Annotated in this window: 72 protein-coding genes and 2 tRNA genes (2 of these 74 cut by a window edge); 39 read left to right on the forward strand and 35 right to left on the reverse strand. The window is 73.4% G+C overall.

What is annotated here, in order from left to right; all coding sequences use genetic code 11:
* Positions 1-324, reverse strand: partial view of an SDR family oxidoreductase gene (locus tag L6E12_RS08520; protein ID WP_240012538.1) — the 5' portion only. The gene continues 735 nt to the left of window position 1, outside the view; the window shows 324 of its 1,059 coding nt (coding positions 1-324); the start codon lies at positions 322-324; its stop codon lies beyond the left edge, outside the window.
* 163 nt (positions 325-487) lie between these two features.
* On the opposite strand from L6E12_RS08520, the gene L6E12_RS08525 reads away from it, so the two are divergent.
* Positions 488-733, forward strand: coding sequence for a helix-turn-helix domain-containing protein (locus L6E12_RS08525; protein WP_236227434.1), 246 nt, complete (start codon positions 488-490; stop codon positions 731-733).
* 33 nt (positions 734-766) lie between these two features.
* On the opposite strand, the gene L6E12_RS08530 is transcribed toward L6E12_RS08525, so the two are convergent.
* From L6E12_RS08530 to L6E12_RS08570, 9 genes are all read right to left on the reverse strand, one after another.
* Positions 767-1,162, reverse strand: coding sequence for a PASTA domain-containing protein (locus tag L6E12_RS08530; protein WP_236227339.1), 396 nt, complete (start codon positions 1,160-1,162; stop codon positions 767-769).
* A 127-nt stretch (positions 1,163-1,289) separates the two neighbouring features.
* On the reverse strand, positions 1,290-1,445 hold the full coding sequence (locus L6E12_RS08535; RefSeq protein ID WP_236227340.1) for a DUF397 domain-containing protein: 156 nt from the start codon (positions 1,443-1,445) through the stop codon (positions 1,290-1,292).
* Positions 1,446-1,485: 40 nt separating this feature from the next.
* Positions 1,486-1,641, reverse strand: a complete 156-nt coding sequence (locus L6E12_RS08540) for a DUF397 domain-containing protein (protein ID WP_236227435.1) — start codon at positions 1,639-1,641, stop codon at positions 1,486-1,488.
* A 38-nt stretch (positions 1,642-1,679) separates the two neighbouring features.
* The gene (locus L6E12_RS08545; RefSeq protein ID WP_236227341.1) at positions 1,680-1,835 is read right to left on the reverse strand and encodes a DUF397 domain-containing protein; all 156 of its coding nucleotides are present in this window, start codon (positions 1,833-1,835) and stop codon (positions 1,680-1,682) included.
* Positions 1,836-1,870: 35 nt separating this feature from the next.
* Positions 1,871-2,026, reverse strand: a complete 156-nt coding sequence (locus L6E12_RS08550; protein WP_236227342.1) for a DUF397 domain-containing protein — start codon at positions 2,024-2,026, stop codon at positions 1,871-1,873.
* 2 nt (positions 2,027-2,028) lie between these two features.
* Positions 2,029-2,859, reverse strand: a complete 831-nt coding sequence (locus L6E12_RS08555; RefSeq protein WP_236227343.1) for a helix-turn-helix transcriptional regulator — start codon at positions 2,857-2,859, stop codon at positions 2,029-2,031.
* A gap of 258 nt (positions 2,860-3,117) precedes the next feature.
* Positions 3,118-3,585 carry a MarR family transcriptional regulator gene (locus tag L6E12_RS08560; protein WP_308074453.1) on the reverse strand — a complete coding sequence of 156 codons (468 nt, stop codon included), beginning with the start codon at positions 3,583-3,585 and terminating at the stop codon, positions 3,118-3,120.
* Positions 3,586-3,587: 2 nt separating this feature from the next.
* On the reverse strand, positions 3,588-4,190 hold the full coding sequence (locus tag L6E12_RS08565; protein WP_236227344.1) for an FMN reductase: 603 nt from the start codon (positions 4,188-4,190) through the stop codon (positions 3,588-3,590).
* The gene (locus L6E12_RS08570) at positions 4,187-5,335 is read right to left on the reverse strand and encodes an LLM class flavin-dependent oxidoreductase (RefSeq protein WP_236227345.1); all 1,149 of its coding nucleotides are present in this window, start codon (positions 5,333-5,335) and stop codon (positions 4,187-4,189) included. The genes L6E12_RS08565 and L6E12_RS08570 overlap by 4 nt, the downstream gene beginning before the upstream one ends.
* Positions 5,336-5,638: 303 nt before the next feature.
* On the opposite strand from L6E12_RS08570, the gene L6E12_RS08575 reads away from it, so the two are divergent.
* Together L6E12_RS08575 and L6E12_RS08580 are read left to right on the forward strand one after the other, a co-directional pair.
* Positions 5,639-6,121, forward strand: coding sequence for a hypothetical protein (locus L6E12_RS08575; RefSeq protein WP_236227346.1), 483 nt, complete (start codon positions 5,639-5,641; stop codon positions 6,119-6,121).
* 16 nt (positions 6,122-6,137) lie between these two features.
* Positions 6,138-6,347 (forward strand): DUF2945 domain-containing protein, encoded by a 210-nt coding sequence (locus tag L6E12_RS08580; protein ID WP_035281533.1) that lies wholly within the window; start codon positions 6,138-6,140, stop codon positions 6,345-6,347.
* Positions 6,348-6,355: 8 nt separating this feature from the next.
* Here L6E12_RS08580 and L6E12_RS08585 read toward each other — a convergent pair whose 3' ends face one another.
* From L6E12_RS08585 to L6E12_RS08610, 6 genes are all read right to left on the reverse strand, one after another.
* Positions 6,356-8,689: a hypothetical protein gene (locus tag L6E12_RS08585; protein WP_236227347.1), complete on the reverse strand. Its 2,334-nt coding sequence runs from the start codon at positions 8,687-8,689 to the stop codon at positions 6,356-6,358.
* 24 nt (positions 8,690-8,713) lie between these two features.
* Positions 8,714-8,785 (reverse strand) — tRNA-Leu (locus L6E12_RS08590).
* Position 8,786: 1 nt separating this feature from the next.
* Positions 8,787-8,861, reverse strand: a tRNA-Asn gene (locus L6E12_RS08595).
* Positions 8,862-8,912: 51 nt separating this feature from the next.
* On the reverse strand, positions 8,913-9,641 hold the full coding sequence (locus L6E12_RS08600) for a DUF899 family protein (protein WP_236227348.1): 729 nt from the start codon (positions 9,639-9,641) through the stop codon (positions 8,913-8,915).
* Positions 9,638-9,991 (reverse strand): helix-turn-helix transcriptional regulator, encoded by a 354-nt coding sequence (locus L6E12_RS08605; RefSeq protein WP_236227349.1) that lies wholly within the window; start codon positions 9,989-9,991, stop codon positions 9,638-9,640. Before L6E12_RS08605 ends, L6E12_RS08600 begins: the two co-directional genes overlap by 4 nt.
* Positions 9,981-10,412, reverse strand: a complete 432-nt coding sequence (locus L6E12_RS08610) for an SRPBCC domain-containing protein (protein WP_236227350.1) — start codon at positions 10,410-10,412, stop codon at positions 9,981-9,983. The genes L6E12_RS08605 and L6E12_RS08610 overlap by 11 nt, the downstream gene beginning before the upstream one ends.
* A 207-nt stretch (positions 10,413-10,619) precedes the next feature.
* Here L6E12_RS08610 and L6E12_RS08615 point away from each other — a divergent pair, with 207 nt between their 5' ends.
* From L6E12_RS08615 to L6E12_RS08625, 3 genes are all read left to right on the forward strand, one after another.
* Positions 10,620-12,107 (forward strand): FAD-dependent oxidoreductase, encoded by a 1,488-nt coding sequence (locus L6E12_RS08615; protein WP_236227351.1) that lies wholly within the window; start codon positions 10,620-10,622, stop codon positions 12,105-12,107.
* An 86-nt stretch (positions 12,108-12,193) separates the two neighbouring features.
* Positions 12,194-12,847 (forward strand): hypothetical protein, encoded by a 654-nt coding sequence (locus L6E12_RS08620; protein ID WP_236227352.1) that lies wholly within the window; start codon positions 12,194-12,196, stop codon positions 12,845-12,847.
* A gap of 27 nt (positions 12,848-12,874) precedes the next feature.
* Entirely contained in the window at positions 12,875-13,852 is a 978-nt protein-coding gene (locus L6E12_RS08625) for a phosphotransferase (RefSeq protein WP_236227353.1), read from the forward strand.
* 65 nt (positions 13,853-13,917) lie between these two features.
* Here the strand turns inward: L6E12_RS08625 and L6E12_RS35050 are convergent, their stop codons facing one another.
* From L6E12_RS35050 to L6E12_RS08640, 3 genes are read right to left on the reverse strand one after another with little or no spacing between them, the layout of a single operon-like run.
* Positions 13,918-15,213: a glycosyltransferase gene (locus L6E12_RS35050; RefSeq protein ID WP_308074456.1), complete on the reverse strand. Its 1,296-nt coding sequence runs from the start codon at positions 15,211-15,213 to the stop codon at positions 13,918-13,920.
* On the reverse strand, positions 15,207-16,154 hold the full coding sequence (locus L6E12_RS08635) for a glycosyltransferase (protein ID WP_236227354.1): 948 nt from the start codon (positions 16,152-16,154) through the stop codon (positions 15,207-15,209). Before L6E12_RS08635 ends, L6E12_RS35050 begins: the two co-directional genes overlap by 7 nt.
* Positions 16,151-17,203 carry a glycosyltransferase gene (locus L6E12_RS08640; RefSeq protein WP_236227355.1) on the reverse strand — a complete coding sequence of 351 codons (1,053 nt, stop codon included), beginning with the start codon at positions 17,201-17,203 and terminating at the stop codon, positions 16,151-16,153. Before L6E12_RS08640 ends, L6E12_RS08635 begins: the two co-directional genes overlap by 4 nt.
* Before the next feature lie 71 nt (positions 17,204-17,274).
* On the opposite strand from L6E12_RS08640, the gene L6E12_RS08645 reads away from it, so the two are divergent.
* The 6 genes from L6E12_RS08645 to L6E12_RS08670 all read left to right on the forward strand — a co-directional run bounded on the left by L6E12_RS08645 (position 17,275) and on the right by L6E12_RS08670 (position 22,681).
* Positions 17,275-18,177 carry a WcbI family polysaccharide biosynthesis putative acetyltransferase gene (locus L6E12_RS08645; protein ID WP_236227356.1) on the forward strand — a complete coding sequence of 301 codons (903 nt, stop codon included), beginning with the start codon at positions 17,275-17,277 and terminating at the stop codon, positions 18,175-18,177.
* 139 nt (positions 18,178-18,316) lie between these two features.
* Positions 18,317-19,417: a glycosyltransferase gene (locus L6E12_RS08650; protein ID WP_236227357.1), complete on the forward strand. Its 1,101-nt coding sequence runs from the start codon at positions 18,317-18,319 to the stop codon at positions 19,415-19,417.
* Positions 19,418-19,421: 4 nt separating this feature from the next.
* The gene (locus tag L6E12_RS08655) at positions 19,422-20,441 is read left to right on the forward strand and encodes a glycosyltransferase (RefSeq protein ID WP_236227358.1); all 1,020 of its coding nucleotides are present in this window, start codon (positions 19,422-19,424) and stop codon (positions 20,439-20,441) included.
* Between the two features lie 316 nt (positions 20,442-20,757).
* Positions 20,758-21,576 (forward strand): glycosyltransferase family 2 protein, encoded by an 819-nt coding sequence (locus tag L6E12_RS08660; protein ID WP_236227359.1) that lies wholly within the window; start codon positions 20,758-20,760, stop codon positions 21,574-21,576.
* Positions 21,577-21,826: 250 nt separating this feature from the next.
* Positions 21,827-22,192, forward strand: a complete 366-nt coding sequence (locus L6E12_RS08665) for a hypothetical protein (RefSeq protein ID WP_236227360.1) — start codon at positions 21,827-21,829, stop codon at positions 22,190-22,192.
* A gap of 78 nt (positions 22,193-22,270) precedes the next feature.
* Entirely contained in the window at positions 22,271-22,681 is a 411-nt protein-coding gene (locus tag L6E12_RS08670; RefSeq protein ID WP_236227361.1) for a hypothetical protein, read from the forward strand.
* Positions 22,682-22,739: 58 nt separating this feature from the next.
* Here L6E12_RS08670 and L6E12_RS08675 read toward each other — a convergent pair whose 3' ends face one another.
* The gene (locus L6E12_RS08675) at positions 22,740-23,924 is read right to left on the reverse strand and encodes a zinc-dependent alcohol dehydrogenase (RefSeq protein ID WP_236227362.1); all 1,185 of its coding nucleotides are present in this window, start codon (positions 23,922-23,924) and stop codon (positions 22,740-22,742) included.
* Positions 23,925-24,103: 179 nt separating this feature from the next.
* Here L6E12_RS08675 and L6E12_RS08680 point away from each other — a divergent pair, with 179 nt between their 5' ends.
* The 3 genes from L6E12_RS08680 (at position 24,104) to L6E12_RS08690 (ending at position 30,232) form a co-directional block, all read left to right on the forward strand.
* Positions 24,104-28,237 carry a SpoIIE family protein phosphatase gene (locus L6E12_RS08680; RefSeq protein ID WP_236227363.1) on the forward strand — a complete coding sequence of 1,378 codons (4,134 nt, stop codon included), beginning with the start codon at positions 24,104-24,106 and terminating at the stop codon, positions 28,235-28,237.
* Positions 28,238-28,323: 86 nt separating this feature from the next.
* Positions 28,324-29,376, forward strand: coding sequence for a YihY/virulence factor BrkB family protein (locus L6E12_RS08685; protein WP_236227364.1), 1,053 nt, complete (start codon positions 28,324-28,326; stop codon positions 29,374-29,376).
* A gap of 103 nt (positions 29,377-29,479) precedes the next feature.
* On the forward strand, positions 29,480-30,232 hold the full coding sequence (locus L6E12_RS08690) for a ZIP family metal transporter (protein ID WP_236227365.1): 753 nt from the start codon (positions 29,480-29,482) through the stop codon (positions 30,230-30,232).
* Positions 30,233-30,404: 172 nt separating this feature from the next.
* On the opposite strand, the gene L6E12_RS08695 is transcribed toward L6E12_RS08690, so the two are convergent.
* The 4 genes from L6E12_RS08695 to L6E12_RS08710 form a co-directional block, all read right to left on the reverse strand.
* Positions 30,405-30,971 carry a hypothetical protein gene (locus tag L6E12_RS08695; RefSeq protein ID WP_236227366.1) on the reverse strand — a complete coding sequence of 189 codons (567 nt, stop codon included), beginning with the start codon at positions 30,969-30,971 and terminating at the stop codon, positions 30,405-30,407.
* A 414-nt stretch (positions 30,972-31,385) separates the two neighbouring features.
* The gene (locus tag L6E12_RS08700; protein ID WP_236227367.1) at positions 31,386-32,375 is read right to left on the reverse strand and encodes a hypothetical protein; all 990 of its coding nucleotides are present in this window, start codon (positions 32,373-32,375) and stop codon (positions 31,386-31,388) included.
* Positions 32,354-33,307, reverse strand: coding sequence for a transporter substrate-binding domain-containing protein (locus L6E12_RS08705; protein WP_236227368.1), 954 nt, complete (start codon positions 33,305-33,307; stop codon positions 32,354-32,356). Before L6E12_RS08705 ends, L6E12_RS08700 begins: the two co-directional genes overlap by 22 nt.
* A gap of 115 nt (positions 33,308-33,422) precedes the next feature.
* Positions 33,423-34,322: an SDR family oxidoreductase gene (locus L6E12_RS08710; RefSeq protein ID WP_236227369.1), complete on the reverse strand. Its 900-nt coding sequence runs from the start codon at positions 34,320-34,322 to the stop codon at positions 33,423-33,425.
* An 82-nt stretch (positions 34,323-34,404) separates the two neighbouring features.
* On the opposite strand from L6E12_RS08710, the gene L6E12_RS08715 reads away from it, so the two are divergent.
* Entirely contained in the window at positions 34,405-34,962 is a 558-nt protein-coding gene (locus tag L6E12_RS08715) for a TetR family transcriptional regulator (protein ID WP_236227370.1), read from the forward strand.
* 237 nt (positions 34,963-35,199) lie between these two features.
* Complete coding sequence (locus L6E12_RS08720; protein ID WP_236227371.1) at positions 35,200-36,285, forward strand: glycoside hydrolase family 43 protein; 1,086 nt, start codon at positions 35,200-35,202, stop codon at positions 36,283-36,285.
* Between the two features lie 45 nt (positions 36,286-36,330).
* Here the strand turns inward: L6E12_RS08720 and L6E12_RS08725 are convergent, their stop codons facing one another.
* Genes L6E12_RS08725 through L6E12_RS08735 form a run of 3 tightly spaced genes read right to left on the reverse strand, consistent with a single transcriptional unit; the run spans position 36,331 to position 38,935 of the window.
* Positions 36,331-36,996: a methionine ABC transporter permease gene (locus L6E12_RS08725; protein ID WP_110078570.1), complete on the reverse strand. Its 666-nt coding sequence runs from the start codon at positions 36,994-36,996 to the stop codon at positions 36,331-36,333.
* A complete protein-coding gene (locus L6E12_RS08730) occupies positions 36,996-38,003 on the reverse strand; it encodes a methionine ABC transporter ATP-binding protein (protein ID WP_236227372.1) in 1,008 nt (335 codons plus the stop codon). Before L6E12_RS08730 ends, L6E12_RS08725 begins: the two co-directional genes overlap by 1 nt.
* Complete coding sequence (locus L6E12_RS08735; RefSeq protein ID WP_236227373.1) at positions 38,000-38,935, reverse strand: MetQ/NlpA family ABC transporter substrate-binding protein; 936 nt, start codon at positions 38,933-38,935, stop codon at positions 38,000-38,002. Before L6E12_RS08735 ends, L6E12_RS08730 begins: the two co-directional genes overlap by 4 nt.
* A 250-nt stretch (positions 38,936-39,185) precedes the next feature.
* On the opposite strand from L6E12_RS08735, the gene L6E12_RS08740 reads away from it, so the two are divergent.
* Positions 39,186-39,608 carry a hypothetical protein gene (locus L6E12_RS08740; protein WP_236227374.1) on the forward strand — a complete coding sequence of 141 codons (423 nt, stop codon included), beginning with the start codon at positions 39,186-39,188 and terminating at the stop codon, positions 39,606-39,608.
* 33 nt (positions 39,609-39,641) lie between these two features.
* Here the strand turns inward: L6E12_RS08740 and L6E12_RS08745 are convergent, their stop codons facing one another.
* Positions 39,642-40,130, reverse strand: a complete 489-nt coding sequence (locus tag L6E12_RS08745; RefSeq protein ID WP_236227375.1) for an FBP domain-containing protein — start codon at positions 40,128-40,130, stop codon at positions 39,642-39,644.
* A 71-nt stretch (positions 40,131-40,201) separates the two neighbouring features.
* Between L6E12_RS08745 and L6E12_RS08750 the strand changes: the two genes are divergently transcribed.
* On the forward strand, positions 40,202-40,783 hold the full coding sequence (locus L6E12_RS08750) for a TetR/AcrR family transcriptional regulator (RefSeq protein WP_236227376.1): 582 nt from the start codon (positions 40,202-40,204) through the stop codon (positions 40,781-40,783).
* Between the two features lie 39 nt (positions 40,784-40,822).
* Entirely contained in the window at positions 40,823-41,257 is a 435-nt protein-coding gene (locus L6E12_RS08755; RefSeq protein WP_236227377.1) for a nitroreductase family deazaflavin-dependent oxidoreductase, read from the forward strand.
* 71 nt (positions 41,258-41,328) lie between these two features.
* Here L6E12_RS08755 and L6E12_RS08760 read toward each other — a convergent pair whose 3' ends face one another.
* Complete coding sequence (locus tag L6E12_RS08760; protein WP_236227378.1) at positions 41,329-44,571, reverse strand: penicillin acylase family protein; 3,243 nt, start codon at positions 44,569-44,571, stop codon at positions 41,329-41,331.
* Positions 44,572-44,803: 232 nt separating this feature from the next.
* On the opposite strand from L6E12_RS08760, the gene L6E12_RS08765 reads away from it, so the two are divergent.
* Complete coding sequence (locus tag L6E12_RS08765; protein WP_236227379.1) at positions 44,804-45,193, forward strand: hypothetical protein; 390 nt, start codon at positions 44,804-44,806, stop codon at positions 45,191-45,193.
* A gap of 731 nt (positions 45,194-45,924) precedes the next feature.
* Positions 45,925-46,749 carry a hypothetical protein gene (locus tag L6E12_RS08770; protein ID WP_236227380.1) on the forward strand — a complete coding sequence of 275 codons (825 nt, stop codon included), beginning with the start codon at positions 45,925-45,927 and terminating at the stop codon, positions 46,747-46,749.
* Positions 46,750-46,758: 9 nt separating this feature from the next.
* On the opposite strand, the gene L6E12_RS08775 is transcribed toward L6E12_RS08770, so the two are convergent.
* Positions 46,759-47,322 carry a TetR family transcriptional regulator gene (locus tag L6E12_RS08775; RefSeq protein ID WP_236227381.1) on the reverse strand — a complete coding sequence of 188 codons (564 nt, stop codon included), beginning with the start codon at positions 47,320-47,322 and terminating at the stop codon, positions 46,759-46,761.
* A gap of 106 nt (positions 47,323-47,428) precedes the next feature.
* On the opposite strand from L6E12_RS08775, the gene L6E12_RS08780 reads away from it, so the two are divergent.
* From L6E12_RS08780 to L6E12_RS08790, 3 genes are read left to right on the forward strand one after another with little or no spacing between them, the layout of a single operon-like run.
* Positions 47,429-48,343 (forward strand): SDR family NAD(P)-dependent oxidoreductase, encoded by a 915-nt coding sequence (locus L6E12_RS08780; protein WP_236227382.1) that lies wholly within the window; start codon positions 47,429-47,431, stop codon positions 48,341-48,343.
* A gap of 22 nt (positions 48,344-48,365) precedes the next feature.
* Positions 48,366-48,728, forward strand: coding sequence for a metalloregulator ArsR/SmtB family transcription factor (locus L6E12_RS08785; RefSeq protein ID WP_236227383.1), 363 nt, complete (start codon positions 48,366-48,368; stop codon positions 48,726-48,728).
* Positions 48,725-49,240, forward strand: coding sequence for an SRPBCC family protein (locus tag L6E12_RS08790; RefSeq protein ID WP_236227384.1), 516 nt, complete (start codon positions 48,725-48,727; stop codon positions 49,238-49,240). Before L6E12_RS08785 ends, L6E12_RS08790 begins: the two co-directional genes overlap by 4 nt.
* A gap of 9 nt (positions 49,241-49,249) precedes the next feature.
* Here L6E12_RS08790 and L6E12_RS08795 read toward each other — a convergent pair whose 3' ends face one another.
* Positions 49,250-49,894, reverse strand: a complete 645-nt coding sequence (locus L6E12_RS08795; RefSeq protein WP_236227385.1) for an NAD(P)-dependent oxidoreductase — start codon at positions 49,892-49,894, stop codon at positions 49,250-49,252.
* Positions 49,891-50,817, reverse strand: coding sequence for an EamA family transporter (locus tag L6E12_RS08800; protein ID WP_236227386.1), 927 nt, complete (start codon positions 50,815-50,817; stop codon positions 49,891-49,893). The genes L6E12_RS08795 and L6E12_RS08800 overlap by 4 nt, the downstream gene beginning before the upstream one ends.
* A 90-nt stretch (positions 50,818-50,907) precedes the next feature.
* On the opposite strand from L6E12_RS08800, the gene L6E12_RS08805 reads away from it, so the two are divergent.
* From L6E12_RS08805 to L6E12_RS08820, 4 genes are all read left to right on the forward strand, one after another.
* Complete coding sequence (locus L6E12_RS08805) at positions 50,908-51,405, forward strand: MarR family winged helix-turn-helix transcriptional regulator (protein WP_236227387.1); 498 nt, start codon at positions 50,908-50,910, stop codon at positions 51,403-51,405.
* A 210-nt stretch (positions 51,406-51,615) separates the two neighbouring features.
* Entirely contained in the window at positions 51,616-52,599 is a 984-nt protein-coding gene (locus L6E12_RS08810; protein ID WP_236227388.1) for a Gfo/Idh/MocA family protein, read from the forward strand.
* Positions 52,596-53,558, forward strand: a complete 963-nt coding sequence (locus L6E12_RS08815) for a Gfo/Idh/MocA family protein (RefSeq protein WP_236227389.1) — start codon at positions 52,596-52,598, stop codon at positions 53,556-53,558. Before L6E12_RS08810 ends, L6E12_RS08815 begins: the two co-directional genes overlap by 4 nt.
* Positions 53,559-53,580: 22 nt before the next feature.
* On the forward strand, positions 53,581-54,144 hold the full coding sequence (locus L6E12_RS08820) for an NADPH-dependent FMN reductase (protein WP_236227390.1): 564 nt from the start codon (positions 53,581-53,583) through the stop codon (positions 54,142-54,144).
* 12 nt (positions 54,145-54,156) lie between these two features.
* Here L6E12_RS08820 and L6E12_RS08825 read toward each other — a convergent pair whose 3' ends face one another.
* Positions 54,157-54,747, reverse strand: a complete 591-nt coding sequence (locus L6E12_RS08825) for a class F sortase (RefSeq protein WP_308074469.1) — start codon at positions 54,745-54,747, stop codon at positions 54,157-54,159.
* Positions 54,744-55,919, reverse strand: a complete 1,176-nt coding sequence (locus L6E12_RS08830) for a vWA domain-containing protein (RefSeq protein ID WP_236227391.1) — start codon at positions 55,917-55,919, stop codon at positions 54,744-54,746. The genes L6E12_RS08825 and L6E12_RS08830 overlap by 4 nt, the downstream gene beginning before the upstream one ends.
* 214 nt (positions 55,920-56,133) lie before the next feature.
* Between L6E12_RS08830 and L6E12_RS08835 the strand changes: the two genes are divergently transcribed.
* Both L6E12_RS08835 and L6E12_RS08840 read left to right on the forward strand, forming a co-directional pair.
* Entirely contained in the window at positions 56,134-56,829 is a 696-nt protein-coding gene (locus L6E12_RS08835) for a class I SAM-dependent methyltransferase (protein ID WP_236227392.1), read from the forward strand.
* 105 nt (positions 56,830-56,934) lie between these two features.
* Complete coding sequence (locus tag L6E12_RS08840; protein WP_236227393.1) at positions 56,935-58,107, forward strand: cytochrome P450; 1,173 nt, start codon at positions 56,935-56,937, stop codon at positions 58,105-58,107.
* A 40-nt stretch (positions 58,108-58,147) separates the two neighbouring features.
* On the opposite strand, the gene L6E12_RS08845 is transcribed toward L6E12_RS08840, so the two are convergent.
* Positions 58,148-59,380: an acyltransferase gene (locus L6E12_RS08845; protein WP_236227394.1), complete on the reverse strand. Its 1,233-nt coding sequence runs from the start codon at positions 59,378-59,380 to the stop codon at positions 58,148-58,150.
* Positions 59,381-59,668: 288 nt separating this feature from the next.
* On the opposite strand from L6E12_RS08845, the gene L6E12_RS08850 reads away from it, so the two are divergent.
* The 8 genes from L6E12_RS08850 to L6E12_RS08885 form a co-directional block, all read left to right on the forward strand.
* Positions 59,669-60,862, forward strand: a complete 1,194-nt coding sequence (locus L6E12_RS08850) for a cytochrome P450 (protein ID WP_236227395.1) — start codon at positions 59,669-59,671, stop codon at positions 60,860-60,862.
* Between the two features lie 31 nt (positions 60,863-60,893).
* Positions 60,894-76,610 carry a type I polyketide synthase gene (locus L6E12_RS08855; RefSeq protein ID WP_236227396.1) on the forward strand — a complete coding sequence of 5,239 codons (15,717 nt, stop codon included), beginning with the start codon at positions 60,894-60,896 and terminating at the stop codon, positions 76,608-76,610.
* 33 nt (positions 76,611-76,643) lie between these two features.
* Complete coding sequence (locus L6E12_RS08860) at positions 76,644-92,714, forward strand: type I polyketide synthase (RefSeq protein ID WP_236227397.1); 16,071 nt, start codon at positions 76,644-76,646, stop codon at positions 92,712-92,714.
* A 32-nt stretch (positions 92,715-92,746) separates the two neighbouring features.
* Positions 92,747-98,170, forward strand: coding sequence for a type I polyketide synthase (locus L6E12_RS08865; protein WP_236227398.1), 5,424 nt, complete (start codon positions 92,747-92,749; stop codon positions 98,168-98,170).
* Positions 98,171-98,235: 65 nt separating this feature from the next.
* A complete protein-coding gene (locus L6E12_RS08870) occupies positions 98,236-103,701 on the forward strand; it encodes a type I polyketide synthase (RefSeq protein ID WP_236227399.1) in 5,466 nt (1,821 codons plus the stop codon).
* A gap of 50 nt (positions 103,702-103,751) precedes the next feature.
* Positions 103,752-114,197, forward strand: a complete 10,446-nt coding sequence (locus L6E12_RS08875; protein ID WP_236227400.1) for a type I polyketide synthase — start codon at positions 103,752-103,754, stop codon at positions 114,195-114,197.
* A 14-nt stretch (positions 114,198-114,211) separates the two neighbouring features.
* The gene (locus L6E12_RS08880; protein ID WP_236227401.1) at positions 114,212-115,060 is read left to right on the forward strand and encodes an arylamine N-acetyltransferase; all 849 of its coding nucleotides are present in this window, start codon (positions 114,212-114,214) and stop codon (positions 115,058-115,060) included.
* Between the two features lie 44 nt (positions 115,061-115,104).
* Positions 115,105-115,343, forward strand: the beginning of a protein-coding gene (locus tag L6E12_RS08885; RefSeq protein WP_236227402.1) for a 3-dehydroquinate synthase. The gene runs 796 nt beyond the window's last position; only the first 239 of its 1,035 coding nucleotides appear in the window; the start codon lies at positions 115,105-115,107; its stop codon lies beyond the right edge, outside the window.

Raw genomic sequence — 115,343 nt, forward strand, 5'->3', positions numbered from 1 at the left:
CCGCAACCCGGCGGCCACCGGCTCGATCGCCTCCAGCGCGTTGACCAGCATCCGCTGGTTCGGCTCGACCAGCCCCGCGAACGTCGGAGCGTCCTGGTAGGCGGCGTAGAACACGTGGGTCACGTCGGTCAGGCCCGCGAGCTTCGCCCGCGTGTCGTCGGCGTCGAGCAGGTCGACGCTGATGTGCCGCACCCGCTCCGACCGCTCACCCCCACGCCGGGACAGCCCGACCACCCGCCAGCCGCCCAGCCCCTCCAGGTGGCGGACGAGGTTCCCCCCGATCACCCCACGGGCTCCCACGACCAACGCCACGTTGTCCGACAAGACCAGCCTCCGATCGTCATATCGGAATTTTCCGATGCGTCAAGCTAGCACGCTCCATCGAAGAATGGCGATACCTCGGTACAGTGGGGTTGTGAGCAACGCTGAGCTGGACGACCTGCTGGAGGTGTGCAAGGCGCTGGCCAACCCCACGCGCTTGCAGATCATGGGCTGGCTGCGCGACCCGGCCGACCACTTCGCGCCGCAAGCCGACCCGGTGGAGGAGGTCGGGGTGTGCGTGAAGCAGATCCAGGAGAAGGCCGGGGTCTCCCAGTCCACCGCATCGCAGTTCATGTCCGTGCTCCAGCGCGCCGGACTGGTCGAGAGCACCCGGATCGGGCAGTGGACCTACTACCGCCGCAACCGAGAACGCATCGCCGCGCTGCCCGGACTCCTCAGCGCCAGCCTGTGAGCGACGCCGGGGCTTGCCTGCCGGGTGGCAGGATCACTCGCCGGTCTTCTTCGCGCTGAGGGTGATCTCTTGGGTGCAGTGGACGACCTGGCCCGCCGGGACGCTCTGGGCGGTGGTGGTCCAGTTGCGGTCGACCACCAAGAGGCGGCCCTGCCCGGTGGCGTCCTCCTCCAGCAGCACGTAGAGCCCGGCGGCCTGCATGGTGTCCTGGGCGGTCTGGTGGACCATGCCCACGACGTTGGGCACCGTGCAGGTCTTCTCGGCCGGGCTCGGCGGTTCGGGCGCGGCTGTCGTTGTGGAGGCGGGGGCTGCCGGGGGTGGGGGAGTGGCGGGTGTGGTGGTGCTGGGTGCCTGGTCGGTTGCCTGCGGGGGTGCGCAGGCGGTCAGCAGGGCGGGGATGGTGAGCAGGGCGGCAAGGCGGGTTCGCACGGGGTTCCTCCAAGGGATCTTGATCCCGTACTTCGTCCGTCAGGCGGACGGTGTTACTCCGCTTGGCTCTGCGCCCGCACGGTGTGGGGGTGGGTCACCGTGGTGCGTGGTGACCCACCCCTGCGGGTCAGCGGGCGAGCTGGGTGATCAGCTCGCGGACGGCGGTCCGGGTCACGGGCAGGGTGACGCCGGGTCGCTTGCTGTCCCGGACGGCTGCGAGGTCCTGCCGCAGTTCGACACACTCGCCATTGCTGCCTGAGCGGGATGACCTGCGCCACTCCATGGTCACAACCTTTCTCGTGGTTGCTTGCTCGGCTGCGGGGTTAGCGGCGGATCTGGGTGATCAGCGCGCGGGCCGCAGTTTGAGACACGGCCAAGGCGATACCGGGTTGCTTGCTGTCTCGCACGGCTGTGAAGTCCTGCCGCAGTTCGACACAGTTACCTGTGCTGCCGGAACGAGACGACCTGTGCCAGTACATGGTCACAACCCTTTCCGTGGTTGGCTGCCAGGTGGAGGTCAGCGAGAGAGCCGGATGATCAGCTCACGGATGGCGGTCCGGGTCACGGGCAGGGTGACGCCGGGTCGCTTGCTGTCTCGGACGGCTGTGAGGTCTTGCCGCAGTTCGACACACTCACCGGTGCTGCCGGAACGGGATGACTTGCGCCACTCCATGATCACAACCTCTCGGGGTTGCACGGCTGGATTGGTCAGCGGCTGAGTCGGGTGATCAGCTCGCGGACGGCGGTCCGGGGGATCGGCAGGGCGACGCTGGGTCGCTTGCTGTCTCGGACGGCTGCGAGGTCTTGCCGCAGCTCGACACAGTCACCGTTGCTGCCGGAACGGGACGACTTGCGCCACTCCATGATCACAACCTTTCTCGTAGTCGCTCGATCATACTGCGGCTTTCCGCAGTTGAAAGGGCCAAACGATCGAGCACCGAGCGCATGTTCTCATAGGCGTGCACCTCAGTGTCGTGCAGATAGACGCTGCTTTCGTACAGCTCGGCATAGAGCACCGGAGGTGCTTCGGGGAAGTGCAGTAGCAGCCAGGAATGCAGTAGTGCGCGGTGTGGCAGGCGGCCCCGCACGATGCGGACGCTGTGGCCTCGGGTAGATGCCTGTGCCAGGTGGTCCAGTTGCTCTCGGAGCGCATCGATGCCACCGAATGGCTGGTGGAAGGCGCTCTCGTGAAGGAAGGCCACGTAGTCGACCTTGGGCAGTACCTGCTGTCGCCGCAGGCGGGCGAGCCAGCGGAGTTCGACGTCCTGCGGCCCATAGCCATCGCTCACCATGATGCCGATGGCATATTTTTCGGTTTGCAGAAGTCCAGGGACCACGTTGAGCGACCAGTTCGTGATCGCTTTGGCCGAGGCTTCGTAGCTGGCGAGGGTTCCCACGTCGGGCAGTACGCCGGGTAGTGGGCGGGACCACCAACCGGCCTGGACTCCTGAGCGGGCGCTTTCGATCAGTTCCTCGCGTTGGGCTGCCGGGACGCCGTAGGTGGTCAGGATGACCGCGACGTCCTCGCTGGTGATGTGGCGCTTGCCGTTCTCGGTGCGGCTCAGGGTTGCCGCCGACCAGCCGATGGCCTGGGCGGCGGCTTCCAGGTTCAACGCCGTCTGCTGGACCCGGACCGCTTTGAGCTGGGCGCCTATGGTTCTGTCCCGCGCCTGCGGGTTCTTCCTCTGACCGGACACGGCTTCCTTTCCACCCCTGCAAGGACACGTGTGCGCCGAAGCGGGGAATCTACAGTGTGGGTCGCATCCGGCGGGGCGGCTCATCATCAGGTGTTCGGCACCGAACCGCTGTTGCACCATACGCAACGCGTCCACAGTAGGAGAAACCACTGTGCCACAACGAATCGACAGCCTGTCCGGCTCGTCAATTCACTCGTTCGGAGGGTTGGAACAACTGAAATCCACTGTGGACTGGAAACTTGTCGATCACCGGTGAGGTCAGGGCTCGGGGGGTGGGTCCAAGCGGGACAGGACCTCGGTGGTGATCGCTTCCAGGGCTGCGACCTGCTCGGGGGACAGGCCCGCGAAGACCACTCGGCGGACGGTCGCCGCGTGGGCGGGGGCCGCCTTCTCGATGGCCTCGCGGCCCGCGTCCGTCAGGACCGCGTACGCGCCCCGGCGGTCGGTGGTGCACTCCTCGCGCACCACCAGGCCCCGGCGCTGCATGCGGGCCAGGTGGTGCGACAGCCTGCTCTGCTCCCACTGCAAGTACTCGGCGACCTCGAACACCCGCAGGCGTCCGCCAGGGGTTTCCGATAGTTGAACCAGCACGTCGTAGTCGGCCACGGACAGCGACGAGGTCTGTTGCAGGTCGCGGTTGAGGCGGTTGCCCAACCTCGCCGTCATCTGCAACAGACCTCGCCACGCCCGTTGTTCGTCGTCGGTCAGCCACTCGGGTTCCGGCACGGTCAGGCTCCGTGCAGGAGGGTTTCGAACGGGGTCGGGTCGGCGAACGGGTCGACCCGGGCCGCCGGGGGGCGGGCGGCAATCAGGTCTGCCAGTTCGGTTCCGGCCCGCCGCACGCGGTCGGCCAGGGCCTCGTCGCCGCCCCAGTCCTCCGAGGCGGCGAACACCGCCGTGGGGGCGACCACCGCTCGCAGGTAGGCGAACAGGGGGCGCATCGCGTGCTCCAGGACCAGGGAGTGCCGGGCGGTTCCCGCTGTGGCGCCGAGCAGGGTGGGCTTGGCGGTCAGCGCGTCCTTGTCCAGCACGTCGAAGAAGGTCTTGAAGAGTCCACTGTAGGAGGCAGCGAAGACCGGTGTGACGGCGATCAGGGCGTCGGCGCCGGTCACCGTGTCCACCGAGTGGCGCAGGGCCTCGTTGGGGAAGCCGGTGACCAGGTTGTCGGCGAGGTCGCGGGCGTGCTCGCGCAGTTCCACGACCTCCACCGACACCTCCACCCCGCGTTCGCGCAGGGCCTCCACGGTGGCGGTGGTCAGGCGGTCGGCCAGCAGGCGGGTCGAGGACGGGACCGACAGGCCCGCGCTGACCACGGCCAGGGTGCGCTTCATCGGACCTGGGCCTCCTCCCGGGCCTGGCCGGTGACGTCGTCACCGGCGCCGTGCACGGTGCTGTCCTTCGCCCCGCCCGCCGCGGCGACGCGGGTGGCGTGCGTGGGGGCGTCGGGGACGTGGGCGGGCTTGAGGGCGGCGAACTCGCGGCGCAGGACCGGGACGACCTCCTCGCCGAGCAGGTCGAGCTGCTCCAGCACCGTCTTCAGCGGCAGGCCCGCGTGGTCGATGAGGAACAACTGGCGCTGGTAGTCGCCGACGTAGTCGCGGAAGCCGAGGGTGCGGTCGATGACCTGCTGCGGGCTGCCCACCGTCAGCGGCGTCTCGCGGCTGAAGTCCTCCAGGGACGGGCCGTGGCCGTAGACCGGGGCGTTGTCGAAGTACGGGCGGAACTCCTTCACCGCGTCCTGGCTGTTCTTGCGCATGAACACCTGACCACCGAGGCCGACGATCGCCTGGTCGGCGGCGCCGTGGCCGTAGTGCTCGAAGCGGCGGCGGTAGAACTCCACCATGCGCTGCGTGTGCTCCTTGGGCCAGAAGATGTGGTTGTGGAAGAACCCGTCGCCGTAGTACGCGGCCTGCTCGGCGATCTCGGGGCTGCGGATGGAGCCGTGCCACACGAACGGCGCGACACCGTCCAGCGGGCGCGGGGTGGAGGTGAAGCCCTGCAACGGGGTGCGGAACTTGCCGCTCCAGTCGACGACGTCCTCGGTCCACAGCCGGTGCAGCAGCGCGTAGTTCTCCACGGCCAGCTCGATGCCGGTGCGGATGTCCTTGCCGAACCACGGGTAGACCGGTCCGGTGTTGCCCCGGCCCATCATCAGGTCCACCCGGCCACCGGCCAGGTGTTGCAGCATCGCGTAGTCCTCGGCGATCTTCACCGGGTCGTTGGTGGTGATCAGCGTGGTCGCCGTCGAGAGCTGCAAGCGGCTGGTCCGCGCGGCGATGTAGCCCAGGGTGGTGGTGGGGGAGGAGGAGAAGAACGGCGGGTTGTGGTGCTCGCCGAGGGCGAAGACGTCGAGGCCGACCTCCTCGGCCTTCTCGGCGATGGCGATGACGGCCTTGATCCGCTCCGCCTCGCTGGGCGCGCGACCGGTCGTCGGGTCGGTCGTGATGTCGCTGACCGTGAAGATGCCGAACTGCATGGGACCCTCCTGCTCACTGCGTGCCCGGCCACCGGGTGACCGCCCTGCCGAAAGTACATGATGTGTCATGTACCCCCTTCAAGGCGCTGACCGGCCCGTTCATTCCCGGGGTGACGCGGGCCATACCGGGGTGGGCGGCGGTGACTTACCCAGCAGCTCGACGGGGGTCGTGTTAGTTGCTCCCAACTGCGGAAACGCGGCCTCAAAAGATCGGATCAGGGCTATCTTGCGTGTCGTCCGACAAGAGGACCTCCCGGGTGTCCTCACCGGCACCACCCCACCCGGATCGCTCAGGAGCCCACCGTGTCAAGCCGCCTGTACCCCCGCCCCGCCACCCACGCGGGGTACATCGTGGGCACCGTCCTCGCCTCGACCCTCGTCCTCCTCGTGCTGTTCTTCGGGTTCGTGGGCGGGTACACCCTCCACAGGGTCGTCCTCGTGGTCCTCTGCACCCTGGCATTCCTGCGGGCCGCCCGCCTCGCGGTCTTCCCGTTCGTCGTCCTCGAACGCGACGGCCTGGTCGTGCGGACGACCTGGCGGACGCTGCGCATCCCGCTCGGCGACATCGCCACCGTCGACCACCGCCCTGCCATGAGCCGCAACGCCGCGGGCGACCGGTTCAACCCGGCCATCACCCGGACCGACGGCACCGAACTGGTCCTGGCCAAGGCGGCGTATCGCCTCGATTCGGCCTACCAGTGGCGCGTGCAGGACTTCTTCGAAGAGGTGGAGCGCCGCAGGCCCGTCCGACCGCACGCGAACCTGGACGCATCAACCCCGCGCTGACGGGTAGCCACCCGGCATGGCGAAGACATTCCACAAGGGTGACCGAGTCCGCTGGGACGCGGGCAACCAGAGTTCCGTCGGCACGGTCGAGGACGTCATCACCAGCGACACCCACGCGGGCGGTCGGGACGTGAAGGCGTCGAAGGACGAGCCGCAGTACCTGGTGCGCAGCGAGAAGTCAGGCCGGACCGCCGTCCACCACCCGGACAAGATCCACCCGGCCTGACTGCCCACTCAGCGCTGATCCGGGATGTACCAGTGGCGGTGCGCGGCCCAGCCGAGGAACCGGCGGCCGGTGCCGGACGGCGTGGTGCCCGCCTCGGTGAACCGACCACCGCCCAGGACGTGCACCAGGCCCTCCAGGGCGGGCGCGAAGCGGTCGCCGATGCCCGCATCGGCGACCTCGCCGTGCAGGGCCGCGACCCGGGCGTGCTGGGTGATGGGATCGCAGAAGCCCAGGAAGAAGATCGCCTGGCGCCACGCGTAGGCGGCGTTCTTCACCTGGATCAGCTCCGCGTGGTGGTGGGCCGGGCGCTGGGCGAGCAGCCGCACGGCGCCGCCGAACGCGCGCGCCGCCAGGTCCGGTGCCTGCTCGCGCAGCCAGTCACCCAGGTCCAGGGCGTGGACCAAGGCGGCCAGGTTGTGCGTGGTGAGGATCTGGCTCTGTTCCAGCAGGGTGCCGTTCCCGGACGGGGAGCTGCTGCGGCCCGCCTCCCGTGCCCGCTGCGCGCACAGGTCGGTGAAGTCCTCGGCGACCTTCTTGCCCCAGCGCAGGGTGAAGCGGCTCCGAGTCGGTTCACTCCACCGGGTGGCGGGCGGCAGGTCGTAGTAGTGCGCGTAGAGGGTGCCCGCCGTGAACTCGCTCGCCACGACCGCCGCCGCGTGCCACTGCGGGGTGAACGTGCCGGTGAAGATGTCCGCGGCAACCTCCTGCACCAGGGGCAGCTTGAGGCCCGCCTGCACCGCCAGCGCCCGCAGCTCGGTGACCAGCGGGTTCGGCGTGATGGCGTGCGGGAACGCGGTCAGGGTGAGCTTGGTGGCCTGCTCCAACGCGCGCCGGGCCGCGGTGTCGGTGCCCGACCCGCGGGTGCGCAGCGCCGCCAGCGCGGACACCCAGGGCAGCTCCTCGAAGCGGACCTGCTGCTCCAGGTTGAGCAGGAGCAGGCCGCGCCTGCGGCGGAACGCGGTGTACAGCCGCTCGTGCAGGCCCGCCGCCACCGGGTCGGCGAAGTTCGCCGCGACCAGGCGGGAGGTCAACTGGGGGAGCACGGTCGCCAGCACGTCGGCCGAGGTGATGACGCCCTGGGCCACCAGTTCCTCCGGCGGTGCCTCCAGTGCGCGGGCGGCCTTGCGCACCAACTGCGGCGGCACGGTCGAACCCGGCGGCACGTCCCCGGTGTCCGCCTCGGACACCTCGGCCGCGATGGGCTCCAACGCCGGGATGCCACCGTCGCCGGGGTAGTGGCGCAGGCGGTGGGTGAGGACGCGGGCGAACGCGGCCGTGGTCGGGGTGCGGGCGGTCTCGGCCTGGTCCGCGCGGACGGCGGCGCGCTCGGCGGAACCGGGGGCGCCGTGGTGGGTGAGCGTGCCCGCCAAGGCGCGGCGGACCCAGCCCAGGTCCCGCGCGGTGAGGGCGGTGAAGTCCGCCGGGCAGGCGATCAGGGCGTGGTGCAGCCGGGTGAAGTTGCTCTTGCGGTGGGCGTGCTTGCCGGTGAACTCGTGCTCGGCGCGGGCCCGCTCGAAGTCGGCGAGCCACCCGGCCCGCTCCGCCGCCCAGTCCGGGGGCAGGCGGGTGCCGGGCCGACCGCCGTGGAGCGCGCCTTCATCGTCGAGGGACGGCAGGTCGCCGTCGACGGTCCGGCACCACAGCGCCACGAGGTGGTCGTAGAGCGGGTTCCACACGCCCAGCGTGCGGTTCATCATGGCCACCTGATCCGGCACCACGACGGCGTCCAGGGAGCGGGTGACGTCGGCGACCGTGGCCAGGCGCACGGCGGTGCCGGACAGCGTGGCCGTGGGCTGGAAGTGGGGGGTGAACCGCAGGCGATCGAGGAAGGGGCGCAGCTCGTCGAGCAGGTCCAGCGCCGCCTCGGTGAAACCCTTGTCCAGCAGCAGGGCCACGACCGCCAGCGCCGCCTCTTCCGGGACGTCGATCCGGTAGTGGCCGGTGCGCAGCGCCGCCAACAGCTCGGCCTGGCCGGCGTCGCCCAGGTACCAGTGGTTCAGGCGGGCGCGGTCGGTGTCGCCGGGGACGTCGGCGGGCAGCGCGGCCACCCGCCGCGACTCCTCTTCGGACAGCGGGGCGTCGGCGAGGTGGCGGCCGGTGGCGAAGCCGCCGGTGACGACCTCCAGGGTGACCCAGGCGGGCGTACCCGCCACCGGGACGCGCGAGCCCACGGTGATCCGGCCCGCCGCCATGCCCGCCAGCACCTGCCCCCAGCGGCGGACCTTCCCCGCAGCCCGAGCCCGGACCGCCGGGTCCTCGGCCTGCGCCGCGCCCAGCAGGGCGCGCTGCAACCGGTCGGTCGCGTACGCGGGCGAGGCGGACTGGCGCGGATCGTCGGACACTGTGGACTCCAGGATGAGAAGGGGACCTGGTGGCGAGGGTCGAACTCGCACCCCCCTGGTCCTGAGCCAGGTGCTCTGCCGTTGAGCTACACCAGGTTGGCCGTGGAGGCGGGATTCGAACCCGCGCCCTCCCGGATAACAGCCGGGTGATCCACCGCTGATCCACTCCACGTGGCGGCACGACCGTAACACCCGGTCGTGCCGCTCACAGCCGGTTTTCCGGTCAGGTGCCCAGGTCGTCGGAGTGGCCCGCGCGCAGCCGGGCCCACTGGGCGGTCGGGCGGCCGTCGAGGGCCTGCCCGTCGCCGGGCGTCCACCCCTGCGACCGGTTCGCGGGCATGTCCTCCCACTCCTCCTGCCTGCCGAAGGCGGTCATGTCCAGCAGCGAGTAGGTGGGGGTCATCGCCTCGACCCCACGGCCGTTGGTCGCGTAGGTCTCGAACACGCGGTCCCCGTGGCGCACGTAGAAGGCGAGCAGGAAGGGGCCGCGCCCGGCGAGCAGGGTCTCGGCGGACTCCTGGGCGGAGTACCAGGGCACGTCCCAGCCCATGAAGTCGCGGTAGCGGGCGCTCTGCTCGTACGGACCCTGGCAGAGGGTGGCGTAGGTGACGTTGCGAGCGTGCAGGTAGGACAGTTCGCGGACCTGGCTGTTGCAGAACGTGCAGCCCGCGCACTGCTCGGCGGCGGGGTGGCCGGTGTGCCACATGTGGAAGTAGGCGATGAGCTGGTCGCGGCCCTCGAAGGCGTCCAGCAGCGTGACCGGGCCGGACGGGCCGACCAGCGGGGCGCCCGCGTCCACCTCCACCATCGGCAGCCTGCGGCGGGCCGCCGCGATCGCGTCGCCCGCTCGGGTGTGCTCCTTCTCCCGGACCAGCAGCGCCTCCCGTTCGGCGGTCCAGGTGGCCCGGTCGACCACGGCGGGCAGGAAGGGGGGTGTTGCGTTGCCGGTCATGGTGCCTCCGGGGTGTCGGTGGTGCGGTCGAGGTGCTCTTGCAACGCGGCGAGCGGGGAGTCCCAGTCGCGGGCCAGCGCGCCGAGGAACTGCTGGGCGACCCGCATCGGCGCGGAGTTCAGCCGGTGGCGCACGCGGCGGCGCTCGCCGGGTTCGGCGGTGACCAGGCCCGCGTCGGCGAGCAGGGCTAAGTGCTTGGCGATCGCCTGGCGGGTGATCGGCAGCCGGGCCGCCAGGTCCGTGGCCGTGGCCGGGCCCCGGGCGGCCAGCGCGGCCAGGATGGCCCGCCTGCTCGGGTCGGCCAGGGCGACGAAGACCTGCTCGGCGACCGCCTCGGGGTCAGGCGGCATCGAGGTGGTCGACCAGTTCGCCGAGTTCGCTCGCCCAGCCCTGCGTGTGCGAGTCGTAGGCCGTGCGATGCGCGTCGTCGGGCAGTTGGGCGAAACCGGTCTCCACCACGGTCAGCCGGGTGCCGTCGCCGAGGGGTTCGAGGGTGAACTCGACGTAGGTGCGGCGGGGGTCGTCCTCGGGCAGCTCTTCGAGGGGCCAGCTAAACCCGAAGGCGGTTGGCTCCTCGACCCGTTCCACCCGCATCTCGACCCGGTGCCCGCCGGTCCAGCTCATCGCCGCCGTGCCGCCCGGCCGCAGGTCGATGCGCGCCTCGTTGCCGAACCAGGTGCCCAGGCCCTCAGCGGTGGTCAGCGCCGCCCACACCCTGGCGGGCGGGTGCGCGAGGTCCAGGGTGCGCTCGATGCGGTCGGGAAAGCCCACGGGTTCCTCCAAGATATGGCAACTGGTTGGTTGCCACACTATGGCAACCGTTGGGTTGCGTCAACGGGAGTCCGGGATTAGAGCGCGGGGGAGCGGGGAATCCTGGCCGCTGGACGCACCACCACGCGCGTGAACTCCGAGGAAAGGCGTCGTCGTGCCGCACTCGCTGACCTGCCGGGCCCACCTCCACGACGCGGAGGTCCGCTCGTGACCACCACCGCCGAGCAGTCCCTGTGGCTGGGTGAGACGACCGTCGAACACCTGCCGCTCACCGGTGAGCAGCAGGCGCAGGTGGCGGTGATCGGCGGCGGCATCGCCGGGCTGACGACCGCGCTGTTGCTGCAACGGCGCGGCATGGACGTCGTGGTGGTCGAGGCCGAGCGAGTCGGCAGCGGGGTCAGCGGCAACAACACCGCCAAGGTCACCGCGCTGCAGTCCACGATGTACTCCACGATCGAGCAGCGCCACGGCGCCCTCGCCGCCGCCGGGTACGCCGCTGCCGCCACGGCGGGCGTGCGCCTGGTCTCCACCCTGGCCGAGGGCATCAACTGCGACCTGCACCGGGCACCGGCCGCGACCTTCGCCTACTCCCAGGACGAACGCGCCAAGGTCGAAGCGGAGATGCGGGCCGCCGACCGGGCCGGGCTGGCGGTCGAGTGGACCGAACAGCTCGACCTCCCGTTCCCGATCCACGGCGCCGTGCGGCTGCCCGACCAGATCGTGCTGCACCCGGCGAAGTACGTGCGCGGCCTCGCCGCCGCGTTCACCGCCGAGGGCGGGCGCATCCACGAGCGCAGCCGCGTGCGATCCGTGTCCGTCACCGCGCCCTACCGGGTGAGCACGGCTGACGGGGCGGTCGTGGCGGAACAGGTGGTCGTCGCCACCCACTACCCGATGCTCGACCGGGGCCTGTTCTTCGCCCGCCTCGACGCCGAGCGGTCCTACTGCATCGCAGCCCGGCTGCGGTCCGGCACACCGCCGCACGACCTGGCGATCAGCGCCGGGAGCGAGTCGTGGTCGTTCAGTCGCCACGGCGAACACCTGATCGTCGGCGGCCAAGGCCACCCGGCGGGGGAGCGGGGCGTCGACGCCGGGCGGTACACCGCGCTCGCCGACTTCGCGCACCGGCACTTCGACGTCGCCGAGGTCACCCACCGCTGGTCGGCGCAGGACCCCAAGCCGTACGACAACCTGCCGATGGTCGGGTCCTACCTGCCGGGGTCGGCGCGGCTGTGGGTGGCGACCGGGTTCGCGAAGTGGGGCCTGGCGATGGGCAGCGTGGCGGGTGAGGTACTGGCGGACCGGATCACCGGGGTGGACACCCCGCACGCGGAGCTGTTCTCCCCGCATCGGGTGAGCCTGCGCAGCGCGCCGACGCTGGTGCAGCAGAACCTGAAGGTGGCCAAGGACATCGTCGGGGACCGGCTCACCACTTCCGATGCCTCCGCCACGGCCGAGGTGCCGGTGGACGAGGGGCGCGTGGTGTCGGACGGAGTGGGGAAGAAGGGGGTGTACCGGGACCAGGCCGGGGTGGTGCACGCGGTGTCGTTGCGCTGCACGCACCTGGGGTGCCTGCTGCGGTTCAACGGCGCGGAACGGAGCTGGGACTGCCCGTGCCACGGCTCCCGCTTCGACGTCGACGGCGCTGTGCTGGAGGGGCCCGCAGTGGAACCGCTGCCCCGCCGCGACCCCTGACGCTCCTGGGACAATGGCGGCGAACTTGCCGTGACCAGGGGAGGCGGGCTGTCGTGGTGCTCGGGAACAGCGGTGACGCGGCTGGCGTGCTGCGTGATCTGGCGGAGAAGATCGCCCGCCAGCCCGCACCACGCGGCACCGGTCGGTACCACTACGTGCGGACATCGGGTTCGTACCTGCACACAGCCCGCGTGCTGGGCGGCACGACCACGGGCGTCGTCGAACAGTCGGAGCGCGAGCAGTGGATCGCCCCGGACGGCTCGGGGCGCCTGGTGGTGACCAGAGGTGGGGAGAGCGTGCAACCCACCGGGGACTACCCGCCTGGAGGGTTGGCGGCCGCGTTCCTCACCGCCGCCGACCCGGACGCGCTCACCGCGCGGCTGCGGGACCGGAACCCGAACGGTTCCACTTCCACGGCGGTGAAGGTGTTCACCGGAGTGTGGAACAACCAGGTCGTGCCTGGCGCACTGCAACGCCTGCTGCTGCTCGACCTCGCGCGCCATTCCGACCTGTACGTCGACAACTCGTTCCGGGGCGCCGGTGTGGCCGTGGGACACCTCGATCCGGAGGAGCCCTTCCAGCGGCTGCTGGTGTTCGACCGGCTCACCGGTTCGTTGCTGGGTGCGGAGACGACAGCGCTCGACGGGGCCGGGGTGCCGGTGCCCACTCCTGCGGTCATCAGCCGCACCGAGTGGCTGCTCTCCGGCCACACCACGACAACCACCACACCGCCGACATGATCGTTGTCGATCACTAGGTTCGGCAGAGTGGAACAACCGCCAGGAGACCTGACCGAGGACGCGGTGTGCCAGGGGCTTCGCCACTTCGGCATCGACGCGCAGGAGATCGCCTATGCCCCGCTCGGGTTCGGCGACCACCACTGGCGCGTTGTCGGCGGGGACGGCAACCGCTGGTTCGCCACGGTGGCCGCGCTGGACCACAAGCCGCACTGCGGGGACGGCACGGCTGCGGCGTTGGACGGGTTGCGCCGGGCCATGCGGACCGCGCTGGCACTGCGGACGTCGGGACTGGAGTTCGTCGTGGCCCCGGTGACCACTGCCGAGGGGGATGTGGTGGTGGGGTTGAGCGCCCGTTACGCGCTCAGCGTGTTCCCGGTTGTCGAGGGCGAGTCCGGGCACTTCGGGCAGGTGCTCGACCCGGCCGAAGGGGAAGCGGTCCAGGAACTCCTCGCGCGTCTGCACTCCACCGCGACACCGGCAGGCGCTCCTCGGTGCCTGCTCGCGCTCCCCGGCCGGGACGGTGTGGCAGCCGCGTTCACAACGCCGCCCGCCGAATGGGACACCGGTCCCCACGGGCCGCCCGCCCGGTCGCTGCTCATGCAGCACGCCGAGGTCATCAATGCCCGTCTCGGCGACTTCGACCGCTTGGCCGAGCGGGTGTCCGCCCGTGGCCACACCGTCGTGACCCACGGCGAACCCCACCCCGGCAACCTGATCCGCACCGACGCGGGCCTGCACCTGGTGGACTGGGACACCGTGGGGATCGCCGTGCCGGAGCGCGACCTGTCGCTGTTGTCCGACGACCCGGCGACGCTGACGACGTACCGGGACCTGACCGGGTACCGGCCCTCCGCGGAAGCCTTGCGGCTCCACCGGCTCCGGTGGGGCCTGATCGACGTGATCGAGTTCGTGGAGTGGTTCCGCGCCCCGCACGCCCACGGCCCGGACACGGACCGGGCCTGGGCGTCGTTCGAGGACACCCTCGCCGCGCTCTCGCGGGACTGACCGCCGCATGATCACCCCCGGCCGAGCACTCTCACCCAGCCGGTCCGTGCCTGCGATTGCGGGGGCTAGGAATGGTCGCGCTTGTCGAAGTAGCCCGCCAGTGTTGCGCGGGGTGGTGGCGGGGGGCCGGTTTTGATGTGGGCGGTGCCGAACTGGTCGCGGATTTCCTCGGCGGAGAACCGGTTTCGCCAGCGGTGGGCGCGGGCGGTGCTGCGGGTGCTGGTGAGCGTGGCGACCTCGTCACCGGCTGCGGTCAGGGTCACCTGCGCGAGGTCCTTGCCCACCAGCAGGTCCATCGCGGCCGTGACAGCACCGGGAGGCAGTGGGCCGCGCGCGTGCAGGCGGGCTCGGCAGCGGCGGAGTTGATCGGAAGTCCACGCCTCGGTCTGCGCGTTGCGGCCGTAGAGTTCCCGAGCTGCCGGGTCGGCACCTGGGGGGAGGCGGACCTTCAGGTCTCGGAAGTCCTGGCGCAGCAGGGAATGGGTGGTGCGGAAGGGGTCGGCGGCCGGGGTCAGGTCCACCAGGACGTCGGGGAGGTCGGCCGGGAGGGCTGCGCCTCGGGTGCTGGGTTCGGGGATGAGGGCGGCCAGGCGGGCGCTCTGGCGGTCCAGTGCCTCGCGGTCGGTGTCCCGGCCCTCCCAGTCGGGGCCGTCGTGCCAGGCGATGGCTGATCGTTCGTGGACCAGGACGGCGCCCGCGTTCCAGGCGCGGTAGCCGAGGTCCCAGTCTTCGCCGCCGTAGCCGGTGAAGCGTTCGTCGAAGCCGTTCAGGTCCTCGAAGAGGGTTGTGCGGCAGGCCAGGAGGGCGCTGATGACGTGGCGGAAGCTGCGGCCGTCGGCGTCGAGGAGGTTTCGGCTTGCCTGGTAGCCCTCGGTCAGCCAGGCGGGTTCGGGGAGGTGGGTGGCGGTGGCGGGGTGGGCGTCCGGTGCGGTGGTGGTGAAGTCCGCGTGCCTGCGGCGGCCGACCGCGAGGGCGTCGGGGGAGCGGGAGACCGTGCGCACGATCTCGCGGAGGAAGTCCGGCTCGGGGACGGTGTCGGCGTCGAGGAAGACCAGGACTTCGCCGGAGCTGTGGCGGGCGCCCAGGTTGCGGGCGGCGGCGGCGCGGAAGCCCCGGTCGGATTGGCGCACGACGTGGGTGGGTGGGCCGCCGGTGGGCGGCGTGGGCGGGGTGGCCGAGCCGTCGTCGGCGATGATGATTTCCAGGGGTGGGGCGGTTTGGCGGTGCAGGGCCAGGCAGGTGCGTTCCAGTTGGCGGGGTTGTTCGTAGTGGGTGACGACGACGCTGACCCGGGGGGTGGGGATGGGGTAGGGGGTGAGGAGGTCCCAGCGGTTGCCGGGTACGAGGACGTCGGTCAGCACGGGACGGCCGCGTGCACCGAGTCGTAGAGCGCCCGGTGGGCCGCGCCGGTGTCCGGCCACGGCGGCGGGTGCGGCAGGGTGGTCCGGGCCGGGTCCGCCAGTGCCGTGGTGATCGCGTCGTCCAAGTCGTCGTAGAGCCAGACCGGGCTGTGGGTGGCGACCTCGTCGGCGTAGTCGCCGTGGGCGGTCAGGGGTGTGCGGCGGCCTGCGAGCCAGGTCAGCAGGGAGCCGCTGGCGCTCACGCCCCGGTTCAGCGCCAGTGGCACCGTCACGGCGGCCACGGCGGACGCCATCTCGGTGTCGCTGAGGGTGCCGGTGATGGTGAAGGGGACTCCGAGGTCCGCGGCCAAGGCGTGCAGGGAGGTGGCCAAGTCGTCGTGTCCGGTGCTGACCGCGCCCATGGCCACCACTGCGGGGCGCGTGGGCTGGCGGGCTGCGGCGGTGATGGCTTCGGCATGTCCTTTTCCGGGGTAGACGAAGCCGAGGACGCCCAGCGTCGGTCCGGTGGCCCACGGTGGGCGGTCACCGGGGGCGGGGAGGTGGGGCAGTGGCAGGTCGATCACCCGCACCGGGCCACCGCCGAGTCGGGCGACCTTGTCCGCCTCGTGCCGGGAGGAGACCACCGCCGCGTCGCAGGCGGCCACGACCCGCCGGTAGGACTCCGCGCGGGCGGCGCCGCGCCGGGGGTCCGGGTCCACGCCGGGCACGTCGTGCAGGGTGACGACCAGTGGGCGCGGGGCCGTCGCCGCCCAGGTCTCGAACGCGGTGGCCGCCGCGCGGGTGTCGGGGCCGTAGAGCCCGTCGGTGAACTGCGCGTGGGCGACGTCGGGGTTCGACTCCACCGCCCGCACGCCGTGGGCCGCCGCCAGGTCGGCCACCAGCGCCGAGTGGCGCACCACCCCGTGCGACGCCGGGCCCGGGGCGTGGAACAGGACCCTCACACCCCCACCTCCTGCCGGACCCCGCTCAGCGCCGCCCGGTAGACCGCTTCGTGCGCGTCCGCCACTTCCCGCCGCTGGCGCAGCCGGTACGCGTACTCGGCCTGCCACACCGGCCGCTCGCGGTGGGCCCGCCGCACCGCCGCGTGCAGCGACTCCGCGTCGAACCCGTCCTCGTCCACCGCGTAGGACAGGCACGGCGCCTGCTCCGCGTAGAAGCCGCACGACGGTGCCACGACCGTCGTCCCCAGGTCGTGGCACGCCTCCAGCCAGCCGGAGTGGGTGCCGAACCGGTAGGGCAGCACCGACACGTCCAGGCCGCGCAGGTACTCCCACAGCTCCTCGTCGGTGAACGGCGGGTGGACCCGCACGTCCAGGTCGGGCAGTGCGGCGGCGACCGCGCGACCCCCGGCGTCGTCGTGGGCGTCCACCCGCAGGTGGGCGCCGGGCAGCGCGGCCACCGCCGCCGCGAGCGCGCGGGCGACCGGGACGGGATCGCTGTTGGCCCGCTTGCTCTTGGCGTGCAGGCCGACCACAAAACCGGGACCGCGCTCCCGGGCACCGGTCAGCAGTTCCAGCGGGACGACGTGCGGGTGCGCGACCACCTCGGGCGTGCGACCCCACCGCTCGGCGATCCGGGCCGCCGCGCCAGGGGTGAGCGTGACCACCGCGTCCGCCGCGGGCACCAGCACGTCGAGCGCGGCGGCGTGCGGTGTGGGATCGGGGTGGTGCGGGTTGCGCAGGTCGTGCACCGTCAGCACCAGCGGGCGCCGGGCCCGGCGGAGCGCGGCGACCAGCTCGCGCAACTGCGCCGGGGTGCGGTCGTCGAAGCCGAAGTGCAGGTGGTAGAGGTCGAACTCGGCCGCGTGCGCGTCCACCCAGGACGCCTCCAGCAGCGGCGATGGCCACCACTGGCCCTCGGGCGCCCCGGGGACGGGCGGGTCCGGCAGCCTGTGGACCACCCCACCGTCCTCGACGGCCGACAGGTGGCGCACGTAGACGTGTCCGGAAGGGACGGAGGCCACCCGGATCGCGGGTGAGGGCACGGGCATTCGCGCGTGTTCCCCGAACCGCCCCCCGCGAAACTTCGGCGACCGGAGCGGACCTGGGGCAGGATCGCGCGGTGGACAACGGGCGACGAGCGCACTACGGCGACTTCTACGCGGCGACCTCCGGCGGTGAACCGGTCGCGGTGGTGCTCGGCAACTGCCAGGCCGAATCGCTGCGCGTGTTACTGGCCAGCTCGCCGACGTTCCCCGTCCCCACCGTCCGCGTCCCGCCCGTGCACGAGCTGACGGCCGACGACCTGCCCGCCCTCGACGCCCTCCTGGGTCGCACTGTGTTGTTCGCGACACAACCGGTCCGTGATGATTACCGGGACCTCCCGCTGGGAACCCGCCAAGTCCTCACTCGACTGCCGCCGAACGCCGCGGTGGTCCGGTGGCCGGTCATCCGCCACTACGGCCTGCACCCGTTCGCCGCGATCGTGCGGCACCCGGACGACCGCTCGCTCGTGCCGCCGGTGGTGCCCTACCACGACCTGCGCACCCTCACCGAGGCCGCCGGGGTGCTCTGGGAACCGGACCTGTCCCCGGCGTCGGTGCGTGCCGTGGCGGCGGCCTCCGTGGCCGACCTCGCCGAGCGCGAACGGCGGGCCGGTGTTGACGTCACCGTCTCCGACCTGCTGCAAGACGCGGGCGCGGCAGCGGCGAACACCCTGAACCACCCGGGGAACCCGGTGCTGATCGGCCTCGCCCGGCGCGTGCAGGGGGCGTTCGGCGCACCCGCCGACGCCGCCGATCCCGGCCGGGTGCTGCTCGACAGCGTGCACGCCCCGCTGACCGAAGCCGTGGTCACCGGGCTGGGATTGGACGTCGAACCGAGGGAGCACTGGATCGTCGGGGGAATGCCGGTCGACGACGCGGAGGTCCGTACGGCCCAACGTCATTGGTACGCCGACCACCCGCGGTGGGTGGAGAGCGGGATGGCCCGGCACGCCGACCGCTTGGCCCTGCTGGGCCGGTGAGCACCCGTTCGAGTTGTGCGCCCGCACCACCCAACCGATGATGAGCGCGCGGACCGCCGCCACCCGGCGCCGCTCCCACCGAACCGGCCGCGCCCCAGTGCGGCGGTTCGGCGCCCGCCGCAGGCAGATCCGGAGGACCATGGCGACTTCACGCTGCGCAGGCACGCGGCCCAGCTCGACGCCGCTGCGCATCGCCGTCATCGCCTCCGCCCGCTACCCCATCCGCCAGCCCTTCGCGGGTGGCCTGGAAGCCCACACCTGGCAGCTCGCGCACCGCCTCGGTGTCCGCGGCCACCGGGTGCACGTCTACGCGGGAGCGGACTCCGACCCGGGGCTCGACGTCCGGGTGCTGCGCGCGCTGCCCGCGCTGTCTCGGGCCGCCCGGCAGGACATCAGCATGCCCGCGGAGTACTTCCTGGCCGAGCACCACGCCTACCTGTCGCTCATGCTCTCCCTGGCCGCCGGGCACGACTACGACGTGGTGCACAACAACTCCCTGCACTACCTGCCGATCGCCATGGCCTCCAGCCTCACCGCGCCGCTGCTGACCACCCTGCACACCCCGCCGACGCCGTGGCTGGAGTCCGCATTGGGCATCGAACCCGGCACGTGCGCCCACTTCGCCGCCGTCAGCCAGCACACCGCCGACGAGTGGCGGGGCAGCGTGCCGGTGAGCACGGTCATCCGCAACGGCGTCGACCTGGACCGGTGGCGACCCGGGCCCGGGGGCGGGCCGCCGGTGTGGTCCGGTCGCGTCGTCCCGGAGAAGGGGCCGGAGGAGGCCATCCGCGCCGCCCGGCTGGCGGGCACCGGTCTGCGGCTGGCCGGGCCGTGCCCGGACCCCACCTACTTCCGCGAGAGGGTGCGGCCACTGCTCGGCGACGGGGTCGAGTACGTCGGGCACCTCGACCACGCCGCGCTCGCCGAACTGGTCGGGTCGGCGAGCGTCGCCGTGGTGTCCCCGTGCTGGGACGAGCCCTACGGCCTGGTCGTGGCCGAGGCGCTGGCCTGCGGCACCCCGGTGGCCGGGTTCGCCAGGGGAGCCCTGCCCGAACTGCTCGACAAGGCCACCGGCGCCCTCGCCGCGCCCGGCGACATGCCGGGCCTGGCCGGGGCGATCACGACCGCGGCCGGGCTCGACCGCGGCGCCGCCCGCCGCCGCGCCGAGGCCACCTGCTCGGTCGAGGCCATGGTGGACGGGTACGAACGCCTCTACCGCGAGCTGGTGCGGGGGGACTGACGCGGTGATCGCCTACTACGTGCACCACCACGGCAGCGGCCACCGGCACCGCGCGGTCGCCATCGCCCGCAGGCTGCGGACCCCGGTCGTCGGGCTCTCCAGCGCGCCCGAGCCCGAGGGCTGGCCGGGGGAGTGGGTGCGCCTGCCCGACGACGCGGACGGGGTGGACACCGCGACCGCGGACGTCACCGCGCACGGCACCCTGCACTGGGTTCCGCTCGGCCACCGGGGGCTGCGCACCAGGATGGCCGCGGTGAGCGCCGTGCTCGCCCGCCCCGACGTGCGCGCCCTGGTCTCCGACGTGTCCGTGGAGGTCGCGCTGCTCGCCCGGTTGCACGGGGTGGCGGTCGTGGTCATGGCGCAACCGGGGGACCGGCTCGACCCGGCCCACCGGCTGGCCTACGACGCCGCCGAGCGGCTGCTGGCCCCGTGGCCCACCCGGCCGCAACCCGGCTGGCCCGCGTCCTGGACGGCCAAGGCGGTCCACCTGGGCGCGGTGTCGCGGTTCGACGACCGGACCGCGCCGGACCCGCCGGAGGCGGGCCGGGTGCTGGCGCTGTGGGGCACCGGGGGGACCGAGGTCGGTGCGGCGGAGGTGATCGCCGCCGCCGAGGCCACGCCCGAGTGGGAGTGGGAGGTCGCGGGACCTCGGTCGAGCGAGGTCGGGCCGGGGAACCTGCGGTGGCGGGGCTGGCTGGCCGACCCGTGGCCCGCGCTGGGCGCGGCGGGGGTGGTGGTGACCCACGCGGGGCAGAACGCGCTCGCCGAGGTGGCCGCCGCCCGCAGGCCCGCGGTGGTGATCCCGCAGCCGCGCCCGTTCGGGGAGCAGCGGGCGACCGCGGCGGCGCTGTCGCGCGGGCGGCTGGCGGTGGTGGTCTCGGCGTGGCCCGCGGCCGAGCGGTGGTCGGGGCTGCTCGACCGGGCGGTGCGCCGCGGTGGGGACCGGTGGTCGCACTGGTCGCCGGGCGACGGTGCCGCTCGCGCCGCCGCCCTGCTCGACGAACTCGGCGGTGCCGCGCGGTGAGCGCGGCGGTCATGGCCTGGGGGTGGGGCTCGCTTGTGGCGGGTCGGAGCTTGGCGGTTGACCGGTGGCCGGGCCTGCTTCGCCGGGCCGTGCGTCGAGGTGGAGACCGGTGGCCGCGGGGCGGCGGTGCCTTGCCTGCGCCGCCTCGGTGGTGCTGCGTGGTGAGCGGGGTGTGTGCGGCGGTCTTGACCATGGTTCGGGAGGGGGATTCGCGCCTGGCAGGTCGGAGCTCAGCGGTTGATCGGTGGTGGGGCCTGCTTCGCCGGGCCGTGCGTCGCGGCGGGGACCGGCGGCCGCGGGGCGGCGGTGTCGCGTGGTGAGCCGGACGGCGGTCGTCACCATCACCCGGGGGCGGGAGCGGCACCTGGCGTTGCAGTGCCGGGGTCTGGCCGCTGACCCGCCGGACCTGCACGTCGTCGTGGGGATGGGGGAGCGGCCGGAGCCGCCCGCGGTTCCCGGGTGCGAGCAGGTCGTGGTGGTGCTGCCGGACGACGGTGGACCGCTGCCCCTCGCCGCCGCCCGCAACCGGGGGGCGGACGAGGCGATGGGGGCGGGCGCGGAAGCCCTCGTCTTCCTCGACGTGGACTGCATCCCGGGTCCGCGGGCGATTTCGCGCTACCGGGAGGCGATCAGCGCCGCGACCGAGCCCGCACTGTTCTGCGGGCCCGTGGCCTACCTGCCACCCCCACCACCCGAGGGGTACCCGGCGACGGGGCTCGCCGCGCTGGCACCACCGCACCCGGGCCGCCCCGCCCCGGATGACGGGGTGCTGGTGCCCGACGACCGCTTCGAGCTGTTCTGGTCGCTGTCCTTCGGGGTGTCGGCGCAGAGCTGGCGGAGCTGGGGCGGTTTCCACGAGGACTACCGCGGCTACGGCGCGGAGGACACCGACTTCGCCCTCACCGCCGCGGCGGCGGGCGCCCGGCTGTACTGGCTCGGCGGCGCCGACGCCCACCACCAGTACCACCCGCCGACCCGGGAGACACCGGCCCGGGCCGCGGAGATGGTGCACAACTCCCACCTGTTCCGCCGCCGCCACGGGTACTGGCCGATGCGCGATTGGCTGCACGACCTCGCCCGCGGCGGCCTGGTCGACTTCGACCCGGACGCCGACGTGCTGCGCCTCCGCGACTGAGCGCTGCCCGGCGCCGAGTCGATCACGGCGACAGCGGACCCATCCCGAAGGAACTGATTAATCGACGGCAGATCCGGCCCAAGCGAACCGATTAATCACCGCACCCCGTCGCGCCTACCCGCCACGGCTGGGAGACGGCAACCACAGCCAGCAATACCTTGTTGCTTCCATTCCTCGGCTGTAGTTGGACTTCAGTTCCGAGCACGAATCGGCTCGGAGCACTAGGGTTTGCCTAGATACTGGGGGTATCATGAGCAAAGTGGTTCGTTTCTTTTCCCTGTTCGCCGTGCTGGTGGCGGCGATGTCCATCGCGCCTGCCGCCGCGGTGGCGGATACGGGTGGCCCGACCGTCCTCACCGGCTGCAACTTCACCGTCGCCAAGATCGAGATGTCCGCTCAGATCCAGCGGAGCCGTTGGTACGGCTGGGAGACCATGGCGACCGAGACCAATGTCGGCTACAACCTGCCCAGCCTGCCCAATGACGTCACCTGCAACTGCGGGGGCACCGGTGTTCACGACTTCCGGGTCGTGGCGTCCGGTGTGATCACCCTGGCCAACGGCACGTCGGCCAGCGCCTCCGCTTTCGACGACCTTGCAGGCGTCAACTGCGGCTAGGCGCACTGATCTGGAAAGGCGGGTACGCGGTCACCGGCCGCGTACCCGCCCTATTCCACCCTCTGTGAGAATAAGGACATGTTCAACAATTTCACCATCACCGCACGAAATGCGGTCCTGCACGCGGGCTTCCGCGCAAAAGCGGAGAAGAGCGACGAGGTCCACGCGGGCCACCTCCTGCTCGGCGTGATCGACGCCGACGGCATCGGAGCCGCGGCGCTGGGCCAGGACGCCGACGCGGTGCGGCGGCGGCTGGGCACAGCGCCCATCCGCTGGTCAGCGTGGCGGCGCTGGCGGAATCGCCGCTTCGAGCCGCCCCTGTCGGCCGACGCGAAGCGCGCTCTGGAAGCGGCGGAACGAGCGGCCGGGGGATCGATCGACTCCGGACACCTCGCGCTCGGTGCACTGGAGGTCGTCGCCCTGCCCGTGGACGGCGTAGCCGAACGCGCTGCCGAGCGGCGGGCAGCCGAAGCGGAGCCGACCGCTTAGCCCGAGTTTCCAGCCAGAGCGCCGGTCAGCGGGTGCGGCCGCCGTAGGTGCGGTGGGGTCAGGGCGTGAACAGGACCTTGACCGCGCCGTCCTGCTTGCGCTGGAACATGTCGTACGCCTCGGGGGCCTGCGACAGCGGGACCTTGTGGGTGGCGAAGGTGTCCACACCGAGCGGGTCGTCATCGGTCAGGTGGGGGATGATGTCGCCGACCCAGCGGTGGACGTTGGCCTGGCCCATCCGGAGCTGGATCTGCTTGTCGAACATCGTCAGCATCGGCAGCGGGTCGGCCATGCCGCCGTAGACGCCCGCCAGGGAGATGGTGCCGCCGCGGCGCACGATGTCGATGGCCAGGCGCAGGGCCTCCAGGCGGTCGACGCCCGCGGTGCGCATGAACTTCTCCGCCAGCGCGTCCGGGAGGAAACCGGTGGCCTGCTGGGCCAGCTTCGCCACCGGTGCGCCGTGCGCCTCCATGCCCACCGCGTCGATCACCGCGTCGGTGCCGCGGCCGTCGGTGAGGTCGCGCACCGCCTCGGCCAGCTTCGAGCCGTGCTCGCGCAGGTCGAGGGTGCGCACGCCGCGGGCGGTGACCCGGGCCAGGCGCTCGTCCACCAGGTCGATGCCGACGACGTCCTCGACCCCGTGCAGGCGGGCGATCCGGGTGCACATGTCGCCGATCGGCCCCAGGCCGATGACCGCCAGGGACCCGCCCTTGGGCACGGCCGCGTACTCCACCGCCTGCCACGCCGTGGGCAGCACGTCGGACAAGAACACGAACCGCTCGTCCGGCGGGCCCGCCGGGACCTTGATCGGCAGCCGGTCGGCGAACGGCACCCGCAGCAGTTCCGCCTGCCCGCCCGGCACCGCGCCGTAGAGCTTGGTGTAGCCGAACAGGGAGGCACCCATGCCCTGGTCGCGCACCTGGGTCGTCTCGCACTGCGAGTGCAGGCCCTGCCCGCACATGAAGCAGTCGCCGCAGGAGACGTTGAACGGGACCACGACGCGGTCGCCCACCTTCAGCGACGTCACCCCGGGGCCGACCTCCTCGACGATGCCCATGGGTTCGTGGCCCAGGATGTCGCCCTCGGTCAGGAACGGGCCCAGCACCTCGTACAGGTGCAGGTCCGAACCGCACAGCCCGGACGAGGTGATCCGCACGATGGTGTCGGTCGGGTCCTGGATCACCGGGTCCGGGTGGGTGTCCACCCGGACGTCCCGCTTGCCGTGCCAGGTCACTGCCTTCATGGTGCCCTCCGGGGCGGATCTGGGTTCAACCGTTGCCCCCGCTTACCCGGTGGGGGCACGGGCAAACGCCGGTGTCGCCCGTCCGGTGTGCGCGACGCCCCCGGATGCGGCAGGGTGAGACGATCTCATCGGGCCCTCGCGACCGCAGGTCGGGGACATGTCGGGGAAGGACCTCCGTGGTGCGTGCGCAGGGAGAGCTGGAACTGTTCTTCCCGGGCAGCGGTGAGATGGCCCGGCGGATGCGCGCCCACCCGTGGGCCGACACCCCGCTGGGTGAACCCGCGGACTGGCCGGAGAGCCTGCGCACCTCGGTGCGGATCTGCCTGACCTCGCGGTTCCCCATGATCGTGTGGTGGGGGAGCGAGTTGCTGTTCCTCTACAACGACGCCTACCTGCCGTTGCTGGGCGACAACCACCCGGCGCTGGGCAAGCCGGGGTCGCGGGTGTGGACCGACATCTGGCACATCATCGGGCCGATGCTGGAGTCGGTGATGCGCACCGGGGAGGCCACCTGGTCGCAGGACATGATGCTGCCGACCGCCCGGCACGGGTACCTGGAGGAGACCTACTGGACCTACTCCTACAGCCCGGTCCTCGGCGACTCCGGCGAGGTGCTCGGGGTGTTCACCGCCGTCAGCGACACCACCGAGCAGGTCGTCGGCGAGCGGCGGCTGGCGGTGCTGCACGACCTGGGCGCGCAGACCGGCCGGGCGCGCACCGTCGCGGAGGCGTGCCACCTGGTGGCCGACGTGCTGCGCCGGGCGGAGTCCACGCTGTCCTACGCCGCGCTGCACCTGCGCGGCCCCGACGGGCTGCGGTTGGCCGCGGCCAGCCGGGACGAGACCGGGGACGGCGACCCGTGGCCGGTGGCCGAGGTGCTCGCCAGCGGGGAGGCGGTGCCGCTGGACGACGTGGCCGAGCGCGCGCCCTGGCTGACGACCAGGGACTGGGCGCAGCGGCCGAGCGAGGCGCTGGTGCTGCCGCTCACCGGGGAGACCGGCGGGCGGACCATCGGGGTGGTCGTGCTCGTCGCGCACGCGGGCCGTAGGCTCGACGAGGCGTACCGGTCGTTCCTGACCCTGGTGGCCCGCCAGACCTCCGACCTGGTCAACGCCGCCATCGCCTACGAGGCCCAGCAGCGGCGGGCCGAGGAACTGGCCGAGCTGGACCGGGCCAAGACGCTGTTCTTCTCCAACATCAGCCACGAGTTCCGCACCCCGCTGACGCTGATCATGGGGCCGTTGCAGGAACTGCGGACCGCCGCCGCGGCGGCGGGCGACGATCGGGCGAGCGCGGAGCTGGAGGTGGTGCACCGCAACGGGTTGCGGCTGGGCAGGCTGGTGAACACGCTGCTGGACTTCTCCCGCATCGAAGCGGGCCGGATGCGGGCCCGCTTCACCCCGGTGGACCTCGGGGTGCTGACGGCGGAGCTGTCGAGCGTGTTCCGATCGGCGGTGGAGCGGGCGGGGCTGGACTTCGAGGTGGACTGCCCGCCGCTGCCCGACGCGGTCTACGTGGACATCTCCCTGTGGGAGAAGGTCGTGCTCAACCTGCTGTCCAACGCGCTCAAGTTCACCTTCGACGGCGCGATCCGGGTGCGGACCGCCGTCGAGGACGGGCACGCGGTCGTGACCGTCGCCGACACCGGCATCGGCGTCGCCGAGGACGAGCTGCCCCGGCTGTTCGAGCGCTTCCACCGCGTGCACAGCGCCCGCGCCCGCTCCGGGGAGGGCAGCGGCATCGGCCTGGCGCTGGTCCGCGAGCTGGTGGGCCTGCACGGCGGCACGATCGACGCGCAGAGCCGGGTGGGCGTGGGCACCACCTTCACCATCCGGGTGCCGCTGGGCGCCGACCACCTGCCCGCCGAGGACGTGGCACCCGCGGGCGAGCGCGCACCGTCCACCACGGACGCGGACCCGTACGTGCAGGAGGCCCTGCGGTGGCTGCCGGACGCGGGCGCCGGGGCGGGCGACGGGGCGCCGGTGACGCTGCCCGACGTGGGGGAGTCCGCGGCCGTGCGGGCGCCGCGGCGGGCGCGGGTGCTCGTCGCCGACGACAACGCCGACATGCGCGACTACCTGGCCCGGCTGCTGCGCGCGGGCGGCTACACCGTCGACCTGGCCACCGACGGGGTCAACGCCAGGGAGGCCGCCGTCGCCGACCCGCCGGACCTCATCGTCAGCGACGTGATGATGCCCCGGCTCGACGGGCTGGAACTGGTCGCCGCGCTGCGCGAGGAACCCCGCACCGCCGCGGTCCCGGTGCTGCTGCTCTCCGCCAGGGCGGGGCAGGAGGCCTCCATCGAGGGCCTGGCCGCCGGGGCCGACGACTACCTGGTCAAGCCGTTCTCCGCGGCGGAGCTGCTGGCCAGGGTGCGTGCCAGCGTGCAGCTCGCCCGGCAGCGCAACCACCACACCCGCTGGCGGACCGCGCTGGTCGACTCGCTGCACGAGGGGTTCTTCGTCTGCGCCGACGACGGGTCCGTCGTCGAGGCCAACGCCTCGTTCGGCGACATCCTCGGCTACGGCGTGGAGGGCCTGCCGTACCGGCCGCCGCACCCCTGGTGGCCCGACCCCGACGCCGACCCCGACGCCCACCGCCGGGTGCGGGAGGTGTTCGACAGGGTCACGGCCGACTCGGCGGACACCTGCGAGCTGCCCGCGGTCCACCGCGACGGCCGCGACCTGTGGATCTCCGCCTCCTTCGCCCCGCTGGAGGACCCGGAGACCGGCAAGCGGGTGGTGGTCGGCACCTTCCGCGACATCACCGACGAGCACCACGCCATCCAGCGCGAGACCGCTCTGGCCCGGCTCAACGCGGCCCTGTCGCAGGCCGACACCGCCGCCGAGGCGGTGCGGACGGTGCTGCCCCTGCTGCGCGAACTCTGGCGTGCCCACCACGCCCTCGCGGTGACCTTCCGGCGCTCGGGCGACCCGGAGGTGTTCGGCGACGGCGGCGACTTCACCGGGCCGGTGGAGTGGGAGCGGCTGGACCAGGGGACCCGCACGGCGATGCTGGACGTGGCCGGGCTGGCGCCGCTCACGCCCGCGATCAGCCCGGAGGGGTTCGTCGCCATCGCCATGGAGCACCCGGACGGCATCCTGGGCATCCGGATCGACCTGCGCGGGCGCCGCCGCGTCGGGGCCGAGGACCGCACCCTGCTGTCCCTGCTCGCCGGGCGCCTCGGGCAGGGGGTGCAGCGCGCCCACCAGATCGACCAGCAGCGCGAGGCCGCGCTGGCGCTGCAACGGGCGATCCTCGGGCCGCCGCTGCTGCCGATCGGCATCGCCGCCCGCTACGAGCCAGCGACCCGACCGCTGAGCGTGGGCGGCGACTGGTACGACACGGTGGAGCTGTCCGACGGCCGGATCGGCATCGTCGTCGGCGACTGCGTGGGCAGCGGCCTGCCCGCGGCCACCGTCATGGGCCAGTTGCGCAGCGCCTGCCGCGCCCTGCTGCTGCGCTCGGCCGACCCCGCCCGCACCCTCGACGACCTCGACCACTTCGCCACCAGCCTGCCCGGCGCCACCTGCACCACCGTGTTCTGCGCGGCGCTGGACGCCCGCACCGGGCACCTGACCTACGCCAGCGCCGGGCACCCGCCGGGCGCGGTCGTGCTCCCCGACGGCACCACCCGGCTGCTGGACGGGGGGCGCTCGGTGCCGCTGGTCGTCGACCCGGCGCCGCGGCGGACCGCGGCGGAGTTCGTCGTCCCCGCCCGCGCCACCCTGCTGCTCTACACCGACGGCCTGGTCGAGCGCCGCGGCCACTCGGTGGACGACGGCGTCGACCAGGCGGCCTCGGCGCTGCGCTCGGGGCGGGCGAAGTCCATCGACGACCTCGCCGACCACCTGATGGGCGAACTGGCCCCGGACCTGGGTTTCGACGACGACGTGGCGCTGCTGCTCTACCGCCACCCCGGCCCGCTGGAACTCACCTTCACCTCGGCCACCGGCGAGCTGGCCCGCATCCGCGCCGCCTTCGGCGACTGGCTCGACCGCTGCGCCATCGACCCCGAGCAGGCCACCGACATCATGGTGGCGGTCGGCGAGGCGTGCGCCAACAGCATCGAGCACAGCGACCAGGCCTCCACCGACACCGCGGTCCTGCGCGCCACCGCCACCCCGGACACCCTCACGGTCACCGTGACCGACAAGGGCCGCTGGCGCCCGCCGAACCCGTCGCCGGAGAGCACCCGGGGGCACGGGCTGACGTTGATGCGCGGGCTGGTGGACGAGGTGGCCATCGACAGCCCGGACACCGGCACCACCGTGCGCCTGCGCGTCGACATCGCCGTCGACGGCCGGGTTTAGGCACTGGTCGCCGGGGTCACCGCCGACACGTGTTTTGCCCGGCGCGGACGGCGGTACTCGGGGGGCAAAACCCTGTGGAGGTCCCCATGCCCGCCGAGGCTGAAACACCCACTGACCTGCCCAAGCGGTCGTGGAAAGACACGTTGGTCCGCACCGGCAAAGGTGTGGTCAAGGACAACCTGACCGACTGGGCCGCCGCCCTGACGTACTACGCGGTGTTGTCGCTGTTCCCGGCGATCATCGTGCTGACGTCCATCACGGCGATGCTCGGCCCGTCAGCCACGCAGAACCTGACCGACAGCATCAACGACCTGGCACCCGGTGAGGCGGCGAAGATCCTCACCGGCGCCATCGAGGAGTTGCAGGGCAGCGCGAGCATCGCCGGTCCGATCGCGATCATCGGTCTGCTCGGTGCGCTGTGGACGGCCAGCGGGTACGTCGGCGCATTCATGCGGGCGTCGAACTCGATCTACGAGATGCCCGAGGGCCGCCCGGTGTGGAAGACCATCCCGATGCGGCTGGGCCTCACCGCCGCGGTCGTCCTGCTGCTGGCGCTGTGCGCGGCCGGTGTGGTCGCCACGGGTGGCATCGCGGAGAAGATCGGGTCGGCGCTCGGGATCGGGTCGACCGGGGTGATGGTCTGGGACATCGCCAAGTGGCCGGTCATCGCCGTCCTGGTCTCCATCGCCATCGCGCTGCTGTACTGGGCGTCGCCGAACGTGCGCCAGCCCGCGTTCCGCTGGGTCACCCCCGGTGGCGTGGTGGCCGTGCTGGTCTGGGTCGTCGCCTCGGCCGGGTTCGCGCTGTACGTGGCGAACTTCAGCTCCTACAACAAGACCTACGGCTCGCTGGGTGGTGTGATCGGTTTCCTGGTGTGGCTGTGGATCTCCAACCTGGCCATCCTCTTCGGCGCCGAACTCGACGCCGAACTGGCCAGGGCACGCGCCATCGACCACGGGCTGCCGAAGGACAAGGACCCGTTCCTGCCGCCGCGCGACACCCGCTCCCTCGACGACGCCGAGAAGGCCGCGGTCGCCGACATCCCCGAGCAGGCCGACCACCGCGGGTCCGACTCGCGCGAGTCCGACGACGTGGCGAAGGCGGGCACCGGCCGCGATTCCGACCGCGCCCGGGATTGACCCCGACGCACGAGCAACCCTGACTCGAATGGTGGACACCGCCGGACCCGTGTAGGTCTGGCGGTGTCCACTGTCCACATCGGTTTCACGGGAGGTGACGGACTTGCCACAGGTCCTCGCGGCGGGCGGCTGGGGCCTGCTGGCCGGTTCCGCGCTGCTCGTCGGCGCGCTGTTCGGGTTCCTGGCGAAGGTGCCGGGCAAGGTCGTGGCCGCGGTCATGGCCTTCGGCAGCGGTGTGCTGCTGTCCGCGGTGTCCTTCGACCTCATCGCCGAGGCCGAGGAACAGGGCGGCCTGCTCGCCACCGCCGTCGGCGCGGTGGCGGGGGCGGTGGTCTACACCCTCGCCAACGTCGCCCTTGCCCGGCGGGGTGCTCGGCACCGCAAGCGCTCCGGCGACCAGCAGCCGTCGGAGTCCGAGCAGTCCGGGTCGGGGACCGCGCTGGCCCTGGGTGCCCTGCTCGACGGCGTCCCGGAGTCCATCGTGATCGGCACCAGCCTGCTCGGCGGCGGCTCGGTCAGCGCCGTCACGGTGGCCGCGGTGTTCATCAGCAACGTCCCCGAGGGCCTGTCCAGCGCGTCCGGGATGCGCAAGGCGGGCCGCTCGGCGCGGTACGTGTTCGGCCTGTGGGGCGGGATCGCGGTCATCAGCGCCCTCGCGGCGATGGCGGGCAACGGCCTGCTCGGCGGTGCCCCGCCCGCCGTGCTCGCGGCGATCACGGCGGTGGCGGGCGGGGCGATGCTGGCCATGGTCACCGACACGATGATCCCGGAGGCGTTCGAGCAGGCCCACCTGTGGATCGGGCTGATCACGGTGAGCGGCTTCCTGATCGCCTTCAGCCTCTCCCACCTCGGCTGAGCCCCAGTGGCTCAGCGCCGCCCGATGGCCCGGGCATAGCGACATCGCAGGCTCCACCACCTCCGCCGCGTCGGCGGGGACCACCTCGCGCAGCAGGACCACCGTGCCGTCCTCGGACTGGTCGAACACCGTGGGGTCGGTGAGCACGCACTGGCCCGCGCCGCGCGGGTGGTCACCTCTCCCAGCCGCAAATGCCCGCCCAGCAGCCCTCGATGACGGCGACCAGTGGTCCACCGCTGGTCAACACCGCCGACACCTCGCCGCCCAGTTGCTCCTGGAGTCGGCGCAGCGCCTCAGCCCGTGCCGCTCGCCAGTCCGGGTCGAAGACGTACTGCGCGCGGTGAGCCACCAGCACCATGAGGAACCCGCCGCCTTGGGCGCCGAGCCGCGCGCCGATCGCCCGCACCTCGGCGACCGCGTTGCCCTCACGACCGGCTTTCCTCTCCTCGCGTGCCCGTAGGGTGGCTCCCACCAGTTCCCTTGCCGTGCTCTCCAACTCGGCGGTCAGCGGGTGTGGAGCGAGTCGCGCCGCGGCCTCGTGACGCGCGTTGGCCGTCGGGGAATCGAAGGTGACCGGCTGGTGCGGCCGGAGGTCGGCCAGGAACGCGGCCAGTCCCGGTTCCGGCGGTGCGATGGGCGGCCTCGACGGGAGCGGTGGTGGGGTGGGTGCGCGTCGCTGATCCGCCTCCAGCCTGAGCGAGTCGGTCAGCTCGGGGCGCTGCTTGCGCCACTTGAACACGGTGTCTCCCTGAATGGCTCGGTCCGGGTGTGCGTCACCGTCCGGTGCGGGCTGTGCGGAGACGACGGTCAGCCGTGGCGGGGAGCGTCGTACGTCCACGTCGAGACGGTAGTGGCCCGGCGCGGGACCGGTCCCGGTCGTGCAGCCCCGTCGCCGAGACCCCGGATCGGTCGCCCGTCGGGGGGTTTCGGCTTCAGATCGGTGGCCGACGAGATCCAGCGGGTCGTCGCCGAACCCATCGAGGACGCCGGGCGCACCCTGTGACCCGGCGACGGGGTCCACCTGCCCGCCGCCGCAGCCGACCGCGACCCGGCCGGGACGGCGGGCGGGGCGGCTCGACCCGCTCGGGGTGCCCGGGACCCGGCCCCCGCCGCGCGGTCCAAGCCCGCGCCAAACCGCCCGCCGGGAAGTGGTTCAGGGGAGGCGGCCCTCGCAGAGCGGGTCGGTCGCGGGCCGGGGAGCCGTGCGGGCCGGGAGCCAGTCGAGGGCGGCGTCCTCCACCAGCCAGCCGTGGGCGGTGACCGCGCTGTGCGGGATCTGCTGCGCGCCCTCGCACAGCGACTTGGCCACGACCAGGCTGTTCGGCACGAACCGGACCGCGCCGCGGGCGTCGAGCATGGTGGTCATGGTGTCGTCGACCGTGACGACGGTGCCCAGCACCACGGAGTCGGGTTGCCCGCCGCCCGGTCGCAGGTGCAGGGCGACCGCGGGCAGCACCGGGGCGCGCAGGAAGATCGCCAGCAGTGCGAACGGCAGCACCAGCGCCCCCGCCGTGGCGATGCCGTGGGTGGCGGGCCTGGCGACCCGGGCGGGCAGCGGGCCGGTGAGCAGCGGACCCAGCACCGGCGGCAGCAGCAGCGCCAGGGCCAGCGCCACCTCACCGCGGGCGATCGCGGTCACGATCGCCGGGCCGAACCACACCAGTTCCAGCACCCCGACCACCACCGGCAGCAGCACGCACACCGGGAACACCAGGTCGTCGCGGCCCCGCCTGCGCGCGGTCAGGCCGGCGATCGCGCAGCCCAGCAGCAGCAGCGCCGGGAGGAACCGCAACTGCCACACCAGCGCCGACCACAGGAACGCGGCGGTGACCACCCAGTTCGGGGTCCGCTCCACGACCCGTTCGAGCCGGGACGCGTGCCCCGGCCCGGAGCTGACCAGCGACAGCAGGCCGAGCAGGTGGGCCACCAGCAGCACCGCGGGCGGCACCTCCAGCAGGCTGATCACCAGGGAACTGGCCAGTTCCAGCGCGTGCACGTTCTGCACCAGCAGCAGCATGGTGTTGAGGTCCCGGCTGCTCAGCTCCCACAGCCGCAGCACCAGCAGGATGATCGGGAAGGCCGGGAGCAGCGTCAGCGCCCACTGCGCACCCCGGGTCTCGTCTACCCCCCGAGCCTTTCCCACGGCCACAGCCGGACCTCCACCTCCGTCGCCCCCCGCTGCTCGTCCAGCGGCAGCAGTTGCGGCGGGCTGTCCGGGACCATCGGCCGCAGGTGCCGGTCGAACGCCTCCTCCCAGCGCTTGTCCGCCGGGTCGGTCTGCGACCGGTACAGCGCCAGGTTCACCAGCGCCAGCAGCGCCTTGTTGTCGCCCGCGTTCACCGCCCACAGCTCCTTGGCCTCCAGCGCGATGTCGTGGTGCAACAGCTTGTCCGGCTGCCGGTGGGTGAATCCGGCCAGGATCACCGCGTCGGTGGTGACGGCGTCGAGCGTGCCCGCGAGCAGCTCGTCCACGCACTCCTTGATCGTCTGCCGGTAGACGATCTCCGCGCCCGCAGCCTCCGCCGCCTGCACCGAGGTGGAGGTGGTCAACGTGCAGACCTTCTCGTTGGCCAGCTCGGTCAACGCCAGCACCTGCCGGTGGTCGCGGCGGGTGAGCACGGACTGCTCGGTCTCCAGGTAGGGGAAGGAGAAGTTGACCCCGCTCACCGCGGCCCGCTCCGTGGTGGCGCTGTAGGTCGCCACCACCAGGTCCACCGGCCTGCCGTCGACCCCGCGCATCCGGGAGCGGTCCTCGTTGTCGATCTCGACCAGCCGGACCTCGCTGCGGTCGAACCCCAGGTCGGCGGCGAGCAGGTAGGCGATGTCGACGTCGAACCCGGAGATCACCCCGTGCTCGTCGCGGTAGCCGATCCCCGGGATGTCGACCTTCACGCCGATCGACAGCTCGGACTTGCCCTTGACCCCCGCCAGCTCCTTCAGCTCGTCCTCGGTCGGCTCCTGCTCCCACCACACCGCCACCGCGATCCCGACCGCGGCGACCGCCGCGGTGATCAGCGCCGCGAACCGCACCCACCTGGCCCGGTGGGTGTCCGGTCTGTGCTCGTCCTCCGCCATGCGCCGATCCTGCCACGGCGGGACGACGCAACGGGGCCGTTCGATCACCTAGGGGTGCTCGACCCCGCCCACGCGTGGCAGGGCATCCACCGTCCACGTGGGGCAGGACGACCGGCTAGGCCGCTCGGGCGTAGGCCCCGGCGGCGATGTCCTCCAGGAGGGTGGGGCCGGTCGGGGTCCAGTCCAGGAGTTGCCGGGTGCGGGTGTTGGACGCGGTGATGTCCATGCCGAAGAAGTGGCCGAGCCAGCCGAAGTGGGCTTCGGCGTCCTCGGGGGCGATCGAGACCGTCGGCAGGCCCAGGTGTTCGGCGATGGCGGCGGCGATGTCGCGGGAGGGGATGCCCTCCTCGGCGACCGCGTGCAGCCGGGAGCCCGCCGGGGCCTTCTCCAGTGCCAGCCGGACCATCCGGGCGGCGTCCGAGCGGTGCACGGCAGGCCAGCGGGAGGAGCCGTCGCCGATGTGGCCCGATGCCCCGTGCCGCTTCGCCAGGCGGGTCAGTTCGGCGGTGAAGCCGTGGTCGTCCACGCCGTGGACGGTGGGGGAGAAGCGGAGCGCGACCGAGCGGACGCCGCGGTCGGCGTGGTCGAGGGCGAGGTTCTCGCTGCCGCCGCGCATGGAGTCGGCGCCGCGGAAGGGGGACGGGTCGTCCTCGGTCAGGGGGCGGCCGGTGACCCCCGACGCCAGGCCGGAGGCCACCAGGAACGGGCGGTCGCTGCCCGCCAGCGCGTCGAGCATCCGCTGGACGGCGGTGTGCTCGGTGCGACCCGCGCCCGCGTAGTCGGAGAAGTCGTGGTTGAAGGCGAGGTGGATGACGCCGTCGGCCGCCGCTGCCGCCGCGGCCAGGCCGTCGGGGTCGTCGAGGGTGCCGCGGTGGGCGGTGGCGCCCTTGGCCACCAGGGCGGCGGCCGACTCCGCGGAGCGGGCCAGGCCGACGACCTCGTGGCCGTTGGCGAGCAGTTCGTCGGTGACGGCCGAGCCGATCCAGCCGGAAGCGCCGGTGACGAAGACGCGCATGGGGGTTCCTCCTGGTGATGTCAGTTGCTGACATCGACACTAGCACCACATGTCAGTCACTGTCATCACTACACTCGGCGGCATGGGTCGCTGGGAGCCGGACGCGCGCGGGCGGATGATCCGCGCCGCGGTGGAGCTGTTCGACGAGCGCGGCTTCGAGCAGACCACCGCGGGTCACATCGCCGAGCGGGCCGGGGTGACCGAGCGGACCTTCTTCCGCCACTTCACCGACAAGCGCGAGGTTCTCTTCGACAGCACGGGCACCATGGACCGGGTGATCCGCGAGGCGATCGAGGCCGCCCCGGCCGACCTGCCCCCGCTCAGCGCGGCGCTGGTCGGCGTGGTCGCCGCGGGCGAGCTGCTGGCGGACCGGCACGAGCACTCCGCGCGCCGCTCCCGGATCATCGCGGCCACCCCGAGCCTGCGGGAGCGCGAACTGCTCAAGCTGGCCGGGATGGTCGCCGCGACGGCGGACGCGCTGCGGGCACGGGGGGTCGCCGAGCCCGCGGCCAGTCTCGCCGCGCACAGCGCTGTGGCGGTGTTCCAGGTCGCGTTCGCCCACTGGGTCTCGGTGGAGGGCCCGCCCGCTCTCGCCGAGTGCATCGCGGCCGTGGCGGCGGTGCTGCGCGCCCTGGAGTGACTTGCCGGTCGGATCGGGCGTGGCAGCCTCGGTGCGGAAGACCCCTCGGTCGTGTCCTGCTCAAGCCCGGAATGCCCGGCTGGGCGTAGCCGGGCCGTCGATCCCGTGGTGGTCGAGATGCCTGACTGACAAGGGGATCAGCCAGGTGGAAGGCTATCTCCACGCAGGTGTGGGATGTTACTTTCAATGCATCGAGCCGAGGGGACAACGGCTGTCCGGCGATCCGGAGGAGTGCCCATGCGCCCCGTTCACCCCTTCCTGCACACCATCGCAGCCGCCGTGGTCCTTCTCGCCGCTGTGCTGGTCAGTCCCGTCGCCGCCGCCGAACCGGGTCCGGCGTGGTCCACGCGGGGGCAGATCGGGTTGCGCGCCGCCGATCCGAGCGTGATCCGTGTCGGGAGCACCTACATCTCCGTGCAGTCGGCGGCGGGCACCATCCAGGTCCGCCAAGCCCCCTCGCCCGACGCGCTCGCCGGGGCTCCCGCGCGCCAGGTCTGGGCCGACACCGGGAACCTGGGTTCGGTGTGGGCGCCCGAGATCGTGCACGACGGTGGGCGCTACTACATCTACTTCTCCGCGGGCAACGACGCCGCGCACCGCATGTACGCCATCAGTTCGGCCTCCCCGGACAGCGGGTACTCCACGCACCGGCGGCTCGCCCTGCCGGGGGACCGGTGGGCCATCGACGGCACGATGTTCGTCTTCGCGGGGCAGCGCTACTTCGTCTGGTCCGGGTGGGAGGGCACCACCAACGTCGAGCAGAACCTCTACCTGGCCCGCATGTCCGACCCGTTCACCCCGGTCGGTGACCGCCACGTCATCTCCCAGCCGCGCGAGCCGTGGGAGCGCGTGGTGGGCAACCCGTTCATCAACGAGTCCCCCGAGGCCATCAAGGACCCCAACGGCCAACTGCACATCGTCTACTCCGCCAACGGGAGCTGGAGCGACCAGTACTGCCTCGCGGATCTGCGTCTGCGCGCGGGCGGCGACCCCACCCACGTCTGGGACTGGTACAAGTCGAACGGGTGCCTCTTCGGTTCCAACCGGGCCACCATGATGTCGGGCTGGGACCCCACGCTGTCGGTCAACGGCCCCGGGCACCACACCTTTGTCCTCCTCGACGGCGACATCGCCACCAGCCCGCCTGCCGGACCCCGGTTCCCGCTCGTGTTCCACGCGGTCCCCAAGGGCACTCCGTACACCTGGGACAACCGCCAGTGGTACAGCGGCAGCTTCTGCTGGTGGGGCGGCACCACCTACCGGCGGGCGAACGTCCCCGGGCCCACCGCCGACACCGGCTGGGGCCTGAAGTTCTTCGAGTAGGCGCCGGGGGCGCCACCGGGGGTCCGGCGGCGCCCCCGGGCGGGGTCAGCCGCGCCGCAGGACGCGGCGGGCGAGGCGGTTGCCGGTGAACTGGGCGACCTGCACCAGCACCACGATGATCGCCACCGCCACGCCGGTCACCGCCCAGTCGAACCGCTGGTAGCCGTACACGATGGCGAAGTCGCCGAGACCGCCGCCGCCGATGGCGCCCGCCACCGCGGACATGTCGACCACGGCGACGAAGACGAACGTGTAGCCCAGGATCAGCGGGCCCAGCGCCTCCGGCACCAGCAGCGTGGTGACGATCCGCCACGGGGAGGCGCCCATCGCCCTGGCCGCCTCGATGACGCCGGGGTCGATGGTCACCAGGTTCTGCTCGACGATGCGGGAGATGCCGAAGGTGGCGGCGGCGATCAGCGCGAACGTGGCCGCCCCGGTGCCCAACTGGGTGCCGACCACCGCGATGGTGACCGGGCCGATGGCGGTGATGAAGATGATGAACGGGATCGGCCGCACGATGTTGACCACCACGTTGAGCACCGTGTGCACCACCCGGTTCGGCACGATCCCGCCCGCCCGGGTGACGTAGAGCGCGATGCCCAGCAGCAGCCCGAGGAAGCCGCCCACCACCAGTGTGGCCGCGACCATCCACAGCGTCTGCCCCACCGAGTCCAGCAGGACCGGCCAGAGGGTGTTCCAGTCCGTCGCCATCAGCCCAGCTCCTCGACCTCGGTGACCGCGCGCAGCCCGGCGACCACCGCCGCGACCCCGGCGTCCGCCCCCACCAGCTCCAGCGTCAGGCTGCCGAACGACGCCGCGCCCAGCTCCTTCACGCCGCCGTGCACCACCTCGAACCGCACCCCGTGCCGCCCGGCGTCGGACAGGACGGCGCCGACCCGGCTGCCGTCGCGGACCTGGGCGGTGACCAGCGTCCCGGGGTGGCGCTCCCGCAGCCGGGCCAGGCCGTCGGCGTCCGGGCGGGCGCGCAGCACGGTCTCCACGAACCGCTTGGTGGTGCGCTCCCTCGGGGCGGTGAAGACCTCGTGCAGGGTGCCGTGCTCGACCACCCGGCCGGATTCCAGGACCGCGACCCGGTCGGCGATCTCGCGGACCACCTCCATCTCGTGGGTGATCACCACGATGGTCACCCCGAACTCGGTGTTCACCCGCTTGAGCAGGCGCAGCACCTCCGCGGTGGTCTCCGGGTCGAGCGCGGAGGTCGCCTCGTCGGCGAGCAGGACGCGCGGGTTGGTGGCCAGCGCCCTGGCGATGCCGACCCGCTGCTTCTGCCCGCCGGAGAGCTGGTCGGGGTACTGCCACGCCTTGTCGGCGAGGCCGACGAAGTGCAGCAGCTCGGTGACCCGCCGCTCCCGGTCCGCCTTGGCCCAGCCCGCCACCTTCAGCGGGTAGGCGACGTTGCCGAAGACCGTGCGCGACCGCAGCAGGTTGAACTGCTGGAACACCATGCCGATGCCCAGCCGCACCTCCCGCAGCCCGCGCTCGGACAGCGCGGTGAGGTCAACGCCGTCGACCAGCACCGACCCCGACGTCACCTTCTCCAGGGCGTTGACCAGCCGCACCAGCGTGCTCTTGCCCGCCCCGGAGTGCCCGATGACCGCGAACACCTCGCCCGCCTCGACGGTCAGGTCGATCCCGTCGAGCACCGGGGGGCCGCCGAAGGACTTGGTGACGCCGCGGAACTCGATCAGCGGGCTCACTTCTTCGCGCGGATGGTCTCGGACAGCCGGGCCAGGATCGCCCGCAGGTCCGCCACCGGCCGGTCCACCAGCACCGACGTGCCCTTGGACTCCGCCTGCACCTGGTCGGCGACGCGCTTGTCCTTGTAGATCCGCGCGACCTCGGCGTAGGTGGGGTTGTCCTTGTCGGCGTCGCGGGCCACGATCGCGTTGATGTAGGGCTCGGCGGTCGGGTCCTTCGGGTCGTCTCCGAACAGCGCCTTCGACGGGTCGAGGCCGCCGTTGAGCGCGAAGTTGTTGTTCACGACCGCGCCGTCCACGCTGGCCAGGGCGTTGACCGTCTGCGCCGCGTCGACCGGGGTCACGGTCACCTTGGACGCGGCGGTGTCGATCTCCGCAGGCGTCGACAGCACGGTGCCGCCGCCCTTGAGCACGACCAGCCCGGCCTTCTGGAGCACCAGCAGCGCCCGCGCCTGGTTGGTCGGGTCGTTCGGGATGGCCACCGAGCCGCCCTGCGGGATGTCGGCCACCGCGGTGTGCTTCTTCGAGTACAGCGACAGCGGCACCACGTAGGTCGACGCGATCGGCGTCAGGTCCGCGTCGTTGGCGACGTCGTAGTTCGCCAGGAACAGCAGGTGCTGGAACAGGTTCAGGTCGATCTGCCCCTGCGCCAGCGCCGGGTTCGCCTGGGTGTAGTCGCTGAAGTTGACCACCTCCAGGGTGATCCCGCGCTCGGCGGCCAGCTGCGTGAACGTCGCCCAGTACGGCGACCCCGCCTCGGTCGTGCCGATCCGCACCGTGCGGCCCGCCTCCGGTTCGTCCCCGCCCCGGGTGAGGAACACCACCAGACCCACGACGACGACCACGACCAGCACCGCGGCACCGATGAGCACACCCCGGTTCCGCTGGGGCCGCGGTGGCAGCACCAACCCGGAACCCGTTTCCTCAGCCATGACACCCTCTCGTCCTCCGGCGGTGATCTACCGCCCGCGGACACCCTGCGGCAGCCGCCGAGCGGCGACCAAACCGTTCCGCAGAGCGAACCGGTTGGCTTTCCCGGTGCCACCCGTGATAAGCGGCGCCTCCGGTGCGGCCACTGTGGACCTCTGCGTGGTCGGCAACCGGCCGGGTCGGAGCGCGGCGGGGACAAAACGGACAGCTCGTGCGTTGAGGGGGTGACAGCGATCCCGACGAGAGGACCCGATGAGCTTCTTCGACATGCTCAAGGACAAGGCCAGCCAGTTCATCGACGACACCACCGGCCAGGCCACCGACCTGGCGGGCGGCGCCACCGACGCGGTCTCGGGCGCCACCGGCCAGGCGCAGGAGTTCGCGGGCACCGCGACCGACCAGGCCACCGAGTTCGCCGGTACCGCCACTGACCAGGCGAGCGAGTTCGCCGGTACCGCGACCGACCAGGCCACCGAGTTCGCGGGCACGGCGACCGACCAGGCGAGCGAGTTCGCGGGGACCGCGACCGAGCAGGCGTCCGGGTTCGCGGGCGCGGCCACCGAGCAGGCCGAGGGCGCCGTGCAGTCCGGGCAGGGCTTCCTCGGTCAGGCGCAGGAGGCGGTGTCGGACCCCGGCGCGGCAGCCCAGGGCCTGCTCGGCCGGTTCTTCGGCTGAGCAGGTGAGTCCTCGATCACGGTCGGGGCGGGGTCACCCGGTCACCTTGGCCAGGAACGCGGCCAGGTTCGCCACGGTCCGCTCGACCTTCGCCTCGACCGCGATCGACTCGTTCAGCCGCGCGCCGGGGCCCGCGTCCTTGAGCCCCCGCAGGTAGAGCGAGCAGGCGAGGTCGCTGCACACGTACGTGCCCACAGAGTTGCCCTGCTTCCCGGCCGCGCCCGCCTTCGGCGCGACCATCAGCGAGACGCCGCTGACGGGGGAGGTCAGGCACATCGAGCACAGGGTGCGGCGGGGTTGGCCGGTGGAGCTGGGGCAGCGCAGCACGACGGCCTGGTTGCGGCCGTCCAGTTCGGTGACGAGGTAGGCGCGGACGGGGGACTGGGGGTCGCGCCAGCCCAGGTAGTCCAGGTCGTCCCAGGGCTGTTCGCGCAGGTCGTGGGGCACGGACAGGCGCTTGGCCTCGCCCTTGGAGCAGTTCACGAAGGCGGCACGGATCTCGGTTTCGGTCAGCGGCTTCACGGGGAGCACGCTAAGCTTCCTATAGGCTTTAGGCAAATCATTAACGAGTGATGGCAAGTAGGCTGGGGGTCATGGCACGGGCGGGACTGACCACGGAACGGGTGACCCTGGCGGGGGCGGAACTGGCCGACGAGGTCGGCTTCGAGCAGGTCACCGTCTCGGCGCTGGCCCGGCGGTTCGACGTCAAGGTCGCCAGCCTGTACTCGCACGTCAAGGGCTCTCACGACCTCAAGACCAGGATCGCCCTGCTCGCCTTGGCCGAACTCGCCGAGCGGGCGGCGGACTCGGTGGCGGGTAGGGCGGGCAAGGACGCCCTGACCGCGCTGGCGAACGCCTACCGCGACTACGCCCGCGAGCACCCCGGCCGCTACGCCGCGACCCAGTTGCGGCTCGACCCGGAGACGGCGGCGGCCAGTGCGGGCGGCAAGCACTCGCAGATGACGCGGGCCATCCTGCGCGGCTACGACCTGCCCGAACCGGACCGCACCCACGCGGTCCGGCTCCTGGGCAGCGTCTTCCACGGGTTCACCAGCCTGGACGCGGCCGGTTCGTTCGACCACAGCGCCCCCGATGCGGCGGAGAGCTGGCCGCGCATCCTCGACGCCCTCGACGCGCTGCTGCGCCACTGGCCCGCGGCGCACCCGGGCGAGTGACGGCGGAATAGTGACTCCCCGCGCCTGGTTGACCCCGGCATGGTCGACAACACCGCCGAGTTCAGCCCGACGTCCTGGGTGCAGGACCAGACCAGGCAGATCCTCGAAACCGGGACGACGGAGGGCCTGAAGGTCCTCGGGTCGCCGATCGTGCTGCTGACCCTGCGCGGGGCGAAGTCCGGCAAGCGGCGCTACACCCCGGTGATGCGGGTGGAGCACGAGGGCCGCTACGCCGTGGTCGCCTCCAACGGCGGCGCCGAGGCGCACCCCGTCTGGTACCACAACATCAAGGCGCACCCGGAGTTCACGCTCCAGGACGGCACGGTGACCAAGGAGTACACCGCCCGCGAGGTCGACGGCGAGGAGCGCGCGCAGTGGTGGGAGCGCGCGGTCGCGGCGTACCCGTCCTACGCCGAGTACCAGACGAAGACCGACCGCCAGATCCCCGTGTTCGTCCTCGAACCCAAGTCCTGACCCGGGCGCTCTGACAGCGGAAGACCGGGGCCTCCACGTGGAGGCCCCGGTCTTCCGCTGTCGTGCCGCGACTACTTCGCGTACAACTCGAACTCGTACAGCGAGTACCCGTACCGGGTGGCCCGGGACACGCCCTGCATCCTCACGTACCGGGCGTCGGTGGCGGCGAACGCGGCGACGTCGGTCCCGCCGTCACCCGCCGTGGTCGACCACACGTCGCGCCAGGACGTGCCGTCGGTCGACACCTGGATGCGGTACGCCTTCGCGTGGGACGCCTCCCACTTGAGCACCGCCCGCGACACCGACCGGGCCGAGCCCAGGTCGACGGTCAGCCACTGGTTGTCGTTCCAGTCGCTGGCCCACCGGGTGCCCGCGTTGCCGTCGACGGCGTTGCGCGGCGGAGAGTTGAACAGGCCGCGCTCGTAGCTCGACGCGGTGGCCGTGGTGCCCGCGCCGAGGTTCGAGACCTCATCACCCCGGTGCGCCGGGAACTCCACGACCTGCTGGAACGTCGGCCGGTTCTGCCAGCCGATGGTGTCCTGGGTGACGCCGCCGAGCGCGCTGTGGATGATCGAGTCCGCGCACCACTGGTCGCCTGCCGCGCAGTTCCCGTCACCGGGGTAGACCTGCGTTGCCGGGGTGGCGGCGGCCTGCTTGAGCGTGTCGAGCAGCACCTGCCTGCACCTGGCCAGGTCGCCGTCGCCGCAGAACCGCTTGCCCAGCGGGGCCCGCACGTCGTCGCCGAGGACGGCCCGCAGGTCCTTGTGCACGAAACCCCACCAGCCGCCCTGGAACGCCGAACCGCGGTGGCTGTTGTTGTACGACGGCGTCTCGTCGACCTTCTGCCTGCGGGTCAGCTCGGTGTACGCCGCCTCGCCGAGGCCGGGCTGGAACTCGCCCTTGACCAGCAGCGGCCACCACGCGTCGAGCACCTTGATCGCGTTGGCGTTCGCGTAGGTCTTGCTGCCCTGCGCGGTAGCGGTGCGCTTGCCGCCGGAGGCCACCCACTGCTTCAGCTCGGCCACCGCCGCCGCGGTGTCCGCGTCGCCGTCACCGATGACCCGGAACACCTCCGGCAGCACCTTCTCCGCGCGCAGGTCGACCAGCGCCGCCTCGGCCATGGCCTGCACCAGGTTGACCCGGTCGACCTGTCCGCCGTTGCTGATCAGCTCCTTGACCCGCGCGTCGAGCAGGTCGCCGCGGTGCACCGACTGCCGGTCGAGTCCGGAGGACGCGGTACCCGGGGCCTGGCCGTTGTTCCAGGAGATCAGGTAGTCCTGGTTGACGACGTTCGGGTGCGCCTCGGCGGGCACGTAGTCGGCGCGGTTGGTCGCCGGGTCCCAGTTCACCCAGTCGAAGCCCGCGTTCGCCCGCACCGGCATCCCGGGGTCGACGTTGGCCTGCCGGACGGGCTGGAGGCCGGAGTTGTAGTAGGCGATGTCGCGGGAGTCGGCGTAGAACCAGTTGAAGTTGTAGGTGACGTGCGAGGCGGCGCGCTGGAAGTCCGCCGCCGAGGTGATCGCGGCCGGGTCGTTGAACTCCTGGAAGCCGATCACGGTGTCCAGCTCGTGCTGGTAGGTCGACCGCAGCGTGGTGTAGGCGACGGGCTTGCCGCCGACGGTCGCGCGGCTGGCCACCGGGCCGTACTTGGTCCGGTAGGAGCGCAGCGTGTAGGACCCGGCGGGGGTGGTGCTGCCGATGGAGGTGGTCCAGGCGTTCTTGCGCTCCACGACCTCCATCGGGGTGCAGACGCCGCGCAGCAGGTAGCTGTTGCTGTCCTTGGTCACCGGGCTGCCGTCGGTGCTGCACAGGTCGACGGCGTAGGTGTCGGTGATGTCCTGCCCGGAGCTGGTGGCGCTCCAGGAGTAGTCCTGGCCGCGGCCGAGCAGGACGTAGAAGCTGATGCCCGCGAACGAGGCGCCGCGGGCGCTGATCCCCGGGCCCTGCAACTCCTGCAGCATCAGCATCTGCGGCGCGAAGTACCCGGTCTGCGGGCCGAACACGGCCACCGGGTTGCCGCTCTTGGTGTGCGCGCCGGAGACCAGCAGCGCGTTGGACATGCCGTGCTTGTCGGACAACAGGTTGCCGGGCAGCACGCCGTCGTCGAGGGCACCGCGCGCAGCCTCCAGGTTGGGCTTGCCGTCGCGAGTCGTGGGGGAGACGCCGGTCGGCTTGGCCACGTCCTTGCTCGCGGTGGCCGGGGTCGCGGCGCCCGCCCGGTCGAACACCAGCGGCTGCGGGGTCACCGAACCCTTGTCCGGCAGCGCTTCGCCCTGCGGGTTCGCCGGTCGCTTGGCGTACGGGAAGCTCTGTCCGTTGTGGATGGTCTGGATGTGCTCCGGGTCGTCCTCCGAGCGCATGGTCTGCCAGACCCGCTCACCCTCGACGACGCCGTAGCGCTCCTGCAACGCCAGCTTGGCGATCGCCGACTGCACCTCACCACCGCCGCCACCGCCGAACTGCGAACCGATGACGGAGGCGATCACGGCCAGGTCGGTGAGCTTGAACGGCTCGATCCTGCCCCGGTTGGTGATCGCGTCGATGTGCCCGAGCAGCACGTACTCACCGGGGAAGTACCGGCCGTTGTACGCCTCGCTGATGTACTGGTTGACGCCTTCGAGGTAGGAGCGGGCGTCGGCGATGGCGACCTGACCGCGCGGGCTCGCCGCCGCGGCCTCGTCCACCTGCCGCTGCAACTCCTCCTCGGTGTACGGCGCGTCGGCGAAGAACCCCTGCTCCAGCGACTGGTTCGAGGCTGCGCCACCCGCGAACGGGGTGAGCTGCCCGCGCCCGACCCGGCGCAGCACGTCCATCAGGAACAACCGGTCCTGCGCGGCGGCATACCCGGCGCCGAAGGTGGTCCCGGACCGGGTGGTGCCGTAGACGTGCGGCACCCCGGTCGCCTTGTCCCGGATGATCGTCACGTCCGCCCGCGGCTTCTTCGTGCTCTCCACCTGGTCCGGCGCCACACCGAAGGAGGAGTCGTTGAAGAAGGCGTTGATCTTCTCGGTGGTCAGCCCGCCGTACCCCTGCGCGAGCGCGTCGTACTTGCCGATCTGGTCGTCGAAGTGCTTGGGCCGGGTGCCGAACGCCTTGTTCGCCAGGATCTCGACGACCGTGGCGCTGCCGTTCTGCCCCGGCGGCACGATGTCACCGCACTGCCCGAGGCAGTAGTCACCCTGCGCGAACCCGGCCCCCCGGGGCGGCAGGGGAGCCTGCTCCCCGGCGGCCGACCCCTGCACCGCCACCACCGCGGCGGCGGTCACGGCGACCGCGGCCACCGCACCCGTCAGGTACCGGGAACGTCGTCCCATGCCCAACCCCTCTCACTCCGGTGTGATGAGCGGTGAGGCTACCGCCGGGCCCGGAACTTATGAAGGCCTTCACATTTCGCACCGGTGAGGTTGGTCCGATGGCGCAGGCAGCGCGCGGCGAAACTGGCAGAGGGTGACAAAACGCGATCTCCCTTCGGCCGGTCAGGTGGCTTCTGGCAGGGTGGTCCGACCGAAGCCGCCCGACCCGCTTCGGGGACGGGAGGGGAACAGCGTGACTTCCCGACCAGAGCGGCTCAACCCCAACCTGATCGTCGGCCGCAAGGCCCAGGTGGTCCTGGAAGTCGTGGACACCACCGAAGACCTCCTCGCCCTCCAATTCGTGTTCGAGGACAAAACATCGGCCCTCTTCACCATCTGGACCGACTGGACCCTGGTCCTCGACACCCGCCCGGACGACGGGGTCCCCGACTACTTCTGGCCCCCCGAGAACCACGCACAGCGGCCACTGGGCATCAAGGTTCCCCAGGGAGGACTGGAAATCCTTTCGGTGGCCGCCCGCACCAACGACATCGGCGAACTGACAGGCGCCGACATCACAGCCGGACCCCACCTCATCGCACTGCGCATCTTCGCGGGCGATCTGGCACTGACCATCGAGTGACCAACAGCAGGCACAGCCGCCCACCCCAAACCGCAGACCTGGCGGCCAGCCACACCGAACCCCACCAGGCGCAGCGAAAGCCGACCACCCCACAAACCGCCGGCCCGGTGACCAAATGCCCGGGTGGGTGGATCTGCTTGGGTGGGGGTGCCGATCATGTGCAAGCCTGCCTGGGTTGTGGGGCATCCCTTCAGCCCCACTCGGTCACACTGGGCGCATGATCGGCGTAGGGGCCCCGCCCAAGCGGATTCACCCACCCGGGCACGCCCCCGAAAACCCCGGGCTTGAAGACCAGGACCGGACCACCTTGGATCGCATGCCTCGCTCACCTGCCGCCTTGAGGGTGCAGCCCCGCTCGCGCGGGGAGGACGCGGAGCTGCTGGTGGTCGACGCGCAGCGGATGGGAACAGCCCCGCTCGCGCGGGGAGGACCACACCGTGCTCGGCTTCGTCGACCTGGACGAGGGAACAGCCCCGCTCGCGTGGGGAGGACACTTCTTGACGTGCGGTTTTCAGCGCCTAGAGGTGAATTTAGCATCACTTCCAGCGAGGATTCGAAACCGGGAGACGGGTTGATCACCATCCGTCTCCCGCGCTCTCCAGCAGCGGCGCACCACGTCAAAGACGATCTTCCCGCCTGCAAGCGCCCAGCGTACGATGGATGGGCTGCGCGGCGGTTGGCCGGGCGTTCGGGGGAGCGCGCCACAGCACACCCCACGGACCGGAGTCCCGATGACGAGCGCCCACCCGAAGCCGAAGTCCTACGACGACATCGCCCCCGCCGTGCGCGAGAAGTTGAAGACCGCCTACACCCCGGCCGACCTCTTCGACCCCGCCTCCGACGGGAACCTGCTCACCACCGCCGTGGACGTCAAGGCATGGGCTGAGGCGGGGCGCGGGGCGGCGCAGGGGTTGGGGAGGGCGCGGCGGCTCGGTTCGGAGAAGGAGAAGTTGGAGGCGGTCGAGCAGCAGTTCGCGCGGGTGAGTGTCGCGGCGGGGCGGGACCTGGGGGCTGCTCGGCAGGCGCTGGCCGCGTTCGCCGGGTGGAGGGACTACCCGGGTGGTGATGCCTGGGGTTTCTTCGTCGACCTGCAGGGCCCGCTGGCGAAGTTCGCGAAGGACGTGGTGGTCGAGCAGCGGTGGGTCGCGTGGTTGGAGGGCACCAAGCAGACCACGCAGGCGATCGCCTTCACCGAGACCAAGCGGCACGCGAACGGGCCGGACGGCGTGGTGGGCACGGTGATCGCCGGGATGGCCGACGGCGCCGGGGGTTCCTGGGTCGGTACCAGCGGCCACGGTGCGGTGCACCGGGTGATGTGGGACCTGCTCGACGGCGTCAACCAGGTCGAGGCGTGGGAGACCCACGTGTGCGGTGAGGTCGACGCCATGAACCAGTACCTCGTCGCGCACGCCGTCAACTCCGTCGCGGACATCCCGGTCGGTGGGGTGTTCAGCCACGCGCAGACGTGGGATGCCGGTCAGCGCAAGTGGAAGGCGCGGGCGGCGTGCGGGAACTGCGAGCAGTGGCTCAAGCGGATCGGGGCTTACCTGTCCTGACGCGTAGGCTCAGGTCAGGAGGGCGGCCACCGCGTCGACCACGACCTGGCGTCTGGTCCTGGTGTCGGTGCCGTCCACGAGGGCGTCGAACTCGGGGATGTTTGCGGTCCAGAAGCCGGACAGGTGGATCACCAGGCCGAGGAGGACGTGCGGGGGGAAGCGGGTGGGCAGGGCGCCCCGGGCCTGGGCCTCGGCGATGGCGTTGACCTTGGCGGTGTTGCTGGCCAGGACGACGTCGACCAGTTCGCCCGAGTCCGCGCGTTCGAGGCGGTGCCAGGTGGCGATGCGCTGCACCCACGGGCGCTGCTCGTAGGAGTCGAACAGCCTGCCCGCGTACTCCGGGAGGTCGTCGGGGCTGATGGGGACGGCGTCGACGGTTTCCCGGCACATGGCCTCGAAGACGGCGTTGAACAGGCCGTCCTTGCTGCCGAAGTAGTGGTAGATCTGCGCCTTGTTGCTCTGCGCCACGGCCGCGATCCGGTCGACCCGGCTGCCCGCGATGCCGTGCGCGGCGAATTCGTCGCGCGCCGCCGCCAGCAACCGCGCCTGCGTGGCCTCCGCGTCCCTGGGCATGGGGCACAGAGTACTGACTAACCGGTTGGTTGACAGCGGGGAGGGGTGGGTGTTCACTGGGCATCACTCCTAAACAACTGGTTAGTTAGCGCTTGGGAAGGGTGTCATGATCACCTCGAACTCCTCCGTGTTCCTCATCAGCGGCGCTTCCCGCGGTCTGGGGCATGAGATCGCCCTGGCCGCGCTCCGCGCCGGGCACCGGGTGGTGGCGGGCGCCCGCCGTCCCCCGGCCCTGGACCACCTGGTGGCCGAGTACGGCGACCGGGTGCACGTCGTCGGTCTGGACGTGACCGACGGGGCCGCCACCGAGGCGGCCGTCGCCTCGGCGGTGGCGCGGTTCGGGCGGGTCGACGTGCTGGTCAACAACGCCGGGTACGCCAACGTCGACTCCATTGAGGACGTCGACCTCGACGACTTCCTCGCCCAGGTCGACACGAACCTGTTCGGCGTGGTGCGGTTGACCAAGGCCGTGCTGCCGGTGATGCGCGCCCAGCGGTCCGGCCGGATCATCCAGGTGTCCTCGGTCGGCGGCAGGCTCGCCACCCCGGGCCTGGCCGCCTACCAGTCCGCCAAGTGGGCTGTCGGCGGCTTCTCCTCCGTGCTCGCGCGGGAAGTGGCGCCGCTGGGCATCAAGGTGACCGTCGTGGAACCCGGCGGGATGCGCACCGACTGGGCGGGGGCGTCCATGCGGATCTCCGCGGTCCGGCCGGAGTACGCCGAGACCGTCGGTCGGACGGCCGCCGTGCACGCCTCGGGTGCGACCGGTGCCAGTGACCCGGTCAAGGTCGCCCGGCTCGTCCTCGACCTGGTGGACCTCGACGAGCCGCCGCTGCGCCTGCTCGTCGGCGTCGACGCCCACGCCTACGCCACCGCCGCGGGCCGCTCCCTGCTCGCCGAGGACGAGCGGTGGCGTGCCCTGTCCGAGTCCACCACGGCCGACGACGCCACTCCCGAACACCTCGACCCCCTCGGCCACCGGGGTCGGAACGGGGCGGCCGCGAACCCGCTTGCGGAAGCGTAACCACTGGGTTACGCTTCCGCTCGTGGACGAGGTCGTCGGTGCGATGGCGGACCCGGTGCGCCGGGACATCCTGGTGATGCTGCGGCACGAGCGGCTGTCCGCGGGGGAGATCGCCGCGCGGTTCCCGATCAGCAGGCCCGCCGTGTCCCGCCACCTGCGCGTGCTGCGCGACAGCGGCCTGGTCCGGGACGAACTCGTCGGCAGGCAGCGGTTCTACGTGCTCGACCCGGGGAAGTTCACCGAGGTCGTCGACTGGCTGGCCCAGTTCACGCGCTCCTCCGGCTGGCAGCAGCGCCTCGACGCCCTGGCGACCGAAGTCCACCGGACCCGGCGCGAGCGCGTCGTCCGCGAAGCCACCGAACACGCAGAGGAACACACAGCATGAGCCCCGTGCCCACCGGCAGACTGCTCCGCACCGCCGTCGGAACCGACCTGGTGCTGCCCCGCACCTTCCGCGCCCCGGTGGCGGACGTGTGGGCGAGCATCACCGAGCCCGAGCGGACCGCGCGCTGGTTCGGCCCCTGGGAGGGCGAGGCGGCACCCGGGCGGACGGTCAAGGTGCAGATGGCGTTCGAGGAGGAGAAGCCCTGGTTCGACCTTCACATCGAAGCCTGCGAGCCCCCGCGACGACTGGCTGTCTCCTCGATCGACGAGTTCGGCTCCTGGCGCCTGGAACTGCTGCTCTCGGAGCACCGGGGGACGACGGAACTGCAATTCGTGCACCACTTGGACGACGAGGACTCGATCGGTGAGGTCGGCCCGGGCTGGGAGTACTACCTGGACCTGCTCGTCGCCTCCCGCGACGGATCACCCACACCGGACTTCGACGACTACTACCCGTCCATGAAGGCCCACTACACCGGACTCACCACCGCGACCGATCGCGAACAGGGGTGATCGCCCCGTTCAAGGCGTCAACCGTGCAACGGTGAAGTGGCGCGATCCGGGCTGCGGGTCTTCGATCTCGTCGAGGACGGCAACGGCGAGGTCGTCGGCAGTGATCTGGGACATTCCGTTGGCGTCGACGAGGATCCGGTTTCCCCCTCGCTGGTAGGAACCCGTGCGTTCGCCGGGTTCGAGCAGCGCGGGCGGGCTCAGGTAGGTCCAGTCCGCCGGGTGCGCCGCGCAGGCGTTGAACTGGTCGACGCTGGCCTGCGCGGTGGACCGCCATTCCCGGGGGACGAAGCGCGGGTCGTCGACCACGAGCCGGTCCGAGTCGGGGCTCCGCAGCGGGCCTGCGCCACCGATCACGACGACCCGGCGGCCGGAGGCCAGGGCCGCGTCGAGAACCGTGGTCACCGGGGAGGCGACGTCACCTTTTGTTCCCGGGGCCTGCCTGGTGGCGAGCACGATGACGTCGTGCTGGGCCGCCAGGCGGGCCATGGCCGCCGGGTCGGTCGCATCGGCGGTGAACGACGCGAATCCCCCGGGCGCTCGTTCGCCGCTCCCGCCCGATCGCGAGAACCCGGAGACGGTGTGTCCACGTCGGACCGCTTCCGCGGCGATGCGGGAGCCCGCCATCCCTGTTGCCCCGACAACGGCGATCTTCATCGTGTGCTCCCTGCCTGCGCGACGGCCACCGTGGGCTGATCGCCGTCGGTGTTCGGGGCTGTGGCTGTTCTTCCGCCGGGGGTGATCTGGCCCGCGACGATCGCCGCCAGGGCGAGGGCGAATCCGACCACCTGCGCCGCGCCGGGGGTCTGGCCCAGGAGGACCGCTCCCAGGGTCGCGGCGACCAGTGGGGACAGCAGTCCCAGCACGGCGACCGAGGCGACCGGGAGGCGGGCGATGCCGTCGAACCACAGCGTGTAGGAGAGCAGCCCGCCGATGAGCCCGAGCCAGGCGTAGCCCGTCAGTGCTGTGCTGTCGATGCTCGGCGGAGCACCCTCGACGAGCAGCGTGACGGGCAGGAGGAACAGTCCTCCGGCTGTCAGCTGCCACCCGGCCAGGCCCATCGCGGGCACCCCGGTGGGCCGTCCCCACTTCTTGGTGAGCGTGACACCGACTCCCATGGACACCGCGCTCATCAGCCCGGCGGCCACCCCCACCGCGTCGAGCGCCGCAGTGGAGCGCAGGACGACCAGGGCGACACCGGTGATCCCGACGAGCCCCCACGACAGGCGCCACGCGGAGAACGGCTCGCGCAGGACGACCACGACGAGGACGGCGACGACGAGTGGCTGCGCGGCCCCGAGCGTGGCGGCCACGCCGCCGGGCAGGTGGTGGGCGGCGACGAACAGCAGCGGGAAGAAGGCGCCGATGTTCAGCGCGCCCAGCACGGCGGACCTGCACCACCACGCGCCCGTGGGCAACGCGCGGGTCACCGCGATCGCGAGCAGCCCGGCGGGCAGTGCCCGCGCCAGCGAGGCGAACAGCGGGTGCCCGGGCGGCAGCAGTTCGGTCGTCACGATGTACGTCGTCCCCCACACCGAGGGGGCGATCGCGGTGAGCACTGTGGTCCGGAACCTGTTCACCGAAACTCCTCAACGTTGAACTGTTTAACGTTGAGGACCGTACGGTGATAGCCTCGCCAGGTCAAACAGTTCAACGTTGAGAGGTGCGTGGTGGAGGACAGCGTCGACCGCGTCATCGCCCAGTGGGCGCGGGCACGGCCCGACGTCGACGTCAGCCCGATGGGTGTGCTCGGCAGGCTCTCCCGGCTCACGCGCCGGTTCGAGCGCGAGTTGCAGGAGGTCTTCACCCGGCACGGCTTGCAGCCGGGGGAGTTCGACCTCCTCGCCACCCTGCGGCGCGCGGATGTCGACGGGCACGGCCTGACGGCGGGGCAGCTCGCCGACAGCGCCATGGTCACCTCGGGTGCGATCACGAACAGGCTCGACCGACTCGTCGCCAAGGACCTCATCACCCGCGAGGCGGACCCGCGCAGCCGCCGCACGATCCGCGTCGCCCTCACGCGGAGGGGGCAGGAGGTCGTCGACGCCGCTCTGCACGACCACGTCGCCAACGAGGAACGCCTGCTCTCCGCCATGACAACCGCGCAGCGCGGACAGCTCGAAGGTCTGCTCAGGGTCCTGCTCCACGACAGCGAGAACCAGGACTGACGGCCGGACCGCGACTACCCACGTTGGTGGTGGTCCCGGCGCGCGGTGTGGGCGAAACTGATCAGGCTCCGGGCGCGCGAGGCGTCGGCAGCCGGGTCGGGACCGGCTTTCCCCCGGTTGTCCACAGCAGTACTCCATCCGAGGTGCCTCCGGCCGTCGGGAACGGCGCGGCGGCGGTCGAGGCGATGTGGAAGAAGGGCTGGGGATGCCATGCGGCAGCTTGAGGTCGCACTGATCGGCGCGGGGCTGATCGCCCGCCTGCACCTGGACGCGTGGATCCGGGCCGGGGCGTCCGTGCGCGTGCACTCCGACGACGGCCGCGCAGCGGACCTGGCCCGCGAGTTCGACGCCGGGGTGGCCGACTCCCTGGCCGCCGCCCTGGACGGCGCCGACGCCGTGGACATCTGCACCCCGACCGGCAGCCACCACGCGATCGCCATGGCCGCCATCGCCGCGGGGGTGGCGGTGGTGTGCGAGAAGCCGCTGTCGGCCGACACCGCGGAGGCCGAGGAGATCGTCACCGCGGCGGAGCGGGCGGGGGTGCCGCTCTACCCGGCCCACGACCTGCGCTTCTCCGCGCCGTTCGCCCGGCTGCACGAGGTGGTGGCGGCGGGGCGCCTGGGGGCGGGGGCGCTCGCCCGGTTCACCGTGACCGGCTACCACCCGCGGCCGTGGACCGGGCACGTGCCCGCGCGGGCGGGCGGGATCCTGACCGACCAGATGCTGCACGGGGTCGACATCGCCCGGTGGGTCTTCGGGGACGTGGTGCGGGTGCACGCCCACTACCAGGGCGACATCGCCACCCCGGCCCCGGCGGGGGCCGTGGGCGTCGGGACCGTCGTGCTCACCCACGCCGGTGGCGCGCTGAGCCGGATCGTGAGCCGGTGGACGGCGAAGCAGCTCCCACCCATGCGCGTCACCTTCAGCGTCTCGGGCACGGGCGGCACGGTGGAGCACGACTCCACGTGGCCGCAGGAGGTCCGGGCGACCGGCGACCTGGCCGAGAGCTTCCAGTACCACGGCGAATCGCCGTTCGTCGCCGAGATGCGCGAGTTCGCCGAGGCGTTCCGGGGCGGCCCACCGCCTCGGTTGGGCGCCGGGGACGCACTGGCCGCCGTCCGCCTCACCCAGGCCGCGGCGGAGTCCGCGTGGACGGGGCGGGCCGTGGAACTGCCCGCCGAGGAGGTCGCGTGAAGGTCGCGGTGCTGTCGTTCGCCCACGAGTGCGCCACCGCGTACGCCCGGCTGCTGCGGGACATGCCCGGTGTCGACGTGGTCACCGCGGACCAGGGTGACCCGGCTCGGGGCCGGGCCGCCGCCGAACGGCTCGGTGTGTCCCACATGGACACTTGGGACGAGGTGTTCGCCGCGCGCCCCGACGCCGTGGTGGTCACGAGCGAGGTGGGACTGCGCCGGGAACTGGTCGAGCGGGCGGCCGGGGTCGGGGCGCAGGTGCTGTGCGAGCACCCGCTGGCCGTCGAGGAGGCGGACGCCCAGGCCGTGGTGGACGCCTGCGCGGACGCGGGGGTCCGGCTGGCGCTCGCGTCCCCGGCCTGGTTCAGCCCGGCCTTCACCGCCGTGCGCGAGGCGATCGCGGGCGGCGGTGCCGTCGGCGAGCTGATGACCCTCCACGGGGCGTACGACAGCCCCGACCGCTCCCGGGGGGCACTGGGTGCCGCGCCGTACCTGCTCGACCTGGTGGACGCGGTGCTCGGCGGCGAGCAGGCGGAACAGGTGTACGCGCAGACGAACAGCGTCTTGAGTGCAGACCCGGGTGTGGAGAGCGCGGCACTGGTCAGCGTGCGCTACCCGAGCGGGGTGGTCGCGGCCATCGATTGCGGCTGGAACCCGGAGGGGCGGCGGGCGGGCGGGCCGACCATGACCTTCGTCGGGGACCGGGGGAGCGTCGAGTTCGACGCCCGCCCGCGGCTGCTCGGCGGCTTCGACACCATCGCGGGCGGGGAGCTGTGGGAGCCGGGCGGGGCCGACCCGCACGCGGTCATGCTCGGCGAGTTCGTCGCGGCGGTCGGCGAGGGCCGCGCGGTCGGCCCCGACGGCGCGGCCGGGGTGCGCGCGCTGCGGATCGTCCGGGCGGCCTGCGAATCGGCGCGCACCGGCCAACCCGTCGACGTGGCCGCGCCGTCGCCAGGATGACCGCTCGGACGTGGAGGCGCGCATGACCAGGATCGGGATCATCATCGGCACCACGCGCCCCGGGCGCCTCGGACCCCAGGTCGCGCGGTGGGTCGAGAAGGCGGCCGCGGCGCGCGGGGACGCCGACTTCGAGGTCGTCGACCTCGCCGACTACGACCTGCCCCTGTTCGACGAGCCCCGCGTGCCCCGGTTGGGCGTGTACGAGCACGCCCACACCCGAGCCTGGAGCGCCAAGGTCGCCGAGCTGGACGGGTTCGTGTTCGTCACCCCCGAGTACAACTGGTCGATCCCGGCCGTGCTCAAGAACGCCATCGACTTCGTCTACCAGGAGTGGAACCACAAGGCGGCCTGCTTCGTCGGGTACGGCAGCAACGTCAACGGCGCCCGCGCCGTCGAACACCTGCGGCAGATCGCGGGCGCGGTGCAGCTCGCGACCGCCTACACCCAGGTCAACCTGTCGCTGTGGACCGACTGCGCGGAGTTCACCACCTTCACCCCGGCCGAGAGCCACGACGCCGTGCTCCAGCGGATGCTCACCGAGGTGATCAGCCTGACCGACGTGCTCGCACCGCTGCGCCGGGCCTGAACCGCTCCCGGCTCAGACCAGGTCGGCGTAGACGATGACGTTGTCCTCGTAGTTGCCGGTGGCCCGGTCGAAGGCGCCGCCGCAGGTGATCAGGCGCAGTTGCGGGTCGTCGGTCTCCCCGTAGACGGCGTCGGTGGGGAAGTCGGTCTTCGCGACGCGGTCGACCCGGCGGACGGTGAAGGCGGCCGTGCTCCGGTCGTTGCGGGTGACCTCGACGCGGTCGCCCGGGGTGAGGGTGGCCAGGTCGTGGAAGATCCCCGGCAGGCTGTGGCCGTCGACGTGGCCGAGCAGCACGGCGGGGCCGGGGTCGCCGGGGGCAGGGCCGTGCTTGTACCAACCCGCCTGCGCGGGGTGGTCGAGCGGGGGGACCTCGGCGGTGCCGTCGGGGTTGAGGCCCAGGGGGATGAGGCTGGACCGGGCGCCGAGGGCGGGGATGTTGACCTCGACGGGCGCGGCGGCGGACACCGCCGGTGGAGGGGTGGTGGCCCTGCCGACGGGGTGGCCGCCCGTCACCTCCGGGGACCAGAGCAGACCGGTGGTGATCAGGCCCGCGGCGAGCGCGCCCACCAGCGCCGCGACGAGCACCCGGCCGCGGGCGATCACGGGACCACCGTCCCGCCGCCGGTGGCCACGCCGCCGCGCGGGATGGCGCTGACCTGGCTGTTGCCGGGCAGTGCCGCCGCGGGCGGCGGGGCACCGGGGCTGGTGGCGCCGGTCGGGGTGGTGGTGGCGGGCGGGTTCGTGGTCGTGGTGGGACCGGGGGTGGTGGAGGGGGCGAGGATGATCACGTTGGTGCAGTCGGTGACCTTCCCCGGTCCGGCGTAGTCGCTGCCGTGGGCGGTGACGCACAGCGGGTGGTTCCCCACGTCCAGCGGCGGGGTCCGCACGGTGTAGCGGACCTGCTTCGGCCCCGGCTGGGGCAGGGCGGGGGTGATGTCGGTGATCGGCAGCTCCGGGCCGCCGTCCACGGTCAGCGTCAGGTGGTGCAGCTCGGAGGCCAGCAGCCGCGACAGCGCCTGCCCCAGGTCGGCGAACCCCGACATCGAGCAGGTGCCGCCGGTGGCCCGCGCGATCCGCTCCAGGGACACCGGCCCGCCCTGGCAGGAGGCGTCGGGGCCGAACCCGAAGGTGTGGATGTCGACCGCGTCCGGCAGGTCGGCCAGCATGCGCTCCGCCTCACCGCCGGTGCCCACGTTGTGGCGGCCGTCGGACAGGAACAGCACCAGCTTGCGCGTGCCCGTGGTCGCCGCCGACACCTCCGCCGCCCGTTCCAGCCCGGCGATGAAGTTCGTGCTGCCGTCGAGGTAGGGCATGGCGCCCAGCGCTTCGAGGAAGTCCGGGGCACCGCTGCCGTTGTTGTCGGCGGTGGGCGCGACGGCGAGCTGGGTCCCCGGCGCCGCGTCCACGTCGATGCTGCGCCCGTCGGTGGCGAAGGTCGCCAGGCCGACGCTGCCGATCCCGTAGGCGGGGTTCAGCGCGTACTGCCGGTGGAACCGCTCGACGGCCGCCTTCTCCTGGGCGAACCCGGCGGCGCTCAGGCTGCCCGACCCGTCCAGCACGTAGGTCACCGACGTGGTGGGCGGCACCGCGCCCGTGCCGACCGACGCCGTGCCGACGACCGTGGTGGTGCCCTTGGGGATGACCGTGTCCGGCAGCGGTGCCTCGACGTCCACCGCGATCCCGATCCCACCGGGCAGGGTGCCGTCCACCGCGCCCGCCGGGGCACCACCCGCCACCACCAGTACGGCGGCCATCGCGGCACCGAACCTTCTCATCCCGTGTCCTCACGTCGTAGGGACTGCACCGGTCCAACGACCGGGCAGTGCACGGGGAAACCGCTCGATCGGGTGATCACGATGTGGTCACCCCGGCCTGCTGCGCAGGGGCATCGGGGGCGCGGAGATCCTTACCAGGTTGAGGGGTGCTCAGCGGGTCGGCGCTGCCCCATCCTGGGGACGCAGTCAATCGTCGACACGAGGGACGGATCCGATGGCCGACAACGCTTACCAGCACTTCGACGCGACGACCGTGGACTACGAGCGGGCCTACCGGGAGACCGCGCTGGTCGAGGGCGTCGTGCTGGAGCGGATGCCCTGGGACATCGGCGCCCCGCAGCCGGTGCTGGTGGAGCTGGAGGCCGCGGGCCGCGTGTCCGGCGACGTGCTCGACATCGGCGCGGGCCTCGGCGACAACGCGATCTTCCTCGCCAAGCAGGGCCACCGGGTGACCGGCCTGGACGTCGCGCCCACCGCCGTGGAGAAGGCGCGGGCCCGCGCGGCCGAGCAGGGCGTCGCGGTGACCTTCGCCGTGGGCAACGCGACCCGGCTGGACGGCCACGACGGCGCGTTCGACACGGTGACCAGCAGCCTGGTGTTCCACTGCTTCGGCCCCACCCAGCGCCGCGAGTACGCCGACGCCGTCGCGCGGGCGCTGCGCCCCGGCGGCAGGCTGCTGCAGTGGTGCTCCCGCGGCGACGCGGCGGGCCCGGAGCCGATCACCGAGGAAACCATCCGCACCGCCTTCAGCGGTCCGGAGTGGACGATCAACTCGCTGCGCGCCCAGTACCTGACCACGGAGGTGCTGTCGGAGCCGCTGCGCCAGGACTACCAGGGCAAGAAGCTCGACACCGACGACGCGGGCGCCACGCTGCTGCCGATCTGGCTGCTGGAGGCGACGCGCGCCTGACCCCCGCGCGCCCGTCGCCCGTGAGCGCGCGGCCGGTGGTCCCGCCGGAGTCCGCGCCTCGGCCCGCGTTCGACCCGCCGTGAACCCGCACCCGAGGTTGCCGACATGACCGAAACGCCCGCGCGCCTGCCCACCGCCCGCCCGACCGGCTGCCCGTTCGACCCGCCCGCCGAACTGGCCGGGCTGCGCGAGCGGGGGCCGCTGACCCGCATGGTGTTCCCGGACGGCCACCTCGGCTGGCTGGCCACCGGCTACGCCGCGGTGCGGACCGTGCTGTCGGACCCGCGGTTCAGCCACCGCAACGACCGGCGGCACTGGCCCCTGGCCGACATCGGCCAGGGGCTGCCGCCGATCCCCGGCGACATGCTGCACATCGACCGCCCGGAGCACACCCGGTACCGGCGGCTGCTGTCGGGCAGGTTCACCACCCGGCGGATGCGCCGGTACACCCGCGTCATCGAGCGGATCGTCGCCGACCGGTTGGACGACATGGAGCGGCGCGGCGGTCCGGTGAGCCTGGTGGAGGTCTTCGCCCGCCCGGTGCCGATGCTCTCGGTCTGCGAACTGCTCGGCGTGCCGCCCGGCGACCGCGACCGGTTCCAGCCACCGACGACGGAGGAGATCCCCACGACCTTCGTGGACATGGGCTTCACCGACATGCAGGACTACTTCCGCGGGCTCATCGCCGCCAAGCGCGCGGCGCCGACCGGTGACCTGCTCAGCGACCTGGCCACGTCCGAGCTGACCGACGAGGAACTGTCGGGGCTGGCCGCCATCATGCTGATGGCGGGCGTCGAGTCGACCTCCAGCATGTTGACCCTGGGGACGTTCGCGCTGCTGACCCACCCCGACCAGCTCGCGTCCCTGCGCGCGGAACCCGACCTCGCCGATCGCGCCGTGGAGGAGCTGATGCGCTACCTGAGCGTCATCCACACCGGTTCCCGGGGCGCGCTCGAAGACGTCGAACTGGCGGGCCAGGTGGTCAGGGCCGGTGAGACGGTGGCGGTCTCGTTGCAGTCCGCCAACCGCGACCCGGCCCGGTTCGCCGACCCGGACACCCTCGACCTGCACCGCGACGCGGCCGGGCACCTGGGGTTCGGCTACGGCGTGCACCCGTGCCTGGGCAAGCAACTGGCGCGCATCGAGATGCGCGCGGCCTTCCCCGCCCTGTTCACCCGCTTCCCGACCCTGCGGCTCGCGGAGCCCGCCGAGGACGTCGAGGTGCGCGACCCCTCGCAGAACGTCCACGGCGTGCAGCGGCTCCTGGTCACCTGGTAGGCCGCCCCAGCCCCGTGGAGCCGGGCACCACGGGGGACGGTCAGCTCTGCCCCGCGAACCGGGTCAGCAGCTCGCGGATGCGTTCGAGTCGTTCGACCTGCGCGGCATCCTTCTCCGGGAAGGCCAGGTCGATGCCCAGGCGCCCGTTGAAGGTGCTCGCCACGTAACCGCGGGCCGCCTCGAACGCCGCGGGTGCTTCCCTGATGTGGGAACAGGAGTGGAAGTTGGTCAGCTCCACCCCGTCCGGCGACCGCAGCGGTGGTATCGGGCCCCAGTTGGTCAGGCTGATCACGGCGGGCGCCGGGCCGGGTGGCGGTTGGTGCTGCCACGGGCCGGAGGACAGCCGGTTGACCAGGTCCACCATGTCCAGGAGGCTGCGCTGCATCGAGCCGTCGGCCAGGCCCGCCCGCAACTGCTCACCGACCACCCGGCCGATCGCCACGGCGTCGGGTTCGGTTCCGGGCGGAACGGTGAACCGCCCGCCACCGACCACGTTCGCGCCCTCGGTCGCACCGACCGGTGGCGTGAGGCGGTTGCGCAGGTTCACGGTGAACCTGAGCGCCAGGTCCGTCACCGGCAGCTCGCGCAGCTCGGCTTCGACGAGCAGGATGGCGCCGGACAGCAGGCCGTTCAACGTCACGTCGTTGCGGCGGCTGAACTCCACCAGGGCCGTTGTCTCCGCCGCCGTCAGGCGCAGTTGCGCCATGTGCCGGACGAGCACGACCAGTTCGGGCTTGCGCTGGGCGGGTACGGCCGCGGGCGCCGGGGCGGGGGAGTGGATGCCGCGCTCGGCCAGCAGGTCCTCCAGCGGCCGGGGGTACGGGTGGCGGGGCAGCTCGACCGGCACGCCGTTGACCGCGTCGGTGTAGCAGGACCACAGCGCCGCGAGCACGTGCAGGGAGTGGTCGGCGTCGGCGACGCTGTGGTGGGTCACCAGGGTCACGCTCGCCCGGTCGCCGTCGCGCACGACGTTGACCGCGCTCAGCCCCCGGTGCTGGTCCAACCGCACCCCCGTCATCGGGCGGTCGGGATCTCCCTCGTGGAACTGGACTTCGGGGCTGTCGTCGGATTCCACGACGAGGACTTCGCCGTCGCGGGTGTCGAGCCGGGCGGCGAGTTGGGGGTGGGCGCGGCACACGGCCGCGTAGGCCGCGCGCAGGGCGCCCTGGTCGAGTCGGCCCGCCGTGCGGACCGTGTACCCCACGTGGATCTCCTTGTCGGCGTAGACCTTCTCGGTGGGTGTCAGCGCGCGCCAGATTCCCGCTCGTGTCATGGATCAGCCTCCCAGGCCAGGCTAGAAGGGTTGGGGGAGCGGGACATCCCCCAGTCTGGTGGTGACCGGACCGACCCCGCAGAGGCGGTCCCCGGCCTACCAGGTTGGGGGATGCCCGGTGGTCAGGGCCCGTCTAGCGTCATCCACGAGAGTGACGAGTCCATGCCCGCGGTGCGCAGTCCAGGTTCGCGGAATTCGGCTGCTCGGTCCACGGTCCCGCTCGCACCGGTCAACGGGGTTGTCGCGGCCCGGGGCGGATGCCGGTCATCATCCTGAGTGGAGGGTTCCATGAGCGACGCGATCTCCTACGAGGTGCCGTGGGCGCGGACCCACCGGTTCGACCCCCCTTCGGTCTTCGACTCCCTGCGCGCCGAGCGCCCGCTGGCGCGCATGGTCTACCCCGACGGGCACGAGGGCTGGATCGTCACCAGCCACGAACTGGTGCGCAAGGTCCTCGGCGACCCGAGGTTCAGCCACAGCACGGAGATCGGCCACTTCCCGGTGACGCACCAGGGGCAGCTCGTGCCGACCCACCCGAGCATCCCGGGCATGTTCATCCACATGGACCCGCCCGAGCACACCCGGTACCGGAGCCTGCTGACCGGTGAGTTCACCGTCCGCCGGGCGAACCTGCTCAAGCCCCGGGTCGAGGAGGTGGCCGCCGAACAGGTCGCGGTCATGCGCGAGAGCGGCGCCCCGGTGGACCTGGTGACCGGCTTCGCCCGGCCGCTGGTGCTGCGGGTGCTGGCCGAGCTGGTCGGCCTGCCCTACGGCGAACGGGACCGCTACGAGCACGCGCCGACCCTGCTGCACGACCCGGACGCGGACCCGGCGGAGGTGGCAGCCGCCTACGGGGCGGCGAGCGCGCTGTTCGTGGAGGTCATCGAGGCGAAGCGGAAGGACCCGGGGGACGACCTCATCAGCCGCCTCCTCGCCGACGGGCAGCTCAGCACCGAAGAGCTGTGCAACATCGTCCTGCTGCTGCTGTTCGCGGGTTTCGAGACCACGGAGAGCGCGCTGTCCGTCGGTGTCTTCGCGCTGCTGCACCACGAGGACCAGTTGGCCGCACTCCGCGCGGACCCGTCGAAGCTCGACGCCGCGGTGGAGGAACTCCTCCGCTACCTGACCGTGAACCAGTACCACACCTACCGCACCGCGTTGGAGGACATCCCGCTGCACGGCGAGGTGGTCAGGAAGGGCGACTCCGTCACGGTGTCGCTGCCCGCCGCCAACCGCGACCCGGCCAGGTTCGGGTGCCCCGGCACGCTGGACATCGATCGGGACACCGCCGGGCACGTGGCGTTCGGCTTCGGCATCCACCAGTGCCTCGGGCAGAACCTGGCGCGTGTCGAGCTGCGGGCGGGCCTGGCTGCGCTGATGCGGGAGTTCCCCGGCCTCCGGTTGGCCGTCGCGTCCGACGAGGTCCCGTTGCGGCTCAAGGGTTCCGTCTTCGCGGTGAACAGGCTGCCCGTCTCCTGGTGACCCCCCTTCCTCCGAAAGGATTCGCGGCATAGTGCGCACCGACCTCATCAGGCCACTGCCCGTCGCACTCCTGGAGAACGCGACCTGCTCCCCGGACAAGGTGGCCTTCGCGGACGACCGGCGGGTGGTCACCCACCGCGACTTGGAGGCGCGCACGCGCAGGCTGGCCGGGCACCTGGCTGGTCTCGGCACCCGGCGCGGGGACCGGGTGGCCATCTGCCTGGGCAACTCGGTGTCCACGGTGGAGAGCTACCTGGCGATCGTGCGCGCCGCCGCGATCGGGGTCCCGCTCAACCCCGCCTCGCCGCCCGCCGAACTGGAGTACCTGCTGGCCGACAGCGGCGCCGCGGTGGTCATCACCGACCCCGCGCACGCGGAGGGGGTGCTGGCCGCGGCACCCGGGGTCACGCTGCTGGTGACCGGTGACGCCGCGGGTGCCCACTCGTACGACGAACTGGCCGTGGTCGAGCCCGCCGAACCGGCCCGGGACGACCTCGGCCTCGACGACGTGGCCTGGATGTTCTACACGTCGGGGACCACCGGTCGACCCAAGGGCGTCCTGTCGACGCAGCGCAACTGCCTGTGGTCCGTCGCCTCCTGCTACGTGCCGATCCCGGGGCTGACCGACCGGGACCGGGTGCTCTGGCCGCTGCCGCTGTTCCACAGCCTCTCGCACATCGCGTGCGTGCTGTCGGTGACCGCGGTCGGTGCCACCGCGCGGATCATGGACGGCAGCTCGGCGGCGGACGTGATCAGCGCGCTCCGCGAGGAGGGCACGACCTTCCTGGCGGGTGTCCCCACCACCTACCACCACCTGGTGGCGGCGGCCAGGGCGAACGGGTTCTCCGCGCCCGCCCTGCGCATCGGCCTGGTCGGCGGGGCGGTCACCGGCCCCGGGCTGCGCCGGGACTTCGAGGAGACGTTCGGGGTGCCGCTGGTCGACGCCTACGGCAGCACCGAGACCTGCGGGGCCATCACCGTGAACCCGCCCGGCGGCGCCCGGGTCGACGGGTCCTGCGGCCTGCCCGTGCCGGGCGTGGGGGTGCGCGTGGTCGACCCCGGCACCGGGGCCGACGTGCCCGCGGGCGTGGAGGGGGAGGTGTGGGTCAGCGGGCCGAACGTCATGGTCGGCTACCACAACAGCCCGGAGGCGACCGCCGCCGCGGTGCGGGACGGCTGGTTCCGGACCGGGGACCTGGCCCGGCGCGACGAGGCGGGCTACTTCACCATCTGCGGCCGGATCAAGGAGTTGATCATCCGCGGTGGGGAGAACATCCACCCCGGGGAGGTCGAGGCGGTGGTGCGCGCCGCCCCGGGCGTCGCCGACGCGGCGGTGGCGGGCGCGGCGCACGACGCGCTGGGGGAGGTGCCGGTCGCGTACGTGGTCCCCGGCCCCGCCGGGTTCGACGTGCGGGCGGTGGTCGACCTGTGCCGCGAGCGGCTCGCCGCCCACAAGGTGCCGGACCGGGTCCACGAGGTCGCCGCCATCCCCCGCACCGCGTCCGGCAAGGTCAAGCGGCGCCTGCTGGCCGACCGACCGGGCAGGCTGCGGTACGCGGCGAGCGGGCACCACGACGCGCTGATGAGCCTCGACTGGGTTCCGGTGGCGGCACCGGCCGACCCCGGACCCCCGAGCTGGGCTGTGGTGGGCCCCGGGGCGGCCGAGCTCGCCGCCACCCTGGGAGCCGGGGTGCGGTGCCACCCGGACCTGGCCGCGGTCGACGCGGTGCCCGACGTGACGGTCCTCCTCCAGCCCGAGCCGGAGGACTCGATCAGCGCGGGCCGCGAGAACGCCCGGGTCCTGGCCGAGCAGGTGCGGGCCTGGCTGGCTCGGCCCGAGTCGGCTGCTTCCCGGTTGGTGGTCCTCACTCGCGGCGCGGTCGCGGCTGCCGAGGCGGACGGTGCGCAGAACCTGGGCCAAGCGGCGCTCTGGGCGGTCGTCCGGTCCTTCCAGGAGGCCCACCCGGCGTCGCTCACCGTCCTCGACACCGATGCGGACCTGCGCCGGGAAACCCTGCTGGCCGCGATCGCGTCGGGGGAACCGCAGGTGGCGGTGCGGTCGGGTGCACTGCTCGTTCCCCGGCTGACCCGCCTCCCCGTGGTCGACCGGCCGCAGGCGCCGTCGTGGCCGGGAGCCGCGGGCACCGTGGTGGTCACCGGAGCGGACACCGAGCACGGCGCCGCGATCGCCCGCAGGCTGACCGCGGTCCACCAAGCGGACAACCTGCTCCTGGTCGACGACCGGGACCCGGAGGCACTGGCGACCGCGTTGGGCGACCTGCGGCACCCGGTCACCGCGGTGGTCCACACCGCCGACGACCCCGAACTGGCCCTGCGACTCGGTGAGCTGACCGAAGGCGACGACCTCGCCGCCTTCGTCGTGGTCTCCGACACCGCCGGGTTGCTGGGCTCACCCGACGACCCCGGGGCGGCCGTCAACGGGATCGTGTCCGACGCGCTGGTGCGGAACCGCAGGCTGCGGGGACTGCCGGGCTCCTTCCTCGCCTGGGGTGACCGGCCCGGCGACCACGGGACGGCAGACGACATCGGAGGGCTGCTGTCCGCCTTCGACCACGTCATCACGACGAACTGCCCGTCGCTGCTGGCGCTGCGGCCGGGCACCCCGGCCCGCGTCCCCGCGATCCTCAGCGCCGTGGTCGAGGCGCCCGCCCGGCAGAGCCTGCCCGACCCGGCCGTCACGGCGGCGCTGCGGGATCGGCTGTCCGGGTTGGACGAGCGCGCGCAGCGGGCGCTGCTGGAAGACCTGGTCCGCACCCGGGCCGCCGCTGTGCTGCGACAGCCGGTCCCGGCCGACCGCGCCTTCCGGGACCTGGGCTTCACCTCGCTGGCCATCGTCGAACTGCGCGACCGGCTGGCGGAGAGCACCGGCCTGCGGCTGCCCACCACCGCCGTCTTCGACCACCCCACCCCGGCAGCGCTGGCAGCCCGCCTGCGCGCCGAGGTCCTGGGGGACACCCCTTCGGTGACCGAGTCGGTTTCGGCGGCTGACCCGGGTGAACCGCTCGCCATCGTGGGCATGGCGTGCAGGCTGCCGGGCGGGGTGGCGGGGCCGGAGGACCTGTGGCGGTTGGTCAGCGAGAGCCGGGACGCGGTGTCGGAGTTCCCCACCGACCGGGGGTGGGACCTCGACGGGCTCTTCGACGCAGGCGGCCGGTCGGGGACCTCGTACGCCGACCGGGGTGGCTTCCTGCACGGGGCGGGTTTGTTCGACGCGGGGTTCTTCGGGATCTCACCGCGTGAGGCGTTGGCGATGGACCCGCAGCAGCGGGTGTTGCTGGAGACCTCCTGGGAGGCGCTGGAACACGCCGGGATCGACCCGGCCGCGCTCAGGGGGACCGACGTCGGGGTCTTCTCGGGTCTGATGGGCCAGGGGTACGGGTCGGGGGGCGCGGTCCCGGCTGAGCTGGAGGGCTTCGTCACCACGGGGGTCGCGTCGAGCGTGGCCTCGGGCCGGGTGTCGTACGTGTTCGGGTTCGAGGGCCCGGCGGTCACCGTGGACACGGCGTGTTCGTCGTCGCTGGTGGCCATCCACCTGGCGGCGCAGGCGTTGCGGCAGGGCGAGTGCTCGATGGCGCTCGCGGGTGGTGTGACGGTGATGGCGACGCCGGGGTCCTTCGTGGAGTTCTCCCGGCAGCGGGCGCTGGCACCGGACGGGCGGTGCAAGGCGTACTCCTCCACGGCGGACGGCACGGGCTGGGCCGAGGGTGCCGGTGTGGTGGTGTTGGAGCGGCTGTCGGTGGCGCGTGAGCGTGGGCACCGGGTGTTGGCGGTGCTGCGCGGCAGCGCGGTGAACCAGGACGGGGCCTCCAACGGGCTGACCGCGCCCAGTGGTGCCTCGCAGCAGCGGGTGATCCGGCGCGCGCTGGCCAGTGCGGGCCTGGTCCCGTCCGATGTGGACGCGGTGGAGGGACACGGCACGGGCACGGTCCTGGGCGATCCGATCGAGGCGCAGGCGTTGCTGGCCACCTACGGGCAGGACCGGGAACAGCCCCTGTGGTTGGGGTCGCTCAAGTCGAACATCGGTCACGCCCAGGCGGCGGCGGGTGTGGCCGGGGTGATCAAGGTGGTGCAGGCGCTGCGGCACGGGGTGCTCCCGGCGACGCTGCACGTGGACGCGCCGACGCCTGAGGTGGACTGGTCGGCCGGTGCGGTGGAGCTGTTGACGGAGGCCCGGGAGTGGCCGCGCGGTGATCGGCCGCGTCGGGCGGGGGTGTCGTCGTTCGGGGTCAGCGGGACGAACGCGCACCTGATCCTGGAGGAGGCGCCGCAGGAGGTGCCGGACTCCGGGGGAGTGCTGCCGGACGGGGTGGCGCCGCTGGTGGTGTCGGCGCGCAGCGCCGGATCGCTGGCGGCGCAGGCGGGGCGGTTGGCGTCTTTCCTGGAGTCGGACGGGGTCTCGCTCGCGGGTGTGGCCGGGGCGTTGGTGTCGGGTCGTGCCGTGCTCGGTGAGCGCGCGGTGGTGGTGGCGGGTTCGGAGCGGGAGGCGTTGGCGGGGCTTCGCGGCTTGGCTCGTGGGGAAAGCGCTGCTGGTGTGGTGACCGGTGGCGCGGATGACCTGGGCAAGGTCGTGTGGGTGTTCCCGGGGCAGGGGACGCAGTGGGCGGGGATGGGGCGGGAGCTGCTGGACTCGTCGCCGGTGTTCGCCGAGCGGGTTGCCGAGTGCGCGGTGGCGTTGGGGCGCTGGGTGGACTGGTCGTTGGTGGACGTGCTGCGCGGCGAGGTCGAACCGGAGTTCCTGGAGCGGGTTGACGTGCTCCAGCCCGCGAGCTTCGCGGTGATGGTGGGGCTTGCTGCGGTGTGGTCGTCGGTGGGGGTTGTGCCGGATGCGGTGGTGGGCCATTCGCAGGGGGAGATCGCGGCGGCCTGTGTGGCGGGGGCGTTGTCGCTTGAGGACGCGGCTCGGGTGGTGGCGTTGCGCAGCCAGGCCATTGCCACGGGGTTGTCCGGGCGTGGCGGCATGGCGTCGGTGGCGTTGGGGGAAGAGGACGTTGTCGGGCGGTTGAGGCCGTGGGCGGGTCGGGTGGAGGTGGCGGCGGTCAACGGGCCGTCATCGGTCGTGGTCGCGGGGGAGGCCGCAGCGCTGGACGAGGTGGTGGAATCCCTGGCCGGTGCGGGGGTTCGGGTTCGGCGGGTGGCGGTGGACTACGCGTCGCACACCCGGCACGTGGAGGACATCCGCGACACGCTCGCCGAGGCGCTGGGCGGGATCACCGCGCGGGCGCCGCAGGTGCCGTTCTTCTCCAGTGCGCTCGGCGACTGGGTGCGGGACGTCGGAGTCGTGGACGGGGACTACTGGTACCGGAACCTGCGGGACCAGGTGCGGTTCGGGGCCGCCGTCGGCGAGCTGCTCGACAGCGGGCACGGGGTGTTCGTGGAGGTCAGCGCCCACCCGGTGCTGGTGCAGCCCATCGCCGAGATCGCCGCCGACGCCGTGGTGGTCGGCTCGGTGCGGCGGGACGACGGCGGCCTGCGGCGGCTGCTGGTCTCGATGGCCGAGCTGTTCGTGCGCGGTGTCGCGGTGGACTGGGCGCCGGTGCTGCCCGCGGGCGCGGCGTCGGCCCGGGTGGACCTGCCGACCTACGCGTTCGACCACCGGCACTACTGGCTCCAGGCGGCCGAGTCGGGCACCGACGCGGCGTCGCTGGGGCAGGCCGCGGCCGACCACCCGCTGCTCGGCGCGGTCGTCGGCCTCCCGAACTCGGCGGGCTTCCTGGCCACGGCCAGGTGGTCGCTGCGGACGCACCCCTGGCTCGCGGACGACCCGGGGTCCGACGCCGTCCCGGTGCCGAACGCGGCGCTGGTCGAGGTGGCCATCCGGCTCGGTGACCTGGTCGCCACCCCCACCCTCGCCGAACTGACCGTCGACCGGCCCGTGGTGCTGCCCCGGCGGGGCGGCCGGGCCGTCCAGGTCGTCGTCGGTGAGCCCGACCGGGCGCGGCGGCGGTCGGTGGAGGTCCACTCCCGCGCCGCCGACGCCCCGGTGGACGAGCCGTGGACGCGGCACGCCCACGGCACGCTGGCCCCCGCCCCCGCCTGGGTGGCGCCCCCGAACACCGGGCCCACCACCGAGGTCGCCCTGGACGTCCGCGACGCGGACCGCTACGGCCTGCACCCCGCCCTGCTCGACGCCGCTGTCCGCACGGTCGTCCCCGACGGCATGGTCCCGTCCACGTGGACCGGGGTGAGCCTGCTGGCCTCGGGTGCCACCGGGCTGCGCGTGCGACCGGGCGCGACGTCGGCGGCGGGAACCGGCCTGGAGCTGACCGACGCCACCGGACAGCCCGTCATGACCGTCGAAGCGGTCCTGGGCACGCCGTTCTCCCCGGAACAGGCGGGGACGACCGGCGACTCCCTGTTCCACGTGGACTGGGTCGAGCTGCCGCTCCCCGCCGTGGACCGAGTCCCCACCACCGTCTCCGTGGCGACCGCCGAGGACGTCACCGCCTCGGCGTCGGGTGACTGGGACGTCCTGCGCCACGACGTCACCGCCGCCGACCCCCGCGCCTCGGTCGCCGCGGCGCTGGCGGTGCTCCAGACCTGGTTGGCGGAACCCGCCCTGGCGGGCACCCGGCTGGCCGTGGTGACCGGGGAGCACACCGGGCTCGGCGCGGCCGCGGTGTGGGGGCTGGTGCGCTCGGCGCAGTCGGAGCACCCGGGCCGGATCGTGCTGGCCGACCTCGACGACACCCGGTCCGCGCTGCCCGCCGTGCTGCTGACCGGCGAACCGCAGGTGCGGGTGCGCGACGGGGTGGCGCGGGTGCCGCGCCTGGCGCGGGTGGCGCGTCCCGGAGCCGGGCAGCGCCCGCTCGACCCCGACGGCACCGTGCTGATCACCGGCGGCACCGGGACGCTCGGCGCGCTGACGGCCCGGCACCTGGTCACCGCGCACGGCATCCGGCACCTGGTCCTGCTCAGCCGCCGCGGCGGCGCCCCGGAACTGCGCGACGAGCTGACCGCGCTGGGCGCGTCCGTCACCACCACCGCCTGCGACACCGCCGACCGGGCCCAGGTCGAGGCCGTCCTGCGCGCCATCCCGGCCGAACACCCGCTCACCGCCGTGGTGCACACCGCCGGGGTCCTCGACGACGGGGTGCTCACCGAGCTGACCCCGCAGCGCGTCGACACCGTGCTGCGGCCGAAGCTGGACGCGGCGCTGCACCTGCACGAGCTGACCCGCGACCTCGACCTCGCCGCGTTCGTGCTGTTCTCCTCGGCGGCGGGTGTGCTGGGCAACCCCGGGCAGGCCAACTACGCCGCGGCCAACGCCTGCCTGGACGCGGTGGCCCGGCAGCGGCACCGGCTCGGCCTGCCCGCCGTGTCCCTGGCCTGGGGCTACTGGAGCGCGACCAGCGCCATGACCGAGCACCTGGGCGCGGCGGACCTGCGCCGCAACCGGGCCATCGGCATGGTCGGCCTCGACGCCGCCGAGGGCATGGCCCTCCTCGACGCCGCGCTGCGCACCGACGCGGACACGCTGGTGGCCGCCAGGTTCGACGTGCCCGCCCTGCGGGCGGCGGCGGCGCGGGAACCGGTCCCGCCGCTGCTGCGCGGCCTGGCCCCGTCGCCGCGACCGGCGGCCCGCGCCGCCGCCCCGACCGGGACCCTGGGCGAGCGCATCGCCGGTCTGGGCGACGCCGAGCAGACCGAGGTCGTGCTCGACCTGGTGCGGCGGCACGCCGCCGAGGTGCTCGGGCACTCCGGCGCCGACGCCGTCCATCCTGCCCGGACCTTCAAGGACGCCGGGTTCGACTCGCTGACCGCGGTGGAACTGCGCAACCGGTTGGCCACCGCGACCGGGCTCACCCTGTCCCCGGCGATGGTCTTCGACCACCCGAAGCCGGTGGCGCTCGCCGAACACCTGCGCGCCAAGCTCGTCGGCGCCACCGCCCACCGCCCGGCCGAACCCGCCGCCGCGGCGACCGACGAGCCGATCGCGATCGTGGCCATGGCGTGCCGCTTCCCCGGGGGCGTGCACAGCCCCGAGGACCTCTGGCGGGTGGTGGCCGACGGCGTCGACGCCGTCACCGGGTTCCCCACCGACCGCGGCTGGGACACCGACCGGGTGTTCAACGCCGACCCCGACCACGCGGGCACCACCTACGTGCGCCACGGCGCGTTCCTCGACGACGCCGCCGGGTTCGACGCCGCCTTCTTCGGCATCTCCCCGAACGAGGCCCTGGCGATGGACCCGCAGCAGCGGCTGCTGCTGGAGACGTCCTGGGAGGCGTTCGAGCGGGCCGCGATCGACCCGACCACGCTGGCCGGGCAGGACGTCGGCGTGTTCGTCGGGGTCAACAGCCACGACTACAGCGTGCGGATGCACCGGGCCGCCGGGGTCGAGGGGTTCCGGCTCACCGGCGGCTCGGGCAGCGTCGTCTCCGGCCGCGTCGCCTACCACTTCGGGTTCGAGGGCCCCGCGATCACCGTCGACACGGCGTGCTCGTCCTCGCTGGTGGCGCTGCACCTGGCGGCCCAGGCCCTCAACCGCGGCGAGTGCTCCATGGCGCTGGCGGGCGGGGTGATGGTGATGGGCACCGTGGAGACCTTCGTCGAGTTCTCCCGGCAGCGCGGACTCGCCCCGGACGGCCGGTGCAAGGCGTTCGCCGACGGCGCGGACGGCACCGGCTGGTCCGAGGGCGCGGGCCTGCTGCTGGTGGAGCGGCTGTCGGACGCCCGCCGCCGGGGCCACCGGGTGCTGGCCGTGGTCCGCGGGTCGGCGGTGAACTCCGACGGCGCGTCGAACGGCCTGACCGCGCCCAACGGCCCGTCGCAGCAGCGGGTGATCCGCACGGCGCTGGCCAGGGCCGGGCTGCACGCCTCGGAGGTGGACGCCGTGGAGGCGCACGGCACGGGCACCGCGCTCGGCGACCCGATCGAGGCGGAAGCCCTCCTGGCCACCTACGGGCAGGGCCGCGACCCGCAGCGCCCGCTGTGGCTGGGGTCGGTGAAGTCGAACATCGGGCACACCCAGGCGGCGGCCGGGGTCGCGGGCGTGATCAAGGTGGTCATGGCGATGCGCCACGGCGTCCTGCCCAGGACGCTGCACGTGGACCGGCCGTCGACCGGCGTCGACTGGTCGGCGGGCGCGGTGGAGCTGCTGACCGAGGCCCGCGACTGGCCGCGGCCCGACCGCCCGCGCCGGGCCGGGGTGTCCTCGTTCGGCATCGGCGGCACCAACGCGCACGTCGTCGTCGAAGAGGCCCCCGACCGGCCGGTCACCCCCACCCCGGAACCCGGGCCGGAACCGGCGGTCGTGCCGGTGCCCGTGTCGGCGCGGACGCCCGCCGGGCTGCGCGGCCAGGCCGACCGGCTCGCCCGCTTCCTCGCCGACCGACCCGACGTGCCCCTCGCCGACGCCGCCCACGCGCTGGTCACCACGCGCGCCCGACTCGACCACCGCGCCGTCGTCCTGGCGACCGACCGGCGGCAGCTCTGCGCCGACCTCAACGCCTTCTGGCGCGGTGAGACGAGCCCCGCGGTCGTGTCCGGCACCCCGGCCGCGGGCAAGCTGGCGGTCCTGTTCACCGGTCAGGGCAGCCAGTGGGCGGGCATGGGCCGCGAGCTGGCCGGGGCGTTCCCGGTCTTCCGCGACGCCTTCGCCGCCGCGTGCGGTGCCGTGGAGGAACACCTGCCCGCCGCGCGTCCGCTGCGCGAGGTCGTGTTCACCGCACCGGGTGACCTGCTCGACCAGACCGGGTACACGCAGGGCGCCCTGTTCGCCGTGGAGACCGCGCTGTTCCGGCTGCTGGAATCCTGGGGGGTGCGACCCGACCTGCTCGCGGGCCACTCCATCGGGGAGATCACCGCCGCGCACGTCTCCGGGGTGCTGGGGCTGGCCGAGGCGGGCGAGCTGGTCGCCGCGCGGGGCCGGTTGATGCAGGCGCTGCCCGGGGGTGGCGCGATGGTCGCCGTCCAGGCGACCGAGGCCGAGGTCGCTGCCCTGCTGGTGCGGGACGCGGTGTGCGTCGCGGCGGTGAACGGCCCCGACTCGCTGGTGCTCTCCGGGGCCGAGGACGCCGTGCTGGCCGTCGCCGGGGAACTGGCGGGCCGTGGCCGCAAGACGCGGCGGCTGCCGGTCAGCCACGCCTTCCACTCCCCGCTCGTGGAGCCCGCGCTCGACGGGCTCCGCGCGGTCGCGGAGACGCTGTCCTACCGGCCGGGCACCCTGCCGATCGTCTCCACGCTGACCGGCGACCTCGCCGCGGACGGCCTGCTCACCACCCCCGGCTACTGGGTCGACCAGGCCCGCCACGCGGTGCGGTTCGGCGACGCCGTCACGTCCCTGCGCGAACGGGGAGCGACCACCTTCCTGGAGGTCGGTCCCGGGGGCGCGCTCGCCGCCATGGCGCTCGGTGTGCTCGGCGGACCGGAGCAGAGCTGCATCGCCACCCTCCGCAAGGGCGGCGCGGAGACCACCGGGGTCCTGACCGCGCTCGCCGAACTGCACGTGCGCGGGGTGCCCGTGGACTGGGCGGCCGTGCTCGACCGGCCCGCCACGGTCGAGGTGGACCTCCCCACCTACGCGTTCCAGCACCAGCGGTACTGGGTCGAATCCGGCGCGGAAGCGGTCGTGCCCGCTGACAACCCGGCCCCGCACCGGGTGCCGGGTGCCGACGGCCAGACCTTCGCCGACCGGCTGGCCGGGCTGGCGGGCGCCGAGCAGCTACGCGTGGTGGCGGACCTGGTCCGGGAGAGCACCGCCGTTGTCCTGGGCCACCGCGAGGCGGACGGGTTCACCGAGGACCAGTCCTTCCAGAGCCTGGGCTTCGACTCCCTCAGCGCGGTCAGGCTCCGCAACCGCCTGCACGACTCCACCGGGCTGGACCTGCCCAACACCCTGGTCTTCGACCACCCGACCCCCGCACTCCTCGCGGCCCACCTGCGGGCCGAACTGCTCGGTGAGCAGGCGGCGCCCGCCCGGGTTCCGGCATCGGTGGCCGACCCCGACGAGCCGATCGCGATCGTCGCCATGAGCACTCGGCTGCCGGGTGGGGTGGACAGCCCCGAGGAGCTGTGGGAGCTGCTGGTGCAGCGGCGGGACGCGGTGTCCGGCTTCCCGGTCGACCGGGGCTGGGACCTCGAAGCGCTGTACCACCCGGACCCGGACCACCCGGGCACCAGCTACACCCGCTCGGGCGGGTTCCTCCACGACGCCGCGCAGTTCGATGCCGGGCTCTTCGGCATCTCCCCGCGCGAGGCGCTGGCGATGGACCCGCAGCAGCGGCTGCTGCTGGAGACGTCGTGGGAGGCGTTGGAACGGGCGGGCATCAACCCGCTGTCCACCAAGGGAAGCGACGTCGGCGTCTTCACCGGGATCGTCCACCACGACTACGTGACCCGGCTGAACCGGGTGCCCGAGGACGTCCAGGGCTACCTCATGACCGGTACGGCGTCGAGCGTGGCATCCGGCCGGGTGTCCTACGTGTTCGGTTTCGAGGGCCCTGCGGTCACGGTGGACACGGCGTGCTCGTCATCGCTGGTGGCGATGCACCTGGCCGCGCAGTCGCTGCGGCGGGGCGAGTGCTCGATGGCGCTCGCGGGCGGTGCGACGGTGATGGCCAGCCCGGACGCGTTCCTGGAGTTCTCGCGACAGCGGGGCCTGTCGGCGGACGGGCGCTGCAAGGCGTACGCGGACGGCGCCGACGGCACGGGCTGGGCAGAGGGCGTGGGTGTGGTGGTGTTGGAGCGGCTGTCGGTGGCGCGCGAGCGTGGGCACCGGGTGTTGGCGGTGCTGCGCGGCAGCGCGGTGAACCAGGACGGGGCCTCCAACGGGTTGACCGCGCCGAACGGGCCGTCGCAGCAGCGGGTGATCCGCAGCGCGCTGGCGGACGCCGGGCTGTCCCCGGCGGACGTGGACGTGGTCGAGGGCCACGGCACGGGGACCGCGCTGGGCGACCCGATCGAGGCGCAGGCGTTGCTGGCCACCTACGGGCAGGACCGGGAACAACCGTTGTGGTTGGGGTCGCTCAAGTCCAACATCGGCCACGCGCAGGCGGCGGCCGGGGTCGCCGGGGTGATCAAGGTGGTGCAGGCGCTGCGGCACGGGGTGCTCCCGGCGACCCTGCACGTGGACGAGCCGACTCCCCAGGTGGACTGGTCCGCCGGCGCGGTCGAGGTGCTGACGGAGGCCCGGGAGTGGCCGCGCGGCGATCGGCCGCGTCGGGCGGCGGTGTCGTCGTTCGGGGCCAGCGGGACCAACGCGCACCTGATCCTGGAGGAGGCGCCCGCCGACGGAGCCCGACCGGTTCCTGTGGAGGCGCTGCCCGGTGGTGTGGTGCCGCTGGTGGTGTCGGCGTGGAGCGCCGGTTCCCTGGCGGGTCAGGCGAGCCGACTGGTGTCTTTCCTGGACTCGGGTGGGGTGCCGTTGGCGGAGGTGGCCGGGGCGCTGGTGTCCGGTCGTGCGGTGCTGGCGGAGCGGGCCGTGGTGGTGGCGGGCTCGACCGGGGAAGCGGTGGCCGGGTTGGGGGCGCTGGCGCGGGGTGAGAACGCGGCCGGTCTGGTGACCGGTGCGGTGGCCGGTGCGCCGGGCGGGGTCGTGTGGGTGTTCCCGGGGCAGGGGTCGCAGTGGGTGGGGATGGGCCGGGAACTGCTGGACTCCTCGCCGGTCTTCGCCAAGCGGGTCACGGAGTGCGCGGCGGCTTTGGAGCGGTGGGTCGACTGGTCGCTGGTGGACGTGCTGCGCGGCGACACCGATCCCGCGTTGCTGGAGCGGGTGGAGGTGTTGCAGCCCGCGTGCTTCGCGGTGATGGTGGGGTTGGCGGCGGTGTGGTCGTCGGTGGGGGTTGTGCCTGGCGCTGTGGTGGGTCACTCGCAGGGGGAGATCGCGGCGGCCTGTGTGGCGGGGGCGTTGTCGCTTGAGGACGCTGCGCGGGTGGTGGCGTTGCGCAGTCAGGCGATTGCCACGGAGCTGTCCGGGCGCGGGGGCATGGCGTCGGTGGCGTTGGGGGAGGCCGACGTGCTCGCGCGGCTGGAGCCATGGGCGGGCCGGGTGGAAGTGGCGGCGGTCAACAGCGGGTCCTCGGTGGTGGTCGCGGGGGAGGCCGCAGCGCTGGACGAGGTGGTGGAGTCGTTGTCCGGTGCGGGGGTTCGGGTGCGGCGGGTGGCGGTGGACTACGCCTCGCACACCCGGCACGTGGAGGACATCCGCGATGCGCTGGCCGAGGCGCTGGGCGGGATCACCGCGCGGGCACCGGAGGTGCCGTTCTTCTCTACGGTGACCGGTGGGTGGGTGCGGGACGCCGGGGTCCTGGATGGTGGTTACTGGTATCGGAACCTGCGTGGGCAGGTGGGTTTCGGTGCGGCGGTGGCGGACCTGCTCGACCAGGGGCACGGCGTGTTCGTGGAACTGAGCGCGCACCCGGTGCTGGTGCAGCCGGTGACCGAGGTCGCCGACGCGGCGCAGGTCGACACGGTGGTGGTCGGGACGCTGCGGCGCGACGACGGCGGCCCGCGGCGGCTGCTGGCGTCGGTGGCCGAACTGTTCGTGCGCGGTGTGGCCGTGGACTGGGGCGGCGTGCTGCCCCCGGCGACCGGGTGGGTGGACCTGCCGACGTACGCCTTCGACCGCAGGCACTACTGGCTGCGGGAGGCGGACACCGACACCGACGTGGCCGAAGGCGAGGACTCCGACTTCTGGGCCGCCGTCGAGCACGCCGACGTCGACTCGCTGACCGGGTTGCTGGGGCAGGCGTCGACCGAGCAGCGCAGCGCCCTGGACACCGTCGTTCCCGTGCTGGCGCGGTGGCGGGAGAAGCGCCGCGAGGAGTCGACCGCCGACAGGCTGCGGTACCACGTCACCTGGCGACCGCTCGAACGCGAGGCCGTCGGCGTGCCCGGTGGCCGCTGGCTGGTCGTCGCACCGCCCGAGCACCAGGACGCCCTGCTGGAAGAGCTGACCGGTCAGGGGCTCAGCGTGGTCCTGCTGGAGGTCGACGCGGCCGACCGCACCCGGGAACGGCTCGCCGAACGGCTGGGCGGCGTCCTGGCCGACCACGACCTGACCGGCGTCCTGTCCCTGCTCGCCCTGGACCGGCTGGCGGAGGACCCGACCGCGATCGCGGCGTCGGCGCTCGCGCTGATCCAGGCCCTGGGCGACAGCGGCAGCACCGCGCCGCTGTGGTGCCTGACCAGGGGCGCGGTGAACACCGGCATCCAGGACGCCGTCGCCGCACCGGCCCAGGCGGCGCTGTGGGGCCTGGGCCGCGCCGCCGCGCTCGAACGCCCCGACCGGTGGGGCGGCCTGGTCGACCTGCCCGCCGCGACCGACCGGCGCACGGCCCGGCACCTGCTCGGGGTGCTGAACGACGCGGCCGGTGAGGACCAGCTCGCGGTCCGCCGCTCCGGCGTCTACACCCGGCGGCTGGTCCGCAAACCCGTGCCCGAGGCCACCGGGGACAACCGCTGGCAGCCCCGGGGCACCGTCCTGGTGACCGGCGGCGCCGAGGGGCTCGGCAGGCACGCCTCGGTGTGGCTCGCCCAGGCGGGCGCCGACCGGCTCGTCGTCACCACCGCGCCCGGGCACGACGTGGCGGGCCTGCGCGCCGAACTGGCCGGGCTGGGCCTCGACACCGCCGTGGAAACCTGCGACGGAGCCGACCGGGACGCGCTCGCCGGGCTGGTGGCCGACACGGACCCGGAGCAGCCGCTCACGGCCGTGGTGCACGCCGCCGACATCACGCAGACCAGTTCCGTCGACGACACCGGCCCGGCCGACCTCGCCGAGGTGTTCGGGGTCAAGGTGGACCCGGCGGTGTGGCTCGACGAGCTGTTCGAGGACACCCCGCTGGACGCGTTCGTCGTCTTCTCCTCGATCGCGGGCGTGTGGGGCGGCGGCGGCCAGGGCCCGTCCGGCGCGGCGAACGCCGTCCTCGACGCGCTGGTGGAGCAGCGCCGCACCCGGGGGCTGCGGGCGACCTCGATCGCCTGGGGCGCCCTCGACCAGATCGGGGTGGGCATGGACGAGGCCGCCCTCGCCCAGCTCCGCCGCCGCGGTGTGCTGCCCATGGCGCCCCGGCAGGCGGTCACCGCGATGGTCCAGGCGGTCCGGGGCAACGAGAAGTCCGTCTCGGTGGCCGACATGGACTGGGGCGCCTTCGTCCCCGCGTTCACCTCGGTGCGCCCCAGTCCCCTGTTCGCCGACCTGCCCGAGGCGGCGGCGGTGCTCCAGGCGGTCCAGCCCGACACCGGGAACAGCGACACCGCCGCCTCCCTCGCCGATTCGCTGCGGGCGGTACCGGACACCGAGCAGGACCGCATCCTGCTCCGGCTGGTCCGCGGCCACGCCTCGACGGTCCTCGGCCACGGCGGCGCCGAGGGCATCGGCCCGCGCCAGGCGTTCCAGGAGGTCGGCTTCGACTCGCTGGCCGCGGTCAACCTCCGCAACAGCCTGCACGCGGCCACCGGGCTGCGCCTGCCCGCGACGCTGATCTTCGACTACCCCACCCCGGAAGCGCTGGTCGGCCTCCTGCGCTCGGAACTCCTCCGGGAAGCAGACGACGACCCAGACAGCCGGGAGGACGACCTGCGGCGGGTCCTGGCGTCCGTGCCGTTCGCCCGGTTCAAGGAGGCGGGCGTGCTGGAGACCCTGCTCGGCCTGGCCGACGCGGAAGCCGACGCCGGTACCGGCGGCGCCGCGCCGCGGGTCGAGGCGGGCGCGGGCGACGCGGACCTGATCGACGAGCTGGACATCGCCGGACTCGTGCAGCGGGCCCTGGGCAAGACGAGCTGACCACCGATGGTGAACGAATCGTGGAGGATGGTTATGTCGGCGCCAGACGAGCAGATCGTCCAGGCACTGCGTGCCTCGCTGAAGGAGAACGCCCGGCTCCAGCAGGAGAACGGTGAACTCGCCGCGGCGGCCGCTGAACCCATCGCGATCGTCTCCATGGCCTGCCGGTACGCCGGGGGCATCCGCGGTCCGGAGGACCTGTGGCGGGTGGTGTCCGAGGGTGCCGACGTCTACACCGGGTTCCCCGACGACCGCGGCTGGGACGTCGAGGGCCTCTACCACCCCGACCCCGACAACCCCGGCACGACGTACGTGCGGGAGGGCGCCTTCCTGCACGACGCGGCCCGGTTCGACGCCGGGTTCTTCGGCATCTCCCCGCGCGAGGCCCTGGCGATGGACCCGCAGCAGCGGCAACTGCTGGAGGTGTCCTGGGAGACCTTCGAGCGGGCGGGCATCGACCCGCACTCGGTGCGCGGCAGCGACGTCGGGGTGTTCGCCGGGATCGTGCACCAGGACTACGCGCCGGACCTCAGCGGCTTCGAGGGGTTCCTCAGCCTGGAGCGCGCCCTGGGCACGGCGGGCGGCGTCGCCTCCGGCCGGGTCGCCTACACCCTGGGGCTCGAAGGCCCGGCGGTCACCGTCGACACCATGTGCTCCTCCTCGCTGGTGGCCCTGCACCTGGCCGCCCAGGCGCTGCGGCGGGGCGAGTGCTCGATGGCGCTCGCAGGCGGCGCGACGGTGATGGCGACCCCGGGCGGGTTCGTCGGCTTCGCGCGCCAGCGGGCACTGGCCTTCGACGGGCGCTGCAAGTCCTACGCCGCGTGCGCCGACGGTTCCGGCTGGGCCGAGGGCGTGGGCGTGCTGCTGCTGGAGCGGCTGTCGGTGGCCCGCGAGCGCGGGCACCGGGTGCTGGCGGTGATCCGGGGCAGCGCGGTCAACTCCGACGGTGCCTCCAACGGCTTGACCGCGCCGAACGGCCCGGCGCAGCAGCGGGTGATCCGCAAGGCGCTGGCCGCCGCGGGGCTGTCCCCGGCCGAGGTGGACGCGGTGGACGGCCACGGCACGGGCACGGTCCTGGGCGACCCGATCGAGGCCCAGGCGCTGCTGGCCACCTACGGCCAGGACCGCGACCCGCGGCGGCCGCTGTGGCTGGGGTCGGTCAAGTCCGTCATCGGGCACACGCAGGCGGCCTCCGGGGTGGCAGGCGTGATCAAGATGGTGCAGGCGCTGCGGCACGGGGTGCTCCCGGCGACCCTGCACCTGGACGCCCCCACCCCGCAGGTGGACTGGTCGGCGGGCGCGGTCGAGCTGCTGACCGAGACCCGGGACTGGCAGCCTGATGGTCACCCGCGCCGGGCCGGGGTGTCCTCGTTCGGGGCCAGCGGCACGAACGCGCACCTGATCCTGGAGGAGGCACCCGCAGAGGAGGCGCGACCCGTTCCGGTGCTGCCCGCGGGTGTGGTGCCGCTGGTCGTGTCGGCGGGCACCGCCGCTTCCCTGGCCGCGCAGGCGCAGCGCCTGGCGGCGTTCGTCGAGGGCGCTGATGGGGTGCCGCTTGCCGCTGTGGCCGGGGCGTTGGTGTCGGGGCGGGCGGTGCTGGGCGAGCGCGCGGTGGTGGTGGCGGCCTCGGCGGAGGAGGCGCTGACCGGGCTCGGTGGGCTGGCCCGGGGCGAGAACGCGCCCGGTCTGGTCGTCGGTTCGGGTGCGCCGGGCAAGGTCGTGTGGGTGTTCCCCGGTCAGGGGTCGCAGTGGGTGGGGATGGGGCGGGAGTTGCTGGACTCGTCGCCGGTGTTCGCGGAGCGGGTCGCCGAGTGTGCCACCGCGTTGGAGCGGTGGGTGGACTGGTCGCTGGAGGACGTGCTGCGCGGCGATGTCGAACCCGGGCTGGTGGACCGGGTGGACGTGTTGCAACCGGCCAGCTTCGCGGTCATGGTGGGCCTCGCGGCGGTGTGGTCCTCGGTGGGGGTGCGGCCGGACGCCGTGGTCGGCCACTCGCAGGGGGAGATCGCAGCGGCGTGCGTGGCGGGGGCGCTGTCGCTGGAGGACGCGGTGCGGGTGGTGGCGCTGCGGAGTCAGGCGATCGCCACGGATCTGTCCGGGCGCGGCGGCATGGCGTCGGTCGCGTTGGCCGCGGAGGAGGCGGTCGCGCGGCTGGAACCGTGGGCTGACCGGGTCGAGGTGGCGGCGGTCAACGGGCCGTCGTCGGTGGTCGTCGCGGGCGACGCCGAAGCGCTCGACGAGGCGCTGGAGGTGTTGGACGAGCAAGGTGTTCGGGTTCGGCGGGTGGCGGTCGACTACGCCTCGCACACCCGGCACGTGGAGGACATCCGCGACACCCTCGCCGACGCGCTGGGCGGGATCACCGCGCAGGCGCCGCAGGTGCCGTTCTTCTCCACGGTGACCGGTGGGTGGGTGCGCGACGCCGGGGTCCTCGATGGTGGTTACTGGTACCGGAACCTGCGCGGGCAGGTGGGTTTCGGTGCGGCAGTGGCGGACCTGCTCGACCAGGGGCACAGCGTGTTCGTGGAACTGAGCGCGCACCCGGTGCTGGTGCAACCGATCTCCGAGATCGTGGACAGTTCCGAGGCCGACGTGACCGTGGTCGGGTCGTTGCGCCGGGACGAGGGTGGCCTGCGGCGGCTGCTGACCTCCATGGCCGAGCTGTTCGTGCGCGGGATCGCCCTGGACTGGGCCGCCGTGCTGCCCGGGGGCGCCGTGTCCGCCCGGGTGGACCTGCCGACGTACGCCTTCGACCACCAGCACTACTGGCTCCGGATGGCCGAGTCGGCGACCGACGCGGCGTCGTTGGGGCTGGCCGGGGCCGACCACCCGCTGCTGGGCGCGGTGCTGCCGCTGCCGCAGTCGGACGGGTTGGTGTTCACCTCGCGGCTGTCGCTGCGGTCGCACCCGTGGCTGGCCGACCACGCGATCGGCGGGGTCGTGCTCGTCCCCGGCACGGTGTACGTCGACCTCGCGGTCCGCGCGGGCGACGAGTTCGGGCACAGCGTCCTGGAAGAACTCGTGATCGAGGCGCCGCTGGTGCTGCCCGAGCACGGCGGCGTCCGGGTGCAGGTCGCGGTGGGCGGGCGGAACGAAACCGGTTCCCGGACCGTCGACGTGTACTCGCTGCGGGAGGACGACGCCGAGGGCACGTGGACCCGGCACGCCACCGGGCTGCTGTCGACCCCGTCCACGCGGGCGACCGGGCCGGGGTTCGACTTCGCCGCGTGGCCGCCACCGGGGGCGCGGCAGGTCCCGGTCGAGGACTTCTACACCGACCTGCTCGACCGCGGGTACGCCTACGGGCCCGCCTTCCAGGGCCTGCGGGCGGTGTGGCGGCGCGGCGAGGAGGTCTTCGCCGAGGTGTCCCTGCCCGACGAGCAGCGGGAGGGCGCGGCGCGGTTCGGCATCCACCCGGCACTGCTGGACGCCGCCCTGCACACCAACGCCTTCGCCAACCCGGACGACGACCGCAACGTGCTGCCGTTCGCCTGGAACGGCTTGCTGCTGCACGCCGTGGGCGCCTCGGCGCTGCGGGTGCGCGTCGCGCCGTGCGGTCCGGACGCGCTGTCGTTCCAGGCGGCGGACGAGGCCGGTGGCCTGGTCCTGACGATGGACTCGCTGGTGTCCCGGGTGGTGTCCGCAGAGCAGTTGGAGACGGCGGCGGACACGGCGCGCGCCGACTCGCTGTTCGCGGTGGAGTGGACCGAGCTGCCCCGGACCCGGGGAACGTCGGCACCGCCGTGGGTGGCGGTGACCACCGCGGACGAGGTGGCGGCCGGTGCCGCGGTGACGGTCCTGGAGGCTGTCGGCGACGGGGGAACGGCGCTGGCGCTGACCTCCCGGGTGCTGGGGGTCGTGCAGGCGTGGCTGGCCGGGGCCGGGCAGGAGTCGCGGCTGGTGGTGGTGACCCGCGGCGCGGTGCCCGCGGGCGACGGCGTGGTGACCGATCCGGCGGGCGCGGCGGTGTGGGGGCTGGTGCGGGCCGCCCAGGCCGAGAACCCGGAGCGGATCGTGCTGGTCGACACCGACCCCGCCGGTGGTGGTGTGGAGCCGGTGCTGGGCGCGGTGCTCTCCGGTGGGGAGCCGCAGGTGGCGGTGCGCGGGACGGCGCTGTCGGTGCCCCGGCTCGTCCGCGCCGCCGACCACGCCGCGGGTGCCCCCGTGGCGTTCGGCTCGGGCACGGTCCTGCTCACCGGCGGCACCGGGTCGCTGGGTGGTGTGCTGGCCCGGCACCTGGTCACCCGGCACGGCGTGCGGCACCTGGTGCTGGCCAGTCGGCGGGGGCAGGCGGCCGAGGGCGTGGACGAACTGGTCGGCGACCTCACCGAGTGCGGCGCGGCGGTCTCGGTCGTCGCCTGCGACGTCTCCGACCGCGCGCAGGTTGAGGCGCTGCTGGCGTCGGTGCCCGCCGAGCACCCGCTGACCGGTGTGGTGCACCTGGCCGGTGTGCTGGACGACGGCGTGATCGGGACGCTGACCGAGGAGCGGCTGGCGGCGGTGTTCGCGCCGAAGGTGGACGCGGTGCGCCACCTCGACGAGCTGACCCGCGGCCTCGACCTGGGCGCGTTCGTCGTGTTCTCCTCCGCCGCCGCGCTCATGGGCTCCGCCGGTCAGGGCAACTACGCCGCGGCGAACGCCTTCCTGGACGGGCTGATGGCGAGCCGCCGGGCGGCGGGCCTGCCGGGGCTGTCGCTGGCCTGGGGCCTGTGGGAGCAGAGCACCGGCATGACCGCCCGGCTCAGCGCCGTGGACCAGGCGCGGATGAGCCGCGGCGGGGTGCTGGCGCTGACGCAGGCCGAGGGCCTGGACGTCTTCGACACCGGTCTGGGCCTGGGCCGGGCGCTGCTGGTGCCGATCAAGCTGGACCTGCGGGCGCTGCGGACCGAGGCCGCCGCGGGCGGGGGAGTGCCGCACCTGCTGCGCGGCCTGGTGCGCGCCGGTCGGCGCACGGCGCGGGCGGCGGCCGGGGACAGCGGCGGACTGGTCCGCAGGCTCGCCGGGCTGCCCGCACCCGAGCAGGAGGCCGTCCTGCTGGGCATCGTCCAGGCCGAGGCGTCCGGTGTGCTGGGGTTCAGCGGCCCCGAACTGGCCCAGGGCACCCGGGGGTTCAGCGACATCGGGTTCGACTCCCTGACCGCGGTCGAGCTGCGCAACCGGCTCAGCGCGGCCACCGGCGTGAAACTGCCCGCCACCCTGGTCTTCGACTACCCCACCCCGGTGGCGCTGGCCCGCCACCTGCGCGACGAACTCGGCGACGCGGTGGCCGACACCCCCGCCGCGGTGGCCGCCACCGCGGACCCCGGCGAACCGATCGCGATCGTGGGGATGGCGTGCAGGCTGCCGGGCGGGGTGGCCGACCCCGATGACCTGTGGCGGCTGGTGCGCGAGGGCCGCGAGGGCATGTCGTCCTTCCCCGACGACCGGGGCTGGGACCTGGAGGGGCTGTTCGACCCGGACCCCGACCGCCCGGGCACCTCGTACGCCAGCAAGGGCGGCTTCCTGCACGGGGCGGGCTTGTTCGACGCCGGGTTCTTCGGCATCTCCCCGCGCGAGGCGCTGGCGATGGACCCGCAGCAGCGGTTGCTGCTGGAAGCCTCCTGGGAGGCGCTCGAACGGGCGGGCATCGACCCCACCGCCGCGCGGGGCAGCGACGTCGGGGTCTTCTCCGGTGTCTCCATCCACGACTACCTCGAATCGCTGAGCAACATGCCCGCCGAACTGGAGGGGTTCGTCACGACCGCCACGGCGGGCAGCGTGGCGTCGGGTCGGGTGGCCTACGCGTTCGGCTTCGAGGGACCGGCGGTCACGGTGGACACGGCGTGTTCGTCGTCGCTGGTGGCCATCCACCTCGCGGCGCAGGCGCTGCGGCAGGGCGAGTGCTCGATGGCCCTGGCGGGCGGTGTCGCCGTGATGGGGTCGCCGATCGGTGTCCTCGGCATGTCGCGGCAGCGGGGCCTGGCCGAGGACGGGCGGTGCAAGGCGTTCGCGGACGGCGCGGACGGGACGGTGCTGTCCGAGGGCGTCGGCGTGGTCGTGCTGGAGCGGCTGTCGGTGGCGCGGGAGCGCGGGCACCGGGTGCTGGCGGTGTTGCGCGGCAGCGCGGTGAACCAGGACGGTGCGTCCAATGGGTTGACGGCACCGAACGGGCCGTCGCAGCAGCGGGTGATCCGCGGGGCGCTGGCGGGTGCAGGTCTTTCACCGTCCGATGTGGACGCGGTGGAGGCGCACGGGACCGGGACGGCGCTGGGTGATCCGATCGAGGCGCAGGCGCTGTTGGCCACCTACGGTCGGGACCGGGAACAGCCGTTGTGGTTGGGGTCGTTGAAGTCGAACATCGGTCACACGCAGGCGGCGGCGGGTGTGGCCAGTGTGATCAAGATGGTGCAGGCGCTGCGGCACGGTGTGCTGCCACCCACCCTGCACGTGGACGCGCCCACGGCTCAGGTCGACTGGTCTGCGGGGGCGGTCGAGTTGCTGACCGAGGCTCGGGAGTGGTCGCGCAACGGGCACCCGCGTCGGGCGGGGGTGTCGTCGTTCGGGATCAGCGGGACCAACGCGCACCTGATCATCGAGGAAGCACCGGAGGAAGCGCGGCCGGTGTCGGTCGAGATGCCGCCCGGTGGTGTGGTGCCCCTGGTGGTGTCCGCGCGGAGCACGGGTTCACTGGCCGGGCAGGCCGGGCGGCTGGCGTCGTACCTGCGGACGGCCGAGGTGCCACTGGCGGGCGTGGCGGGCGCCCTGCTGTCGACCAGGGCGGTGCTGGGCGACCGCGCCGTGGTCGTGGTGGGTTCCGGCGAGGAAGCCCTGGCCGGGCTCGGTGCGCTGGCGCGCGGTGGGAGCGCGGCCGGTGTGGTGACCGGTAGCGCGGGTGCGCTGGGGAAGGTGGTGTGGGTGTTCCCGGGGCAGGGGACGCAGTGGGTCGGCATGGGCCGGGAGCTGTTGGAGTCCTCGCCGGTGTTCGCCGAGCGGATCACCGAGTGCGCGGCGGCGTTGGAGCCGTGGGTGGGCTGGTCGCTGGTGGAGGTGCTGCGCGGTGAGACCGACCCGGAGCTGATGGATCGGGTGGACGTCCTCCAGCCCGCCAGTTTTGCCGTCATGGTGGGTCTGGCGGCGGTGTGGGCCTCGGTGGGCGTGGTGCCGGATGCGGTGGTGGGGCATTCGCAGGGGGAGATTGCGGCGGCCTGCGTGGCGGGTGCGTTGTCGTTGGCGGACGCGGCTCGGGTGGTGGCGTTGCGGAGCCAGGCCATTGCTGTCGGGTTGTCCGGGCGTGGCGGTATGGCCACGGTCGCCCTGGGCGAGGCCGAGGTGGTGGCGCGGTTGGCGCCGTGGGCGGGCCGGGTGGAGGTGGCGGCGGTCAACGGGCCGTCGTCGGTGGTGATCGCCGGGGACGCCGAAGCGCTGGCCGAGGCGGTGGAGGCGTTGTCCGGGCGGCGGGTGGCGGTGGACTACGCCTCGCACACCCGGCACGTGGAGGACATCCGCGACACCCTCGCCGAGGCGCTGGGTGGGATCACCGCGCAGGCGCCGGTGGTGCCGTTCCACTCGACGGTGACCGGTGGGTGGGTGCGCGACGCCGGGGTCGTGGACGGGGACTACTGGTACCGGAACCTGCGCAACCAGGTGCGGTTCGGTCCGGTGGTGGCGGAGCTGCTGGAGCAGGGGTACGGGGTGTTCGTGGAGGTCAGCGCGCACCCGGTGCTGGTGCAGCCGATCACCGAGGTCGTCGACGAGGCGCAGGCCGAGGTGGTGGTGGCCGGGACGCTGCGGCGCGACGACGGCGGCCTGCGGCGGCTGCTGACCTCCATGGCGGAGCTGTTCGTGCGCGGCGTCGCGCTCGACTGGAGCGGCGTGCTGCCGTCCACGTCGGCCGAGCGGGTCGACCTGCCGACGTACGCCTTCGACCACCGGCACTACTGGCTGCACCCGGCCGGGGCGGCCACCGACGCACCGTCGCTGGGGCTGGCCGGGGCCGACCACCCGCTGCTGGGCGCGGTGCTGCCGCTGCCGCAGTCGGACGGGCTGGTGTTCACCTCGCGGCTGTCGCTGCGGTCGCACCCGTGGCTGGCCGAGCACGCGATCGGCGGTGTGGTGGTCGTGCCGAGTGCGGCGCTGGTGGAGCTGGCCGTGCGCGCCGGTGACGAAGCCGGGTGCTCGGTGCTCGACGAGCTGGTGGTCGAGTCCCCGCTGGTGCTGCCAGAACACGGCGGTGTGCGCGTGCAGGTCGCGCTGGGCGGGCCGGGCGAGGGCGGTTCGCGCACGGTGGACCTGTACTCCCTGCGGGAGGACACCACGGGCGCCGACGTGTGGACGCGGCACGCCACCGGCCTGCTGTCGACCACACCCCCGGTGCGGGAGCACTTCGACTTCACCGCTTGGCCGCCCCCGGGCGGTCGGCAGATCGATGTCGACGACCTCCACGACGACCTGACCGAGCGCGGCTTCGCCCACGGGCCCGCGTTCCGGGGGCTGCGGGCGGTGTGGCGGCGCGGCGGGGAACTGTTCGCCGAGGTCGCCCTGCCCGAGGACCAGGGCGCGGCGGCGGGCGGGTTCGGCATCCACCCCGCCCTGCTGGCCGCGGCGCTGCACCCGGCCGTGCCGGACGCGGGCGACGGGCCGCAGTCGGCACTGGACTGGCGCGGGCTGGTGCTGCACGCCGCGGGCGCGTCGGCGCTGCGGGTGCGGCTGGCGCCCACCGGGTCCGGCGCCCTGTCGCTGGCGGCGGCGGATGAAGCGGGCGGCCCGGTGGTGACCGTGGATTCGCTGGTGTTCCGGGCGGTGTCCGTCGAGCAGGCGGCGGACACGGTGCGCGCCGATTCACTGTTCCAAGTGGTCTGGATCGAGCTGCCCCCGGCCCCGGGGGTGTCTTCGCCGTCGTGGGTGGCGGTGGCCTCCGCTGAGGATGTGGTGGGTCTGACCGGTGTGCCTGCGGTGGCGGTCTTGGAGGCGGTCGGTGAGGGGTCGGCGTTGGCGTTGACCTCGCGGGTGCTTGCCGTTGTGCAGGCGTGGCTGGTGGGGGCCGGGCTGGAGGAGTCGCGGCTGGTGGTCCTGACCCGGGGGGCGGTGCCCGCTGGCGACGGCGTGGTGAGCGACCCGGCCGCCGCTGCCGTGTGGGGTCTGGTGCGGGCCGCCCAGGCGGAGAACCCCGACCGGATCGTCCTGGTGGACTTGGACCCGGTCGCCGAGGGCGGCGTGGACCTCGTGCTGGGGTCGGTGCTGGCCTGCGGTGAGCCGCAGGTGGCGGTGCGCGGAACGACCTTCTCCGTCCCGAGGCTTGCCCGCGCGCGGACCTCGGGTGCGCCCGCCGTGTTCGGTCCGGAAGGGACGGTTCTGGTGTCAGGCGCCGGGGCGCTGGGCGGTCTGGTGGCCAAGCACCTGGTCACCCGCCACGGGGTGCGGCGCCTGGTGCTGGCCAGTCGACGCGGTCGAGCCGCCGAGGGCGTGGACGACCTGATCACCGAACTCACCGGGCAGGGCGCGGAGGTCTCGGTCGTCGCCTGCGACGTCTCCGACCGGGACCAGGTGGCGGCCCTGCTGGCGTCGGTGCCCGCCGAGCACCGCCTGACCGGGGTCGTGCACACCGCCGGTGTCCTGGATGCCGGGGTGATCGGGACCTTGACCCCGGAGCGGCTGGCCACGGTGTTCGCACCGAAGGTCGATGCGGTGCGCCACCTCGACGAGCTGACCCGTGGCCTGGACTTGAACGCGTTCGTCGTCTACTCGTCGGTCTCGGCGGTCTTCATGGGTGCGGGTAGTGGTAGCTACGCGGCGGCGAATGCGTTCCTGGACGGGTTGATGGCCAACCGGCGGGCGGCGGGGCTGCCGGGCCTGTCGCTGGCGTGGGGTCTGTGGGAGCAGAGCACTGGCATGGCGGCCAACACCGACGACCTCACCCGGGCCCGGATGAACCGCCGTGGCGGGCTGCGGGTGATGACGCTCGCGGAGGGCATGGACCTGTTCGACGCCGCCGTGGGGTCCGACCGGGCGTTGTTGGTCCCCGCCAAGCTGGACCTGCGCGAGGTGCGCGCGGGCGGTGCGGTGCCGCACCTGCTGCGCGGCCTGGTCCGGGTGGGCAGGCAGCAGGCGCACGCGGCGGGCACCGGGGACAGGCGCGGCCTGCTGTCCGAGCGGCTGGCCGGGCTCACCCCGGCGGACCAGGTGGCGCTGCTGCTGGACCTGGTGCGCGGCCAGGTCGCGGCCGTCCTCGGGCATACCGGGGCGGGGGCCGTCCGGGCGGACGCGGCGTTCAAGGACGCCGGTTTCGACTCGCTGACCTCGGTGGAACTGCGCAACCGGCTGCGCGAGACCACCGGCTTGAAGCTGCCCGCCACCCTGGTCTTCGACCACCCGAACCCGCAGGCCCTCGCCCGCCACCTGCGCGACGAACTCGGGGACGCGGTGCCGACGCGGGCCGCGCCCGCGGTCGTGGTGGCCGATGCCGGGGAGCCGATCGCCATCGTGGGCATGGCGTGCCGGTTGCCGGGCGGTGTGGCCGGGCCGGAGGACCTGTGGCGGTTGGTGTCCGAGCGCCGGGACGCGGTCTCGGGGTTCCCCACCGACCGGGGCTGGGACCTGGAGGGCCTGTTCGACCCGGACCCCGACCGGCCAGGCACCTCGTACACCGACCGGGGCGGGTTCCTGCACGAGGCGGGGCTGTTCGACGCCGGGTTCTTCGGCATTTCCCCGCGCGAGGCGCTGGCGATGGACCCGCAGCAGCGGTTGCTGCTGGAAATTTCCTGGGAGGCGCTGGAAAGCGCGACCATCGACCCGCTGTCGCTGAAGGGCAACGACGTCGGCGTGTTCACCGGCGTCTTCGGCCAGGGCTACGTCGCCCCGGGAGCAGACGTCGTCACCCCGGAGCTGGAGGGTTTCGCGGGCACGGGCGGGTCGTCGAGTGTGGCGTCGGGTCGGGTGTCGTACGTGTTCGGGTTCGAGGGTCCTGCGGTGACCATCGACACGGCGTGTTCGTCGTCGTTGGTGGCGATGCACTTGGCGGCGCAGTCGTTGCGGCAGGGCGAGTGCTCGATGGCGCTGGCCGGTGGCGCGACCGTCATGGCGAACCCCGGCGCTTTCGTGGAGTTCTCCAGGCAGCGGGGCCTCGCCGTCGACGGGCGCTGCAAGGCGTTCGCCGCCGCGGCCGATGGCACCGGCTGGGCCGAGGGCGTCGGTGTGGTCGTGCTGGAGCGGCTTTCCGTGGCGCAGGAGCGCGGTCATCGGGTGTTGGCGGTGTTGCGGGCCAGTGCGGTGAACCAGGACGGTGCGTCGAACGGGTTGACTGCCCCGAATGGTCCGTCGCAGCAGCGGGTGATCCGCCGGGCCCTGGCGAACGCCGGACTGGCCTCGGCGGACGTGGACGTGGTGGAAGCCCACGGCACGGGGACCGCCCTGGGCGACCCGATCGAGGCGCAGGCGTTGCTGGCCACCTACGGGCAGGACCGGGAACAGCCCCTGTGGTTGGGGTCGCTCAAGTCCAACATCGGCCACGCGCAGGCGGCGGCGGGCGTGGCGAGCGTGATCAAGATGGTGCAGGCGCTGCGGCACGGCGTGCTCCCGGCGACCCTGCACGTGGACGCCCCCACGCCCGAGGTCGACTGGTCGGCCGGTGCGGTGGAGCTGCTGACCGAGGCCCGGGAGTGGCCGCGCAACGGGCATCCCCGCCGCGCCGGGGTCTCCGCGTTCGGGGTCAGCGGGACGAACGCGCACCTGATCCTGGAGGAAGCACCCTCGGAGGAGCCTGCCACCGGGGAGACCGCGTCCCCGGGTGTGCTGCCGGTGGTGGTGTCCGCGCGCAGCACCGGTTCGCTGGCGGCCCAGGCCGGGCGGCTGGCGGCGTTCGTCGCCGGTGACGTGCCGCTGGCGGGTGTGGCCGGGGTGCTGGTGTCCGGGCGGGCCGCGCTGGACGAGCGGGCCGTGGTGATCGCGGGCTCCGGTGCCGAGGCGGCGGCGGGGCTCGCGGCGCTGGCGCGCGGAGAGACCGGGGCCGGTGTGGTCGTGGGTCGGGCGGGTGCGCCGGGCAAGGTCGTGTGGGTGTTCCCCGGCCAGGGCGCGCAGTGGGTCGGCATGGGGCGGGAGCTGCTGGAGACCTCCCCGGTGTTCGCCGAGCGGGTCGCCGAGTGCGCGGTCGCGTTGCAGCGGTGGGTTGACTGGTCGTTGGTGGACGTGCTGCGCGGCCACGTCGCCGCCGACGTGCTGGAACGGGTCGACGTGGTGCAGCCCGCGAGCTTCGCGGTGGTGGTGGGCCTGGCGGCGGTGTGGCGGTCGTGCGGGCTGCGGCCGGACGCCGTGCTAGGCCACTCGCAGGGCGAGATCGCGGCGGCCTGCGTGGCGGGCGCGCTCTCGCTGGAGGACGCGGCGCGGGTGGTCGCCCTGCGCAGCCAGGCCATCGCCGCCGGGCTGTCCGGGCGCGGCGGCATGGCCTCGGTCGCCCTGGGCGAGGACGCTGCGGTCGCGCGGCTGGAGCCGTGGGCGGACCGGGTGCAGGTGGCGGCGGTCAACAGCCCGACCTCCGTGGTGGTCGCCGGGGAAGCCCGGGCACTGGACCAGGTGGTCGACGCGCTGTCCGGCGACGGGGTCCGGGTGCGGCGGGTGGCGGTGGACTACGGGTCGCACACCAACCAGGTGGAGGACATCCACGACCTGCTGGCCGAGTCGTTGGCGGAGGTGCGGTCGCGGGCACCGGAGGTGCCGTTCTACTCCACCGTGACCGGTGGCTGGGTCCGGGACGCCGGGGCGTTGGATGGCGGGTACTGGTACCGGAACCTGCGCGAGCAGGTGCGGTTCGGCCCGGCCGTGGTGGACCTGCTCGGGCAGGGGCACGGGGTGTTCGTCGAGGTGAGCGCGCACCCGGTGCTGGTGCAGCCCATCAACGAGGTCTTGGACGACACCGGCGCCGCAGACGTGGTCGTGGCCGGGTCGTTGCGCCGCGACGACGGCGGTCTGCGGCGGCTGCTGACCTCCGCGGCCGAGCTGTTCGTCCGGGGTGTGGCGATCGACTGGAACGGTGTGCTGCCGCTCGCGCCGGGTGACCGGGTCGACCTCCCGACGTACGCGTTCGACCACCGCCACTACTGGCTCCACGAGGTCCGGTCGGCCACCGACGCCACCGCACTGGGCCAGGTGGCAGCCGATCACCCGCTGCTGGGCGCGGTCGTGCCGCTGCCGCACTCCGACGGCTTGGTGTTCACCTCGCGGCTGTCGCTGCGCTCGCACCCCTGGCTGGCCGACCACGCGGTCGGCGGGGTCGTGCTCGTTCCCGGCAGCGGACTGGTGGAGCTGGCCGTGCGGGCCGGTGACGAAGTCGGCTGCCCGGTTCTGGACGAACTGGTGATCGAGGCGCCGCTGGTGGTGCCCGAGCAGGGCGGGGTCCGGGTGCAGGTGGCGCTGGGCGGTCCGGGCGCGAACGACTCGCGCACGGTGGACGTGTACTCCCTGCGCGACGGCGCCGACGTGTGGACGAGGCACGCCACCGGGGTGCTGTCGGCGACATCGAGCACCGGTACCGGGTTCGACTTCACCGCGTGGCCGCCGCCGGGTGCCCAGCGGGTCGAGGTCGGCGACTTCTACACCGACCTGGCCGAGCGCGGCTACGCCTACGGCCCGGCGTTCCAGGGTCTGCGGGCGGTGTGGCGGCGGGACGAGGAGGTCTTCGCCGAGGTCGCCCTGCCCGAGGCCCTGCGCGCGGAGGCGGGCAGGTTCGGTGTGCACCCGGCCCTGCTGGACGCGGCCCTGCAAACCGCGACGGTCGGTGCCGGGGAGGAGTCCGGGGAACCGGTGTTGGCGTTCGCGTGGAACGGGGTGGTGCTGCACGCCGCGGGCGCCTCGGCGCTGCGGGTGCGGGTCGCGCCGTCCGGCCCGGACGCGCTGTCCGTCGCAGCCGCCGACGAGACCGGCGGCCTGGTGCTGACGCTGGACTCGCTGGTGTCCCGACCGGTGTCCGCCGCGCAGTTGGGTGCCGTAGACGAGGGGCGTGACTCGGTGTTCCGGGTGGACTGGGTCGAACTGCCCCCGGCCCGGGAGCCGGACGCGCCGGACTGGATGCCGGTGGTCACCGCCGCCGACGTGGCGGCCCTGGCCGAGGACCCGAGCGTGCCGCCGGTGGCGATCGTGGAAGCCGTCGGCGGTGCCGGTCCCGACGCGGCACTGGCCGTGACGGCCCGGGTGCTGGGGATCGTGCGGGCGTGGCTGGCGGCGCCCGCGCTGGAGGACTCGCGGCTGCTCGTGCTGACCCGCGGCGCGGTGCCCGCCGGTGGCGAGGACGCGGTGACCGACCCGGCCGCGGCGGCGGTGTGGGGGCTGGTCCGCTCCGCCCAGGCCGAGCACCCGGACCGGATCGTGCTGCTGGACGCCGACCCCGCCGTACCGGGCGGCGCGGAGCCGGTGCCGGGTCCGCTGCTGGGGGCCGTGCTGGCGGGCGGCGAACCGCAACTCGCCCTGCGCGGCACGACCCTCGCGGTTCCCCGGCTCGCCCGCACCACCGGCCAACTCACGGACGGCGCGGACGTCTTCGGCCCGGACGGGGCGGTCCTGGTCTCGGGCGCCGGGTCGTTGGGCGGTCTGGTGGCCCGGCACCTGGTGACCCGGCACGGCGTGCGGCGCCTGGTGCTGGCCAGTCGGCGCGGACGCGACGCCGAGGGCGTGACGGACCTGGTCACCGAACTGACCGGGCTGGGCGCGGAGGTGTCCGTGGTGGCCCGCGACCTGTCCGACCGGGACCAGGTCGCGGACCTGCTGGCCGCCGAACCCCGGCTGACCGGTGTCGTGCACACGGCCGGGGTCTTCGACGACGGTGTCATCGGGGCGCTGACCGAGGAGCGGCTGGCCACGGTGTTCGCACCGAAGGTCGACGCGGTGCGCCACCTCGACGAGCTGACCCGCGGCATGGACCTCGACGCGTTCGTGGTGTTCTCCTCCGTCGCGGGCGTGGTCGGCGGCGGTGGCCAGGGCAGCTACGCGGCGGCGAACGCCTACCTGGACGCGGCGATGGCGAACCGCCGGGCGGCAGGTCTGCCCGGGCTCTCACTGGCCTGGGGCCTGTGGGACCGGAGCACCGGGATGGCCACCCACCTCAGCACCGTGGACCACGCCCGGGCGAGCCGCGGTGGCGTCCTGGAGCTGACGCAGGCCGAGGGCCTGGCCATGTTCGACGTCGGCCTGCGCCTGGACGAGGCGCTGCTGGTGCCGATCAAGCTGGACCTGGCGGCGCTGCGGGCGGGCGGCGGCCCGGTGCCGCCCCTGCTGCGCGGACTGGTCCGGGCGGGCAGGCAGCAGGCACGGGCGGTGGCCGTGGCGGACAACGCCCTGGTGCGCAACCTCGCCGGGCTCACCCCGGCCGACCAGGAGGCGCTGCTCGTCGACCTGGTCCGCGGTCAGACCGCGGCTGTGCTCGGGCATTCCGGACCGGAGGCGGTGCGGGCGGACACGGCGTTCAAGGACGCCGGTTTCGACTCGCTGACCTCGGTGGAGCTGCGCAACCGGCTGCGGGAGGCCACCGGGACGAAGCTGCCCGCCACCCTGGTCTTCGACCACCCGACCCCGCTGGCCGTCGCCCGCCACCTGCACCACCTCCTGGCGGGTCAGGTGGCGCTGGCGGCCTCCGCCGGGAACGGCGGGCTGGCGCACCGGCTGGCCGGGTTCGCCCCGGCCGAGCAGGAAGCGCTGCTCCTGGACGTGGTCCGCGCCCAGGTCGCGGTCGTGCTCGGGCACTCGGGGCCGGAGGCGGTGCGGGCGGACACGGCGTTCAAGGACGCCGGTTTCGACTCGCTGACCTCGGTCGAGCTGCGCAACCGGCTGCGGGAAGCCACCGGGTTGAAGTTGCCCGCGACGCTGGTGTTCGACCACCCGACCCCGCTGGTGCTCGCCCGACACCTGCGGGCGGAACTGCTGCCGGGCGGCGGCGCGGTCGACGTGGACGAGGCGCGGCTGCGGGACGCGCTCGCGTCGGTCCCGCTGGCCAGGTTCCGCGAGGCGGGGCTGATGGACGCCCTGGTCAAGCTGGCCGCCCTGGGCGGGTCGGGCGCCGGCGCGGTCGACGAGGCCGCCGACGAACCGGCCATCGCCGAGTTGGACGTGGACGACCTCGTGGAACTGGCGTTCGGCGGCGAGTAGATCCGGCATCCGGTACCGAGTGATTGGGGCGTGTGGTGAGTGCGTCGTATGAGAAGGTCGTCGAGGCGCTGCGGAAGTCGCTGGAAGAGGTCGGCGCGCTGAAGAAGCGGAACCGGCAACTCCTCGGCGCCTCCCGCGAGCCGATCGCCATCGTGGGCATGGCGTGCCGGTTGCCGGGTGGGGTGGCCGGGCCCGGGGACCTGTGGCGGTTGGTGTCCGAGGGCCGGGACGCGGTGTCGGGGTTCCCCACCGACCGGGGCTGGGACCTGGCGTCCCTGTTCGACCCGGACCCGGACCGCTCGGGCACCTCCTACGTCAGCCAGGGCGGGTTCCTGCGCGGAGCGGGCCTGTTCGACGCGGGGTTCTTCGGGATCTCCCCGCGTGAGGCGCTGGCGATGGACCCGCAGCAGCGGCTGTTGCTGGAGGCGTCCTGGGAGGCGTTCGAGAGCGCGGGCATCGACCCGGTGTCGTTGAAGGGCACCGATGTCGGCGTGTTCGCCGGGGTGTCCGGCCAGGGGTACGGGGATGGTGTGGTCGGCCCGGAGATGCAGAGCTTCGCGGGCACCGGCGTGGCATCGAGTGTGGCGTCGGGTCGGGTGTCGTACGTGTTCGGGTTCGAGGGTCCTGCGGTGACCATCGATACGGCGTGTTCGTCGTCGTTGGTGGCGATGCACTTGGCGGCGCAGTCGTTGCGGCAGGGCGAGTGCTCGATGGCGCTGGCGGGCGGGGCGATGGTGATGGCGTCGCCCAACTCGTTCGTCGGGTTCTCCCGGCAGCGCGGGCTGGCCGCGGACGGGCGGTGCAAGGCGTTCGCGGACGGCGCGGACGGCATGGGGTTGTCCGAGGGCGTCAGCCTGGTTGTCCTGGAACGGCTGTCGGTGGCGCGGGAGCGCGGTCACCGGGTGTTGGCGGTGTTGCGGGCCAGTGCGGTGAACCAGGATGGTGCGTCGAACGGGTTGACCGCGCCGAACGGGCCGTCGCAGCAGCGGGTGATCCGTGGGGCTTTGGCGAGTGCCGGGCTTTCGCCGTCCGATGTGGACATGGTGGAGGGGCACGGCACGGGGACGTCTCTCGGCGATCCGATCGAGGCGCAGGCGTTGCTGGCGACCTACGGGCAGGGCCGGGAGCAGCCGTTGTGGTTGGGGTCGCTCAAGTCGAACATCGGGCACGCCCAGTCGGCGGCGGGTGTGGCCAGTGTGATCAAGGTGGTGCAGGCGTTGCGGCACCGCGTCATGCCGCCCACCCTGCACGTGGACGAGCCCAGCACCGCCGTGGACTGGTCCGAGGGTGCGGTGGAACTGCTGACCGAGGCGCGGGAGTGGCCGCGCGACGGTCGGCCGCGCCGGGCGGGGGTGTCGTCGTTCGGGATCAGTGGGACCAACGCGCACCTGATCATCGAAGAGGCGCCCGAGGAACCGGTACCCGCTGTCGAGGTGGGGTCCTCGGACGTGGTGCCCCTGGTGGTGTCGGCGCGCGGCACCGGTTCCCTGGCCGGTCAGGCCGATCGGCTGGCCGCGTTCATCGGGGAGGCGGGGGTGCCGCTCGCGGTGGTGGCCGGGGCGCTGGTGACCGGTCGGGCGGTGTTGGACGAGCGCGCTGTGGTGGTGGCGGGCTCGGCTGCGGAGGCACTGGCCGGGCTTGGTGCGCTGGCGCGTGGTGAGGACGCGGCCGGTGTGGTGACCGGTAGCGCGGGTGCGCTGGGGAAGGTGGTGTGGGTGTTCCCGGGGCAGGGGACGCAGTGGGTCGGCATGGGCCGGGAGCTGCTGGAGTTCTCGCCGGTGTTCGCACAGCGGGTTGCCGAGTGCGCGGTGGCGTTGGAGCCGTGGGTGGGCTGGTCGCTGGTGGAGGTGCTGCGTGGCGATGCCGACCTTGAGTTGATGGATCGGGTGGACGTGCTGCAACCTGCCTGCTTCGCGGTGATGGTGGGGCTTGCTGCGGTGTGGTCGTCGGTGGGGGTTGTGCCGGATGCGGTGGTGGGGCACTCCCAGGGGGAGATCGCGGCGGCCTGCGTGGCGGGTGCGCTGTCGTTGGCGGATGCGGCGCGGGTGGTGGCGTTGCGCAGCCAGGCCATTGCGGCTGAGTTGTCCGGGCGCGGCGGGATGGCGTCCGTCGCGTTGGCCGAGGTCGAGGTGGTGGCGCGGTTGGCGCCGTGGGCGGGCCGGGTGGAGGTGGCGGCGGTCAACGGGCCGTCGTCGGTGGTGATCGCCGGGGACGCGCGGGCGTTGGACGAAGCGCTGGAGGTGCTGTTCGACGCGGGCGTTCGGGTGCGGCGGGTGGCGGTGGACTACGCCTCGCACACCCGGCACGTGGAGGACATCCAGGGCGCGTTGGCCGAGGCCCTGGCGGGGGTTTCCGCGCAGGCCCCGGCGGTGCCGTTCTTCTCGACGGTGACCGGTGGGTGGGTGCGGGACGCCGGGGTGCTCGATGGCGGGTACTGGTACCGGAACCTCCGCGACCAGGTGCGGTTCGGGTCCGCCGTGGCGGACCTGCTCGGGCAGGGGCACCGGGTGTTCGTCGAGGTGAGCGCGCACCCGGTCTTGGTGCAGCCCATCAGCGAGGTCGTCGACAACACCGAGGCCGAGGTGGTGGTGGCCGGGTCGCTGAGGCGGGCGGACGGTGGTCCGCGGCGGCTGCTGACCTCGATGGCAGAACTGTTCGTCCACGGCGTCCCCGTGGACTGGGGCGGCGTGCTGCCGCAGGCGACCGGGTGGGTGGACCTGCCGACCTACGCCTTCGACCACCGGCACTACTGGCTCCACGCGGCCGAGTCGGGCACCGACGCGGCGACGCTGGGGCAATCGGCGGTGGAGCACCCGTTGCTGAGCGCGGTGGTGCCGTTGCCGCAGTCGGACGGGTTGGTGTTCACCTCGCGGCTGTCGCTGCGGTCGCACCCGTGGCTGGCCGACCACGCGATCGGCGGGGTGGTGCTCTTCCCCGGCACCGGGCTGGTCGAGTGCGCGGTGCGGGCCGGGACCGAGGTCGGGTGCCCGGTGCTGGAGGAACTGGTGACCGAGGCGCCGCTGGTGGTGCCCGAGCACGGCGCGATCCGCGTGCAGGTCGCGGTGGGCGGGCCCGGTGAGCGCGGGACGCGCCCGGTGGAGGTGTACTCGCTGCGCGAGGACGGCGCCGACGTGTGGGCGCGGCACGCCACCGGGGTGCTGTCGGCGACACCGAGCACCGGTACCGGGTTCGACTTCACCGCGTGGCCGCCGCCGGGTGCCCAGCGGGTCGAGGTCGGCGACTTCTACACCGACCTGGCCGAACGCGGTTACGGCTACGGGCCCGCCTTCCAGGGGGTGCGCGCGGTGTGGCAGCGCGGCGCGGAGGTCTTCGCGGAAGTCGCCCTGCCCGAGGAGCACAAGGAGGACGCCGCCGCGTTCGGCCTGCACCCCGCGCTGCTGGACGCGGCCCTGCAAACCGGGACGGTCGCCGCCGCGGCGAGCGGGCAACCCGGGCAGTCGGTGATGCCGTTCGCCTGGAACGGGCTGGTGCTGCACGCCGTGGGCGCCTCGGCGCTGCGGGTGCGGGTCGCACCGTCCGGGCCGGACGCGCTGTCGATCCAGGCCGCCGACCAGACCGGCGGCCCGGTCCTGACGATGGACTCGCTGGTGCTGCGGGCGGTGACCGCCGAACAACTGGACACGGCGGTCGTCGACTCGCTGTTCCGGGTGGACTGGATCGAGCTGTCCCCGGCCCCGGGGGTGTCTTCGCCGTCGTGGGTGGCGGTGGATACCGCTGAGGATGTGGTGGGCCTGACCGGTGTGCCTGCGGTGGCGGTCCTGGAGGCGGTCGGTGAGGGGTCGGCGTTGGCGCTGACCTCGCGGGTGCTGGCGGTCGTGCAGGCGTGGCTCGTCGGCGAGGGGCTGGCGGAGTCGCGGCTGGTGGTCCTGACCCGGGGCGCGGTGCCCGCAGGCGACGGCGTGGTGAGCGACCCGGCCGCCGCTGCCGTGTGGGGCTTGGTGCGGGCCGCCCAGACCGAAAACCCGGACCGGATCGTCCTGCTGGACCTCGACCCCGGCACAGGTGAGCTGGAGTCGGTGTTGGGTGCGGTGTTGGCCAGCGAGGAGCCGCAGCTCGCGGTGCGGGGAACCGGGTTGTCCGTCCCGAGGCTCGCTCGTGCTGCCTGCGCCGCCTCGGACGTTTCCGCCGGGTTCGGGGACGGGACGGTGCTGGTGTCGGGCGCGGGGTCGCTGGGCGGTCTGGTAGCCCGGCACCTGGTGACTTGGCACGGGGTGCGGCGCTTGGTGTTGGCCAGTCGACGCGGACCGGATGCCGATGGTGTGGGCGAGTTGGTCGCCGACCTCACCGAGCGGGGTGCGGAGGTGTTGGTGGTGGCCTGCGACGTCTCCGACCGGGACCAGGTGGCGGGCCTGCTCGCCGAGCACCGGCTGACCGGGGTGGTGCACACGGCGGGCGTGTTCGACGCCGGGGTGATCGGGACGCTGACGCCGGAGCGGCTGGCCACGGTGTTCGGGCCGAAGGTGGACGCGGTGCGCCACCTCGACGAGCTGACCCGTGGCCTGGACCTGGACGCGTTCGTCGTCTACTCGTCGGCGTCGTCGATCTTCCTGGGCGCGGGCAGCGGCGGCTACGCGGCGGCGAACGCCTTCCTGGACGGGTTGATGGCGAACCGGCGGGCGGCAGGTCTGCCGGGGCTGTCGCTGGCCTGGGGGCCGTGGCAGCAGGCCACCGGCATGGCGGACACCGTCGACGACCTCACCCGGACCCGGATGACCCGGCGCGAGGGGCGCGGGGGAGTCCAGCCGCTGGGGACGGCGGAGGGGATGGGGTTGTTCGACGCCGCCGTGCGCTCCGGACAGGCGCTGCTGGTGCCGGTCAGGCTGGACCTGCGGGAGGTGCGGACCGACGCCGCGACCGGGGGCGGGGTGCCGCACCTGCTGCGCGGCCTGGTCCGGGTGGGCAGGCAGGCGGCCCGTGCGGCCTCCGGCGGGGACGGCGGGCTGACCCGTCGGCTGGCCGGGCTCGCCGTCGCGGAGCAGGAGGCCGTGCTCCTCGACCTGGTCCGCGCCCAGGTCGCGGTCGTGCTCGGGTACGCCGGTCCCGCTGTGGTCCGGGCGGACGCGGCGTTCAAGGACGCCGGTTTCGACTCGCTGACCTCGGTGGAGCTGCGCAACCGGCTGCGCGAGGCCACCGGGCTGAAACTGCCCGCGACGCTGGTGTTCGACCACCCCAACCCACTGGTCCTCGCCCGGTACCTGCGCGACGAACTCGCCGTCGACGAGGTCACCCCCGCCGATCCGGTGCTGGCCGGTCTCGCCGGTCTGGAGGCGGCCATCGAGGCCACCGCCGCCGACGAGCAGGCCCGCGGCCGGATCACCGAGCGGCTGCGCGAACTGCTGGCGGCGGCCGAGGCCACGAACGACCCCGGCCCGGCCGCCGACCTCGACACCGCCAGCGACGAGGAGCTGTTCGCACTCGTCGACCGCTTCGGCTGACACCGCCCCGCACCACCGGTGCGGAACCCCCACCCACGACGCACACCTTCCGGGAGCTGAGTCCAGTGGCTGACGAGGTACAACTCCGCGACTACCTCAGGAGGGCCATCGCCGACGCCCGCGACGCCCGAGGCAGGCTGCGCGAGGTCGAGGACCGGGCGCGGGAGCCGATCGCCATCGTCTCCGCGGCGTGCCGGTACCCGGGCGGGGTGTCCTCGCCCGACGACCTGTGGGACCTGGTGGTCTCCGGGGGCGACGCCATCGCCGGGTTCCCCGAGGACCGGGGCTGGGACCTGGACGGCTTCTTCGACCCGGACCCCGACCGCGCGGGCACCTCGTACACCAGCCGGGGCGGTTTCCTCCAGGGAGCGGGGCTGTTCGACGCCGGGTTCTTCGGGATCTCCCCGCGCGAGGCCATGGCCATGGACCCGCAGCAGCGGTTGCTGCTGGAGACGTCCTGGGAGGCGGTCGAACGGGCGGGCATCGACCCGGTCTCGGTGAAGGGCACCGACGTCGGCGTGTTCACCGGCGTGGCGGGCCAGGGCTACGGGGCGGGCGCCGGGGTGGTCACCCCGGAGTCGGAGGGCTTCGCGGGCACGGGGGCGGCGCCCTGCGTGGCGTCGGGCCGGGTGGCCTACGCGTTCGGCTTCGAGGGCCCGGCGGTCACCGTCGACACGGCGTGCTCGTCGTCGCTGGTGGCCATCCACCTGGCGGCGCAGGCGTTGCGGCACGGCGACTGCTCGATGGCGCTGGCGGGCGGGGCGATGGTCATGGCGACCCCCGGCTCCTTCCGGTCGTTCTCCCGGCAGCGGGGGTTGGCCGAGGACGGGCGGTGCAAGGCGTTCTCGGACGGCGCGGACGGCATGGGGTTGTCCGAAGGGGTCGGCGTGGTGGTGCTGGAGCGGTTGTCGGTGGCCCGGGAGCGCGGTCATCGGGTGTTGGCGGTGTTGCGGGCCAGTGCGGTGAACCAGGATGGTGCGTCGAACGGCTTGACGGCGCCGAATGGTCCGTCGCAGCAGCGGGTGATCCGGGGGGCGCTGGCCGCTGCCGGGCTTTCATCGTCCGATGTGGACATGGTGGAGGGGCACGGCACGGGGACCGCGTTGGGTGATCCGATCGAGGCGCAGGCGTTGTTGGCCACTTACGGGCAGGGGCGCGAGCCTGGGAAGCCGTTGTGGTTGGGGTCGTTGAAGTCGAACATCGGTCACACGCAGTCGGCGGCGGGTGTGGGCAGTGTGATCAAGGTGGTGCAGGCGTTGCGGCACGGCGTCATGCCACCGACGCTGCACGCGCAGGAGCCCACCACCCAGGTGGACTGGTCTGCGGGTGCGGTCGAGTTGTTGGCAGAGGCCCGGGAGTGGCCGCGTGACGGTCGGCCGCGTCGGGCGGGGGTGTCGTCGTTCGGGATCAGCGGTACCAACGCGCACCTGATCATCGAGGAAGCACCCGAGGAGGCGGATCCGGCCCTCGAAGTGGGAGTTGCCGGTGTGGTGCCGTTGGTGGTGTCGGCGCGGAGCGCGGGATCGCTGGTGGGGCAGGCCGGGCGGCTGGCGTCGTACCTGGGGTCGGCTGGGGTGTCGCCCGCGAGCGTGGCTGGGGGGTTGGTCTCGGGTCGGGCGGTGTTGGACGAGCGGGCTGTGGTGGTGGCGGGCTCGGTCGAGGAAGCGGTGGCCGGGCTTGGTGCGCTGGCGCGCGGTGAGGGTGCGTCCGGTGTGGTGACCGGTAGCGCGGGTGCGCTGGGGAAGGTGGTGTGGGTGTTCCCGGGGCAGGGGACGCAGTGGGTGGGGATGGGCCGGGAGTTGTTGGAGTCCTCGCCGGTGTTCGCGGAGCGGATCGGTGAGTGTGCGGCGGAGTTGGGGCGGTGGGTGGATTGGTCTTTGGAGGATGTGCTGCGGGGTGAGGGCGCCCCCGGGCTGCTGGAACGGGTGGATGTGGTGCAGCCCGCGAGTTTTGCGGTGATGGTGGGTCTTGCTGCGGTGTGGTCGTCGGTGGGGGTTGCGCCGGACGTGGTGGTGGGGCATTCGCAGGGGGAGATCGCGGCGGCCTGCGTGGCGGGGGCGCTGTCGCTTGAGGACGCGGTGCGGGTGGTGGCGCTGCGGAGTCAGGCCATTGCCGCGAAGCTGGCCGGGCGCGGTGGTATGGCGTCGGTCGCGCTGGGGGAGGGCGACGCGGTCACGCGGTTGGCGCCGTGGGCGGGTCGGGTGGAGGTGGCGGCGGTCAACGGGCCGTCGTCGGTGGTGGTCGCCGGGAACGCCGAAGCGCTGGACGAGGCACTCCAGGCGCTGGACGGCCAGGGTGTCCGGGTGCGGCGGGTGGCGGTGGACTACGCCTCGCACACCCGGCACGTGGAGGACATCCGGGACACCCTCGCCGAGGCGCTGGGCGGGATTACCGCGCAGGCCCCGGCGGTTCCCTTCTTCTCCACGGTGACCGGTGGGTGGGTGCGGGACGCCGGGGTGCTGGATGGCGACTACTGGTACCGCAACCTGCGGAACCAGGTGCGGTTCGGCCCGGCGGTGGCGGAGCTGCTGGAGCAGGGGCACGGGGTGTTCGTGGAGGTCAGCGCGCACCCGGTGCTGGTGCAGCCCATCGCCGAGATCGTCGACGGCACCGGCACCGACGCGGTGGCCACCGGGACACTGCGGCGCGACGACGGCGGCCTGCGGCGGCTGCTGACCTCGATGGCCGAGCTGTTCGTGCGCGGTGTCGCGGTGGACTGGGCGCCGGTGCTGCCCGCGGGCGCGGCGTCGGCCCGGGTGGACCTGCCGACCTACGCGTTCGACCACCGGCACTACTGGCTCCAGGCGTCCGAGCAGGCGACGGATGCGGCGTCGCTGGGGCAGGCGGCGGCCGACCATCCGCTGCTGGGCGCCGTCGTGCGGTTGCCGCGATCCGATGGGCTGGTGTTCACCTCGCGGCTGTCGCTGCGGTCGCACCCCTGGCTGGCCGACCACTCGGTGGGCGGTGTGGCGCTCTTCCCCGGCACCGGGCTGGTGGAGCTGGCGGTGCGCGCCGGTGACGAGGCCGGGTGCCCGGTGCTGGAGGAACTGGTGATCGAGTCGCCACTGGTGCTGCCCGAGCACGGTGGCGTCCGGGTGCAGGTCGCGGTCAGCGGGCCGGGGGAGAACGGCTCGCGCACCGTGGACGTGTACTCCGAGCGCGAGGACGACGTCGACGCGTGGACCCGGCATGCCACCGGCCTGCTCACGGTGACACCCGGCGGCACCGGGTTCGACTTCACCGCCTGGCCACCGCACGGCGCCCAGGCGGTGGACCTGGACGCAGCCGACTTCTACGAAGACCTGGCCGAGCGTGGGTTCGCCTACGGGCCCACGTTCCGGGGGGTGCGGGCGGTGTGGCGGCGCGGCGGGGAACTGTTCGCCGAGGTCGCCCTGCCCGAGGACCAGCGCGGGGAAGCCGACCGGTTCGGCCTGCACCCGGCGCTGCTCGACGCGGCCCTGCAAACCGGGATGTTCGCCGCCGCCGAGGCCACGGCGGCGGAAGACCCTGGCCCGCCGGTGCTGGCGTTCGCCTGGAACGGGGTCACGCTGCACGCGGCGGGCGCCGCCGCGCTGCGGGTGCGGGTCGCGCCGAGCGGCCCGGACGCGCTCTCGGTCCAGGCCGCCGACCGGACCGGCGGCCTGGTCCTGACGATGGACTCGCTGGTGTCCCGCCCGGTGTCCGCCGGACAACTGGACTCGCCGGACCACGGCCGCGACTCGCTGTTCGAGGTGGAGTGGACCGAGCTGCCCGCGGTTCAGGGAGCACCGTCGCCGTCGTGGGTGCCGGTGACCACCGCCGACGACGTGGTGGCCCTGACCGGTGTGCCCGCGGTGGCGGTCCTGGAAGCGGTCGGTGAGAACGCCGCACTGGCGCTGACCTCCCGGGTGCTGGCGGTCGTGCAGGCGTGGCTGGTCGAGGCGGGCCTGGACGAGTCGCGGCTGGTGGTGGTGACCCGGGGTGCGGTGCCCGCCGGGAACGGTGTGGTGACCGACCCGGCCGCCGCTGCCGTGTGGGGTCTGGTGCGGGCGGCCCAGGCCGAGAACCCGGACCGGATCGTCCTGCTGGACCTCGACCCCGACGGCGGTGTCGAGCCGGTGCTGGGTGCGGTGGTGGCCTGCGCGGAGCCGCAGCTCGCGGTGCGGGGAACCGGTTTGTCCGTCCCAAGGCTCGCTCGTGCTGCCGGCGCCGCCTCGGACGTTTCCGCCGGGTTCGGGGACGGGACGGTGCTGGTCTCGGGCGCGGGGTCCTTGGGTGCCCTGGTCGCCGAGCACCTGGTGACCCGGCACGGGGTGCGGCGCCTGGTGCTGGCCAGTCGGCGCGGACCGGATGCCGATGGTGTGGGCGAGTTGGTCGCCGACCTCACCGAGCGGGGAGCGGAGGTGTCGGTGGTGGCCTGCGACGTCTCCGACCGGGACCAGGTGGCGGGCCTGCTCGCCGAGCACCGGTTCACCGGGGTGGTGCACACGGCGGGCGTGTTCGAGGCGGGCCTGATCGGAACGCTCACCCCGGACCGGCTGGCGGCGGTGTTCGCGCCCAAGGTCGACGCGGTGCGCCACCTCGACGAGCTGACCCGGAACCTGGACTTGGACGCGTTCGTCGTCTACTCCTCCGCGTCGTCGATCTTCATGGGCGCGGGCAGCAGCGGCTACGCGGCGGCCAACGCCTACCTGGACGGGCTGATGGCGAACCGCCGGGCGGCGGGCCTGCCGGGGCTGTCGCTGGCCTGGGGGACCTGGCAGCACGCCACCAACATGACCACCCACCTCAGCGACGCCGACCAGGCGCGGATGAGCAGGCGGGCGGGCCGCGACGGGGTCGTGGCGCTCACACCCGCCGAGGGCATGGACCTGTTCGACGCCGCCGTGCGCTCCGGGCAGGCGCTCCTGGTGCCGGTCAAGCTGGACCTTCGGGCTGTGCGCGCCGCCGCGGCGGCCGGTGGCGGGGTGCCGCACCTGCTGCGCGGTCTCGTCCGGGCCGGGCGGCAGCTCGCGCGGACGGCCCCCGGTGGGGACGGCGGGCTGATCGGGCAGCTCGCCGGGCTCGGCGCGGCGGAGCAGGAGGCGCTGCTGCTGAACCTGGTCCGCACCCAGGTCGCGCTCGTGCTGGGCCACTCCGGACCGGAGGCGGTCCGGGCGGACACGGCGTTCAAAGATGCCGGTTTCGACTCGCTGACCTCGGTGGAGCTGCGCAACCGACTGCGGGAAGCCACCGGGCTGAAACTGCCCGCGACGCTGGTGTTCGACCACCCGAACCCACTGGTGCTCACCCGCCACCTGCTCGACGGGCTCGGTGCGGGCGACGACGCGCTCTCCCGGGTGCACGCGAAGATCGAAGACGTCGAATCGCTGATCAGCGGTCTGGACCTCGACGAGTCCACGCGGTCCGGTCTCGCGCTGCGCCTGCAAGGGCTGCTGGCCAGGTGCCACGGAGTCGACCCGGCGGGCGCCGACGCGCTGGAGGACCGGCTGGAGACCGCGTCGGCCGACGAGGTCCTCGACTTCATCGACGACGAGTTCGGTTTCGCCTGACCCGGTTCGAGGCCGTGCGGCACCCGTCAACCCCTCGTGAGGACTGAAGAATGGCCACGGACGAGAAGCTCCTCAAGTACCTCAAGCGCGTCACGACCGAGCTGCACACCCTCCGCAAGCAGGGTTCCCGGCACGCCGACGAACCGATCGCCATCGTCGCCACGGCGTGCCGCTACCCGGGCGGGGTGTCCTCGGCCGACGACCTGTGGGAGCTGGTCGCCGACCGGGTGGACGCCATCTCCGGGTTCCCCGAGGACCGGGGGTGGGACCTGGACGGCCTGTTCGACCCGGACCCCGACCGGGTCGGCACCTCCTACAGCGACCGGGGCGGCTTCCTGCGGGGTGCGGGGCTGTTCGACGCCGGGTTCTTCGGTATCTCCCCGCGCGAGGCGTTGGCGACGGACCCGCAGCAGCGGTTGTTGCTGGAGACGTCGTGGGAGGCGCTGGAGGGCGCCGGGGTCGACCCGGTGTCGTTGAAGGGCAGCGACGTCGGGGTGTTCGTCGGGGTGTGCAGCCAGGGCTACGGCTCCGGTGCCGGTGGGGTCGCACCCGAGCTGGAGAGCTTCACCGGCACGGGGGTGGCGCCGAGCGTGGCGTCGGGCCGGGTGTCGTACGTGTTCGGGTTCGAGGGTCCGGCGGTCACGGTGGACACGGCGTGTTCGTCGTCGTTGGTGGCCATCCACCTGGCGGCGCAGTCGTTGCGGCAGGGTGAGTGTTCGATGGCGCTCGCGGGTGGCGCGATGGTGATGGCGACCCCGGGCACGTTCGTGGGGTTCTCCCGCCAGCGGGGTATGGCCCCGGACGGGCGGTGCAAGGCGTTCTCGGACGGCGCGGACGGGATGGTGCTGTCCGAGGGTGTCGGCGTGGTGGTGTTGGAGCGGTTGTCGGTGGCGCGGGAGCGCGGTCATCGGGTGTTGGCGGTGCTGCGCGGGAGCGCGGTGAACCAGGACGGTGCGTCCAATGGGTTGACGGCGCCGAACGGGCCGTCGCAGCAGCGGGTGATCCGCAAGGCTCTGGCCAGTGCGGGGTTGGTCCCGTCCGACGTCGACATGGTGGAGGCCCACGGGACCGGGACCGCGCTGGGTGATCCGATCGAGGCGCAGGCGTTGCTGGCCACTTACGGGCAGGGGCGTGACCCGGATCGGCCGTTGTGGTTGGGGTCGTTGAAGTCGAACATCGGTCACACGCAGTCGGCGGCGGGTGTGGGCAGTGTGATCAAGGTGGTGCAGGCGTTGCGGCACGGCGTCATGCCACCGACGCTGCACGTGCGGCAACCCACCACCGAGGTGGACTGGTCTGCGGGTGCGGTCGAGTTGTTGGCAGAGGCCCGGGAGTGGCCGCGTGACGGTCGGCCGCGTCGGGCCGGGGTGTCGTCGTTCGGGATCAGCGGTACCAACGCGCACCTGATCCTCGAAGAGGCCCCCGCCGACGAAGCCGAGCCCGTCGCGGAGGAGGCGGAACCCCCGGGTGTGCTGCCGCTGGTGGTGTCGGCGCGCAGCACCGGTTCCCTGACGGGCCAGGCCGGGCGGCTGGCGTCACACCTGGAGTCGGGCGGGGCGTCGCTGACGGCGGTTGCCCGCGCACTGCAGGCGAACCGGGCCGTGCTGGGTGAGCGCGCCGTGGTGCTGGCGGGCTCCGATGGGGAAGCCCTGGCCGGGCTGGGCGCGCTGGCGCGCGGTGAGGGCGCGACCGGTGTGGTGGTGGGCAGCGCGGCCGGTTCGGGTGGGCCGGGCAAGGTCGTGTGGGTCTTCCCCGGGCAGGGCTCGCAGCGGGTCGGGATGGGGCGGGAGCTGTACGAGCGGTACCCGCTGTTCGCCCGGGCGTTGGACGAGGTGTGCGCGCGGCTGGACGCGTGCCTGGCCGGGTGGGTCGACCACCCGGTGCGGGACGTGGTCCTGGGTCGGGTGGCGTGCGCGGCGGAACTCCTGGGGCAGACGGTGTTCACGCAGGCGGGGCTGTTCGCGGTCGAGTGCGCCCTGGTCCGGCTGGTGGAGTCCTGGGGGGTGCGGCCGGACGCGGTGATCGGGCACTCGATCGGCGAGGTCACCGCCGCGCACGTGGCCGGGGTGCTGTCGCTGCCGGACGCGGCGCGGCTGGTCGCGGCCCGGGGCAGGCTGATGCAGGTGTTGCCCGCGGGCGGGGCGATGGTCGCGGTGGCCGCCGGTGCGAGCGAGGTCGCCGGGCTGCTGGGTGGGGGTGTGGAACTCGCGGCGGTCAACGGCCCGGCCTCGGTGGTGCTCTCCGGTGAGCGGGACGCCGTCCTCGCGGTGGCCGACCGGCTGCGGGAGCGGGGGCACAAGGCGAAGCGACTGGCGGTGTCCCACGCGTTCCACTCGTCGCGGATGGAGCCGGTGCTCGCCGAGTTCGCTGCCGAGCTGGCCGGGGTGGTGTGGCGGACACCGGTGATCCCGGTGCTCTCGAACGTCACCGGGCGGGTCGCCGAGCCCGGTCAGCTCGCCGACCCCGGGTACTGGGCCGAGCACGTGCGGCGGCCGGTGCGGTTCGCCGAGGGCATCGAGGCCGCGGTGGACCTGGGCGGCGCGCTGTTCGTGGAGCTGGGGCCGGGCGCGGCCCTGACCGGTGTCGTCGAGGAGACGGCCACCGGGGCGACCTGCGTCGCGGCCCTGCGCGACGGCCGCCCGGAGGAGCGGTCACTGCTGACCGCGGTGGCCGAACTGTTCGTGCGCGGCGTGGCCGTCGACTGGAACGCGGTGCTGCCGGAGGCGACCCGGCGCGGGTGGGTGGACCTGCCGACGTACGCCTTCGACCACCGGCACTACTGGTTGCAGCCGAGCGGGTCGGCCACGGACGCGGCGTCGCTGGGGCAGTCGGCGGCCGACCACCCGCTGCTGGGTGCGGTGGTGCCCATGCCGCAGTCCGACGGGCTGGTGTTCACCTCGCGGTTGTCGTTGCGCACACACCCCTGGCTGGCTGATCACGCCGTGGGCGGTGTGGTGATCGTCCCGGGCACCGGGCTGGTGGAGCTGGCGGTGCGCGCCGGTGACGAGGCCGGGTGCCCGGTGCTGGAGGAGCTGGTGATCGAGGCGCCGCTGGTGGTGCCCGAGCACGGCGGGGTGCGGGTGCAGGTCGCGGTGGGTGGGCCGGGGGAGGGCGGCGCGCGCACGGTGGAGGTGTACTCGCTGCGCGAGGACACCGGGGACGCCTGGACGCGGCACTGCGCCGGGCTGCTGTCGGCCGAACCCGGTGGTGCCAGCGGGTTCGACTTCACCGCTTGGCCGCCGCCGGGCGCGCGGCACGTCGAGGTCGGCGACTTCTACGGCGGGCTGGTCGAGCGCGGCTACGCGTACGGCCCGGCGTTCCGGGGCCTGCGGGCGGTGTGGCGGCGCGGCGACGAGGTCTTCGCCGAGGTCGCCCTGCCCGAGGGGCGCCGGGACGACGCGGCCCGGTTCGGCCTGCACCCCGCCCTGCTGGACGCGGCGCTGCACGCGGGCATGGTCGACGCCGTGTCGTCGCGGGCGGCGGAACCCGGGCGGCCGGTGCTGCCGTTCGCCTGGAACGGCCTGGCCCTGCACGCCGCGGGCGCGTCGGCGCTGCGGGTCCGCCTCGCGCCCGGTGGACCCGACGCCGTGTCGTTGCAGGCCGCGGACGAGACCGGCGGCCTGGTGGTGACGCTGGACTCGCTGGTGTCCCGCCCGGTGGCCGCCGAACAGTTGGGCGCCGCGGTCAGCGCAACCCGTGACTTGTTGTTCCAAGTGGAGTGGACCGATCTGCCCCCGGCCCAGGGCGTGCCGTCGCCGTCGTGGGTGGCGGTCCGGACGGCTGACGACGTGGCGGCCCTGACCGGGGACGCGGTCCCGCCCGCCGTTCTCGTCGAGGCCACCGGCGAGGACACCGCGCTCGCCGTGACCTCCCGCGTGCTGGGCGTCGTCCAGGCGTGGCCCGCCGAGTTCGACGAATCGCGGCTGGTGGTGGTGACCCGGGGCGCGGTGCCCGCTGGCGACGGCGCCGTGACCGACCCGGCGGCGGCTGCGGTGTGGGGGCTGGTGCGCGTCGCCCAGGTGGAGAACCCGGACCGGATCGTCCTGCTGGACCTCGACCCCGCCACGGAGACCGGCGCGGAGGCGGTGCTGGGGGCGGTGCTGGCCTCCGGCGAACCCCAGGTCGCCGTGCGCGGCACCACGTTGTCGGCTCCCCGGCTCGCGCGCACCACCGACCGGGACCCGGCCGCCCCGGCGGTCTTCACCCCGGGGGGCGCGGTCCTCATCACCGGCGGCACCGGCTCGCTGGGTGCGCTGGTGGCCCGGCACCTGGTGACCCGGCACGGCGTGCGGCGCCTGGTGCTGGCCAGCAGGCGCGGTCGCGCCGCCGGGGGAGCGGAGGACCTGGTCGCCGAGCTGACCGCGCGGGGCGCGGAGGTGTCCGTGGTGGCCTGCGACGTCTCCGACCGGGAGCAGGTGGCGGACCTGCTGGCCGAGCACCGCCTGACCGGTGTCGTGCACACGGCCGGGGTGCTCGACGACGGCGTGATCGGCGCGCTGACCGAGGAACGGCTGGCCACGGTGTTCGCGCCCAAGGTCGACGCGGTGCGCCACCTCGACGAGCTGACCCGCGGCATGGACCTCGACGCGTTCGTGGTGTTCTCGTCGGCCTCCGGGGTGTTCGGGTCGGCGGGGCAGGGCAACTACGCGGCGGCGAACGCGTTCCTGGACGGGCTCATGGCCAACCGCCGGGCGGCGGGACTGCCGGGGTCGTCGCTGGCCTGGGGGCTCTGGGAGCAGGACGCCGGGATGACTGCCCACCTGGGCGAAGCCGACCAGGCGCGGGCGAACCGCGGCGGCGTGCGGGCGATCACGGCCGCGGAGGGCGTGGAGCTGTTCGACGCCGCCGTGGAGTCCGGTCAGGCCCTGCTGGTGCCGATCAAGCTGGACCTGCGCGGGGCGCGTGCGGGCGGGGTGGTCCCGCACCTGCTGCGCGGTCTGGTCCGGGCCGGGCGGCAGCAGGCGCGGGCGGCGGCCGACGGCGGGCTGGTCGGCAGGCTGGCCGGGCTCGCCCCGGCGGAGCGGGAGGCGCTGCTGCTGGACCTGGTGCGCGGCCAGGTCGCGGCGGTGCTCGGGCACGCCGGACCGGGCGGCGTGCGGGCCGACACGGCGTTCAAGGAGGCCGGTTTCGACTCGCTGACCTCGGTGGAACTGCGCAACCGGCTGCGCGAGGCCACCGGTTTGAAGCTGCCCGCGACGCTGGTCTTCGACCACCCGAACCCGCAGGCCCTCGCCCGGTACCTGCGCGACGAACTCAGTGACACGGTGGCGGGCACCCCCGTGGCACCCGTGGTGCCCGTCGCCGACCCCGCCGAACCGATTGCGATCGTGGGGATGGCGTGCAGGCTCCCCGGCGGTGTGGCGGGACCGGAGGACCTGTGGCGGATGGTGCGCGACGGGCGGGACGGCATGTCGCCGTTCCCCGACGACCGGGGCTGGGACCTCGACGCCCTGTTCGACCCCGACCCCGACAACCCCGGCACGTCGTACACCAGCCAGGGCGGTTTCGTCCACGGCGCGGGGCTGTTCGACGCCGGGTTCTTCGGGATCTCACCGCGTGAGGCGCTGGCGATGGACCCGCAGCAGCGGTTGTTGCTGGAGACGTCGTGGGAGGCGCTGGAGGGCGCCGGGGTGGACCCGGCCGCGTTGCGGGGCACCGACGTCGGCGTGTTCGCCGGGGTGTCCAGCCAGGGCTACGGGATGGGCGCGGACGCACCGGAGCTGGAGGGCTTCGCCAGCACGGGCGCAGCGTCGAGTGTGGCGTCGGGTCGGGTGTCGTACGTGTTCGGGTTCGAGGGTCCTGCGGTGACCATCGATACGGCGTGTTCGTCGTCGTTGGTGGCGATGCACTTGGCGGCGCAGGCGTTGCGGCAGGGCGAGTGCTCGATGGCGCTGGCGGGCGGGGTGACGGTGATGGCGACGCCCACCTCCTTCGTGGAGTTCTCCCGGCAACGGGGCCTCGCCGGGGACGGGCGGTGCAAGGCGTACGCGGACGGTGCGGACGGCACCGGCTGGGCCGAGGGCGTCGGTTTGGTGGTGTTGGAGCGCCTGTCAGTGGCGCGGGAGCGCGGTCACCGGGTGTTGGCGGTGCTGCGCGGGAGCGCGGTGAACCAGGACGGTGCGTCCAATGGGTTGACCGCGCCGAATGGCCCGTCGCAGCAGCGGGTGATCCGCCGCGCCCTGGCCGGTGCCGGACTCACAGCGTCCGAAGTGGACGTCGTCGAAGGTCACGGGACCGGGACGGCGCTGGGTGACCCGATCGAGGCGCAGGCGTTGTTGGCCACCTACGGTCGGGACCGGGAGCAGCCGTTGTGGTTGGGGTCGTTGAAGTCGAACATCGGTCACACGCAGGCGGCGGCTGGTGTGGCGAGTGTGATCAAGGTGGTGCAGGCGTTGCGGCACCGCGTCATGCCGCCCACCCTGCACGTCGACGAGCCGACGAGGCAGGTGGATTGGTCTGCGGGTGCGGTGGAGTTGCTGACCGAGGCCCGGGAGTGGCCGCGCAACGGGCACCCGCGTCGGGCGGGGGTGTCGTCGTTCGGGATCAGCGGGACCAACGCGCACCTGATCATCGAGGAAGCACCGGAGGAAGCGCCTGCGGCAGCGCAGCAGCGGCCGTCGTTCGCGTCGGACGTGGTGCCGCTGGTGCTGTCCGCCCGGAGTGCGGACTCCTTGGCGGGGCAGGCCCGGCGACTGGGGGCGTTCCTCGACGACGAGGTGCCACTGGCCGGTGTGGCCCGGGCGTTGGTGTCGGACCGGGCCGTGCTGGGTCACCGCGCGGTGGTGATCGCCGGTTCACACGAGGAAGCGGTGGCCGCTCTAGACGCGGCGGCGCGCGGCGAGGTTCCGGCGGGCGTCGTTGCGGGCAGTGCGACCGCGCCGGGCAAGGTTGTGTGGGTGTTCCCCGGGCAGGGGGCGCAGTGGACGGGGATGGGCCGGGACCTGCTGGACTCCTCCCCGGTGTTCGCCGAGCGGATCGCGGAGTGCGCGGACGCGTTGCGGCCGTGGGTGGACTGGTCGCTGGTGGACGTGCTGCGCGGCGAGGCCGCCCCCGGGCTGGTGGACCGGGTCGACGTGGTGCAGCCCGCGAGCTTCGCCGTGATGGTGGGCCTGGCGGCGGTGTGGGCCTCGGTCGGGGTCGTGCCCGACGCGGTGCTGGGCCACTCCCAGGGCGAGATCGCGGCGGCGTGCGTGGCCGGTGCGCTCACGCTGGAGGACTCGGCTCGGGTGGTGGCCTTGCGGAGCCGGGCCATCGCCTCGGCGCTGTCCGGGCGCGGTGGCATGGCCTCGGTCGCGCTGGCCGCCGCCGACGCCGCCGCGCGGCTGGAACCGTGGGCGGGGCGGGTCGAGGTGGCCGCCGTCAACAGCCCCACGTCGGTGGTCGTCGCGGGCGATGCCCGGGCGCTGGACGAGGTGCTGGAGGTGTTGTCCGGCGACGGGGTGCGGGTGCGGCGGGTCGCGGTGGACTACGCCTCGCACACCCGGCACGTGGAGGACATCCGCGACACGCTCGCTGACGCGTTGGCCGGGATCACTGCGCGGGTGCCGGAGGTGCCGTTCTTCTCCACCGTGACCGGTGGGTGGGTGCGCGACGCCGGAGTCCTCGACGGCGGCTACTGGTACCGCAACCTGCGGGAACAGGTGCGGTTCGGCCCCGCCGTCGCGGACCTGCTCGGGCAGGGGCACGCGGTGTTCCTGGAGGTCAGCGCCCACCCGGTGCTGGTCCAGCCGATCACCGAGGCCACCGCCGACACCGACGCCGTGGTGGTCGGGTCGCTGCGGCGTGACGACGGCGGCCCGAGGCGGCTGCTGACCTCCCTGGCCGAGCTGTTCACGCGGGGCGTGGCCGTGGACTGGGGCGCGGTGCTGCCACCCGCTCCCGCCGAACGGGTCGACCTCCCGACGTACGCCTTCGACCACCGGCACTACTGGCTGCACGCGGGCGCGGCGGCGACCGACGCGACGTCGCTGGGCCTGGCCGGGGCCGATCACCCGCTGCTGGGCGCGGTCGTGCCGCTGCCGCACTCCGACGGCCTGGTGTTCACCTCGCGGTTGTCGCTGCGCACGCACTCCTGGCTGGCCGACCACGCGGTCAGCGGGGTCGTGATCGTCCCGGGCACCGGGCTGGTGGAGCTGGCCGTGCGCGCCGGTGACGAGGCCGGGTGCCCGGTGCTGGAGGAACTGGTGATCGAGGCACCGCTGGTCGTCCCGGAACGCGGCGGGGTCCGGGTGCAGGTCGCGGTGGGCGGGCCGGGTGAGACCGGTGCGCGCACGGTGGACGTGTACTCCCAGCGGGAGGACGCGTGGACGCGGCACGCCACCGGCGTGCTGTCGGCGGAGGCCCGCCCGGCGGGCCGCCGCCCCGGGTTCGACTTCGGCGCCTGGCCGCCGCCCGGCGCCGAGCCGGTCGACATCAGCAGCGGCTACGCGGTGCTCGCGGAGGGCGGCTACGGCTACGGCCCGTCGTTCCGGGGGGTGCGCGCGCTGTGGCGGCGCGGCGACGACGTCTTCGCCGAGGTCGCCCTGCCCGAGGACCAGCGCGCGGACGCGGCCAGGTTCGGCCTGCACCCGGCTCTGCTGGACGCGGCCCTGCACTCGACCATGCTCAACGCCGTGGCCGTGGCCAGGGCGGCTGACAGCGGCGCCACGGGGGAGCTGCGGCTGCCGTTCGCGTGGAACGGGCTGGAGCTGCACGCGGCGGGCGCCACGGCGCTGCGGGTGCGCGTCGGCACACCCGAGCCGGGCGCGCTGTCGCTGGAGGCGGTGGACGAGGCGGGCGGCCTGGTCGTGACCATGGACTCGCTGGTGGGGCGCACGGTCACCCCGGAGCAGTTGGCGACGGCCGCCGACACCGCCCGCGCCGACTCGCTGTTCCGGGTGGACTGGGTCGAACTGCCCGCGACCCGGGGAGCGCACGCGCCGACGTGGGTGCCGGTGGCCACCGCCGAGGACGTGGCCACCCTGGCTGACGACGTCGAGACCGGCGCGGCGGCCCCGGCGCTGGCGGTCGTCGACGCCGTCGGCGGCGACGGGCCGGGCGCGGCCCTCGCGCTGACCTCCCGGGTGCTGGAGGTCGTGCAGTGCTGGCTGGCCGGGACCGGGCTGGAGGAGTCGCGGCTGGTGGTCCTGACCCGGGGTGCGGTGCCCGCGGGCGACGGCGCGGTGACCGACCCGGCCGCGGCGGCGGTGTGGGGCCTGGTCCGCGCCGCCCAGGCCGAGAACCCCGACCGGATCGTCCTGGTGGACACCGACCCCGCCGGGGTGGAGCACGCGCTGGGCCCGGTGCTGGCCAGCGGTGAACCGCAGATCGCGGTGCGCGGTGGAACCCTGTTCCTGCCCCGGCTGACCCGGGCCACCGGCCGGGCGCAGGCCGCCCCCGCGGTCTTCGGTCCGAACGGGACGGTCCTGGTCACCGGCGGCACCGGGTCGCTGGGTGCGCTGGTGGCCCGGCACCTGGTGACCCGGCACGGTGTGCGGCGCCTGGTGCTGGCCAGCAGGCGGGGTCCGGCGGCCGAGGGCGCGGACGAGCTGGTCGCCGAGCTGATCGGACTCGGGGCGGACGTGTCGGTCGTGGCCTGCGACGTGTCCGACCGCGCGCAGGCCGGGGCGCTGCTGGCCTCGGTGCCCGCCGAGCACCGCCTGACCGGGGTCGTGCACACCGCCGGGGTGACCGACGACGGTGTGATCGGGTCGCTGACCGAGGAACGGCTGGCCAGGGTCTTCGCGCCGAAGGTCGACGCGGTGCGCCACCTCGACGAGCTGACCCGTGGCCTGGACCTGGACGCGTTCGTCGTCTACTCGTCGGTCTCGGCGGTTTTCATGGGCGCGGGCAGTGGCAGCTACGCCGCCGCGAACGCCTTCCTGGACGGGCTCATGGCCAACCGGCGGGCTGCGGGTCTGCCGGGCCTGTCGCTGGCGTGGGGTCTGTGGGAGCAGACCACCGGCATGGCGGCCGACATCGACGACCTCACCAGGACCCGGATGAGCAGGCGCGGCGGGCTCCTGGCGATCACGGCGGCCGAGGGCATGGACCTGTTCGACGCCGCACTGGCCTCCGGGCAGGCACAACTGGTGCCCGCCAAGCTGGACCTGCGCGAGGTCCGCGCGGGCGGTGCGGTGCCTCACCTGCTGCGCGGCCTGGTCCGGGCGGGCAGGCAGCAGGCCCACGCGGCGGGCGACGACCACCGGGACCTGCCCGACCGGCTCGCCGGGCTGACCGACGCCGAACAGGCGCAGGTCCTGCTCGACCTGGTGCGGACCCAGGTGGCCGCCGTCCTGGGCCACAGCCCGACGCACCGGGTCGACGCCGACCAGGGGCTCTTCGAGATCGGCTTCGACTCCCTGACCGCCATCGAACTGCGCAACCGGCTCCGCGACACCACCGGGCGCAAGCTGCCGCCCAACCTCGTCTTCGACCACCCCACGCCGGGGATGCTCGCCGCGCGCCTGCACGAACTGGTGTGCGGCGGGCGGGTCCCGGTGGCGCTCTCCGTGTGAAAGGCAGGAATGACGTGTTCGACGTGGGAACCTACCTCCAGCGGATCGGCTGCGCCGGGAAAACCGGTGTGGACATCAACACGCTGCGCGAGCTGCACCGCCACCACCTCGCGGCGCTCCCGTACAACGGCGCCGCCCAGGACCTCCGCGACGGGATCCGGCTCGTCGACCTCGACGAGGACGCCATGTTCGAGGTGAGCGTCGTCGACGGGCAGGGCGGCACGTGCTTCCAGTTGGCCCGCCTGTTCCACCGGCTGCTCCGCGAACTGGGCTACGACGTCACGCTGCTGGCGGGCAGCACCGCCGAGGGCCGGGAGAACTTCGGGCTCGACGTGGAGCACATGTTCAACCGCGTCACCCTCGACGGGGCCGAGTGGATCGCGGACGTCGGCTACCCGGGTCCGTCCTTCCTCGAACCGCTGCTGGTCACCGACGCGGTGCAGACCCAGTACGGGTGCCAGTACCGGCTGGTCGAGCACGGGTCCGGGTACGCGCTGCAACGGCGGGGCCGGGTCAGCCGGTGGAGCGTGGTCTACACCTTCACGATGGACGCCCGGCAGTGGAGCGACTGGAAGCCGCTGGAGGAGCACCTCAACAGGGAGTACGCGGAGGAGCCCGCGGTGGCCGAGGCGTGCCCGATCGCGCGGGGGACCGACCGCCTGTTCAGCCAGATCGAGGAGGACACCAGGGCGCACGGGGGGCGGGACGTCCTGTGCGGCCGGGCGTTCGCCGGTGGCCAGGTCGTGCTGAAGGGGCGGCGGTACCTGACGGTCCGCGACGGCCGCGAAGAGGTGCGCACGATCACCGACGACGACGAGCAGCGGGCGCTGATCACCAGCATCCTGACCGGCGACTTCCGCTGAACCCGCACCCGGCCCACGGGGGCGCGCAACCAGGAGGGGCAACGATGGCGACTGTTCCGGTGCGACTCGGAGATCGCTCGTACGACGTGCTCGTCGGCCCGGGGGTGCGCGCGTCGCTCGCCGGGGTCGTCCGGCGGCTGGGCGCCCAGCGGGCCGCGGTCGTGTCGGCCCGCCCGGCGGAGTGGGTGCCCGACACCGGCGTGGAAACCCTGCTGCTGCCCGCCAGGGACGGCGAGCAGGACAAGACGCTGTCCACGGTGGAGGCGCTGTGCGGTGAGTTCGC

This window comes from Actinokineospora sp. PR83, assembly GCF_021056305.1.
Taxonomy (GTDB): Bacteria; Actinomycetota; Actinomycetes; order Mycobacteriales; family Pseudonocardiaceae; genus Actinokineospora; species Actinokineospora spheciospongiae.

Bases quoted from the DNA above. Each gene is read 5' to 3' on its own strand.
- L6E12_RS08810 (WP_236227388.1), top strand. From the start codon at position 51,616: ATGCGGCAGCTTGAGGTCGCACTGATCGGCGCGGGGCTGATCGCCCGC.
- L6E12_RS08665 (WP_236227360.1), top strand. From the start codon at position 21,827: ATGAGCAAAGTGGTTCGTTTCTTTTCCCTGTTCGCCGTGCTGGTGGCG.
- L6E12_RS08795 (WP_236227385.1), bottom strand. From the start codon at position 49,894: ATGAAGATCGCCGTTGTCGGGGCAACAGGGATGGCGGGCTCCCGCATC.
- L6E12_RS08770 (WP_236227380.1), top strand. From the start codon at position 45,925: ATGACGAGCGCCCACCCGAAGCCGAAGTCCTACGACGACATCGCCCCC.
- L6E12_RS08720 (WP_236227371.1), top strand. From the start codon at position 35,200: ATGCGCCCCGTTCACCCCTTCCTGCACACCATCGCAGCCGCCGTGGTC.
- L6E12_RS08875 (WP_236227400.1), top strand. From the start codon at position 103,752: ATGGCCACGGACGAGAAGCTCCTCAAGTACCTCAAGCGCGTCACGACC.
- L6E12_RS08725 (WP_110078570.1), bottom strand. From the start codon at position 36,996: ATGGCGACGGACTGGAACACCCTCTGGCCGGTCCTGCTGGACTCGGTG.
- L6E12_RS08535 (WP_236227340.1), bottom strand. From the start codon at position 1,445: ATGGAGTGGCGCAGGTCATCCCGCTCAGGCAGCAATGGCGAGTGTGTC.
- L6E12_RS08835 (WP_236227392.1), top strand. From the start codon at position 56,134: ATGGCCGACAACGCTTACCAGCACTTCGACGCGACGACCGTGGACTAC.
- L6E12_RS08550 (WP_236227342.1), bottom strand. From the start codon at position 2,026: ATGGAGTGGCGCAAGTCGTCCCGTTCCGGCAGCAACGGTGACTGTGTC.
- L6E12_RS08850 (WP_236227395.1), top strand. From the start codon at position 59,669: ATGAGCGACGCGATCTCCTACGAGGTGCCGTGGGCGCGGACCCACCGG.
- L6E12_RS08525 (WP_236227434.1), top strand. From the start codon at position 488: ATGGGCTGGCTGCGCGACCCGGCCGACCACTTCGCGCCGCAAGCCGAC.
- L6E12_RS08735 (WP_236227373.1), bottom strand. From the start codon at position 38,935: ATGGCTGAGGAAACGGGTTCCGGGTTGGTGCTGCCACCGCGGCCCCAG.
- L6E12_RS08760 (WP_236227378.1), bottom strand. From the start codon at position 44,571: ATGGGACGACGTTCCCGGTACCTGACGGGTGCGGTGGCCGCGGTCGCC.
- L6E12_RS08860 (WP_236227397.1), top strand. From the start codon at position 76,644: ATGTCGGCGCCAGACGAGCAGATCGTCCAGGCACTGCGTGCCTCGCTG.
- L6E12_RS08545 (WP_236227341.1), bottom strand. From the start codon at position 1,835: ATGGAGTGGCGCAAGTCATCCCGTTCCGGCAGCACCGGTGAGTGTGTC.
- L6E12_RS08705 (WP_236227368.1), bottom strand. From the start codon at position 33,307: ATGGCGGAGGACGAGCACAGACCGGACACCCACCGGGCCAGGTGGGTG.
- L6E12_RS08685 (WP_236227364.1), top strand. From the start codon at position 28,324: ATGCCCGCCGAGGCTGAAACACCCACTGACCTGCCCAAGCGGTCGTGG.
- L6E12_RS08580 (WP_035281533.1), top strand. From the start codon at position 6,138: ATGGCGAAGACATTCCACAAGGGTGACCGAGTCCGCTGGGACGCGGGC.
- L6E12_RS08670 (WP_236227361.1), top strand. From the start codon at position 22,271: ATGTTCAACAATTTCACCATCACCGCACGAAATGCGGTCCTGCACGCG.
- L6E12_RS08830 (WP_236227391.1), bottom strand. From the start codon at position 55,919: ATGAGAAGGTTCGGTGCCGCGATGGCCGCCGTACTGGTGGTGGCGGGT.
- L6E12_RS08650 (WP_236227357.1), top strand. From the start codon at position 18,317: ATGGCGACTTCACGCTGCGCAGGCACGCGGCCCAGCTCGACGCCGCTG.
- L6E12_RS08780 (WP_236227382.1), top strand. From the start codon at position 47,429: ATGATCACCTCGAACTCCTCCGTGTTCCTCATCAGCGGCGCTTCCCGC.
- L6E12_RS08790 (WP_236227384.1), top strand. From the start codon at position 48,725: ATGAGCCCCGTGCCCACCGGCAGACTGCTCCGCACCGCCGTCGGAACC.
- L6E12_RS08775 (WP_236227381.1), bottom strand. From the start codon at position 47,322: ATGCCCAGGGACGCGGAGGCCACGCAGGCGCGGTTGCTGGCGGCGGCG.
- L6E12_RS08600 (WP_236227348.1), bottom strand. From the start codon at position 9,641: ATGACCGGCAACGCAACACCCCCCTTCCTGCCCGCCGTGGTCGACCGG.
- L6E12_RS08755 (WP_236227377.1), top strand. From the start codon at position 40,823: ATGGTCGACAACACCGCCGAGTTCAGCCCGACGTCCTGGGTGCAGGAC.
- L6E12_RS08565 (WP_236227344.1), bottom strand. From the start codon at position 4,190: ATGAAGCGCACCCTGGCCGTGGTCAGCGCGGGCCTGTCGGTCCCGTCC.
- L6E12_RS08820 (WP_236227390.1), top strand. From the start codon at position 53,581: ATGACCAGGATCGGGATCATCATCGGCACCACGCGCCCCGGGCGCCTC.
- L6E12_RS08710 (WP_236227369.1), bottom strand. From the start codon at position 34,322: ATGCGCGTCTTCGTCACCGGCGCTTCCGGCTGGATCGGCTCGGCCGTC.
- L6E12_RS08540 (WP_236227435.1), bottom strand. From the start codon at position 1,641: ATGTACTGGCACAGGTCGTCTCGTTCCGGCAGCACAGGTAACTGTGTC.
- L6E12_RS08640 (WP_236227355.1), bottom strand. From the start codon at position 17,203: ATGCCCGTGCCCTCACCCGCGATCCGGGTGGCCTCCGTCCCTTCCGGA.
- L6E12_RS08605 (WP_236227349.1), bottom strand. From the start codon at position 9,991: ATGCCGCCTGACCCCGAGGCGGTCGCCGAGCAGGTCTTCGTCGCCCTG.
- L6E12_RS08750 (WP_236227376.1), top strand. From the start codon at position 40,202: ATGGCACGGGCGGGACTGACCACGGAACGGGTGACCCTGGCGGGGGCG.
- L6E12_RS08845 (WP_236227394.1), bottom strand. From the start codon at position 59,380: ATGACACGAGCGGGAATCTGGCGCGCGCTGACACCCACCGAGAAGGTC.
- L6E12_RS08840 (WP_236227393.1), top strand. From the start codon at position 56,935: ATGACCGAAACGCCCGCGCGCCTGCCCACCGCCCGCCCGACCGGCTGC.
- L6E12_RS08570 (WP_236227345.1), bottom strand. From the start codon at position 5,335: ATGCAGTTCGGCATCTTCACGGTCAGCGACATCACGACCGACCCGACG.
- L6E12_RS08715 (WP_236227370.1), top strand. From the start codon at position 34,405: ATGGGTCGCTGGGAGCCGGACGCGCGCGGGCGGATGATCCGCGCCGCG.
- L6E12_RS08740 (WP_236227374.1), top strand. From the start codon at position 39,186: ATGAGCTTCTTCGACATGCTCAAGGACAAGGCCAGCCAGTTCATCGAC.
- L6E12_RS08675 (WP_236227362.1), bottom strand. From the start codon at position 23,924: ATGAAGGCAGTGACCTGGCACGGCAAGCGGGACGTCCGGGTGGACACC.